This window comes from Kitasatospora paranensis, from assembly GCF_039544005.1.
Classification (GTDB): Bacteria; Actinomycetota; Actinomycetes; order Streptomycetales; family Streptomycetaceae; genus Kitasatospora; species Kitasatospora paranensis.
This window is the reverse complement of record NZ_BAABKV010000001.1, coordinates 1,579,485-1,692,705: the sequence shown is the minus strand read 5'-3', so window position 1 is coordinate 1,692,705 and position 113,221 is coordinate 1,579,485. Positions and strand designations below refer to the sequence as shown.

Here is a 113,221-nt window from a genome sequence, read left to right as displayed (position 1 = left end):
CGTCGCGAACGACGTCGGCCTGCTGGCCGAGGAGATCGCACCGGACGGCGCGGGCCTGCTGGGCAACTTCCCGCAGGCCTTCAGCCACATCGGCCTCGTCAACGCGGCGTGGGCGATCTCCGAGGCGGAGGCGGCCCGGCGGGCCCACCGGACGAGCTGATCGGCCGGGGCGCCTACCGGTGGCGGGCCCCGGCCCGGGATCAGCGGGCGAGTGAGACGGCGAAGGGCCGGAAGCCCGTTCGGCGCAGGACGTGGGGGACCACGAGGATCATGGCCTCGGTGGCGCGGGCCGTGGTGATGTCGCCCAGGTCCTCGATCCAGGCGGGCTGCCAGCCCAGGTCGCCGAGCAGGCCGGTGACGGTCTTCTTGGCGTGTTCGTCGTTCCCCGAGAGATAGGCGGTCGGCGGGACGGCCAGGATGTCGGGGGCGGTCATGACCGTGAACAGCATGGTGTTGAGGGTCTTGACCACACGGGTGTCGGGGAGGGCAGCCTGGAGGTGCTCCGCGAGGCTGCTGCCTGGGTAGCACAGGTCGCCGGGCAGGCCGTCTGCGGCGTCGCGGGTGGCGTTGGAGACATCGACGAGGATCTTGCCGGCGAGCTCCGTCCGCAGGCCGGCAAGGCGGTCCAGGGCGCTGTCGCCGGGCGTCGCGTTGATCACGATGTCCGCGGTGCGGGCGGTGGTGCGCTGGTCGGCGAAGGCGATGCGCGGGCCGGTGGCTTCGACGGGCGCGGTGGTCTCCCGCATCGGGCTGCGGCGGCCGAGGGTGACGTGGTGTCCGGTGGCGGCGAGCTTGTCGGCGAGGCTCGTGCCGACGCGGCCTGCGCCCAGGATGCCGATACTGGTCATGAGGTGATGGTCCTTCGGTGTCGGTGGGACGAGCGGGGGTGCCAGGGCTTGTCGGACAAGCCCTCGGCTGCTTCGCGGTCAGGCGATCGGGGAGAGAACCTCGAGGGCGGCGGCGTGGAGGCCGGGTGCGGCGGCCAGGAAGTCGCGGCTGCCCGTGTGCCAGGGCTCGCCCGCCAGGTCGGTGACGGTGCCTCCGGCCTCGGAGACCAGCAGGGCACCGGCGACCAGGCCGGAGCGGACGTCGGAGAACTGCCAGAACGCGTCCATGCGTCCGGCCGCGACGTGGATGAGCTGCATCGTGGCGGGAACGGACACCCGTACGACGAGTCCGTTGATCAGCATGGCGGTGACCGAGTCCCCGATCCGTCGGAAGGTGCGCTCGTCCTCGCCGGGCCTGGCCTGACCGGTACCGGTGAGCGCGGCGCCGAGATCGGTCTTGGCGGACACCTTCAGGGGCCGGTCGTCGAGGCGGGCCCCACCACCGGCGACGGCGGTGTAGGTGTCGCCGGTCAGCGGCAGGTGGACGACGGTGAGCACCGGCCGGTTGTCGCGGACCAGGGTGGCGGTCACGGCCCAGTCCGACATGCCGTGGACGTGGTTGATGTTGCCCTCGGCCGGGTCGACGACCCACCACTCCCCGAGCGGGAGCGCGCCGCCGGCCAGCTCGTCCTCGGCCCACTGCGATCCGGGCCGGGCCCGCAGCAGCGGCTCCCGCAGCACGTCCAGCACCGCATCGTCGTTGGCGTGGATCTCCTCGACGATCTCGTCCAGGCTCACGCCCCGGGCGTGCGTGGTGTGGCGGTCGCGCAGCGTGAGGCCGGCGGTCCTCACCGCGGCCACCACGTCGGAGAGGAGCGTCGTGTCGGCGGCGAAAGGCATGGCGATGCTCATGGGGGCTCCTCGGGTCCGATGGGTGCGGGGCGGCTTGTCCGGCGCCCGCCCTCTGAAGGTAGGCTCCCCGGCACTTAACAACAAGTGCATGTCAGTCACTCGTAGAGTGACTCCCATGCAACTGGATCTGAACCTGCTCACGGCCCTGGACGCGCTGCTGGAAGAGGGCAGCGTCGCCGGCGCCGCGGCCCGCCTCCACGTCACCGCACCCGCGATGAGCCGCTCCCTGGGACGCATCCGCAAGGCCACCGGCGACCAGATCCTGGTCCGCACCGGCCGCAGCATGGTCCCCACCACCCGCGCACTCGCCATCCGCGCCCAGGTCCACGCCCTCGTGCAGCAGGCCCACCAACTCCTTTCCGCACAGCAGGAACTCGACCTGACGACGCTGGAACGGGTGTTCACCGTGCGCTGGCACGACGCCCTGGTCGAGGCCTGTGGCACCGCCCTGATCACCGCCGTCCACCGCCGGGCCCCCGGTGTCCAGCTGCGCCTGTCCGCCGAACCCGGCACGGACACACCCGAGTTGCGTCGGGGCGAGGTCGATCTCGAATCCAGCGCCGCCCCGCCGGCGCTCCCCGACATCCGCCACCGCCTCGTCGGCAGGGACCGGCTGGTCGTCGCCGTCCGCCCCGGCCACCCGCTCGCCGAAGGCCCTGAGCCTCGAACGCTACGCCGCCGCCGAACACCTCACCGTCTCGCGGCGCGGACGCCTGCGCGACCGGATCGACGACGCCCTGGCCACGCGCGGCCACGAACGGCGTGTTGTCGCTGCCGGGCCCACCGCCGCCTTCGCCCTGCAACTCGCCTGCGCCACCGACCTCGTGGTCACCCTTCCGGACGCCGTCACCCGCGCGGCCCGGCAGCGGCTCGGCCTGGTCGCGCTGACCCTGCCGCTCCAGATGCCCGACGTCCCCCTGTACCTGCTGTGGCACCAGCGCTACGACGACGACCGTGCCCACACCTGGCTGCGCGAGACGGCAGCCGAGACCGTCCGGACACTCTTCGCGCCGCCGGCCGCCGATCGGTAGGCCGCCGGGTCCCGCTCCCGCGGACCCGAATCCTCGCCCTCCGTCGAGTGCCTCAGCCATGCAGCTGGGGTAATTGCTGTCCCCTGGTAGCAGTGTGACGATCCATCAGGCTCTATGGCATCCCCTCTTGCATTGGTATGGACATGTCGCTTCCCCGCCTCCTACGATGTCCCGGACGTCACCTGAGAGCGCTCTCACCGCATGCCCGCCCCCCACCACAGAAGAGGCAACGACATGAGGCGCAGAACTGCCGCACTCGTCGGCATCACGGCACTGCTCGGAGTGGCCGTCGCGGGCGCGGGCCCGGCCACAGCGGTCGCGGCGAGCCCCCGCGCCGCGTCCGGCCCCGCGGCCCCGCAAGCCGTCGTCGCGGCCATGGCCCACGACCTGGGTCTGACGGAGTCCGCTGCAGCGCACCGGCTGCAACGGGAGGCGGACGCCTCCCGGATCGCGCCGAAGGCGGAACAGGCCGCCGGCACCGCGTTCGGCGGGGCATGGTTCGACGCGGCCGGCGAGAAGCTGGTCGTCGCCGTCACCGCCGCCGATGCTGCGCCGGCTGTCGAGCGCACCGGGGCGAGCACCGTCCTGGTGGCCCACACCAGCAGGGCACTCGACGCGGCCAAGGCCAGGATCGACGCGCTGGCCCGCAGGCAGAAGGCCCCCGCCGGGGTCAGCGGCTGGCGCGTCGACCCCCGCACGAACAGCGTCGTGATCGACGTACGGGCCGGCGCCGCCGAGGATCCCGCCGTCCGCGCCTTCGTCGCCGAGGCGGGAGGGGGCGACAGCGCGGACGTCGTCACGGTGCACCGGGCGGACACCCCGGCTCCGACCACGTTGTCGGCCGGCACCGTCGGAGGCGACCCGTACTACAGCCACGGCATCCGCTGCTCCATAGGCTTCTCGGTCTACGGAGGCTTCATCAGTGCCGGCCACTGCGCCCAGGCGGGGGCGGCCGTCTACGGCTGGGACAACTCCTACATCGGGAACTTCCAGGCCGGCACCTTCCCGGGGAACGACTACTCCTGGGTCAACGTCGGCAGCGGCTGGTGGACCGTCCCCGTCGTGCTGGGCTGGGGCAGCGTCTCCGACGTCCTGGTGCGCGGCTCGGCAGAGGCACCGGTCGGCTCCTCGGTGTGCCGCTCCGGATCGACGACGCACTGGCACTGCGGCACGATCCTCGGCAAGAACGAGACGGTCAACTACAGCCAGGGCAGCGTCTACAACCTGACCGAGACCAATGTGTGCGCGGAACCGGGCGACTCCGGGGTTCCTTCGTCACCGGCGACCAGGCCCAGGGCGTCACCTCCGGCGGCTGGGGCAACTGCAGCTCCGGCGGCGAGACCTGGTTCCAGCCGGTCAATCCCATCCTGGCGGCCTACCACCTCACCCTGCACACCGCCTGACGCCGATCCCTCACGGGGTCACGTACGAGGTGAGCCCCCGCCCCGGCCACTGCGCCGGGGCGGGAGCGGGCGGCCGGGCGAGGGCAGGCACCGGGGTGCGGGTCACCCCTCGCGAGGGCGGTACCGGGACGGCGGGACGCCGACCACCGAGGTGAAGTCGCGGGTGAGGTGGGCCTGGTCGGCGTAGCCGAGATCCGCAGCCAGTGCCGCCCAGTCCGTGGACCCGCTGTCGGCCAGCTGCGCCGCCTCCTGGAGGCGGGCACGGCGCAGCACCCACTTCGGGGAGACGCCGACGTACTCGGCGAACAGGCGTTGCAGGGTGCGCGGCGAGGTCTCGAAGCGGGCGGCGGCCTGTTCGACCCGGACCATGGTGCGATCGGCCGTCATCGCCTCGACCATCGCGGCGACCCGGGCCACGTGCGGGTCCGGCTCGGCCGGGACATGGGTCAGCAGGAAACTCTCGACGAGGGCCACCATCGCGTCCGTGTCCGTGCAGGCGAGGACGCGCGGGCAGAGCTCGTCGGCCCCGGGGCCGAAGACGCCGGCCGCGGGCAGGATGTGGTCGGTCAGCTTCCGGGCCGGGCCGGCGGTGAAGGCGCGGAAGCCGCCGGGGAGGAACCTGACCCCGTGCACCTGGCCCGCCCCGATCAGGCGGCGGGTGAAGATGCCGCGGATCACGCCGTAGACGAGGGGCCCCGACTTCTCCAGGACCAGGTGCACATTGGGGTGAGCGAGGACCTGCTGCTCGTACGGCGGCTGCCCGGTCACGTCCCAGCGGACGATCCAGTGGTACTCCACGTAGGCCGCGAGTCCGGGCCCGGGGGCACGGGCGTGACGGTGAACCGGCTTGCGCCCTCCGCAGGGTGCAGGACACCTCGTCCCACCGTCGGAGGTCTCTGTGCCATGCCCGCATTCTAGGCGTGTCGCGTTTCTTCAAGACCGCGCCGCGCAGCGCCCGTACCGTCGTCTCCATGAACGACAACCCCGAACTGCCGGTGCTCTACACCGGGCTGCGCAACGCCGCCACCGAGACCGTCCGTGTCGTACGCGGCATCCGTGACGAGCCGACCGGGCTGGACGCCGCGACGCCCTCGGCCGAGTGGGACCTGCGCGCGGTCGTGAACCACCTGATCCTGTGGACGGCGCACAACTTCGCGCTGCGCGCGGAGGGCGGTGCGGTCCCGGCCGAGTGGTACGAGCGCGACTTCACCGCCGAGCCCGGCTGGGCCGATGCCTACGCCGAGCAGGTCGACAAGGCGCTGGCCGCCTGGTCCGAGCCGGCGGTCTGGAAGCAGCAGATGCCGATGGGCGACTCCACCGTCCCGGCGGCGGCCATCGCCGGGATGATCCTGCTGGAGTTCACCCTGCACGGCTGGGAGGCCGCGCAGGCCTCCGGCCAGAGCTACCGGCTCGACGAGGCCACCTCCGCAGCGGTGCTCGGCCAGGTCGAGCAGTGGGCCGAGATGTTCCGCCAGTACGACGGCTTCGCGGCACCCGTCCCGATCGCCGACGACGCGCCGACGTTCTCCCGCGCCTTGGCCCTGTCCGGCCGGAAGCGCTGAACGTCCCCTGACCGGTCGGGGGCCGGTCGCCCTTCCGGCCCCCGACGTGCATCGCAGCCGAGATGGCACGTCACAAGCTGTTCACCACGACCACCGGGATGCCGGTCCGCTTCTGCGATCCCGCCGCGGCGTGACTACCCGTCGTCTCCCTTACTGGAGTACGACGGTGACACCGTTTTCGCGGAGGAGGTTCACGGTCTCCTCGAAGTAGGACAGGCCGCCACGGTGGTGCAGGATGTGTCCGGCGAGGGCGCGGCGGGCGATGTCGGCGTGGTGCCAAACGAGGGTGAACGGGGGGACGACGGAGGGGCCGCCGCACAGGCAGTCCGCCACCGAGTCGAGGCATGTCCCGTAGTTCGCGCCAGGGCCGAGCAGGGCTTCCCCGAGCGCCAGCAGCATGCTCGTCCTGCTGGTGACGTGCCGTCCGTCCAGGTCGTACGTCCCGCCGGAGAGGCCGTCCGGCCCGTATGAGCCGATGCGGGTGAGGTCCAGCCACTCGGACTGGCCCTCGGCGTCGAACGGCGCCCACTGGTTGCGCAGGGCGGGAACGCCGTCGGACCACATCTCCCAGACGGGGCGGGCGGCCAGGGTGGGGCGGTCGTCCCCGGGGTCGGAGAAGGTGACGTCGATCAGGATTCCCCGAGGACGGACGGCCGTGCCTCGACGTTGTGCGGGTTGAGGCGGTGCCTGGTCATCGTTCGGCCATGACGGTCGAGGCGCCGGAGCGCGATCGAATCACCCGTCTGCGGAAGGGGATGGCGCAGCAGGGCCAGCAGCGGTTCGGCGGGTTCGCAGCCGATCAGGCGCACGGGCTCGCTCGGCCGCGGGGGCGCGGGGTGAACAGGCCGGCAACGGAGCGGCAGCTGCCCGAAGGCCCGTTCTCCAACAGCGACGGGAGCCACAGGTCGAACCGAGGGCTCGCAGGCAGCTGCTTGCTGCCCCAGAAGTCGTCCTCCCTGACGCCGGTGCCTACGACGATGTCCACGCGCTCGGGATCGCCGGGCGTGGGCCACCGGCCAGGACGGCCGCGTCCTCCAGGTCCCAGATGCGGAACGGCCCGCCGTTCGAGGGGTCCGTGGGCTCGATCGAGAGCGTCCCGTTCCCCAGCAGCCGCACAGGCTGAGCGCTGTCCGTAACGGCCTGGGCCAGCAGGCTCTCACGCGGGCAGCCGCGAAGCGTCAGAATCTCTCGCGACAGCGGAGGCGGGTCCACGAACAGACCCTCGACTTCTGCGCACCGCCCCCACAACACGCCCTCCTCCTCATCGCCGATGTCTTCCCCCACCAGGAGATACCGGACCGGGAAGTCCTGCTTCCACCCCACGTGTTCCTCAGACCGCACGCTTCTCCCTTGTCACCCGGCTGTTGGCGCGCCAACCCTACGGCTCGCTGACACTGGTGCGAGTACTCGCGGGCGTGGACGGACATCGAGCACGCCTGCGGACTGTCCGTCACTGAACCGGAGAAGTCAGCACACGACGAGATGCTCGCGGGCCCGTGGTGGCGGACTGCTCTGACCGCGCGCACGACGACGGTCACCTGACGGCCCGTCATTCTGTCCGCCCGCCCGGCCGCGATTCGGGCCGCCCCGCGCCTCTCGGGAGAGACACGTGCCGTTCCCGCTTCTCGGCAGGCTGCCGATCCTGCCCGTCGCTGCCCCACCCGGCTGCGGGGCGTGCGCGCGGGTGCCACCGTCGCCCTCGGCGTCTCCCGGAGCGACCCGTGCGCCGACGAGGGCGCCGGCAGCCCGGCCTGCACCACCGACGCGGACGGCGAGGAGAAGATCAAGGACTGCCCCGCCCACGGTGAGTCTGTCCAGATGCCCGGCCGGGGTTCCCCGCCGGGCACCGGTGATGCCGCGGACGGATCACCACGCGACACGGATCTAATCGGCCAGTACGGGCTCCGGCGCCGTCTCCGCCGCCGGCCGGCCGAGGCGGGAGTGCTTGCGGCTGTAGCCGAAGTAGACGCCCAGTGCCAGCACCAGCCAGCCGGCGAAGAGGATGAACGTGTCCGCGGGCAGGTTCCAGATCAGGTAGCCGCAGAAGACCACCGACAGGGCCGGCACCACCGGGTAGCCCGGGACCTTGAAGGCGCGCTGCAGGTGCGGCTCGCGCACCCGCAGGACGATCACGCCCACCGAGACGACCGCGAAGGCGACCAGCGTGCCCATGGAGGTGAGGTTCGCCAGCCAGTCCAGCGGCACGAACGCGGCCAGCCCCGCGATGAACGCTCCGACGATCAGGGTGTTGCCGACGGGCGTTCCGCTGCGCGGGTTCACCGTGCGGAAGATCGGCGGCAGCATGCCGTCGCGGCCCATCGCGTAGAGGATGCGCGTCTGGCCGTAGATGACCACGAGCGTGACGCTGACGATGGAGACGACCGCGCCGGCCGACAGGACCGCGCCGGGCCAGGCCTGGCCGGTGACGTGCTGGAGGATCGCGGACAGGCCCGCGTCCTGGCCGTTGAACAGGGTCCAGTTCTGTGCGCCGACGCCGACGAGGGCGACGACGCAGTAGAACGCGGTCACGACCAGCAGTGCGCAGATGACGGCCCGCGGCAGTGTCTTCTGCGGGTTCTTGACCTCCTCGCCCGCGGTGGAGACCGCATCGAGCCCGATGAAGGAGAAGAAGACGGACGACGCCGCCGCGCTGATGCCGGCGAAGCCGAGCGGCGCGAACGGGTGCAGATTGCTGCGGTGGAAGCCGGTGGCGCCGATGACGACGAAGAGCACCAGCACGCCCAGCTTGATCAGCACCATGACCGTGTTGAGCAGCGCGGACTCCCTGCTGCCGCGCATCAGCACCAGACAGCACAGGACGACCAGGACCACGCCCGGCAGATTGACGTGGCCGCCGTCGCCCGGCGGGGCCGAGATCGCGGCGGGCATGGTGAAGCCGAACAGGCGCTGCGTCAGGTCGTTGAGGTACTGGCCCCAGCTCACCGCGATGGCCGCGCCCGAGACGGCGTACTCCAGCACCAGGCAGGAGCCGACGATCCAGGCCGCGAGTTCGCCCAGCGTCGCGTAGGCGTAGGAGTAGGAGGAACCGGAGACCGGGACGGCCGAGGTGAGTTCGGCGTAGCAGAGCGCGGTGAGGGCGGCGGTGATCGCGCCGATCACGAAGGAGAGGATCACCGCGGGACCGGCCTGGGGGACGGCCGTGCTCAGGGTGAAGAAGATTCCCGTACCGATGGTGGCCCCGACGCCGATCATCGTGAGCTGGAAGGTGCCCATGGTGCGGCGCAGCCCGCCGCTCCGGTGGCCGCCACCGTCTCCGTCGCCGAGGGCGTCCTGGGTCAGGAAGGCTGAGACCGGCTTGCGCCGCAGCAACTGCTGGCGGAGTCTCAGATCGTTCCGAGGGGGCATGCGGATGCCTTTCTCTGGGCAGGGCAGGATGGCCTCCCGACCCGGCGGTGAGGCCCGGGGCGGGGAGGAGGTGCCGTTGCGGCGGGTCTACGGCAGGTCGCGGCGCATCAGGTCGGCGTAGGTCTCGCGACGCACGACGGGGCGGTGCTCGCCGTCGCGGACGAAGACCACCGGGGTCGGCGCGCGCCGTTGTAGTTGTTGCTGAGCGCGTAGGTGTAGGCGCCGGTGACCGGGACGGCGATCAGGTCGCCGACGCGCGGGTCGTCGAGCGGGACGTCCGCGCTGAGGGTGTCGCCGGACTCGCAGTGGTGGCCGACCAGTCGGCACAGCTCGCCCTCGCCGGTCGGGCGGGTGGCGACCGCGGCCTCGAAGCGCTGCTGGTAGAGCGAGACCTCGAGGTTGTCGCCCATGCCCCCGTCGACGGCGACGAAGGTGTGGCCGCCGCCGCGCTTCACGGAGACGACCCGGTAGAGCGAGACGCCGGACTCGGCGACCATCGAGCGGCCGGGTTCGATCAGGATCCGGGCGTCGGCCGGGAGCAGGCGCTTCGCCACGTCGGTGATGGCGTCGAGGTACGCCTCCACCGTGGGCGGGTGGTCGGGGTAGGTGTACCGGGAGCCGAGGCCGCCGCCCAGATCGTAGACGGCGAACTCGCCGAGCTCGGCGACGGCCTCCACGGCCTGCGCGAACGGTTCGAGGTCCAGGATCTGCGAGCCGACGTGGACATGGACGCCGTCCAGCCGCAGCCGGTCGCTGGTGCGCAGCCGTGCGATCGCCTCGCGGGCCTGCGGCAGGAGCAGGCCGAACTTGGAGCCGTGCTGGCCGGTGGAGATCGCCTCGTGGGTGTCCGGGCGGATGTCGGGGGTGATCCGGACCAGCACGCCCTGCCCGCCGCCGCTCCCGGCGGTCGGGGTCGGGGCGAGGATCTTCTCCAGCTTGTCGATGTCGTCGAAGTTGTCGACGACGATCGTCCCGGCGCCGGCCTCGACGGCGAGGCGCAGTTCCTCCTCGGTCTTGGCGTTGCCGTGCACGACCAGCCCGGCCGGGTCGGCGCCCGCGGCGAGGGCGAGGGTCAGCTCGCCGCCGCCGGCGACGTCGACACCGAGGCCCTCCTCCACCAGCAGCCGGTAGACGGCCGTACAGGGGAAGGCCTTGGAGGCGAAGGTGGCCCGGGAGTTCGGCCAGCGTGCGGCCAGGCCGCGGGCGTACTGACGGGCACGGGCGCGGATCGAGGCCTCGTCGACGATCAGTGCGGGCGTGCCGTACGTCTCGGCGAGCTCGGCCACCGGGACTCCGCCGAGCACCAACGCGCCCGCCTCGTCCTGGACAGTCCCGGGCGGGAACAGCCCCACCAGCTCCCGGGCCGCCTGCGTCGTCGCCATTGCCTGATCCTTCCGTAGTGGTTTCGCCCCCTGGATGACGATCTCCGGCCCTCCCTCCGAAGTGCTCCTTATGTTCAGTCCTCGGCCACGGTGAGTCATTGGCGATTTCGCCTAAGATCGCACAATGAATACGGCGAATCTGCCGACCCCGGGCGGGCCGAGCGAGGAGTTGTACGCGCTGGCCGACGCCATCGCGGCGGTGACCGGCGGATCGGTCGCGATCGAGGACCTGGACCACCGGATCCTCGCCTACTCGACCCTGCCCGATCAGCGCATCGACGAGCTCCGCCGCCAGGGCATCCTGGGGCGCCGCGTCCCGCACCAGCCCGAGCAGCAGGCGCAGTACCGGGAGGTGCTCGCCGCGCCCGCCGTCGTGCGGCTGCCGGTGCTCGCCGAGGACGAACTGCCGCGTGCCGCCGTCGCCATCCGGGCGGGGCAGCGGCCGCTGGGCACGATCTGGGCCATCGAGGGCGAGCGGCCGATCGACGACGCGGGTGAACGCGCGATGCTGGACGGCGCTCGCCTGGCAGCCCTGCACCTGCTGCGCCGTCGCAGCGCCGCCGAGCTGGACCTCCAGGCCCGCGAGGACGCGCTGCGGGCGGCACTGCGCGGCGGCCGGACCGCACGCGAGGTCCGTTTCGAACTCGGCCTCGCGGCCCGGCGCCCGCTCGTCCTGCTCGGGTTCGCGCCGCTCGCCCCGACGGCGATGCCACCGCATGCGGAGACACCCGCCGGCGACCTGCTGGTCCACCTCGCCGCCGCCGCCACGCGACACTGGCCGGCCGTCCACGCCGAGGCGTCGGTGGCCGCCGTCGGCCGTACCGTCTACGTGCTCCTCCCACTGGACGACGACGGTGCGTCCGGCACCGCAGGCCGTCTCGGCGAACAGGCGGCGGCGGTGCTGGCCCGCAGTATCGGGACGCCGCTGCGCGCCGCCTGCTCCCGGATCGCCGCCGGCCCGGAGGAACTGCCCGATCTGCGGGCCGAGGTCGACGACATCCTCCGCGTCACCACCGCCGACCCGGACGCGTGCCCCTTCGCGACACTGCGGGAGACCCACGCCCGCGTCCTGCTCGCCCACGTCGGCGACGAACTGGCCCGCCGTCCGCGGCTGCGCCACCCCGGCATCGAGGCGATGATCGAGCACGACCGCGCCAGGGGCACGGCGTTCGCCGCCTCCGTCACGGCCTGGCTGGACGCGGTCGGCAACATCGGGGAGGCGGCGTCCAGGCTGACCATCCACCCCAACACCCTCAAGTACCGGCTGCGACGCGCGGGAGAGCTGTTCGCGATCGACCTGGACCACCCCGACGACCGGCTCTCCTGCTGGCTCCAGCTGCGGACGGCGCGCTGAGGGCTGGCCGACCGTGCCGTCCGGGCCATGCCCGCGCCAGGGCCGTTCGCCGTGCCGGGCGGCACGGATGGACAATGTGGACAAGCCGGTCCGGCAGCGTGGATGGTATGGCCAGTGCCGATCCGAGGATCCCCTCATACGCTTGCCCATAGGCCCCCAGGGGGACCGAACAGGCCGGGCAATCCCCAGCGCACCCCCATCGCCGCATCCGCCTCAAGGGCCCTGCTGCCGACGCCAACAGGCGCGCAGCCCTTCTCACCCCTGCACGGCCGTGCCGGCGCACGCCGTCGCAGGAACTCTCCGGCGCACTGAAACCCGCGGGGGACAGGCCGCGTCACCCATCACGCCTCGACGAGCCCCCATCACTGGGCCTGCTCCCCGCACAGGCAGGGCGAAGACCCTGGGCGCAATCCCCCCCACGACGCCGGCTGCCGGAGCCCCGCCCGCGCCGCACGACCCGCACGGATCCTCGGGAGCCGTGCCCGTCCGCGGCCCGGCGAACACCTACCAAGGAGTCGACAACGTGCTGATCGACGGGCAGGGACACGGCGCATCGCCATCGGGCAGGACGCCGGCACAGCGCCCCGGCGCGGCCGGGAACCCCACCCTCGCGCCGACATCGGCCGCCGGCCTCGACGCCACCGATCTCCTGCTGCTGCGCCACCTCGGAGAGGACGCCCGATCGTCGTTCGCGCAGATCGGGGCCGAGGTCAGCCTGTCGGCCAGTGCGGTCAAGCGTCGCATCGACCGGCTCCGGGCCCGAGGAGTCGTCCGCGGCTTCACCGTCGTGCTCGACCCCGCTCTGCTCGGCTGGGGCACCGAGGCCTTCGTGGAGGTCTACTGCCGGGAGCGCACGCCGCCGGAGGAGATCCTGTCCTCGCTGCGCCAGTTCCCCGAGGTGGTCGCGGCCTGGACGGTCACCGGCGACTCCGACGCCCTGGTCCACCTGCTCGTCACCGACATGCACCATCTGGAGAACGTCATCGAGCGGATCCGCAAGGAACCCGGCGTGCAACGCAGCCGCAGCCTCGTGGCCCTCTCCCGCCTCATCGGCTGAGGACCTGGGCGGAACCGGATATTCGGTGTCCTGCCCGCCCATGAGGACGCAGCATGGGGCGCATGACTCTGGCCACTCCCGTACTGCGGACCGCTCGCCTGCGGCTGCGCCCCTTCGCCGACGCCGATGCGGAGGCCCTCTTCGCGCTGCACGGCAGCCCCCGCGTGATGCGCTACTGGGACTCCCCGCCGTGGACCGAACGGGCCCGAGCATCCCGCTTCCTCGCGACCTGCCGGACGATGGCGGACGAGGGCACCGGGGTGCGGGTGGCCATCGAGCGTGCTTCTGACGGTGCCTTCGTCGGCTGGTGCTGTCTGACCGCTTGGAACCCGGAGTACCGCAGCGCGTCCTGGGCTACTGCCTCGACGAGGCGATGTGGGGCCGCGGCTTCGCGGCGGAGGCCGCGCACGCCCTGCTGCAGTGGGCGTTCGACACCCTGGATCTGAACCGGGTCCAGGCCGAGGCCGATACGCGCAATGCGGCATCCGCCCGGGTCCTGGAGAAGATCGGCTTCGTGCGGGAGGGGACGTTGCGGGAGGACTGCGTCGTGAACGGCGAGGTCTCCGACTCGTGGGTGTTCGGGTTGATCCGGCGGGAGTGGCACTCGGTGGCCGCGCCGATCCACCGACGCAACCCCGGGACGGCCGAGCAATGATCCCGCGAGAATGTCGGAACAGCGCAACGAATCGGGCTTGTCGCGCAACGGACGCACGTTCTGGGCGGAGTGCGACCCCCGTAGGCTCATCCCTGACAGCCGCAAGCGCACACCTTCAACGGCGCACTCGTCGACAGACGCGCCGCTCCGCCCGATCTTCCGGTTCCCCGCCGACGGCACTTCCGGCCGCCTGCTGGGCCACATCTCACGGCACAGAAGGTCTTCGGCGCGATGGCCAGCGATATCTGAGGAGCAGTCATGTCGCCGACAGGCCGCCAGGGAAACCAGTCCGTCGCAGTCCTCGGGAATGAGACAGGCGCCCGACTGAACGGACAGCCGGCAGTACCCGATCCGGGCCATGCCCCCGGGGACCACGATTCATGGCCCCTGACGCACTGCCCGAAGGCTCCCGGACGGGCGCGGCGGGCGTCGGCGAGCCTCCTGGAGCGTTGGGAGGTGGACCGGAAGGCCGCGGACGCAGTCCTGCTCGTGGTGTCCGAGCTCGTCACCAACGCCGTCGTCCACGCCACCCCGCCGATTTCCCTGCGCCTGTTCCACGACCGTCCGAGGCGTCGGATATGTGTGGAGGTCACCGACGGCGGACCTGCTGTGCGCAGCGACGACCGGGTGCGTCGGTGCAGCGCCGAGGAGCACGGACGCGGCCTCACCATCGTCCGGTCGGTCTCCTCGGCACACGGCACCCGGGTGCATCCGGACGGCATCGCCCGGTGGGCCCATCTCCCCAGTACCGCCTGACCCCCATCGTCCCGGGCCCTTCCGTACCGGCCGGTCACGAGCCGCGGCGGGTGGGCCCGTTTCCTCGACGTGACGGACCGCCGGCGATCGAACCCGTGAGAGGTGCTGTGGTGAATCCGCTTCCGGAGGCCTGCTGGGCCGAGGCCACCCCGGCCGGGCTGAGGACGAGAATGGAAGCCGAAGTCCGGGCAGGGCGGAGCGACGACCTCCTGACGGATGCCGGGTTCCTGGTGTGGGCGGACCCGGACCTGGTCGTCCCCCTGCTGTCGGCGGCCTCGGGCCGGGACGCCAGGTTGTGCGCCTGGGTGTACTGGAAGTCGTTGAGCGGGCACCGCGCTGCCGACGGCTGCCACCGACGGTGGTTACTGCGCCTGGAGGCGCTCAGGTGGGGGCATCGGGCCCTGGTGAGCCGACTGGACACGGCCGGCGCGGGCCGCGGCGCACGCCCGTCGGAGTGGGAGGTCCGATGGGCCGTGGGCGCCCGCCTCGACGGCCGGCGCCTGCGGTCGCTCACCGGCCACCCCGGTGGAGCGGTGGCGACGGCGGACGTGGACGGAGTCCCGGTCGCGGTCACCGGCGGCAGCGAAGGCCTGGTGCGCGTCTGGGACCTGACCACCGGCGGGCAGATCGGGCCGCACCTTCCCGGACGCGGCCCGGGAGTTCGCGCGGCCGCCACGGCGACGGCCGACGGGCGGGCGGTCGCCGTCTGCAGCGGCTGGGACGGGACCGTACGGGTGTGGGACCTCGCCACCGGCGACGCCCTCGGGGAGCCCCCGGGGGGCCGGTCCGGGCGATCGCCACGGCCGTGGTCGACGGCCGCACGGTCGCCGTGACCGCCGACGACGACGCCGGGATGCGGGCATGGGATCTGCTCACGGGCCGGCCTCTGGGGTACTCCTTCACCGGCCGCACCACAGCGGTGACCGCGCTGGCGACGGCGGAGGTGCGCGGCCGCACCGTCGTGGTCACCGGCACCTGCCGCGGGACGGTCAGACTCTGGGACCTCGCCACCGGGAAGAAGGTCGGGCAACCGCTGACCGGTCACCTCGGCGCCGTGATGACGGTCGCAACAACCATCGTGCACGGCAAGGTCGTTGCTGTCACCGGAGGCTGGGACGGAACGGTGCGGGTGTGGGACCTCGCCACCGGCCGACCCGTCGGCCTGCCCCTGGCCGCCCACACCGGTCCGGTCTGGGGGGTGGCGACGACGCGGCTGCACGACCGTACGGTCGCGGTGTCCGGCGGGGAGGAGGGAACGGTCCGACTGTGGGACCTGGCCACCGGCGGGGAACTCGGGCCGCCACTGACCGGCCACACCGAAGGGATCGTCGCGGTGGCCACGGCCACGGTGGACGGACTGCCGGTCGCGGTCACCAGCAGCTCCGACGACATGGTGTGGGTCTGGGACCTCGCTCGCGCACCCGGCACACCCCGCACCGGTCACACCGGGTCCGTACGGGCCGTGGCGGTCTCCCTGCTCCATGACCGCGCGGTGGCTGTCACCGGAGGCGACGACGGCGTCGTCCGACTGTGGGATCTCGGCACCGGCCAGCCGGCCGGACCGGAACTGACGGGCCACACCGGCCCGGTGGAGGCCATGGCGACGGCGACAGTCGAACGCCGCGAGGTCGCCGTCACCGTCGGCAGTGACGGCCTGCGTATCTGGGACCTGGCCACCGGCCGGGGCGAGCTCATCACCTCGTGGCCCGCCCGGGCCGTGGCCGTGGCGGAGGTCCAGGGCTGCGCCGTCGCCGTCACCGGCGGCGACGACGGCAGAGTACGGACATGGAACCTGGCGACCCGTCGGCAGATCACGGGTCCGCTCGCGCATCACCGCGGCTGGGTGATGGCCCTGGCCACCGCGAAGGCGGGCGGTCGCGCCGTTGTGGTCACCGCGGGCGACGACGGGATGATCTGGGACCTGAGGACCGGCGAGCAGGTCGGGGAGCCGTTCACCAACCGGAACGGCTGGGTCATGGCCCTGGCCGTGGCCGAGGTCCAGGGCCGCCCGGTCGCCGTCACCAGCGGCGACGACGGCACCGTGCGGGTGTGGGACCTGACCACCCATGAGCAGATCGGGACAGCACTCGGCAACCGGTGCCGAGGGGCGCGGATGGCGGCCGCGGGAACGGTGAACGGTCGACCGGTCCTGGCCACCAGCGGCCGGGACGACAGGACGGTGTGCCTCCACGACCTCGCCACCGGCCGGAGGATGCGACCCGACCTGGTCTTTCCCGAGCAGATCCGAGCCGTTGCCTTCGCGCCCGGCGGGGAGCTGGTCGTCGGCTTCGGCACCGAAGTCGCGGTACTCGCCCCGCCCCAGGACGGAACGACGTCCGCCGCCGACCGAACTCGGACGTGACCTCGACCTCCATCTGCTGATGATTCGTCAGTCGTGTCCATGGGGTGATGATTTCCGGCTCGTTCGAAGGCGCCTGTGCCCCGGCTTGCCAAGAATTGGCAAAAGGTATTCCGCGGAATCCCCTGAAAACTGTTCAACAGGGAAGTTGATGTCCATACAGTTTATGGCTACGCGCGTGGAGTGAAGGCCGCTGGACCGGCCATGAGCTGGGGAAATGTCGGTCCTGAGAGTTTCCTTAACGTTCCCTATTGACCCCCTGTCAGTGCCTCTGCTTTGCTTCAGCCGCCGACGGAAGGACCGCCTCCCCACAGGTGACGCGTCATCAACTCCGCGGTCGGTGCGGTATTCGGCCGGAGAATTCGTGCGCCCCTGATCGTGCGGAAACTCCTGTCCCGGGCCCGCGCTCCGTCGGTTCCCATCCACGCATCGACCGCCCCCGCCCACAGGCCCCGGCGGCGGTCGGCATGAGAGAGGCTCCCCCAACCCATGGGTAGTTCCCCCACCACCCGGAGCGCGAGATCGACCGCGTTCGCCGGCATCGCCTCGCTGGCACTCGCCGTCGCAGGCCTCGCCTCCGCAGCCCCGGCGCAGGCCTCCCCGGCCCAGGCGTCCCCGGCCGTCTCGGGTCAGGCTCACCACAACGCCGCCCTGGCCGGATCCGGGATCAGCAACGAGTTCAACCCGTACAGCTCCGCCCTCACGCAGAGCGCCGTCCCCGGCATGAAGCAGTACGCGGCCAAGAAGCGCGACCTCATCGCGCACCAGCTGCAGGCGGCGGCCACCGGCCAGCAGACGCTCTCCTACGGCGGCGGCGTCGACGGCATCGGCGTCCAGAGCGGCCACTCCAAGGTCTACCTGGTCTTCTACGGCACCCAGTGGGGCACCAGGAGCACCGACGCCAACGGCAACGCGGCGTTCACGGGCGACTCCGCCGGCGCCGCACAGGCCGCCCAGAACATGTTCAAGGGCATCGGCACCAACGGCGAGACCTGGTCGGCCGACCTCACCCAGTGGTGCGACGGCGCGGGCGTCGCCACCGGCGCGACCAGCTGCCCCGCCAACGCCAACTTCGTCCCCTACCAGAGCGGCGGCGTGCTCTCCGGCGTCTGGTACGACAACGCAGCCGCCTCGCCCTCCGGCGCGACCGGCCACCAGCTGGGCGTCGAGGCCGTCAACGCGGCCGCCCACTTCGGCAACACCACCGCCGCGTCCAACCGCGACGCCTACTACGTCATCCTCTCGCCGCACGGCACCAACCCGGACAACTACCAGAGCCCCACCCAGGGCTACTGCGCCTGGCACGACTGGAACGGCGACACCACCCTGACCGGCGGCGCAGCCAGTTCGCCGTACGGCGACATCGCGTTCTCCAACCAGCCGTACAACGTCGACATGGGTTCCTCCTGCGGCGTCGGCTTCGTCAACTCGCCCGGCACGCTGGACGGCTGGACGATGACCCTCGGCCACGAGTGGCACGAGATGATGTCCGACCAGAACCCGGCCGGCGGCTGGACCAACCACGTCACCGGCAGCTCCTACAACGGCCAGGAGAACTCCGACGAGTGCGCCTGGCTCAAGCCCGGTACCACCGGCGGCGCCGCCAACGTGTCCTTCGGCCCCTTCGGCACCTTCGCGGAGCAGGCCAGCTGGTCCAACGACACCAACTCCTGCGCCATCACGCACGCCATCCTCACCCACGGCAGCACCAACACCGTGACGGTGACCAACCCGGGCAGCCAGAGCGGTACCGTCGGCACCCCGGGCAGCCTGCAGATCAGCGCCTCCGACTCCGCCGGCGGGCAGAGCCTGACCTACACCGCCACCGGACTTCCCGCCGGCCTGTCGATCAACTCCTCGACCGGCCTCATCACCGGCACCCCGACCACCGCGGGCACCTACAACGCGACGGTCACCGCCACGGACAGCACCAGCGCCTCCGGCAGCACCTCGTTCACCTGGACCGAGGCCACCTCCGGCGGCGGCACCTGCACCGCGGCCCAGCTGCTCGGCAACGCCGGCTTCGAGACCGGCACCGCCGCTCCCTGGACCACCACCAGCGGCATCGTCGACAACAGCACCTCCGAGCCGGCGCACTCCGGCTCCTGGAAGGCCTGGCTGGACGGCTACGGCTCCGCCCACACCGACAGCGCCTCGCAGACCGTCACCATCCCGGCCGGCTGCAAGGCCACCCTCTCCTTCTGGCTGCACGTCGACACCGCCGAGACCGGCTCGACCGCGTACGACAAGCTCACCGTGACCGCCAACAGCACCACGGTCGCCACGTACTCCAACGTCAACGCCGCCACCGGCTACGCGCAGAAGACCATCGACCTCTCCGCCTACGCGGGCCAGTCGGTCACCCTGAAGTTCAACGGTGTCGAGGACTCCTCGCTCCAGACCAGCTTCGTCCTCGACGACACCGCACTCAACGTCTCCTGACCGAGCACTGAGCACTGAGCGCTGAGTACTGAGTACTGAGCACCGCGCACCGAGCCGGCGCCGGGGCAGGCCGCTGTACGGCCTGCCCCGGCGCCCACGCATTCCCGGACGACAGCAGCCTCCGTTCGCGAGACCCCCGCTGCAGGGATCCGACCCGGCCGGCTGTGCGTCCCATCACCACCACCGGCCGACACAGCGGCAGCCCGAAGAACAGAGAGCCCCACGATGAAGAGAACCTCCGCGAGCAGGGTCGCCACGCTGCTCTGCTGCACCACACTCGGACTGGCCGCCCTCACCGGCTGCGGTCCGAAGGACGCGACCGCCCACGTGGCACCGGCCGGCAGCTCTCCGGCAGCCGGCAGCGCCGGGCCCGCCACCAGCCCGCCCACCACGACCCTGGACGAGCAGGCCAACCACTCCACGGTCACCGTCAAGGTCGGCTCGACCATCCGCATCGTCCTCCACAGCACCTACTGGTCGGCCGTCACCAGCTCGGCGCCGCACCTCCTCGCCCCCACCGCGGCCCCCTCCGTCTCCGCCGCATCACCCTGCCCCCGGGCGGCGGCTGCGGCACGCTCACCCAGACCTTCCTCGCCCGGGCAGCCGGCCCGGTCGAGCTCACCGCGCAACGCACCAGCTGCGGCGAGGCCAAACCCTGCCTCCCCGACCAGCGCACCCTGGCCATCACCGTGGACATCACGCCCTGACGCTCCAGCGGCACGCCGACGCCCTGCTTGCTCATCGGCCGAGGGGTGCGTGCGGCGAGCCGGAGCCGCGAGCCCCAGCCGCCGGGCCGACGCCTCGCACCTCACGTGGGCGCGAGGCGCCCCACCTTGACCGCCTCGCCCTCGAACCCGCTGCTCCCAGCGCTCGGCACGGTGCTCGGCTCAGCGGTGACCGAGGCCTTGGCTGTCGAGGAGCGACGCAAGGGCATCGATCAGTTGTGACGCCTCTCGTGCTCGTCGGCAACGGCCTCGCCGAACGGGGTGAAGGCCATGCTCGTTCCGAAGAGGTCGTCACCGCTCCGGAACGCGAGCAGGCGTGCCGATAGGGCGCCTCCCGCTTCGTCGAAGTGGAAAACCGCGAGCGGATCGGTCCGGTCGTCGGAGGCGTAGCCGAGGGTCTTGGCCGAGCGCGGATCCTGGTCGCCAAAGATCACGGAAGGCCGACCGTACGCCTGCAGGACATCGTCGAAGGTGCGGTCGGTCTCCGCCCAGCCTTCGGCCGTTTCGGCGAGGCATGTGTACTCGTGAGTCCGCATGGCTCGATCGAGGCGGAGCCAGCCACGCTTGTGAGCTGCCGCGCCGTACTCCGCGGCCGCGACATGAATGTCCGGCCGGGGGAAGCAGTGGCGCAGCAATGCCGCCATGTCCAACCGCGCGTTCTCGTCCACGATCCACCGCGTCCCGTCGGGCCGGCCCTCGTCCTCGGCGAGGGCGTCGAGGACGAGCGGCAGGCACGCGAGCCCGCCGTGCGCGTCGGGGCGCCGTACGGAGGTGTTGAACTCGTCGAGCACGCGGACGCGTTCCGCCGTGGACGGCGAAGTCCGGCGGCGGACGGGAGTGGGGATGCTCCGAAGCGACAGCATGCCGACCACCTTGCGTCGTTGCCGTCCGGCTGTCCACTCCGTTCTTCACTTCGCTCGGACCGCTGCGGTCGGGGTCGGTTCGGCAGGGGTGTGGGTCGCGGATCGATGTGCCCTGAGCCTGACAATTCGTCGTCCAACAAAGTGAGTTGATATGACAAATACCCGATTGGCGGTGCTACGGGACACTTTGGTCGGGAATCCTCATGGCACGGGCCGACAGAGAAGCTGTGGCCCGCCGTGTCCGAGGAGGACCGATGGCGAGTGTGATCAGGATGAGTGCGGGCCGGGCGGTGGCGGCGGGCGGAGCGCTGGTGGCCGTCGCGGTGTTCGCCGTTCCCGCGTATGCGGGTGGATCATCGTCGGGAGCCGCGACACCCATCAAGGGCCGTACCGAAGGCGGAAGTCTGGAGCTGGTGAACGGCGACGTCGTCGCCTGTGCCGGGGTCGGTGACCTGCGCGTGGTCGGAGCCGACGGGGAGCACCGGACGGACGGCCCGGGTACGACCTTCACCACGGCCGCCGGCACCGCGGTCGCGACCGTGAAGACCGGCACCGTCAAGGTGACCGTCCGGGGGCCGACGCCGTCATCACCTGCGGCAGTGAACTGTTTCCGACCACCACCGCCACGGTGCCCACGGGTCCCTCGCTCGCGGGCGGGGGCGGCGGGGTGTCCGGAGCGGACACCGCCGTCACCCTCGCGGGCGGCGCGATCGCCATGGCCGGTCTCGTCGGGGGTACCGCCGTCGTACTCCGCCGCCGGCCCGGCCGCGCGGAGGCCTGATCAGGTCCTGGGCCGTCCTGCGGCCACGGGTTCGGAGCGACCGGAGAGGTGCCGACGGTGCGACGACCACTGACGCCCGCCGCCCGTGCGGCCCTCGTTGCGGCAGGCGCCGCCGTCTGCCTCGGCTCCTGGCTGGTGCATGAGGGCACCCGGACGCAGGCCCCGCCCGGTCCGTCCGCGGCCGACTCCTGGCAGGGTGCACCCGACCCGTCCTCCGCGCCGTCGACGGCCGCGGCACCGGCCGCACCGCCGGACCCGGCGCCGCTGGGATGGTCCAGGCCCACGCGGATCCGGATCCCGGTGATCGGTGTCGACGCGCCGGTCGCCGAGGTGGGCCTGGGCGCGAGCGGAGGCCCGGAGCCGCCGTCGGCCACCGACCGAAATCTGGCAGGCTGGTACGGGGGAGCGTCACCCCCGGGAGTACCGGAACATCGGTCGTCGTCGGCCATGTCGACACGACGGCGGGGCGCGCCGTCTTCTACGACCTCGGTGCACTCCACCGAGGCAACCTCATCGACCTCGCACGCGCGGACGGGAGCACCGCCGTGTTCGCCATCGACGCCATCGAGGTCTACGGGAAGGCCGACTTCCCCAGTGGCCGCGTCTACGGCGCCGCCGGCCGTCCTGAGTTGCGTGTGATCACGTGCGGCGGCGGCTACACCAAGGCCACCGGCTACCAGGGGAACGTCGTGGTCTACGCCCACCTGGTGCGGTCGGCCGGCGGGCCCGCCGGGTAGCCGCCGGACGGACCCGCCCGCCCGGCCGGGCAGCGACCGGGGGCGGGACCGCCAGGCGTGCGGACGGCCTCCCACGGCTCGTCCCGGACGGGACAGCCGGCGTCAGCGCCGGAACCTCCCGGTCAAGGTGCGCCACCAGCCGCGCAGTTGCCGGGGCACGGTGACGCCCTGGGCTCCGGCTTCTGGCGCCGCCGGCGGCTGGGCGGGCGGCTGGGACGCCGGTTGCGCGGTGGGTGTCGCGGACGGTGTGACCGGTGCCGCTGCTGCCGGTCGGGTCGTGGGGACAGTGGGTTCGGCGGCGGCCGGCGCCTTGGCGGTCGGCGGGGTGAAATGCACCGGCAGCTCGACCAGGTGTCGGGCCAGCCAGGACGACGTCCAGGTCAATTCGGGTTCGGCCACGGTGAGCTGGAGGTCCGGCAGGCGTGTCAGCAGGATGTCGATGCCGGTCTCCGCGATGGCCCGGCCGATGTCCTGGCCGGGGCACTCGTGCGGGCCACTGCCGAACGACAGGTGGGCGCGGTTGCCGGAGAGCAGTTTCGACAGGTCGGGGCGGACGGCCGGATCGACGTTTCCGGCGGCCAGGCCGAGCAGGAGCATGTCGCCGGCCTTGATCTGCCGGCCGCCGAGTTCGGTGTCGCCGGTGGCCCAGCGGCCCGCCATCAGCAGGAACGGCGGGGAGTCCCAGAGGACCTGGTCCAGAGCGTCCGGCAGGGTCATCTGGCCGCCGGCCAGGTGGGCGCGGAAACGCTGGTCGGTGAGGACCATCATCAGGGTGTCCGAGATCAGATTGACGGTCGTCTCGTTCGCGGCGAGCAGGACTGTCCGCAGATGCTCCATCACCTCGTCGTCGGTGAGTCCGGCCTCGTGCTGCATCAGCCAGGTCACCAGGTCGGCGCCGGGTGTCACCCGCTTGCGCTCCATCGTCCGGCGCAGTACGTCCACGATGTAGTCGTTGCTCGCGACGGCCGTCTCGGTGCCCTTGATCATGTCGCGGGCGGCGTCGACCAGCCGGGGCCCGTACTCCTCGGGCATACCGAGCAGCTCCGTCATCACCAGCATCGGCAGCCGCTCGGCGAACCGGGTCACCAGATCGGTCCGGCCGGAGGGGCCGAACTCCTCGACCAGCTGGTCGGCGTAGCGGGTGACGTGGCGCCGGATCCCGCGCCGGTCGAGGCGGTTCAGGCCGTCGGTGACCGCCGCGCGCAGACGCCGGTGTTCCTCGCCGTCCGCGAACACGCACAGCGGCTGCCAGGCGATGACCGGCATGAGCGGCGAGTCCGCTGCGACCAGTCCCTCCTGGAATGCCGTCCAGCGGCGGGAGTCCCGGGAGAAGCGGGACGGCGTACGCATGGCGGTGAGGTTCGCGGAGTGCCCGAGGATCAGCCACGCCGGGAGGTCGCCGTGCACCAGTACGGGCGCCACCTCGCCGTACTCGGCGCGGAGTTTCTCGTAGAGGCCCGCCGGATCGGCCTCGGCCTCCGGTCCGTGGAGGCGTCGAAGGCCGCCGGCCGCGAGCCCTTCGGCGGGAAGTCCGTGGGCGGGGCACCCGGGGGCGGGGTGGGGGCGGTGTCGTCGGGGAACGGGCTGGTCACGGTGGCTCCGGGGTCGGCACGAGGCGGTCGTCGAGAGGGAGGAAAGCGGGGGAGGGGCAGGACTGCAGTGGGAGGAAGGAAGAGGAGGGCAGTGCGGCTGTGGAGGTCACCCCGCGGACCGGGCCGAGCTGTCGCACCGGCCGGGCATCCGGGCCGTCAGGGCATCGGCTGCGCTCGCGCGACCTGCTCGCCGTTGCGCGGAGGTGTGTCGAGGTGTTCGCCGATCCGTGCGACCAGCTCCCGCATCCGCTGGCCCACCAGCCCGGCGTCCACACCTTCGTCGGCCAGTACCGCGAGGTAGGCGCGGGAGCCGGCCGCCATCAGGTAGAAGAATCCGCCGCCGACCTCGATCACGACGAGCCGCATCCGGCCGTCGCCGTGCGGGAACTCGTGTCCCACCGCGGTGGCCAGACTCTGCAGCCCGGCGCAGGCGGCGGCGAGGCGGTCGGCGGTGTCGGGCTCGGTGCCGTACTGGGCCATCCGCAGACCGTCGGCGGAGAGCACGATGACGTGGCGGGCGTGCGGCACGCCCTCTGCCAGCTCCTTGAGCATCCAGTCCATGTTGGTCCGCTGCCGAATCATTGCTCGCCTTCCCTGCCGACTCTGCCCTGGTGCGGCCGATCGTTCTGTCGGCCCACGTCTGGTCGTTCACCCCTTCGTGGAAGGCCGCCGGCCACATCCCTGTGCTCGGCCTCCCGCCGCACGGACCGCCGGGGTGGCGATGTCAGCGGCTGCCACGGTCACGATCGGAGGCAGGAGCCGGACGGGTGCGGTGGGGCGAGGTGCGCCTTGCGAGTGACGATCCGGCACGAAGCATCAGCGTCCTCAAGCAGTGGGAGGAGTACGGGGACCGGTGCGACGACGGCGCGGCGGGCCGGGCTGGGGGCAGCAGCATAGTCCGCAGGGACGATTCCGACTGAACGTCAAAAGCGATGCGATGTCGGTCATTTCACGCCTTGGGCCGGATGGCCGGCGCCCCGTTCGCACTCGAAAGATTGGCCCTCCGAGGGGCCGCCCCGCGGGCATCCGGCAGCGGATTCACTCAAGAGGGCTTTCTTTGAAGGAAGTTGTCGAGATCACGGGTGGATCCGTGCTACGGCCCGGGTGATGGCCCGGGCGCGGATCAGATCCGCCGCATCCGGTAGACGCAAGTCCGGTAGGGCATCTCGACGTTGTCGCGGCCGGCCAGGGCCGGCTCGGTGGCGGCCAACTCGCCGATCTCCCGGTCCAGGCGGGCCCGTTCGGCGGCGTCGGCGGTCAGATAGGAGGAGCGGGACCGCACCAGGTCGATCAGCCGATCCGTCGGGACGGTCACCGAGTGCTCGACCAGACCACGTTCGGGTTCGGTGAACCACGGCGTCACCGGACCGTACTGCCAGGCACTTTCCAGGCCGTACCCCTCGGTGCCGACGATGCCGGACAGCGCCGCCACCCACGGGGTCCGATCGTCACGGATGTTCCACAGCGCAGCGAAGGCGCCCCCTTGCGCAGCACCCGGTGGATCTGCGGCAGTGCGTCCTGCGGGGTGAACCAGTGGTAGGCCTGTCCGACGACGACGGCGTCGACGGACTCGTCCGGCAACGGGATGTCCTCGGCGCTGCCGGCGAGCACCTGCGTGCCCGGGTGACGTTCGGCGGCCACGGCGCGCATCTGCCGGTCGGGCTCGACCGCGATCACCTCGTGGCCGACGGCGCGCAGGGCACCGGCCAGCAGCCCGGTGCCCGCCCCCAGATCGAGTACCCGCACCGGCTCGGCGCCGACGGCCCAAGTGACCGCCCGCACCGGGTAGGTGGGCCGGATCGAGTCGTACAGGCGGGCGGCGGAACCAAAGGACAGCGCAGAGCCGGACATGCCGGTGAGCGTACCCGGATCCGTTCGACGGTACCGGCGTTGCCGCAGCCCGTGGACCCGTGGGACGGCCCGGGCGGCATGATGGGTCGTCGATCCACGGGCAGTCGATCCACAGGCAAGGGAGAACCGGTGACCCTCGACATCCAGCCGCTCGATCCGCACCACGCCACCGAGGAGACCCTGGACGGCTACCACCTGATGCGGGCCGCAGCCTGGGCCGTCGACTTCCCCGAGGACCCGCCGCTGACGAGGGAGGGCGCGATCGGCCGGCTGCGCACCCCGCCGGTGCACGAGGGGCCGGGCCGGGTCTGGGCCGGCCACCTGGACGGGCGGCCGGCCGGCACGGTCCGGCTGTCGCTGCCCGAGGCGCCGAACGACGGCATCGCCAACGTCGAGGTGTGCGTCCACCCCGAGCTGCGGCGGCGCGGGATCGGCACCGCGCTGCTGCGGTCGGTACTGCCCGAGGTGTTGGAGTCCGGTCGCGAGGCGAAGGTCAGGGCGCGATGTCGAATGCGGGCGGCCGGAGGCCGGAGAGGCAGGCCGTGTCGGGTGCGGTCGGGGTGTCGAAGAAGGAGGTGGTGATCGACTGGGCGCAGGGGGAGTCGGCGAAGACCACGTGGGCGACCCAGGGGATGGTGACCTCGGTGGACCGGCGCAGTGTGCGGGCGGCGTACGGGCCGCTGCTCGGCGCGGTCTGGGAGTCGAAGCCGCCCGACAGGACGAGGGTCGGGATGTCGCTGTGCGTCACGTCCCGGACCGAGCGCGGGGCTGCGGGGACGTCCCAGGCCCGGCAGTCCGCGTGGAGCCACGCGAGCCCCGGTGCGTTGGCCAGCACCGACTCTGGGAACGACGGGAACGCGCGCCGCCCGGCGCGGAGCACGTCGGCCTCGGTCTCGTACGGGGTCCACTCGCTGCAGAAGACGCCGTAGGCGAGTCCGTGCGAGAGCCTGCCGATGGCCTGGGGGCTGAGCTTGCCGCCCGCCAGCTGCTCGGCGATCCGCTGCGGGTTGCCATGGGCCAGCTCGTCGATGGAGCGGGGTACTCCGGCGGCCAGGTGGCTGGCGAAGGTCAGCCAGTTCACCAGGGTGCCGCCGTCCAGCACGACCTTCACCGGCTCCGGTCGGTCCGGCACGGTGACGGTGGTGGTGACCGGTCGGGCCTCGAGTTCACGGACGAGGCGTTCGAAGGTGGTCTTCAGGTGCGGGTAGCGGTCGTTGCAGGCGGGCTGCTGCGCGCAGGCGTCGAAGATGCCGTCGAAGCCCTCCTGGGCGGCCTTCCAGGTGACGGCTCCGCCGGCGAGGGAGGGCGGCAGTACGCCGTCGATGCCCACCGACCGGATGCCGTCCGGGTGCTCGCGCATGTAGAGGAGGGCCAGGTCGGTGCCGTAGGAGATGCCGAACACGTTCCACTGCTTGATGCCCAGCGCGACGCGCAGGTCCGCGTAGTCGGCGGCGCTCTCGGTGCTGTTGTACGCGCTCAGGTCGGCCCCGAGCCCCACCAGCCGGTCGTGGCAGGTGCGCGTCGCTTCGACGTGCAGGCGCCCGGTGGACGGCGCACCGTAGACGAGGCCGAGGGCGTCGGCGTTGAACTGGTCGATGTTCGGGCAGGTGAGGGCCGGGTCGGCCGAGTACGTCCCGCGCTGGGACATGAAGATGACGTCGCGATCGCGGTTCAGACCGCCGTTGAGCGCCAGCGGAATCTCGGAGACCGCGTCGTCGCCGGGCCCGCCGGCGAACCACACGATCGGGTCGCGCGTCGGCCGGCTCGCGGCCGCCGGCACGATCGCGACCCCGAGGGTGATCATCCGTCCCCCGCGCTGCGAACGGTTCTCCGGCACCGTCAGCGTCCCGCAGCGGGCCTGCCCGAGGGCGGGGATCGGATCCGCCGTCCTCGGACACGGGCCGGGTTCGAAGCGGGCGTGGCCGGCCGTTCGGGCGGTCGTACCGAGCTGCGCCTCGGTGCCGTCCCCGGCGTGGGCGGGCGGCGTGGCGAGGCCGAGGAGGAGGACACCGGTCGCGGCCCCGGCGATCGCGGTCCGGAGCCGTCGCACGGAGCGTCGGTGGTGGGGTGGGCGGACGGACATCATGCGGTCTCCGGCTCGGGGGTGATGGTGAACGGTTGCGGGGTGAGTCCTGCCGCACAGGTGGTGTCGGGCGCGGTCGGACGGGCCAGGAAGGAGGCCAGGACGCTCTGCGCGCAGGGTGACTGGGGCACCACCCAGTGGCCGATCCCGGGAATCAGCACGGCGGTCGACCGGGGCAGCGTCCGGGCCGTGTACCGGCCCCAGCTCGCCCCGGTCTTCGCATCGAAGCTCCCGGAGACGATGAGCGCCGGTACCGTGCTGCGGGTGGTCACGCGCTGGACGGCGGTGCGGTCCGGGACGTTCCAGACCCGGCAGACGTCGTGCTCGAAGGGAAGCTGCGGTGCCTGGGCCAGGACGGAGTCCGGCCACCCGGGAAGGCCCGGCGCCCCGCCGCCAGCAGGTCGGACTCGGAGAAGCCCGGCACCCACTCGCTGCAGGCCACCGACTGCGTCAGGCCATGGGCGAACTCGCCGACGACGGGCGTCGCGCCGGCGGCCTGGGCCCGGGCGAAGCGCTCCGGGTTTCCGTGGGCGAGTTCGTCGAGTGCCGCCGGGACGTCGACGGCCTTGACGGCATTGGCGACCAGGAGATTCACCAGCGCGCCCCCGTCGAGGACGACCTCCACCGGTGTCCCGCCCGCCGGCGGTTGCGCCGTCAGCCTCAGCGGGTGCGCCTCCAGCCGCCGGACCTGCTCCGTCAGCACGTCCGGGAGGTTCGGATAGCGGCTCTGGCAGGCGGGCTGGGCCGCGCACGCCGCGAGGATCGCGCCGATCCCCTCCCGGGCGCTGTCCCACGTCCACGGCAGGCTCACGACCTGCGGAGGTGCGACCGAGTCGATCGCCACCGAGCGGATCCCCTCGGGGTGCAGCCGCAGGTAGGTGAGAGCCAGGTCGGTGCCGTACGAGTACCCGTAGACGTTCCACCGCTCGACGCCCAGCGCCTTGCGCAGGTCGGCGAAGTCCGCGGCGTTCTCCGTGGTGTTGTAGGCACTCAGTTCGACTCCGCCGGCCGCCAGACGGTCCCGGCACTCCTTCGCCGCGCGCACCAGCCGCCGCCCGGTCGACGGCGCGTCGTAGACCAGCCCCACGGCCTTCGCGCCGAAGCGGTCGATCTCGGGGCAGGCGAGGTTCGGTTGCGCGTGGAGCGTGCCCCGCTGGGCCATGACGATCAGATCGTGGTCCCGGTTCACCCCGGAACCGATCAGGAACGGGATGCTCCCGAACGCGTCGCCGCCGGGACCCCCTCCATGAACACCACGGGCTCGGCGGCCGGCCTCGCCGATGCGGCCGGGATGATCGCGACGGCCAGCCGAATGGTCCGCCCGCCGTGCCGCTCCCGGTTCTCGGGCACCTCCAGGAACCCGCACCGCCCGGGGACCGGATCCGCCGTCTGCGGGCAGGCGCCGGGCACGAACCGCGCCGGACCGGCTGACACGCCCTCACGGACGGTCGGTGACGCGGCACCGGCCGGTACCGGGGCCGCCGCGCCCACGAGCGCCAGCACACCTGCGGCGACAGCTGCCCCGGCCGGCCCGCCCCGGGAGCGCGCCCGCGTGAACCGGTGCTGCGCCCATCTCCGTACCGACCGGCCGATCCCGTGAAAGGGTGGCGGGCAGCCCGGGGCCATTCCCTGTTCCACCATGTGAGTCCGTATCTCTGACTGCCCGTCGGCCCGACCGGCAGAAACACCTGGCAACGCCCCCCCGGGAGTCCGGGCGGGTACTGACCAGCCTGCGTCGGTGGGAAGCCGATCACCACTCACGTCCTCCACCTGGAGCAGGAGCGGCACGGTGGCAGTCCCCGTTCGACGCCGTCGAAAGGGAACGCGGCGACACCAGGACGATCCCGGGGATCGACCGGTCAGGAATGGAGAAGCGTGGGCGGCCGGGTGCCTCGTAGCGTGGTGGTCATGGCAAACACCACTCCCACCGCAGTCGCCCTGTCCCTCGGTTCCGTCACCGTCGAGGTGGCCGATGTCGAGGCCGCCGGCCGTTTCTACCGCGCTTTCGGCGTGGACACCCGGATCCGTCTGCGGGCGGCCGAGGCGCCCTCGGCCGGATTCCGCGGGTTCACCCTGGCGCTCACGGTGTCTGGTCCGGCCACCGTCGACGGCTTCGTCGGCGCGGCCGTGGCGGCCGGCGCCACGGTGCTCAAGCCCGCCGCGAAGTCGCTGTGGGGCTACGGCGGCGTCGTCCAGGCCCCGGACGGCACGATCTGGAAGATCGCGACCTCGGCCAAGAAGGACACCGGCCCCGCCACCCGCGAGATCGACGACGTCGTCCTGCTGCTCGGCGTCGAGGACATGAAGGCCACCAAGCAGTTCTACGTCGGCCGGGGCCTGGCCGTGGCCAAGAGCTTCGGCAGCAAGTACACCGAGTTCGCCCCCGGGCGGGCCGGCTCCGTCAAGCTGGCGCTCTACAAGCGCCGGGCCCTGGCCAAGGACCTCGGCGTGCCCGCCGACGGCACCGGCGCGCACCGCATCGTCCTCGGCGGCACCGCCGACACCTTCACCGACCCGGACGGCTTCGCCTGGGAGCCCGCCCCGGCACAGCCCTGACGACCTGCCGTGCCGTTGCACGCCGTTCGGTTCGGCGGGCCGCCATCCGTTCGGCGCTCGGCACCCGGACCACCTGGCGTCCCGCGGGCGGTCATGACATGGTGCTGCGCACGTGGGCCGGCACCGCCCACCACTGGTCCGGGCGGTCCACGACGGCAGCGTCCGGGCCGGTCTTGATGCAGCGGGCGAGTCGCAGCAGGTAGGCCGCGATGCCCGCTGCGCCCTGCATCCAGGCCGTGCCGGGGGCAGCAGCGGCGGGTCGTTGCGGTGTTCCAGGAAGCGCCATCGGGCGCCCGCCCCGTCCCGCACGGCCCGGTCCACCAGGGCGTCGCCCATGCGGTGCGCCGCGGTGAGCAGCGTGTTCCTCCGCTCCGGCACCTGGCAGTCCTGCGCCGCGTCCAGCAGCACGTCCCCGACGCCCGCCGTTCCGCAGCACCGGCCGTCGTTGTCCCAGAAGCCGGGGCGGAGGCGTGCCGGGAGCCCCGAGGTGAGGAGGAGGTCAGGCAGCGCTGCCGCAGGTCGTCGACGTCGTGGCCGGCCACCCGGGCGATCCCGGCGTGCGCCAGCGCCGCGAACAGGTACGAGGTGCCCGCCGGGCCGTGGCACCACGTGTACGTCACCGGCTCCACCTCCCGGCTGGACGGCGGGATGGTGTGCGGGACGACGAAGCCCCCGCCCTCCAGCGAGCCCACCGCGAGCACGTGGCGGGCTCCCTCGGCAGCGGCGTCGAGGAAGTCGCTCCGATCCAGCGCAGCGCCCGCCACGGCCAGTGCGGCCGCGATCCCGGCGGTCCCGTGCGAGTAGTTCGGCATCCTCGACTGCGCACCCGGCGTCATGCCCCAGTCCAGGCCGGTCTCGCGCCGGTCCGCCGCTCGCAGCAGGGCCTCACCGCCGGTCGCCGCGATCGCCTCCGTCTCCTCGCTCCGCGCCCAGACCGCCGTCATCACCACGCCCGCCGTCCCCACGACGACGTCGAGAGGCTTGTCGCAGTCCGGCCCGAGGTCGAGAGTGGTCTGCCACCCGTCGGGGGTCGCCAGGCCTGCCAGCCGCCGCAGCGCCGTCACCTCCTCGCCCGGCGCGAGGAGTCTCAGCGCGGTGGCGTCCCCGGCGAGGCCGTCGTACAAGGACGCCTCCGTTCGGGTGCCGGCCTGCGCGGACAGCCTGGCCACGATGCCGGCGGCCAGATCCCGCTCCCGTGGGGTCAGCGGGCGGTGCTGGGCGATCTCGGCCAGGACCGGTGCCAGGCCGGCGATCCCGGCGTAGAGGGAGTCGCGGTCCCCGGCCGGTGCCGCCCCGTCCGTGCCGCCCTCCGGCACCGTCTCGGGCAGCCACGGCCCGTCGTCCTCGCGCACCTGGTCCAGTACCCACGACCAGGCGGCCTCGCCCACGTCCCGAAACGCCTCGCTCCTCGACACGCCGCCACGCTATCGAACCGTCGGAGCGCGTCCGCCACCGCTCTGTCGGCCTCCGGCCCGGTGACGGCAACCGGACGGGGTGCCGACGGGCCCGAGTGCCGGGGACGCGGTCAGCTGCCGCCCATCCCGCCCTGGCCGGCGACCATGGTCAGATTGAGCCCGCTCACCGCCCTGGCCAGGTGCGGGGCCTTGTCGGCGAGCCGGTGGGTCAGCGCGGTGATCCGCCCGGCGTGGGCCCTGCGGTCGTGTCGCGAGAGCACCAGCCTCAGATGCCCGTGGGCGGCCAGGGCTGCGAGTACCGCGTCGGCGAACGGCACCTCGGCGACCGGGGCGCTGCCGCGGACCAGTTCGGCCACCCGCACCTGCAGGTCCAGGGCTTCGCGTGGATCGTCCATCGCCACGGCCCGATGCGGCTTGACCGGGCCGTGCGGGTCGCGGTCGGCCATGACGGTGACGCCGAGCACGGTGAGCTGCTCCTCGACGGCTTCGAGGGTGTCGTCACGGCTGCGCCTGATCCACGACTTCCAGGTGCGGCGGCGGTCGCCCAGCTCGGCGAGCAGTGCGTCCAGCACGCGGTCCCCGGTGGGGTCGGCCGAGACGACCTCCACCCGGCCCGCTCCGTCCTCGGCGGCGGCGCCGCGGTGGGCGAGCTCGGCCAGGGCACCGGCTCGGACCAGGTACCCGGCCCGGGTGCGGTCCTGCAGCGACTGGTCCCGGGTGTCGAAGGCCAGCAGGTACGTGGCCAGATGCAGTCCTCGGCTCATGACACCGACGGTACGGCGCAGCGTCCCGCCCGCCATCGACCCACAGGACCAATCGGCCCTCCACCGGCAGGAGTACCCCGTCCGGCCGCTGTCGTCCCCCGGTCGCACAGCGGCCGGACGAGGTAGTGCGGCGCGGCCCGACACGCCGGTCACCCCGCGGGCAGGAGCCCGATCGTGTCGGCGGGTGGACAAGGGGGACGGCCCGGGCCCCCTGCGCGGGGCCCGGGCCTTGAGCTGCCCTGCTGCTGCTGTCAGGTCAGCTGTAGGGCAGGTGCAGGACGGTGAGGTTGCCGGTGCCCAGCGCGCTGGGGCTGGTGCCGAGGGCGTTCCAGATCTCGGCCCTGACGGTGCCGCCGGCGAGGTTGCAGGGGGTGCCGGTGGCGGATTCGAGGCCGGTGGTCTGCGTGTAGTGCTCCCAGCCGGCGACGGGGTCGGTGGCGTAGTAGTGGTAGGTCTCGACGCGGTCCCAGGAGCCGTCGCCGGTGCAGTCGTAGGAGAGGCGGAGCTGGGTGGCGTTGCCGACCGAGGTGTTGGCGTCGACGGCGAGGTCGAAGTCGGTGGTGCCGCCGTTGTAGGTGAGGTCGAGCCCGGTCGCGGTCAGCGTGAGCGGGCCGGACGGGGTGCCGTCGTGGTTCGCGCCGCCCGCCGAGGTGATCACCGCGCTGCCGGACACCCGCACGGCCGCTGTCAGGCTGCCGTCGCCCTGCGCGTACAGGGTCGGCGAGGAGGAACCCCCGGTGCCTCCCGAGGCGGACGGCGAGGAGGTCGAGCCCGTGGTCGCGGTGTAGGGCAGGTTCAGCACGGAGGCGTTGCCGGTGCCCAGGGCGCTGGGGCTGGTGCCGAGGGCGTTCCAGATCTCGGCCTTGACGGTGCCGTTGACCAGGTCGCAGGGGGTGCCGGTGGCGGACTCCGGGCCGCCGGTCTGCGTGTAGTGCTCGACGCCCGGAACAGGGTCGGTGGCGTAGTAGTGGTAGGTCTCGACGCGGTTCCAGTTCCCGTTGCCCGCGCAGTCGTAGGAGAGCCGGATCTGGGTGGCGTTGCCGACGGCGGTGCCCGCGTCGACGGCCAGGTCGAAGGCGGTGGTGCCGCCGTTGTAGGTGAGGTTGAGCCCGGTCGCGGTCAGCGTGAGCGGGCCGGACGGGGTGCCGTCGTGGTTCGCGCCGCCCGCCGAGGCCACGGTGGCCGTGCCGGCGGCCCGCGTGCTGCCGGTCAGGCTGCCGTCGCTCTGCAGGTACAGCGTCGGCGAGGAGGTGGCTCCGCCGGTGGGGGAGGGCGAGGCGGAGGCGCTGCCGGTGGGGCCGGCGGACGCGCTGGGGCTCGGGTCGGCGGTCGGGGTGGGCGAGGCGGTGGGAGATGCGGTGGAGGTCGGGCCGCCGCTGGGGCTCGTGCCGCCGGTGGCGGTGCCGCCGCTCCAGGTGTTGGCGCCCGAGGCGACGGTCTTCCCGGCCGGGACGTCGACGGTGGTGCCGTCGGAGAAGTGGACGGTGCGGGCGGTGGCGGTGATGTTGGCGGCGACGTAGGTGCGGGCGCCGTTCTTGGCGAAGACCGAGGCCAGCGGGGAGTCCGCGGTGACGGTGGTGTCGACGTTGCCGAGGGCGGCGAGGTTGCGGATCCAGTGGAAGGTGTGGGCCTTGCTCTCGCCCTCCTCCGAGGTGAACGAGTTGTTCGCGCGGAAGGCCGACAGCGCCTTGTCACCGTCGCCCAGGGCCAGGAATTCGTACCAGATGTCCGTCCAGATCGTCGGCTGGGTGTGGCCGCTGTTGGTCAGCATGTCCTGGTAGTCGGCCTTGACGTAGGCGGGGTCGTAGCCGAGGTAGAGGTGACCGCCCGTCACCGGGAGGAGGTTGATGCCCTGGATCTGCTCCGGGGCGCTGGAGAACCAGGTGGAGTACGCGCCGCCGTCGCCCCACACCATGCCGACCTCGTGGTGCGGGAACGCGGCCGGGTAGTTCTGGTGGTTGCTGTCGAACCAGTAGTCCTGGATGGCCGCGGCCTGCGTGGTGTACATGTAGATGCCCGCGTCGCGGACAGCCTTGTTGCCGGTGGCCTCGCCCCACTGGATGAGGCCGTTGTCGAAGTTCATGCCCTCGGACGAGGACTCCTGGTTGTTGCCCGCGGCGAACGAGCCGTGGCCGGACGCCCAGTCGTGGCCGTCGTAGATGTCGAAGTCCCGCAGGTACGGGAAGCGGGTGTCGCTGCGGTCGTAGTTGTCGGCATCGCGGATCAGCAGGTCGACCATGCCGCCGTACTGCCCGGTCGACGCCCAGGCCGGGTCGAACTTGGCGAGGGTGGCGGCCGCCGCGACGTAGTAGCCGTAGTGGAAGTGATGGTCGTTCAGTTCCTGGTCGGAGCCGTAGGAGGCGGGGTAGCCGATCAGCGTGCCCCAGTTCTTGTCGTAGTAGAACAGGTGTGCCGTTTTGCCCGCCGACGCGGTGAACCAGTCGGTGAGCTTCGACTTGATCGCCGCCAGCGCCGAGTCGCGGACGGCGGTGTTGCCCGTCTGGTCGGCGATCTCCGCGATGCGGGCGGCCCGGCCGAGGCCCTTGCCCGTCCAGTAGGTGTCGTCGCTGACCTGCTTCGTGGGGTCGGCCTGCTCGGCGTTCAGGTAATTCTGCAGGGTGGCCGCGTCCGTGCCACTGCTGTCACCCACCGCGGGCACCTCGGGCAGCACGCCGTGGTACACCATCGACGTGGTGAACGAGGAGACGCCGGTGAGGACCTTCAGCGCACCGCGTCCCGACACGTAGGTCTGCGGCAGCGGGCTGCCGCCGGCGAGGTACTGCCACTGGTGGGGCAGCAGCGCGGCGACCGTGCCGGTCTCGGTGCCCTCACGGGCGACCGTGGTGAACCGGTAGTCGGTGATGACGGTGCTGTTCGCCTCGTCGTAGCGGTACGCGACCGTGCTGCCGGTGACGTGGCTCTGTGCGTACTGCCCGTACGTCGCGGCCAGGCCCGCGCGGTCGATTGCCGTCGTGGCCGGGGTGGTCGGCAGGACGGCGATCGAGAAGAAGCCCTTGCCGGCGAGCGAGGAGGTGATCGCGGAGCCGTTCACCGACCAGGTCGCACCGGAGGGCGTAGGCGACGTAGTCGTGGCCGTTGACGGTGTAGCCGATCGACGAGCCCGTGTCGGCCCAGACCGTCGCCGTGGCCCCGGAGGCGACGGAGATCTGCGCGTTGCCGCCGGTGACCTGGAAGTAGGCGAACGGAAGGCCCTCACCGATCGTCGCCCGCAGCGTGTGGGCACCGTCGGAGAAGTACGGGCTGACCGTCCAGTCGCTCCACCCGTCGACCTTCACCTCGGGGGCGCCGAGGCCGGTCACGCCCGCGACGAAGTCCTCGCTGTAGGGGAAGTGGTACTCGCCCACGCCGGTGCCGCTGCCGGAGATCGCCGGAGTCGTCGTGTACGAGAAGCCCAGGCCCCCGGACTGCGCACGGAAGCCCAGCGGGTGCGCGAACAGTGGCTCGCCGTAAGCGCAGTTGGTCTTCTTCCACAGGATCGAGGACCACCAGTCGTTGGTGGGCACGGCGCCCGCGGGGGCGTTGGCGGTGACCCACTGACGTGGGTCGGTCGACAGGTTGCCGCAGCCCGAGGGCAGCGGACCCGCGGCCTGCGTCGTGTAACTGCCGGCACCGACCGTGTCGGCGGACGCCGCCTGCGGGCTGAGCGCGGCCAGCGCCGCACCGAGGAGCGCCGCCACCAAGCCGACGGCGCCGGGGCGAAGGAACCGGCGGCGGCCGGACGGGCCCCCGTCCGGCGAGCGGCGCCGCCGGGTGAGCCGTGGACGGGCACGGCCCGTCGGAACGGATCGACAGGTCTGAACACCATGAGATCTCCCAGGGTGGGGGCCGCGCACCGGAACGACATGCGCGACGGGAGGACGGAACGGACTGCACAAGAGCCTTCGTGAGGGAAGGCCATGACCCTTCGGACGAGGCTCGGCAGCTTGAGGAAGTGAGCTTGATGAAGAGAGCTTGTGGAACGAGAAACTGAGAGCGCTCTCAAGTCGAGGAGGTTAAGGGCGCTCTCACGGACCGTCAATACTTCGGACGCCCCCGGCCGAGCGACGGCCGCTGGGGCCGGAGCTGCCGGGTGCCGGTGAGGCGACCGGAGCAGTCGTGCCGCGCCGCCGTCGGCGCCTGCCGGCGACCCGATGGCGCCGGGGTGGACGCCTCCTGCCGGTAACTCCTGCTGCTCACCTGCCATTCGGAGGGAAGGCACCATGTCGACGGGGCGCCGCCCATCGTCGCGTGCGAGGATTCCGGAGGGTGCGCACGGACTCCGAACTCCACCGGGCCGCGAGGTCGCATGGAGGCCTTGCCCCCTTGATGCCACCCCGGTGGGGGTGTCATGCTCCTCTCTGTCCTGAGAGCGCTCTCAGCATTGCCCTGCCCGCCGGGCTCGGCTCCGTCCTCGTCAGAGGATCGCGGGCAGTCCGAAGTCCGCGACGTGCTCGGCACCCAGGAAGGAGACGATTCCTGCCACCCGGTCCCGGCGCAGCGTCAGGACGGTGATCGACCAGGCTCCGTGCACCGCGTCCGGCGCCGCCCCCACATAGAACGCCACCGCCGGCTGCCCGTTGGCGGTGGTGAGCAGGTAGCGCCAGCTGGGGCAGCGGGTCAGGGGAACGGCCACCGCGAAGTCCATCACCGCGTGCACGCCGGAGTACCACTGCGCCAGCGGCGGCATCGACCACGTGACGTCCTCGGTGAGCAGTGCGACCAGGGCGTCGGCGTCCCCGCGCTGCAGGGCGGTGGCGAAGCAGGTCGCGATCTGCCGTACCCGTGTGTCGCCGACCATCCGCAGGGTCTGCTGCTGGGAGATGTCCGGCACCTTCGCCGCGAGCTGTCGCCGGGCCCGGGCCAGGGCGGAGTTCACCGAGGTGGTGGAGGTGTCCATCATCGTGGCGATCTCGGCGACGGAGAAGCCCAGGACGTCGAACAGGAGCAGTGCGGCCCGCTGGTTGCCGGGCAGGTGCTGCACGGCCGCGACGAAGGCGAGCTCCACGGCCTCGCGCTGCTCGTACCGGGCGGCGGGGCCGGCCGGCAGGCCCGCGTCGGCGTACGGGCTCAGCCACGCGACCTCCGTCAGCGGCGCGGCGTCGAGCACCGCGTGGTCGGCTGCCGGACCGAGGTCCACCGGCAGCGCGCGCCTGCCGCGGTGGCCGACGGAGTCCAGGCAGGTGCGGGTGGCCACCGTGTAGAGCCAGGCGCGCAGCGAGCTGCGGCCCTCGAAGCGGTCCAGGCCGCGCCAGGCGCGCAGCAGCGCCTCCTGCAGGGCATCGTCGGCGTCGTGGGCGGAGCCGAGCATCCGGTAGCAGTGGGCGTGCAGCTCCCGGTGCAGCGGTGCCACCAGGCGGGTGAACGCGGCGTCGTCGCCGTCGCGGGCCGAGTCCAGGTCGGCGGCTGCGGAAGGGCCGGAAATTTCCTCGCTCACGAGCGACGATTCTGCCCCACCGCGGGAGTCACCTCTTCGACCGCGTATCCCGACACCCCGAGGAGGACCCCGTGACGAGCCCCGCAACGAGCCACGAAGCAAACCCCGCAGAAGGCCCCGAAGCAGGTCCCGGGGCAACCCCCGAAGGAGGCCCCGAAGGACGCCCCGGCCAGCCGCACACGGCGGCCTGGTTCGACATCTCCACCCCCGACGCGGCCCGCGCCCGCCGCTTCTACCAGGGGCTCTTCGGTTGGCCGGTCGAGGTGCTGGACGGCACCTACGCGCTGGTGGGTGCGGACGAGGGCCGGCCGACGGGTGGGATCGGCCAGGCCGGTCCGGGAAGTCCGTACACCGGGATCGTCGTCTACTTCCGGGTCGCGGACGTGGACGTGGCGCTCACCAGGGCCGAGGAACTCGGCGGCAGCCGCCTGCTGGAACCGCGGAACCTGCCAGGGACGGACCGGATGGCCGTGTTCGCCGACCCCGACGGCAACCCCGTCGGCCTGCTCGGCGCCTGAGATCGGAGACCGCCATGACGACCGCCGATCCCAGGACCGATCTGTGCCGCGCCCTGCAGGACGCCCGCGAGAGCGTGCTGTGGAAGCTGGACGGCCTGACGGAGCGTGACGTTCGCCGCCCGCTGACCCCGACCGGGACCAATCTGCTCGGCCTGGTGAAGCACCTGGCCGGCGTCGAACTGCTCTACCTGGGCTGGGTGTTCGACCGCCACTGCGCCGAGCCGGTCCCCTGGTTCCGCCCGGACCTCGGTCCGGCAGGGCTCGAGCCCAACAGCGACCTGTGGGCCACCGCGGAGGAGTCCCGCGCGTACATCGTGGACACCTACCGCATGGCCTGGCGGCACGCCGATGCCACTGTCGCGGCGCTGCCGCTGGACGCCGTCGGCCGCGTCCCGTGGTGGCCGGGGCAGGCCGGTGCCGCCGGCCTGCACCGGGTGCTGGTGCACATGATCGCCGAGACCGAGCGGCATGCCGATCACGCCGACATCGTCCGTGAGCTGCTCGACGGCTCGGTGGGCCACCGCCCGGGTGCCGAGCGGCTGCCCGCCGGGGACGAGCAGTGGTGGGCGCAGTGCCGCGACCGTGTGGCGGCGGCGGCCGAGCAGTGCTGAGCCGAGGCCGCCGATGGTGGTGGCGCCGAACCACGCCGGGGGTTGCGGTACTTGGGGCCGGAACGCCCGGGCAGCCGGAGCGGGCCCGGGTGCGGACGCCCTCCGCCTCGGTGCGCCTCGCCGCCCATTGCTCTTCGACCGGAAGGGGATCAGTCGATGCACCGATTTCAACGGGGCCCGTGGTGGATGTACGCCGTCACCGTCGGGGGCCTCAACATCGTTCGCCAGATCGTCCTCCCGCCCTCGCGGGTGGGCACGCCGGCCACCGTCGGCCTGTTCTTCGCGGTGCTGGTGATCGGCTTCACCGTGGTCACGGTCCTGTGGGCGCTCCTCGCGGATCGCGACCGTGAATGAGGGCCGCGCGGCCTCCACCCGGGCGAGCGGGCGCGATCCTTGCCCGATGAGCGGGTGCCCCTAGGGAGCGGGCACCCGAGGGGCCCGAAGGCCGTAACTTGCTGCGACGGTTGATGGGTTGGCAGGGGCCGGACGTGGGCGGCCGGACGCAAGCCGGTGATCGGTCTATCGTGTCGGTCCGGGTGGCTGTCGCCTTGCGAGGTGCCGGGGGCGGCCGTCGGCGAGGGGTTGTGCATGTCGAAGGGGCAGACCCAGTTGGGCTACGAGCTCCACCTGGCGAGGGCCTGGGACCAGCGCCTCGGCCCGGCCCCGCCGGGCAGCAGCGGCAGGGACCTGCTGCGCGGCGGCCACGGGGCCTGCCTGCTGACGGTCCTGCGGTTGGCGGCGCACCGGGGCCCGGAGATGGGAACCGGCACGGGCCTGGCGGCGGCTCTCGTCCGTGCCGGTCATCTCGCCCGGGCGGTCGAGCTGGTGCGGTCGAGCGCGGGCCGGTCCGGTCCGGGCGACGACCTCGTCCGTCTGGTGCGGACAGCGGGTGGGGCCGGAGATGTGGACGGTGCGCGGGCGCTCGCAGAGTCGCTGCCCGACCGGTCGCTCCGGGACCGCGCCCTGGTCGCCCACATCCCGGCGGTGGCACGTGCCGGCGGACACGAGCGCGCCGCCGACCTGGCGGAAGGGATCCGCTACCCCCACAACCGGCCCATGGCCTGGGCGGTGTTGGCGGAGACGGTGGCGGAGAGCGGCGACTTCCCGGCCGCGCTCGGCTACGCCGCCAGAGCGGCCGAGCACGCCGGTCACCACCCCGACGCGGGGCACGTGCTCGTCCGGCTCATGAAGATCACGCACGCCGCCGGCGACCACGTCCTGGCCGGCACGTACGCCGACCGCGTGGAGGGCTTCGTCCGGTCCGAGGGTCGAGCCGGCACCGGCCGGGGCGGGGCGCTCGTCGCGGTGCTGGCCTTCGAGGCCGGCAACGGCGATCTGGATCGCCTCGACGCCCTGCTGCGCGGCCTGGCCCGTGCCGACCGGGCCGTGGCGGACGGGCCGCAGGCGAACACCGGCGACCCCCATGTCCTGTGCCTCACGATCCTCGCCCGGCCTCGCCCGCCCCTCGACGCCAAAGCCGTGACCGAGCTGCTGGAGGCGGTCACCGGGACCGTCGACCAGGAGGTGGCCCTCGCCCTCGCCGACCGGGCCGAGCAGCTGCTCCGCCGCGACGGCGGCTTCGACAGCCTCGCCCTGCGGGCGGCCGTGACCTTGCTGCTGGCCCGGCACGGGCAGGTCGAGCGGGCGATGGCCCTCGCCGACCGGATCGTCGAGCCCGACCTGCGCGCGGCGCGGCAGGCCGAGATCGTCGAGGCGCTCGCGCGATCCGGGGACACCGCGCGGGCCGAGGCCCTCGCGGGAGCCTTCACCGACCGCTGGGCGCGGAGCAGGGCATTGATCGGCGTGGTCGGCGAGTTGGCCCGGTGCGGTCGGACGGCCCGGGCCGAAGCCCTCGCCCGTACGATCCCCGACCGGTGGGGACAGGGCGAGGCGCTGATCGGCGTCGTCCGTGAGCTGGCCCGGCAGGGTGAGTCGGAGCGGGCCGAGGACCTCGCCGATACGATCCTCCACCGCGCGACGCGGGCCCGCGCGCTGGCCGCACTGCTGGAGGTGTCGGAGCCCGCCCGCGCCCGCCGACTGGCCGCCCGGGCCGTGTTCCTCGGCGGCTGGCCGATCGTCCTCGAACACCTGGAGAAGATCGCCCCCGGTGGGGCACGCGTCATCGCCGACGAGGTGATGACATGGCAGGAGGCCTGCCTTGGCACCGCAGAGGGGCGGGACAGTGACGGCGAGTCCCCGGGCCGGCCCGTCGGCCGTGATGCCGAGGTGGGGTCGTGTAGGAGAGGGGCCGTCAGCCGCGGACCTGGTGCTCCACCCGGTGCCGCAGGTACTCGTCCGGATGGGACCGGGCGATCGCCACCGCCTCCTCCACCAGGGGGTGCAGCTCCGCCGGGAAGGCGGACGGACGCAGGGGCAGGCCGGGCAGGATGCAGCGCCGGACGTCCGGGTCCTCGTTGGCCACGAACTCCCGCAACGCCGCCTCGTGCCACTCGCGCACGCCGACCGCGTCGTCGTCGGGTTCCTGCCGGTCCCCGGCCGGGCTCACCGCCCGGAGCCGGGGGTGGTCGAGCGACAGGGCCGTCCAGTACCAGGCCCGCGCGGCACCTGCCCGCTCCGCGCCCGTCCCCGCCTGCAGGTAGCCGATCAGCCGGGACCTGACCCGCCCGCGCCCGAACGCGTTCAGGGCAGCCTCGACGAACCACCGGTTGAAGCTCGGGTTCGCGTCGTACACGGCCGCGCGGAGCAGTACCTCGAACGACTCCTCGGGGAAGGCCGTGTCCCGCTCGCAGGCCTCGCGCAGTGCCTGCCGGACGCGGTGGCCCCACAGGCCGTCGTCGGTGCCCGGCTGGCGCACCGCGTCGAGGCCGAGCACCTGGACCACATCCGCCAGACACCGGTCGAAGGGGGCGCCGTCGGCAGCCTCCGGCGCCGGCAACGCCATGAAGGTCGTCACGTCGTCCTGCTCGTCCATGTCCCGCGTCCCGTCCCCGCCCACAACCAACAGCCCCTTACCCTGAACTTCCCGGCCTGCCAGCGTAGTCGGCGTCAGCGCGGGCAACCGCGGCGCCTCCACGGTCGGCGGACCGTCGGGGCCGCGCGCCGCGCCTGCCACAGGCCGATCGTGACGCACGCGCCCCGCGGTGGCACTCCGCCGACGCCGGGCGGTCGGCGGCTTCTACTGAGGCCGGTCGGCCCCGGTGCGGCGGCCGGCCCATGCGGTGAGGCCGATGCCCACGAGCACCAGGCCGGGGCCGATCACCCAGTGCACCGCCCCCGGGGTGCCGGTGGTGGCGATGCCCCAGGTGACTCCGACGGCGATGACCAGCTGTCCCGTCCCCAGAAGCCGGGCATCACCCTTGCCGCCCCATTGGCGCGGCAGCCGGCCGCGGACCAGGGCAGGCAGCGCGGTGGTGAGCGTAAGGGCCCATACCGCCGTCAGGCAGATCCAGGCGAAAGCATGCACGGTGATGTCCTCTCCCGGGAGGTCCTCCGACGGACCCGCCAGGATGTGGATCTTGCCACCGGGCCGGGGACGGCTGTGCGGCGGGGCCCGGTTGTCCGTTAACGGCTGCGACCCGCCGGGCAGGGGCTGAGCCGGCGCGGTCCTCACCGTGCTGTGCCCGCGACCACCGCGGTGTACTCGGCGGCCAGGGCCTCAGCCATCGCCGCCGCCGAGAAGCGGGCCGCGACCGTGCCGCGGCCGCGCGCGGCGACTTCCGCCAGCCGGTCCGCAGGCAGCCCGCACACCTCGCGCAGCCGCTCGGCGAGTTCGCCGGCGCCACCGGTCGGCAGGAGGAATCCGTTCACTCCGTCCCGGATGTAGTGCGGCACGCCTCCGCGGACGGGCCCCGCTGCCGGCATTCCGGCATCCATCGCCTCCAGCACGGCCAGCCCGAACTCCTCCTTGGCGCTGGGGCACACGTAGATCGCCGGGCCGCACCAGCGGCCCGAGGCGAGCGCCCGCTCCAGCACCCGCACCTGCCGGTTGGGCAGCGCCGGCCACTGCGCGATCCGCCGTCGGGCCGTCGGCTCCGCGGACAGCAGTTTGGCGATCCGGCCGCGCATCCCGGTCTCGACGGGTGTCGCGTCGGAGCCGGACCCACCGATCAGAAGCAGTGCCGTCGATCGGTGCAGGCCGGCGTCGAGCCAGGCCTCCACCAGCCGGTCCTGCTGCTTGACCGGATGCAGCCGTCCCACGCTCAGCAGGACCCGCACCCCGGACCCGTCCGCGTCGAGCCCGTCCGGCCGATCCCCGCCGGCGAACAGCCGGCCCATCAGCGTCGCCGCGAGCGCTTCGTCGTGCTGGCCGGGTTCGAACGGTGGAATGCCCTCCGGCGGGGCCGCGATCCGCCGGGGACGGCGCTGCGACGCGAGCTGCGGAAAGTGCTCGGGCAGTTCGGCGGAGCCCGTCCGGCCGGGAATCGTCACCAGCAGATCGGCTCGGGCGACCAGCCGGTCCGCGACGAAGATCCGGTGCAGGTCCATGCGGAGGGCCGCGGCCGGTTCGCTGTTCGCGTGGACCGGCAGGTCGCGGTGGCGTTCGGCGGTCGTGCGATGGGGGTCCGGTGTGACCGTGAAGGCGAACCGGGCGCCGTGGCGCCGTGCCGTCTCGGCCATGGCCAGTGAGCCGTCATCGGCGAAGCGGGCGTGGACCACGTCGACGGCCGCGCCGGGCAGTGCCAGCAGCCGGGTGGCCCACCAGGCCAGTGCCGCGCGGTGCACGGCCGCGGTCCGGGGTCCAACGGCTCGGGGGCATCGACCGGGATCCGCATCACCCAGTGCTCGGGTCCCCGCCGGACCACCAGCGGCTGCCTCCGGCCGAGATCGGTGGGCCCGGCGGTGGCCAGGGTCATGACCCGGCCCACGCGACCCGTGCCGGTCAGCGCATCACCCAGGCCGCCCAGCAGGACGCTCATGCCCCCGCTCAGCCCCGCTCCCGGCTCGTCGAGCCTGCCCAGCAGCATCGACTGGGCGACGGTGAGGCCGCTCCCCGCCTCGGCAGGCAGAGGCCGTACGGCCTGACGGAAGGCCTGGCCGGCCGCCGCCCCCGGCACCGCCCGCTGCCAGACCGCGGCGAGCAGGAGCGCCTCGTAGCGATCCGCGGTCCGTGGCGCGACCCTCGGCAGCACCTCCGCACCGTGCGCAATCCCGGCCAGGTAACGCCAGGCGGCGTGCCGCTCGGCCCGGTCCGCCGACCGGGCCATGGCCGCGCACTCGGCCGCCGTCAACGGCTGAAGCCCGCCGCTCTCGGCCAGGTCGAGCAGGAAGGCCGCTTCGCCGGCGGGCGGCCGTGCCAGCAGCCGGCGGCGCAGTACGGCGGCTGCGTTCCGTCCGTGCCCGGCCGCCAGGGTCACCGCCCAGGCCTCGGCGAGCGCGGTCCGCACCGTGGGCGACGCGTGCGCAGAGGTCACGAGCTGCGCCGGGTCCGTCGCCAGGCCGTCGCGGGCCGCCCGGCGCAGGGCCGCGGCGGCGAGATCCTCGGTGGACAAGTCTGCCGTCCATGGGCCCGCCTCGACCCGGCCGTACTCGGCCCGGGCGAGCAGTCCGAGGAGGTCCCGGCCGCAGTCAGCGGGGGAGCTCTGGCCCCAGAAGTGCCTCCGCCACCCGGCCAGCTCGTCGGTCACCGGCCCGTTCGGGCCGCTGCCGGAGCCGGAATGCGTTCGCGCGGTTGTGCCGGGACTGTCCTGCTCCACGGGGTCGGCCTCTCGTCGGTGGCGTGCAGCCGTCACCCCCGGTCTTCGGAGACCGGCCCCGGACGGATTGGGCGCACGGTGGGCCGCACCCGACGGTCCGATCCGACCGGCGGGACCGCTCCGCTCTGGCATCATCGGGAGGGCTGGACGCTGTCCGGCGCCGCCCGGGATTCCAGGGAGGACACGATGGCCCGTGTCGTGGTGATCAGCCCGCCGTTCCGCTCGCACGCCGCACCGCTGAGCGTGCTCGGATCGGCCCTGCGCCGGGCCGGCGCAGACGTTTCCCTGGCCTGCACACCCCCTTCGCCGACCTCGCGGAGTCGGCCGGGCTTGGATTCCTGGAGCTCACCGTCACCCGCAACGCCAACCACGGCATCGCCGAGCGGACTGCGCAGGAGGAAGGCGAAGCTGCCCGGTTGCGCGAGTTCCTCGCTGCGACCGCCGACGGCGCGGTGGCCGCCCTGCTCATGCAGGCCCGCCACCGCCGCGCCGACATGCTGGCCGAGCCCGACCGGGTGCTGCGGGACGTGCGCGACCTCGACCGCCGAGTGCGGCCCGACTGGTACGTCGTCGACCAGCTCAGCTATCCGGTGACGCTGGCCCTGCACAGCCTGGCCCTGCCGTACGCCACGTTCTGCCCCGGCCACCCCAGCTACATCCCGGTGGGCCCGGACGCCTTCTTCGGGCTCCCGTACGCGTGGCCGGACACCCTGCGTCCCGACCCGGCAGCCCTCGCCCCGCTCCGTGCTGCGGTCGAGGAGAACGACACCGCCTTCACTTCGGCCTTCCGCACGGCCCTCCGCTACGAAGCACCGCAACGCTCCGTCCCGGAGAGGGCGTTCACGCTCTGCTCGTCGCACGCGGTCGTCTTCAACTACCCGGAGTTCCCCTGGCTTCCTCCCGCGCCGACCGGGCCGAGCGCGCTCTACACCGGGCATTGCCGAACGGAGCCGGACGCCGCGGACCTCGATCCGGCCTGGCGGGCCGTCGTCGACCGACTGACCACCGGCGGCCGACCGCTCGTCCTGGTCGCGCTCGGCACCTTCCTGTCGGCCCGGCACGATGTGCTGCGGGTCGCCGTCGAGGGGATCCTCCAGCACACGGACGCGTCCGTGATCGTGGCGGCCGGCGACCGGGCCGTCGACCTCGCTCACGACCCGGTGCTCGGCAGCGCCCCGACCGACCGGCTCCACATTGCGGAGACCGTCCCGCAGCAGGCTCTGCTGCCCGTCACTGCTGCGATGGTGCACCACGGTGGCAACAACTCGTTCACCGAATGCGTGTCCGCCGGGGTACCCGCGCTCTTCCTGCCCTTCTCCAGCGACCAGTTCGCCATCGCCCACGATGCCGAGCGTGCCGGTGTCGGCCGCAGCCTGGATCCCAACACTCTCGACGCGCCGTCCGCCGGTGCCGCCGTCCGGGCGCTGCTGGCCGGGAGCCGCACGCGAAGCGATGCCCTGCGGGACGACGTCCGGGCCCGCGGCCCGCACTGGGCTGCCGCGGAACTTCTGCAGCTCATGCCCGATCGCCCGGGAGCCGGGCGCTGAGACCGGACTCCGGCCACTGCGGACCCGGATCCCCGCGGGGTCGAGCACGGACTCCAACCGGCAGCCGCCCGCCCGCCACCGAGCATCCGGACGCCCGTCTCCGCCATGAGCGCCGCCGTGGGCGCCGGCCTTCCTGGGCAGGAGCGGGGCCGGCGCTCAGGCCGCGCGGGTGCGCCGGAACAGGAACCATGACGGTCGATGCCGGCGCGGCCGCCATCGGGGACGGGCCGGGCGGGTACCGGTCTGGCCCTGTGCACTTCGCGGCACCTGCATCGTGTGCGCACGACCGGGCGGCTGGGCGCGGCCTACGACGCAGGGGTTGCGAGTATGGCCTTGCGCGCACCACCTGCGGCGCCCTGCGGACGTACCGACCTCGGTCCGAACGCCGAACGGCCTGTGCACTCCCGGAACGGAATGAAGCCGGGGTGTGTCCTTTCGTCGGGGGCGCGCTCCCGGCATCCTGGTGTGAGCCGGGGTAGCTTCATCGGCATGGACCTTCGTACCACCGTCGAGCGTGCTCAACGCCTCACGCAGCTCCACGCCGACCGGAAGCCGCTCGTTCTGCCGACCGTCTGGGACGTCTGGTCCGCGCGGACGGCAGCAGACGCCGGGTTCCTTGCGCTGACGGTCGGCAGTCATCCGCTCGCTGTCTCTCGGGGGCCGCCGACCACGAGGGGCAGACCTTCCAGGAGGTACTCGCCGCCGTCAGGCCGATCATCTCGGCGGTCGACGTCCCCGTGTCCGTGGACCTGGAGGCCGGGTACGGGCAGGAGCCCGCGGATCTCATCGCCGGACTCGTCGAGGTCGGCGGCGTCGGTCTCAACATCGAGGACACCGTTCACTCGGACGGCGGACGTGTGCGCAGCACGCAGGAACATGCGAGCTACATCGCCGGTCTGCGCGCGGCGGCTGACGACGCGGGGATCCCGGTGTGGATCAACGGGCGGACCGACCTGTTCCTGCATGCGGACGAAACCGCAGGCGTCCTCGACGAGGCGATCGAGCGGCTGCGGGCCTTGGAGCAGGCCGGTGCCGACAGTGTCTACCCGGTGGGCATTCAGGACGACGACGACCTGCTCGCGGCGGTGATCGAGGCCGTCGCCGTTCCCGTGAACTCCACGGCCCATCCCGTCAGGCACGATCTCGGCCGGTTCCGCCGTCTCGGCGTCGGCCGGATCACCTTCGGCCCGCTGCTGCAGTTCGCGATGACGGACGCGATGAAGGACACGCTCCGGCCTTGGGCGCCGTAGCGTCGACGGTCCCGCCCCGGCAGAGTTGTGGGGCAGGACCGTTCGCGTCGGTGTTGGCCTCTCACCACCGGGGCTGCGGCTCCGGCCATCGATCGGAGCCACTGTCATCGGGCGGCCGAGTGCGCCGGCACGGTCCGGCCTCGTGGTGTCAGGCGTGTGAAGGGAAGCGGGCGAGGGCGTGCAGTTCGGCTTCCACGGCGTCGATGCCGTCGAGTCGCTTGCGGTCCCAGTGGGGGAGGGCGTCGGGTTCCAACTGCCGTGCGAGGAGGCCTGCGGTGTCGGCGGGCAGGGTACGGCGGAAGGCGTTGGCGAGCGCCTCGGGGATGCGGGCGCGGTAGCTCACGCGGTGGGCGACTTCCAGGGCGGTCGCGGCGGTCGCGGCGTCCAGCTCGCCGCGTTCGCCCAGCTCCCGCAGCAGCCACCGCACGTTGATGAGCGGCACGGTGAGTGCTTCGCTGGTGATCGGGTCCATCAGCAGGGCGACCTCGGCGTCGGCCTCGACGCGTCCGGTGCGGTACTGCTCGCAGACCCAGCCGTGCTGGACCATGCCGAGGGTGCGGCACTCCACGGCGCGCAACGCGCCCATGGACGAGGCGCCGGCGAGGTAGAGACCGCGTCCGAGGTATTCGCGGATCTCGGTGACGGAGACCGAGAGGTTCTGGCCGAACTGCCCGTCCAGGATGAGGGTGCGGTTGTTCCACCTCCCTTCGGTCGGGGTCCGCAGCAGGTCGCCGCGGATGATCGGTGGCTGCATGACCAGGTCGACCCCGAGGGTGTCGGCGCTCTCGCGCAGCTTTTCCGCATCCCCGGGCAGGAGCGAACTGCCCGCGTACACCGTGAGTTTCACTGCCATGCCGCCGTCCAGTCCGGTCGTTGCGCCGTGCGGGCGTTCAGGAGGCGCACCCCTGCCCGCAAGTGGTCGACGTGGGTGAACTCGCTGCCCGGCACCACGATCTTGACGATGGAGAAGGGAAGGCCCTCCGGGGCCAGGCTGGTGCGCAGGACGAGGTGCAGGCCGTGCTCCCCGAGCATGTCGAGCAGGAACGCCAGGTCGACCTCGTTGTCGCCGGAGCTGCGGTCGGGGATCGCGTGGAACGGCAGCCATGGTCGGCCCTCGCTCCAGGTGTGGAGGTAGTCGCGCAGTTCGTCGTACGAGGCGTGGCGCCGGTAGGCCTGGCCCTCCAGGTCCTCGCGCGCCCCTGCGATCACGACGAGGCGTGATTGCGCGGCCTCGGTGAGCGCCCGCATCAGGGCGATCTCCGGGTTGAGGTGGCAGCCCGCTCCTCCGTTGAAGAGCATCCCGTCGCGGGAGTGGGTGTCGTCGGTGGTGACGAAGAAGGTGGGAACGGGCAGCCCGCCGGTGTAGGCGTGGACGGTGACGCTGATCGAGGCCCGTTCGAACCGCTCGACGACCTCCCGGTGCGCGTCGGGGAGGGTGTCCAGCGGCACGCGGTGGCCGAGCCCGAGCTTCTCACCGAAGGCCGTGCTGTCGTGCTCGATGACCTCGTACAGTGCCTGCACGGTGGCGTCGACGGGATCGTTGCCCGCGGCCAGGCCGATGGTGTTGGACGACATCAGTCCGCCCTCGTGGGGGAAGGGCGTGAAGACGGCGACCGCGGGCACCGCGATGTCGACGTCGTTGCGCAGGCAGTGCATCGGCCACCAGGTGGTGGGCGTCTGCGGCGTCCAACTGTGGCCGCGGCGGGGGACGAGCCGCCGGGGGTCGAGCGTCGGCATCCGCTCGTTCATGACCTCGTACGTCACCGGTGGCTCGGGCCGGCCCTCGGGTTCGCAGTAGCGACGTTCGATGGCCTCCATCATCGCGGAGACCCGGGCGCCCTGACGGGTCCGGCCCTTCCCGCTGGTGACGGTGTTGAGTCCGCGGGCGGCCAGCGGGCGCACGGATTGGTAGACCGGAATGCCGAGGACGTCCAGGTCGGTCACGTCACTGACGCGGGTGACGCCGATGCGTTCCAACAGTGACTGCGCCAGCCATTCGACCTCGTCGAGCGATCGGCTGCGCAGGGCAAGGCTCTGGTCCACGGCGGAATCCTCCCGATGGTCCCGGTGGTCGGGGCTCCCGGCGTCCGGCGGCCGACACGGGGCTTTCGTCGCGGCCGGGGACCCCGGACCGCCGGTGGTCGGCTCCGTCAAGGGCGGGCGGTGACGAGGCGCAGCAGGTCGGCCGGGTCCATCGCGGCGAAGTATCCGGCGAGTTCGCCGAGAACCCAGTCCGCCTTCCGGTCGACGGGTATCAAGTGGTGGCGCCGGGCGGTGTCCTGCTGCTCCAGGTGGGCGGAGCCGGCCTGTCGCAGGGCCCGGACGATCTCGGCCGTGGCCGGCGACCGTTCGGCGAGGACGAGCAGCAGGCAGTCACCGTCCTTGCCGGCGAGCGCGCCGCGGGTGGTGCCCGCAGGAACGTACACGGCCGTTCGGGCCGGAGCCTCCAGCGGCGCGGAATCCGCCTCGCCGCCGTACCAGGCGACGCTGCCGGAGCACACGAGCACGACGGCGTCCACGTCCGCCTCGGCGAATGCCACCGGGGATCCGGCCGCCGCGAGGTAGGCGGTCGCCTCGACGTGCCGGCCGAACGTCCCGCGGACGATCTCGACGGCGGGCCGTGCGGCGGCCAGCCAGTCCGCGACGGACGGCAGACGGACGGTGGCGCCCGCGCGGTACTGCCCGGTGACGTTGCGGTGGTGGACGAAGCCGGTCACCTTGTGGTTCTGGACCCTGCGGGCGGTGAAGACCTCGGCGGCAGGCAACTTGGCGCCGTCCCGGTAGACCTCCACGTAGGGGTGCGCGAGCAGGCCGCAGTCGATCGTGCCGAGCACGTCGGCGGCGGTCGGCAGCGCCATGCCGCCGGACAGGGCCGTGTGGGCGGTGGGGCCGTTCCGGCGCCCGGCGAGCCAGCCCGCGAGGTCGGTGTCCACATCGGCGTGGGGGTCTGTGTGCGTCATCGTGATCCGTCTCGCAGACGTGCGGTGGCGAGGGCCCGGTCGACGAGCGCGGCGCTGTCGACCCGGGAGCCGAAGTCGTTGAGGTCGGCCAGCAGTGCGGCGGCTCGCGCGAGCGGGAGCCGGCGTCACGGCCCGCCCTGGCCGGGCGGCCGGAGGCGATCCACTCGTCGATGTACGCCTGCACGAGCGCCGACGGGAAGGGCTCGGTGAGCGTGAAGGTCACGTGCAGGGAGGTGCTGTCGATCGCGGTGGCGGCGTGCCCGGTGCCGTGCGGCAGGTAGAGGAGGTCGCCGGGTTCCATGACGACGACCTGCTCCTTGGAGGTGTCGACGTCCAGGCCGGCCGCCGGCTCGGGGGGCGTGTCGTACAGGTGCCACTCCTTGGCGCCCTCGAGCTGGATGGCGATGACGCGGGAGCCGTCGCGGTGCGGGAGCATGCCGCGTTTGCCCGCGGGCGTGTAGAACAGGAACGCCTTCGACTCGGCCGGGAAGACCGCGTTGAGCGCGTCGTTGACGTCCCGGAGGAAGGGGTGCCAGTCCTCGACCTGGTTGAGCTTGAGGGTCGCGCCGTTCGCGAGCTGTCCGCCCACGGCGACGGAATCGATGAACCCGTCGACGCGACTGCCGGCGACCGTCCGGGCAGCGAGGAGTTCGCTGTCGGAGGGTGCCAGGCCGTCCTGGAGGACGGAGAAGTAGGGGCGGCGCAGAAGGCTGCCGTCGATCAGCGCGAGGATGTCGCTGATGCGCGGCAGTCCGTCGAGAGCGACTGCGTTGCGCAGCACCAGGGGTTCACTCCCGTGGTACGCCGCGCGCAGATCGCTGCCGTCCTTCAGCAGATCGGTCAGCGTGCTCACCGGCACCGGCGGCTCTCCTCTCACGAGTGGGCGGCCGTGCCGGCGGCCGGGCGGAACCTGCCGCCTGACCGCCCGCACGGCGCGGGTGTGCGCGGCTTCGTCAGGCGAAGTCGATGTTCTCGATGAGCATCGGGGCGTCGCCGTCGAACTCGTCGAGCTCGTCGATCGCCGCAGCGCGCAGCTCGTCCTCGGTGGGCCGGATCAGGGTCTCAATGGGCACAATGATCTCCTTGCTCGTCGACGGTGACTGCGTCCCGCCACCCCTGCGGATCAACGGGCAGTCAGCGAGAACGTAAGCCCGCCGTCCGTATGCGGTCAACCTTCCTCGCTGCCGTCAAAAGTCCACTTTCACTGGGAATATGACACTAAGTTCGGGCACGATCACAACACCCTCACACAAGCGGCTCAGCGAACTCCGGTGACCCGTGGGAGCCCGAGGCGCATGCTCTACGCTCGTGCTGCGAAAGGGCCCGCACCCCCTGCCGGAGGCTCTTCTCGCCCCGAACAGCCCGCATGACGGCTCGATCCGTGGGGAGACCCGCCTGCCATGACCACGTCCTCCAGCATCCCCGCAACAGCCCCCGCACCGACCCGATCGCTGCTGCGCACCCACCGGGGCTTCCAACTGCTGCTCACCGGCGACACCGTCAGCCAGTTCGGCAGCCAGGTCACCACACTGGCGCTACCGCTCGTTGCTCTGAGCACCTTCCATGCCTCCGCGTTCCAGATGGGCCTGCTCACGGCGGCCTCCACGGTGCCGGTCGCGATCGCCGGCCTGCCGGCCGGGGCGTGGGTGGACCGCATGCGGCGCCGCCCGGTGCTCGTCGCGACCGACCTGCTGCGATTCGCCCTGCTCGCCTCGATACCGCTGGCCTACGCCTTCGGTGAACTGACGCTGGCCCAGCTGTACGCGGTGGCGGTGCTGGCCGGCACCGCCACCGTCTTCTTCGACGTCGCCCACCTCTCGTACCTGCCGTTCCTCGTCGGACGCGACCGGCTGACGGAGGGCAACGCGGTGCTGCAGAGCGCCAACAGGTGCGCCTACTTCAGCAGCCCCGCCATCTGCGGCTGGCTGGTGCAGGCCGTCGGGCCGGTCGGCGCCCTCCTGGTGGACGCGGTCAGCTTCCTCGCCTCCGCCGGCTCCATCGGCGCGATCCGGCGCTCCGAGCCGCAACCGGAGCACGAACCGCGCGGCACGCTGCGGCAGCAGATCGCCGTCGGACTGCGCTACGTCTTCCACGACGCGGTGCTGCGCATGCTCGTCTCCAGCGGCGTGCTGCTGTGCCTGGCGACCACCGCCCTGCTGGCCGTCCAACCGATCCTGCTCGTCAGGGACCTGAAGCTCAGTCCCGGGCTCTACGGCCTGCTGCTGGCCGGACAGAGCCTCGGTGGCTTCCTCGGCAGTCTGACCGCGCGGTCGGTGATCCGCAGGCTCGGGACCGCCCGCACGATCTGGGTGCCGAGCGTGGCCGTCGTGCCCTTCGTCCTGCTGATGCCTTTCACCGGCCACGGCTGGCTCGTTCTGCTCTACCCGGTCGGTGCCTTCGCCTTCGCCGTCGGCATCTCCATCCGCAACGTCGCCCAGCTGACCTACCGCCAGAACTCCTGCCCGCCCGAGCTCCTCGGCCGTATGAACGCCTCGATGCGGGTGCTGACCTGGGGCGCCATGCCGCTGGGCGGCCTGCTCGGCGGTGCGCTCGCCCAGTGGGGCGGCACCCGCGCCGCCATGTGGGCCGTCTTCGCCCTGATCGTCCTGTCGCTGCTCCCGGTGCTCACACCCGCGCTGCGCGCGGCCCGGGACTGACCCGGGCCGCGCCAGGCGCTACTTCTGGCCGAGGAACCCGACGACGGCGCGGCGCAGTCCCGCGCTGTCCAGGCCGTGGGCGATGGCGTGCTGGCGGGGCGAGCCGTAGTTGCGCAACTCGTCACGGCCGACGCCGAGTCCGAGCACCCGGTGCGACAGGTCACCCAGCGCGTCCGCGACCTCCGGGACCGAGGTTCCGGCGAGGTACGGCTCGACGAGGACGACGGCCGGCTCACGCTGGTCGGCGACGGCCGCCCGCAGCGCAACGGCGTCGAAGGGCCGGACGGTGGCCGCGTACAGCACGGTGACGTCCAGCCCCTCGGTCGCGGCCAGGACCGCGTCGGCCAGCGGGCCGACCGCGATGACGACAGCCGCGGTGCCCTGACGCAACGTGCGGAAGCCACGGTGCAGACGACCGTCGGCGATGCCATGGGCGTGTGCATTGGACTGGTTCGACAGGCGCAGGTACACCAGCCCGTCGCCGTCGGCCGCCTCCCGCAGCTGCGCCTCGGCCTCGTCGGCGTGGCCGGGGACGTCGATCGTCCAGTCGGGCAGCGTCGACAGCAGCGCCACATCACCGGGCGACTGGTGGGTGCGCCCGCTGCTCGAGATGTCGTACGAGGCCCCGGCGCTGACCAGCACCGCCCCGACCGCCTGGTGGTTGAGGTCCAGCTTGATCTGTTCGAACGGCCGCTCGATGAGGAACGGCGCGAAGCTGTGCGCGATCGGCCGCATCCCGGCGAGCGCGAGGCCGCCGGCGGCGCTGATCAGGAGTTGTTCACGGATGCCGAAGTTCAGTACCCGGTCCGGGTGGCGCTCGCGGGCGCCGTCGAACAGGGCCGATGTGAGGTCGGCGGTCAGTACCGCCAACCGGTCGTGGGTGTCGAGCAGCTGCGTCGAAACGTCGACGAAGCGCTCACGCATGATTCCGGCCATGGGGTCCTCCTGGGGTTCACGACGGGGTGGACGGATGCGGGCCGGCCGGCTGCGGCGACGGTCGCGGCCCGGTGCGAACGGGGGTCACCGCACCCCGGTGTCGGCCACCACGAGCCGTGGCGCGCCAGGGTGCGGGGCGCGGAAGGCGGCCTCCAGCTCATCGTGGTCCCGGCCGTTCGCCCGTACCGCCGACCAGCCCTCCACCTCGAAGCGCTTCTCCATGCCGCCCGGCCAGCCGTGGCTCGCCGAGTGGTTGTCGACCACGATCACGTGCAGCCGCTCCAGGCCCACGCGGCCGGCGTAGGCGATCGCCTCGTGGTTGGACCCCTCGTCCAACTCGCCGTCGCCGATGAGGACCCACACGTCGGAGGGGATGCCGCGGGCGCGCAGCCCCAGCGCCGTGCCCACCGCCAGCGGCAGCCCGTGGCCGAGCGAACCGCTGGATATCTCGACGCCGGGCACCAGGGCCCGGTCCGGGTGCATGCCGAGCGGGGAGCGGAAGGCACCGAACCGCCGCAGCTCGGCGGGGTCGATGAAGCCCCTCGCGGCCAGCACCGCGTAGTAGGCCATGGGCCCGTGGCCCTTGGACAGGAAGAACCGGTCGCGGTCCTCGGCCATCTCGGGGGTGACACGCAGCACGCGGTCGTACAGGACCCACAGGGCGTCGAGCGTGGAGGTCGCCGCTTCCCGGTGTTTCTCGTCGCCCGCCATCGTCGACATCAGATCGTGCAGGTCCTCGAAGGTTGCCGTGGTCATCGCTGCGGGGTCTCCAGACGTGTGTGGGTCGGGCGGGAGGTGGCACCGGTGACACGGTGGTGTCCCGGGCTGGGCGGGCTGGGCTGGGCTGGGCGGCTGGGCGGGCGGGCGGGCGTGGGAGGGTGCGGTGCCCGGCTACCAGATGCGCACCCGGTCGGCCGGGGCCCACCACATCCCGTCGCCCTCGCGCACCTCGAAGGCTTCGTGGAACTCGTCGAGGTTCCGCACGACCGCGTTGCAGCGGAACTCGGCCGGGGAGTGCGGGTCGACCACCAGCCGGCGCCCGACCTCGGCGTCGCGTGCCTTGAACCGCCAGACGCGGGCCCAGCTGAGGAAGAACCGCTGTGCGCCGGACAGGCCGTCGATGACCGGCGGCCGTGCGCCGTCGAGCGACCGGACATAGGCGCGGTAGGCCATGGTCAACCCTCCGACGTCGCCGATGTTCTCGCCGACCGTCAGGGCCCCGTTGACGTGCTGCCCGGGGGCCTGCGGCGACTTCAGCGCGTCGAACTGGGCGATCAGCGCGCCGGCCCGCTCCTCGAAGGCGGCGCGGTCGTCCGCGGTCCACCACTCCCGGAGTGCACCGGTGCCGTCGTACTTCGAGCCCTGGTCGTCGAAGCCGTGGCCTATCTCGTGGCCTATGACCGCTCCGATGGCCCCGTAGTTCACGGCCGCGTCGGCTTCGGGGTCGAAGAACGGCGGCTGGAGGATCGCGGCCGGGAACACGATCTGGTTCATCCGGGCGTTGTAGTACGCGTTGACCGTCTGCGGGGTCCTGAACCACTCGCCGCGGTCCACCGGGCCGCCGAGCCTCGCCAGTTCACGGTCGAGCTCGACGGCCGCAGCGCGCTGCACGTTGCCGACCAGGTCGTCGCGGTCCACCGTCAAGGCGCTGTAGTCACGCCATCGGTCGGGGTATCCGATCATCGACGTGAAGGCGTCCAGCTTTTCCAGCGCGCGGTCCTTGGTCGCCGCCCGCATCCAGGGCAGGGCGCCGATGTTGCGCCGGTGCGCGTCGACGAGGTTGCCGACGAGTTCGAGCATCAGCTCCTTGGAGCGCGGCGGGAAGTGCTCGGCGACGTACAGGCGGCCCAGCGCGTACCCGAGTCCGGACTCCACCAGGTCCAACCCGCGCTTCCACCGCTCGCGTTGGCCGGGAACGCCGGTCAGTACCGTCCCGTGGAAGGCGAAGTGCTCCTCGGCGAAGGGGCTGCTCAACAGTGGCGCGGTCGTACGGACCAGCTGCCACGACAGCCATGCCTGCCAGCAGTCCACCGGAGTCCTTGCCCACAGCCGGGCGAGCTCTTCGAGGAAGTCCGGCTGCCGCACCACGACTTCGGCGAGTGCCGACGCGGGAGCCCCGAGCCCTGCCCGCCAGGTGTCCCAGTCGAAGGCGGGGGCGAGGGCGTCCAGGCCCGAGCGGTCGAGGAGGGTGTAGGCGCGCACCACGTCGCGGGTGCTCACCCGGTCCCAATGGGCCGCGGCGATCCGGGTCTCCAGCTCGACGACCCGGTCGGCGGTGCCGGCCGGGTCGGCCGCACCGGTGAGCTTCAGCATCGTCTCGATGTGGGCGCGGTAGGCGGCGCGGACCTCGGCGAAGGACTCCTCCCGGTAGTACGACTCGTCCGGCAGACCGAGCCCGGCCTGGTGGAGATGGACGAGGTAGCGATCGGGCCGGCGCGCGTCGATGTCCACGTACGCGGTGAAGAGGCCCATGACCCCCCGACGCTGCAAGTGCCCCAGGACACGGGCAAGAGCCGGGTGGGAGTCGGCCGCGGCGATCAGGTCGAGGCCCGGACGCAGGGGTGCCGCACCGAGCTCCTCGATGCGCTGCTCGTCGAGGAAGCCGGCGTACAGGTCGCCGATGCGCCGCTCGTCACTGCCGTCCGGCGCGTCCCCGGCGGCGGCCCGTTCCGCGATCTCCCGCAGGTGCAACTCGGCCGCGTCGCGCAGGTCGACGAAGGATCCGGCGACGGCGCGGTCCTCGGGAATGACGGACTCCTCGAGCCAGCGGCCGTTGACGTGGCGGAAGAGATCGTCCTGCGGGCGCATCTCCGGCGACCTTCCGGAGACGTCGACGCCCGTCGAGACCGCTTCGCCCATGGCAGATCCTCCTGTGTCGTTGCCGTCCGCCAGACCGTATCCAAACTATGAGGTGCCGTAACAGGGTCGGCGGTACTTGCGGCACGCCCCCGCGTGTGTACGCGAATCGATCCGGGACAGGTGTGTCCCGGCGCCGCGCGGTCGCCTACGATGCCTGACGAATCGCACGTCGTGTGGTGACGAACGGGTGGGAGACGGTATGAGTCTGCGTGACCTGGGGTTCTCTGTCGACGAATTCTCCGGCGGCTGGCCGGACCGCGCCGTGACGACGACGGCGCACGAGGCGGTGCGCGCGGTGCTGTCCCCGGACGACGTGGACGAGCTCGTCACCCATCGCGGGCTGCGAATGCCGGCGTTCCGGATGGCGCGGGACGGAAAACTGGTCAACCCCCGCCACTACACGCTGGCGTCCGGCTCCGACACCGCCTCGACCGTCGGGCAACTCGCCGACGCGGAAGGGATCGCACGGCAGGTGGGCCGCGGATCGACCCTGGTCCTCCAGGGCCTCCAGCGGTTCCACCCCCGGCAGGCCGCCTCGCCCGGGCGCTCGCCGGCGATCTGGGCGCCCGGGTCTTCGCCAACGCCTATCTCACGCCGGACTCGGCCCAGGGTTTCGCCGAACACACCGATCCCTACAGCGCGTTCCTCGTCCAGCTCGCGGGCGCCAAGCGATGGCTGGTGCGGCCCTCGGCGGACGCCCCCGCGCAGGAGGTGGTCCTGCGGCCCCTGGATGTGCTGTGGCTGCCGGCGGGCTGGCTGCACGCCGGTGTCGCGCTGCCCGGCAGTCCCAGTGTCCATCTGACGCTGGCCGTCAACCCGTTGCCGCTCACCGACGTCGTCACCGCGATCACCGAGAGCCTGATGCGACAGGTCGACGGCGAGACGCTGCCCCCGCTGCCGGCGGACAACGCACAGCACGTGCTGGAGCGTGAAGTCGATCAGCTGGCCGCACGCCTGCGCGCCGCCCTGGAAGGCGTCGACACCAAGGAACTGGCCCGCACCCTGCTGGCCCGCAGCGTCGAGGGCACCGCGGCTCCGTCCGACCGGGTCAGCACGGTGCTCGGCTTCGCACCGCCCGACGCGCCGACGGGCACCGGGACACCCGGCGACGGCGGGTCCCGGCCCGGTGAACCAGGCCCCGCAGCGCGCTGACCAACGGCCTCCGGCCCGTCCCCCGCGCCCGGGTCAGTCGAACAGCGCCATCACCTTGCCGAAGTCGTCGAGCGCCGCCTCCTGCACGATGACGTAGTCGATGCCGAACCGCTCCCGGCGGGCGCTCAGTTGCTCGGCGATCTGCTCCGGGCTCCCGATCAGCACGGCGGGCAGTGCGGCGACCTGCTCCGGACTCACGCGCAGGAACCGGGAGTAGTCCTCCAGCGCCGTCCGACGATCATCCGTCACCTGAGTGCGCAGGACGATGATGTTCCGGCGCACCGCCTCCCGGCCCGCCGCGCGCAGCTCCGCATCGACCAGAGCCACCCGCTCGTCCAGCTGGCGCTCGGTCAGGTACTGCATGCCCCGGCCCTGCGGGTCGAACCTGGTACCGGCGAAGGACACGATGTCGGCGCGCCGGGCGGCCAGCCGCAGCACCCGGTCGCCGTTTCCGCCGATCATCACGGGCGGCCGGTCGGACCCGGCAACGCGAGTCACCTCGTCCAGGGTCTCGACGAGTCGGTCGACGCGCTTGCCCGGCGCCTCGAACGGTATGCCGGCCCGGTCGAACTCGGGCTTCTTCCAGCCCGCGCCCAGCCCGACCTCCAGCCGCCCTCCCGTGAGTTGGGCAGCAGTGACGACATCCCGGGCGAACAGTGCCGGGCTGTAGAACGACGTGTTGCTCACGAACGTGCCGACCTGGACGCTGCCGGTCGCCTCGGCGGCCAGGGCACACGCCAGGAAGGGCGACGGCATGCCGATGTGGTCGGGCACGGTGATCACGTCGTACCCGAGGGCCTCGGCACGTCGGGCTTTGTCCATCCAGGAGGCCCGGTCCTCGAGCTTCGTCAGATTCACGCCGAACCGTACATTCATCGCACAGATCCCGTCCTTGAGCATCCGCGTGGCCACCGTGGACGAACTGGAGAGCACGCCGACGGCCCCGAGCATCGTCCCTGCCGAATCACGGCCGCCCAGCCTAGACCACTGCTGATCGTGTATGTTCGCGTCCTAACCGGAGTTGGGGGTGCAATGGCCGAGCCGGGCTACGAGGTCAACGAACTGGCCGAGACCGCCGAGCGTCTCGTCGTCGCGAAAGTCGCTCGGCAGGGCGGTATCGCCACCTATCACGACCACCACATCCGGCGCGCGGTGACCAAGGCCCGACGCACCGGCCAGGCCGATGAACTGACCTCATACGTCGGACTGCTGACGGCGGAGCGCTTCCAGGATCCGCTGCCGCGCCTCGACCGGACCGACCGGGACGTGCTCGCGGCCCTGGCGTTCCCCGCCCGGAACTTCGTCGCCACCCAGGGCGTGACCGAGCACCTGACCTGGGCCGGTCAGCCGCTGTACAAGACGGTGTTCGACCTGGCCTGCTATCCGATGCTGCTCGCCGAACTGGGCCCCGGCACGATCATCGAACTCGGCTCCGGCAGCGGCGGGAGCGCACTGTGGCTGGCCGACGTCGCCGAAGCGCACGGCCTGCAGCCGGTGATCATCTCCATCGACCGCACCGCGGTCGACCTCAAGGACGACCGAGTGAGCTTTCGGACCGGCGACGTCCGCCACCTCGACGAGGTGCTCACCGACTGCGACGACCTGCCCAGGCCCTGGCTGGTGATCGAGGATGCGCACGCGCACGTGCGAACCGTGCTCGACTTCTTCGACACCCGACTGACAGCCGGCGACTACCTGCTGATCGAGGACAGCCTCGCGAAGCGGGCCACCCTTCGGGACTTCCTCCGCGACAGCCCGCATCACTACCGACTCGACACCAGGTTTCTGGACCTGTTCGGCGAGAACAGCACCTCCGCGATCGACTCGATCCTCCGGCGGGTGTAGGGCGCGGGCGCGAGAGCCGTTGCCGAGGTCTGGCCCTTTCACACGACGCACCGCAACGAGGTCACGCCATGCAGAGCAGTACCAGGATCCGTCTGATCGAGCCCGGCGACGCCGCCCCGATCGCCGCGCACCGGGCGCGGGACGCGGAGGCCTTCCGGCGGTGGGAACCGGCCGGGCCGGCCGAGTTCCTCACCCCCAGGGCCAGGCGGAGCGGATCGACAGGCTGCTGGCCGGGCATCGGGCCGGCACGGTCTGGCCGGGCGTGGTGCTCGCCGACGATCAGGTGATCGGGCAGGTCACCATCAGCGGAATCCTCCCGCAGGCACACCTGCGCCGCGGCTCCCTCGGCTACTGGATCGGCAGCGTCGCCCAGAACCAAGGGCACGCCCGGCGCGCCGTCGAGCTCGCACTGCGGGTCATGACGGACGAACTCGGGCTGCACCGTGCGGAGGCGTCCACCAACCTGGAGAACCTGCCGTCGCAGCGGGTGCTGCGCCGCAACGGGTTCAGCCCGTACGGCGTCGCGCACTCCACGATCCTCCTCGACGGGCACTGGTGCGACTCGCTGTTGTGGGAACGGATCCTCGCCGACTGAGCCCCGTCCGCATCCGCACACCCCGCCGGGATCCCTCGACGACCGAACGAAACCTGCGACGCCCGCACCGCGGCATCGAAGGAGTCCTGCGGTGACACCGGGTGCGGCGGTCGTCGGCCCGCCGCCCACGGCACCTCCCGGTGACGGGCACCCGGCGCGCATCCTCGGCACAGGCATGCGGTGCGCGGTGCCCTCGTGGTCAAGCCGCCCGGTGGGCGGGTCACCGCCCTCGTGGAGGCCGGTGAAGGCGTACGGTTCGACGCGAGTACCTGGGACGGGACGGGCTGCACAAGGTGATCGATGACCGTCGGGATGACCGTCGGGCCGAGGAGCAGCACCGTCGGGACCGAGCCTTCACCGGACACTGGCGCCGCGGGCAGGGCGCCCGGTCATCGTGCGGCCCCGCCCCTGGGTGTCAGCGATACGGCACCACCGCCACGGGGCAGGCCACGTGGTGCACGGCTGCGTGGGTCACCGGTCCGACGTGGGCCCCGAGGCTCGACCGCCGGATGTGCCGGCCGAGGACGAGAAGGTCCGCTCCGGCGGCGGCTGTGACGAGGGCACGGGCGGCCGAACCGCGTACCGTGCCGACAACTGTGTCGACCTCGGGGTAGAGACCACGCCAGCGTCGGAGTGTGGCGTCGAGGTTGCGCCGTGCTTCTGCGGCCGCCGCATCCTCCAGGGGGCCGGCCGACACGAAGCCCAGGTATTCGCGTCCTCCGGGGACGTCCCAGGCATGGCGCACGGACAGTGGGGCGCTCCGGGAGGCGGCCGCCTCGAACGCGAACTCGACGACTGCGTCGCACGGGCGACGCAGGTCCAGCCAGAGCATGACACCCGTGCCCCCGCCGCCTTCCGCGTCCCGGCCCGTGCCTGCGGATGCGTCGGACGGGGGCGGACGAGTACGACCGGGCAGGCAGCCCGGGCCAGCACTTCGTGGCTCACCGAGCCGATCAGGAAACCCTGGAGGGTGCTGAGCCCCCGGGAGCCCAGGACGAGCATCGCGGCTCCCTGGCCGGCTGCCGCGAGGACTGTCGCGGGGTGGTCCGTGACCTGGCGGGAGGTGGTGGCCAGACCCTCGTGCCGGGCCCGTACGGCAGCCTCCTGCTGCGCCAGTTCGGCGCGGCTCCAACGCAGTGCGTCCTCCCGGCCGAGCACGTGCGACTCCGGCCAGGGCCATGCCCGTACCAGCTCCAGTCGGCGGCCGGTGCGCAACGCTTCACGGGCGGCCCAGCCCATGGCGGCGTGGCTCTCGGGTGACCCGTCGAAACCCACGACGATCGGCTCGTTCACAGTCTGCTCCTGCCCTTCACGACCACCTGGACCGATGCGCGGACATGCCCGGAACGGTCAGCCGTGCTCCCGTCCCGCCGGGCCCACCCGGCGTCCCGTCACCTGCTGCGGGCTGATCCGGACCCAGGTCTCGCGCGGGCCGCCGGCCATGGGCCGTGGGTCGGCATGCTCGGCGAGCCAGGTGAGTGCCTCGGGATCGGTCACCGCCCTGGCCCCGCCCGCGATGACGACGCTCCACCCCGTGGCCGACGCCTTGTCCGCCCAGTCCGCCTCGAAGACGACGTTCCGGCCCACAGCGTCCGCAAGCGGGCTGCCCTGCGCCGTCCGGTAGAGAATGGAGCCGTCCAGCACGCGGTAGTTGACGGGAAGAACGCGGAGCCCGTCCGGACGGGCGACGGCCACCCGGCCGAGACCGCGGGGCGCGATCTTTGCCCAGCACTCCCACGGCTCAAGCACCACCGGCTCGCCGGCATCGGGAGGCCGGGTGGGTCTGAGAAGGTCGCTGACCCGCATACCGAGCGCTGCGGCCAGCGGCGCCAGCAGCAACGGGTCGAGGATGTCGCGGCCGGCCTCCAGATGTTCGACCAGGTCACGCGGCAGGCCGCTGCGGGACGCAACCTGGTCGGTGGACAGGCCGGCCTCGGTGCGGCGGATGGCCAACCGACGGCCGACCTCGTCGGCACCGGCATGCGACGGACTGTCGCCGCCATGGGCGGCATGCGCAGGCATGGCGCCTCCGTTCCTGCTGGTGTGCCGCCGCCGTGCGCGTGCCGGCGGCCGTGTCCCATGCTTTCGCTTGTCGCCCGGCCCCACCAGGGCCGGTCGGGCCGGATGCTCCGTCCGGACGAGGACCGGCCGGCCCACGCCGAGCCGGTCCGCGGGCTGCTGACCGCGGTGGAGCAGCCGCGCCCGCAGCCGCCCGTCAGGTGCGCGTGGCGGCCCTGCGCAGGGCGTAGGCGACGGCGCCGGCCACCATCACGCCGGCTCCCCACACCACCGACGCCAAGGGCAGGGCGAAGGCCAGGACCAGGCAGCCGGTGGCGCCCACGATGGGCACGATCCGCGCGGGGCGGCCCTCGACGGGCGTGAGCGTCCAGGCGGAGGCGTTGGCAACGGCGTAGTAGGCCAGCACACCGAAGGAGGAGAACCCGATCGCGCCGCGCACGTCGGTGGTGGCGGCCAGCACGGCGACGACCGTGCCGACCGCGAGTTCGGCGCGGTGCGGCACCCGAAACCTCGGGTGGACGGCGGCGAGCGCGTGCGGCAGGTGCCGGTCGCGGGCCATGGCCAGGGTGGTGCGTGAGACCCCCAGGATCAGCGCCAGCAGCGACCCGGTTGCGGCCACGGCTGCCCCGACGCGTACCACCGGTGCCAGTCCGGGGACACCGGCGGCCCGTACGGCCTCGGCGAGCGGGGCCGCCGTGCGGGCGAGGCGGTCCGGCCCGAGCACCGCGAGCACGGCGAAGGCCACGGCTGCGTAGACGACCAGCGTGATGCCGAGCGCGAGGGGGATCGCGCGGGGGATGGTCCGCTTCGGGTCGCGGACCTCCTCGCCGAGGGTGGCGATGCGGGCGTAGCCGGCGAACGCGAAGAACAGCAGCCCGGCCGCCTGGAGCACACCACCGAAGGTGGCGGTCCCCCCGACATCCGGTCGCGCCGCCTGCGCCGTGCCGCCGGTCAGACAGGCAGCGACCACTGCCGCGAGCAGCGCCAGGACGACCGCGACGATCCCGCGGGTCAGCCACGCGGATTTCTGCACGCCGACGTAGTCGACCGCGGTCAGCGCGACCACGGCGGCGACCGCGACGGCGTGGGCATGGCCCGGCCACACGTACGTGCCCACGGTCAGGGCCATCGCCGCACAGGAGGCGGTCTTGCCGACGACGAAGCCCCACCCCGCCAGGTAGCCCCAGAAGTCGCCCAGGCGCTCGCGGCCGTAGACGTAGGTGCCGCCGGACTGCGGGTAGCGCGCGGCCAGGCGTGCGGAGGAGGTGGCGTTGCAGTAGGCCACGACGGCGGCCAGTGCCAGGCCCAGCAGCAGTCCGGAGCCGGCCGCGCGGGCGGCCGGGGCGAGCGCGGCGAAGATCCCCGCACCGATCATCGAACCGAGCCCGATCACCACGGCGTCCAACACGCCCAGATGCCGTTCCAGTTCTCCCGCTTCGGCAGACGCCGTCGTACGCACAGCTCGCTCCTCGACCTCGTGGCCCCGGACGTAGGCCGGATCCCGGTTCCGGCGGGAGGATAGCGGGACAAGGTGTCGAGCAGCTGTCGACCCCGTCGGGGTCCCAGCCGGCGAGACGTTTTCCCGCCGGCCTTCCGGATCGTGATCGGGGAGGCGACGATGGGCAGAACTTTTCCGTCCACGAAGCAAAGTCGGTCCGCCATGAGTCTCCACGTCCACGTCCGAGTCCGTCGCGAGGTCACCGTGACCGCGGAGGGCGAGATCCGGGAACGCCTCGGCTGCTCCTGCGGAGAGGAGTGGACCCGAACCCACCGGCTGGAGGGCGACCTCCCTTCCGGCTGACCGGCTCGGCCGGCATGTCCAGCCGCCGCCGACGGCGTCGACGGCCGCGGGGAGCGCTCCGCCGATGTCGGCGTTTCCATGGAAGGGAGCCGGTCGTCGAAACGGGAGCGGGCCATGTCGCAGAGGACTTTGCAGCGCAACGGCCGCCTGGTGCGGCTGGTCAGGCTGTCCGGTGAGGCCTTGGACAGGGCGGCAAGGGCCGCGCTGACCCCTCCGGGACCTCCGGCGAGCAGGAGCTGGACGCCGCGGGCCGGACCTTGGGCCGGCTCTACGAGGAGATCGAGGCCGAGGCGGCCGACCTGCTCGACACCACGGGCCCGCCCGTCGAACCCCGCGTGCTGGTGGTCGAGGTGCACGTCGCGTCCCACGTGCAGCGGCTGGCCGAGACGGCACGGGGCGTGGGCGACATCGCCTGGGTACGGCGTGAGCGCGGTCCCTTGCCCGAACGGTTGAGAACGCCGTTGTCGGGCATGGCCGGACTGGCGGTGTCGATGCTCGGTGCAGCCGCCGACCTCCTGGCGACTCCGAGAGCGGCTGGGACAGCGGACCTCCACGACGGCCTGAACGAGATGGCCCAGCGTCAGCGGCTGCTGTACGAGCGACTGCTGTCGAGCACGCCTGCGCCGACCCGGCTGGACGTGGTGGACACGGTTCTGCTCGGTGGTGCCTTCGACCGCTGCGCGACCCACTCGGTGTCGGCCGTCCGGCACGTGCTGCTCCCGGTCGGTGCTCCATGAGCCGTACCGTGCGCCGGGTCAGGGCATTCCGGCCGGGGTGAGCCCGCGCTGCAGCGCGTGCAGCACGCCCGGGTCGCGGATGGCGCCGCCCTGGCAGACGAGCAGCCCGCCGAGCACCCGGTCCTCCGGGTCCACGACCAGCAGCCCCTCCGGAGTGAGGTGCTCCAGCAGCATCAGGACAGTGCGGCTGTATGCCGCCGATGCGGTGGCGGGCATGGCGGCGGCGAGACGTCCGGCCCCGATCACCAGGACGCCGGGGTCGACCGTCCTCTCACGCCCCGGCCGAGCGGATCGCACGTTCCCGCCCTCCGGCCCGCAGGCGAGATCCACCACGACGCCGCGGCGCGCCATCCCGTGGAGGGCGGCCTCGTCGACCAGGGCCGGCGGCGGCCGGTCCGGTGGCGTCACCGCGGTCACCAGCACGTCGACGCCGATCAGGGCCGCGGCGATCCGCCGACGGTTCCACGGGCCGGTGTCCGCAGCCCGTACGCCGTGGTCGGCGAGCAGGGCCCGGCCGGCGGCGGTCGGGTCCTGACCGGTGACGATCGCGCCGAGCGCCCGCGCGGTGTCGGCGGCGCGCAGGGTCGCCGGGCCGCACCCCAGCAGGTGGACCCGGGCGGGAGACTGCTCCCGGCCGGCGAGTTCCCGGTCGAGGCGGTCCGCCGCGAGCAGGATCGCCTTGTGGCCGCCGATCGCCTCCTGCCCGGCCGCCGCGTCCAGCGGGTGCACGGCGGAGCCGGGCCGCCGGGCGGGTGTCGGGCTCACGAGTGTCACGCCGCGCTCGGCCCAGCGGCGTACCAGGAGCGGGATCCGGGCCGGCGCGAGCATGCCGATCAGCAGCTGTCCCCAGTGCATCCGCTCGATGAGGCGGGTCGCCGGCCGCTCGACGGCGACCAGGACACCCGCCACGACTGCCGCCTCACCCGGTCGTACCAGCCCGGCCCCGGCGGCCTCGTACGACCGGTCGGGAAACCTGCCGACACCCCTGCGCCGCTCTCCACCACCACGGGGAGACCGAGGCCGCAGAGGGAGCCCACCGCCTGCGGAGTCAGCGCCACCCGCCGTTCCGTGGGGTCGCTCTCGCGCAGCACGCCCACGACGGTCGCCGCCACCGGGCCTCACCACCTTGCGTTGCCCACTTCCTCCAGTATGGGTGTGTTTGCGAGCGGCAGGCGCGGGCCGGACACTCGTGGGGACGGTGCGGCGGCGGAGACCCGTGCCGACCAGGAGGTGACGGGTGGCAGGCGGTGGATGGCAGTTCTGGGTGGACCGGGGCGGAACGTTCACCGATGTCGTCGCGCGCCGACCGGACGGCCGCATTGTCGTCCACAAACTCCTGTCCCAGGACCCGCACCGCCGCGGAGACCCGGCGCTCGCCGGAATCCGGCACCTCCTCGGGCTTCCGCCGGGCGCCCCGCTCGTCGACGCCGGCATCGACTCCGTGCGGATGGGCACCACGGTGGCCACCAATGCCCTCCTCGAGCGCACCGGCGAGCCGACCGCCCTGGTGATCACCCGTGGCTTCGGCGACGCCCTGCGGATCGGCTACCAGAACCGCCCCGACATCTTCGCCCGGGAGATCCGGCTGCCGATCCCGCTCTACCGGCGTGTGATCGAAGCCGACGAGCGGATCACCGCGGACGGTACGGTCCTGCGACCGCCCGACCTGGCAGGCCTTGCCGGAGCGTTCGAGGAGGCCCGCCGCGACGGGCTGGCGGCGCTCGCCGTGGTCTGCCTCCACAGCCATCTCCACCCGGAGCACGAGCAGGCGATCGGCGAGGCCGCGCTGGCCGCCGGTTTCACCCAGGTCTCACTGTCGAGCGAGGTCAGCCCACTGATGAAGGTCGTCCCCCGGGGCGACACCACCGTGGTGGACGCCTACCTCTCCCCGGTACTCCGTCGCTACGTCGACGGTGTCGCGGCCGACCTGAGCGGTGCGCGGCTGCTGTTCATGCAGTCGAACGGCGGTCTCACCGAGGCGGACCGGTTCCGGGGCAAGGACGCGGTGCTCTCCGGGCCGGCCGGGGGCATCGTCGGTATGGCCCGGCTCTCCGAACTCGCAGGCCACCGCAGGGTCATCGGGTTCGACATGGGCGGCACGTCGACCGACGTCTCGCACTACGCGGGCGCCTACGAGCGGGTGTTCTCGGCGCAGGTCGCCGGGGTGCGGCTGCGCGCGCCGATGCTGGCGATCCACACCGTCGCGGCCGGCGGAGGCTCGGTGCTCCACTTCGACGGCAGCCGCTACCGGGTCGGCCCGGACTCGGCCGGGGCCGACCCGGGGCCCGCGTGCTACCGCAACGGCGGCCCGCTGACCGTGACCGACGCCAACCTGATGCTGGGCCGGATCCAGGCGGCGCACTTCCCCCGGGTGTTCGGCCCGGACGGCGACGCCCCGCTCGACGCCGACGCGGTACGCGCCGCCTTTGCCGAGCTGGCCGCGGAGATCAGGGCCCGGACGGGGGACGACCGGTCCCCGGAGGACGTCGCCGAGGGCTACCTGCGCATCGCCGTCGACAACATCGCCCACGCGGTGAAACGCGTGTCGGTGCAGCAGGGCCACGATGTCACGCGTTACGCGCTGACCACGTTCGGCGGGGCCGGCGGCCAGCACGCCTGTGCCGTCGCGGACGCCCTCGGCATCGGCACCGTCCTCGTACCGCCCATGGCCGGGCTGCTGTCCGCGCTGGGCATCGGGCTGGCCGACGTGACCGCCATGCGCGAACAGGCCGTCGAACTGCCCCTGCGCGAGGCCGAGATGGACCGGGTCCGATCGGTGGCCGAGGCACTCGGCGAGGCGGCGCGGGGGAACTCGCGACCGAGGACGTGCCGCCCGAGCGGATCCGCACGGTGCTCCGGGCCCACCTGCGATACGACGGCACCGACACCGTGCTGCCCGTCGGGCTCGGTGAAGCAGCCGTGATGGCAACGGAGTTCGAGACTGCCCATCGAGCGCTCTACTCGTTCCTGATGGACCGTCCGATCGTCGTGGAGGCGGTCGCGGCCGAGGCGGTGGGCGTGGGCGAACAGCCGGACCTGTCCTCGCTGGGTGCGGCCGCGACGGAGAATCCGCAGGAGCCCGAAGGGATCCGACTGTACGCCCGTGGCGCCTGGCGCCGCGCGAGGCTGTTGCGGCGCGAAGCCCTGCGTGCCGACGACACGGTGCGCGGCCCGGCGGTCCTGACCGAGGACGGCGCCACCACCGTGGTGGACGAGGGCTGGAGGGCCACCGTCGGTCCGGTCGGCCACCTGGTCCTCGAACGCGAGGCCGCCCGTGCTCTGCCCGCCGTCGGCACCCGCGCGGACCCGGTGCTGCTGGAGGTCTTCAACAACCTCTTCATGTCGGTCGCCCGGCAGATGGGGGCACGCCTGGAGGCCACGGCGCAGTCGGTCAACATCAAGGAGCGGCTCGACTTCTCGTGCGCCGTCTTCGACCCGGACGGCAACCTGGTGGCCAACGCGCCGCACATCCCGGTGCACCTCGGGTCGATGGGAACGACCGTCAAGGAGGTGGTCGCACGCCGCCGCGGCGCCATGCGGCCCGGCGACGCGTATGCCGTCAACGATCCCTACCACGGGGGACCCACCTGCCGGACGTCACCGTCGTGAGTCCCGTGTTCGACGCCGACGGGGACACCGTGCTCTTCTTCGTCGCCTCCCGCGGCCACCACGCGGAGATCGGCGGCATCACGCCCGGTTCGATGCCGGCGGGCAGCCGCCGGATCGAGGAGGAGGGCGTGCTGTTCGACAACTGGCTCCTGGTCGAGGACGGCCGCCTGCGCGAGGCCGAGACACTCGCGCTGCTCGGGGGCGCTCCGTACCCCTCGCGCAGCCCGGAGGTGAACCTGGCCGACCTGCGGGCCCAGATCGCCGCCAACCGCAAGGGGGCCGAGGAGATCGGGGCGATGGTCGACACCTACGGGGTGGAGGTGGTGCAGGCCTACATGCGACACGTCCAGGACAACGCGGAGGAGGCCGTCCGGCAGGTCGTCGACCGGCTGCAGGGCGGGGAGTGCCGTTACGAGACCGACTCGGGTGCGGTGATCGCGGTCCGGGTGGACATCGACCGGAGGCGCCGCTGCGCCACCGTCGACTTCAGCGGAACCTCGCCGCAGCTGGAGGGGAATTTCAACGCCCCGTCCGCGGTCGTCATCGCGGCCGTGCTGTACGTCTTCCGGACCCTGGTCGCCGAGGACATCCCGCTCAACGACGGCTGCCTGCGGCCGCTCCGGATCGTCGTGCCGCCCGGTTCCATGCTGTCACCCGCCCCACCCGCGGCCGTGGTGGCGGGGAACGTCGAGACCTCGCAGGCGATCGTCGGCGCGCTGTACCGGGCGCTCGGCGTCCAGGCGGAGGGCTCCGGCACGATGAACAACGTCAGCTTCGGCAACGACCACCATCAGTACTACGAGACACTCGGTTCGGGCTCGGGGGCGGGCCCCGGCTTCGCCGGGGCGTCCGTGGTGCAGACGCACATGACCAACTCGCGTCTCACCGATCCGGAAGTCCTGGAGACGCGTCTCCCCGTGGTCGTCGAGTCGTTCGCCGTCAGGACCGGCAGCGGGGGCGCGGGCAGCCACCGCGGAGGGGACGGGGCCGTCCGCCGCCTCCGCTTCCTGGAACCGATGACGGTCAGCGTCCTCACCGGGCACCGCCGGGTCAGGCCGTACGGCCTGGCGGGCGGCCTGCCGGGGGCTCTCGGCGCCAACCTGATCGAGAGCCGGGGCGGTGGTGACCGTGCCCTCGCCGGGTGTGCCTCCGTCGACGTGGAGCCCGGGGACGTGCTGGTCGTGAAGACGCCGGGGGGCGGCGGATTCGGGCCGCCCGCGGACGGCGGCCACGGGACGCCGGACGGGGGCGGGCGGTGACGGAGGACCCGGCTCCGAGGTCCCGAACGGCCCCACGGCGTGGCACGGCCGGCCCTGGCACCGGCAGCGGGAATCGTGTCCGCTGGTGAGCGTGGTCGGGAAGCCGCCGGCCGGACCGGCACTGGACTCCGCCGCGTCCGCTGGGGACGGGCGGCCAGAGAGGAGCATCGGATGGCACAGGACACAGCCGCTCGGCGGATCGTCGTCGGGGTCGACGGATCGCCGTCGTCCAACGCGGCGCTGCGGTGGGCCGCGCGGCAGGCCGGACTCAGCGGAGCCTCCCTGGACGCGGTGATCGCGTGGGAGTACCCGGTGACCTACGGCTGGAGCGGCACGGCACTCGACGGCGACTTCGCCGGATTGGCCGGCAAGGTCCTTGCGGCTGCCGTGATCACCGAACTCGGCCGGCAGCCGGAGGTCGGGGTGCGCGAACGCGTGCTGGGCGGCAATGCGGCCGAGGTCCTTCTGGAGGCCGCCCACGGTGCCGAGCTGCTCGTCCTGGGCAACCGGGGTCACGGCGGATTCGCCGAGGCGCTGCTCGGTTCGGTCGGCCAGCACTGCGTGCAGCACGCGGACTGCCCCGTGGTGATCGTCCGCGGCGAGCATCCGGACGCGTGACAGGCCGCGGCAGGACCGGCCCGCGAGCCCGGTCTGCCGACGGGATCGGCCCCGCCCTCAGGAGCCGACCGGATCCGGCCGGCGGATCCGGTCGGTGACCGAGACCACCCCGTCCACCGAGGCGCACAGCCGCACCAGGATCGGAGCCAGCTCGGCGCGCTCGACATCGCCGCTCAGGACGACCCTGCCCTGTTCCACCTCCACGCCGAGGAGGCCGGGCTGACCCCGGCGACCTGTCCCAGCACCTCTTCCAGGATCTCCGCCCGGATCGCGCGGTCGTCGCGGAGGAAGACCCGGAGCAGGTCGGCGCGGGCGACCACGCCCACCAGCCGTCCGTCCGTGTCGACCACCGGCAGCCGCTTGACGTTGCGGGCGTGCATCGTCCGTGCCGCCGCGACCACACTGGCCTCGCCCGTGATGCACACGGCGGGAGCGGACATGAGCCCCGACGCCGTCACCGGCGCGCCGTGTCGCGGTGGCGGGCCGGGCAGCAGGCCGGAGTGGTCCTCCTGGGCTTCCTGGGTGCGCAGCAGGTCGGCCTCCGACACCACGCCGATCGGGTGACCGGCGCCGTCCACGACGGGGACTGCGGTGATGCCGTACTCGTCGAGCAGAGCCACGATCTCGCGGAAGCCGGTGTCCGGCGCGACACTGATCGCCGGGCTGGTCATGACGTCCCGTACCGTGCGATGGCGCATGGTCCTCTCCTCCTCCCGGAGTGGGCGGGCGCGGCCGGCCCGAGGGGCCGATTCCACTGTGCCGACGGCCGTCGTCGGGGACGAGGGCCGCGGGGGTCGGCGGAGGGGGCCGGACGGCGCCTTCGTCGGGGCAGTCCGGCCCAGGCGGCCGCCGGCGCGGCTCGCTACCGTCGGTCGGGGGAGACGGCGCGGCCGCACCGGGCCGCGTGACGCGGGCGAGAGGGTCGCCCGCGTGCCCGGGCGCCCCGGGTCGGCCCGCCCAACCGAGCACTGCGGAGGCCCGCCATGTCATCCCCTCGGTCGATCCAGGCACCGGAGTTGCAGGTCAGCGCCGGTCGGGACGTGGCCCCGGCGACCGTCGAACACGCCCGCGCCAGGATCCTTGACCTGCTCGCCACGGTGCGGGAACCCGTGCTGTCCGCACGTGTGCGGCTGACCCGGATGCACAACCCCTCGGTCGAGCGGCCCGCCCTGGCACAGGCGACCGTCGATGTCGACGGCAGACTCGCACGTGCCCACGTGGCCGCCCCGACGATGGGCGAGGCGATCGGCCTGCTGCGCGACCGGCTGGCCGTCCAGCTCTCACGCCTGCACCGTGACCGGGAGGCACGGCGGGGCCGCGGCGGCGCGGCCCGCCCCCACGAGTGGCGGCGCGGTGACGAAGGATTGCACCGGCCCCACTACGTGCCGCTGCCGCGGGAGGACCGCCGCATCGTCCGGCGGAAGTCGTACCCGCTGGCGCTGGAGAGCGCGGGCGAGGCCGCACTCGAACTGGAGACGATGGACTTCGACTTCCATCTCTTCACGGAGATCGGTACGAGGGAGGACAGCGTCATCCACCGGTTCGGCGCCGGTCCCTACCGGCTCGCGCAGGTCCATCCGCGACCGGAGGCGCTCGCGCCGTCGGACCTGCCGATGACGGTACTGACGGCGCCCGCCACGCGCATGACGGAGGAGCAGGCGGTGGACCGGCTGGAGGCGACCGGCGGTCCGTTCGTCGTCTACGCCGACGCGTCGACCGGCCGCGGGAACCTGCTCTACTACCGCTACGACGGGCACTACGGCCTGATCAGCCCGGCGTCGGACCGACCCTCGGCGCACCGCGAACCGCAGCAATGATCCCGGGCCCGGCGGTGCCGCCCGACCGCCGGGGTCGGGCGGCAGCCGGCCGAGGGGTCAGTCGGTGGCGCCGTGTCCGATCCGGATCCGGCGGGCCGGCGCCTCGACCTGCCCGACCGGGCACGTCACCGTCAGCACGCCCTTGTCGAACGTGGCCGTGATGTCCGCCTCGCTCACCCCTTCGGGCAGCCGCAGACTGCGGGTGAAGAAGCCGTAACGGAACTCCGACCGCTGCTTCTCCCTCTTCTCCTCCGCCCGTTCGGCCCTGATGGTCAGCACACCGCCTTCGACGGTGATCTCGACATCCTTCTCGGGGTCCATCCCGGGGAGTTCGGCCTTTACCGTGTACATCCCCTCGTGCTCGGACTCCTCGACGCGGATCACGTGCTCGCCCATCCGCAGGTCGACGGGGAGATCCTCGAACCAGTCCGAGAACGTCGGCCACCAGTGCGGTGCCCGTCGGTGCATCATCTCGCCGGCCATGGCGATCCTCCTTGCCTGTTCGGGCCTTCCGCCGGTTCATGGTGCGGAAGGCCGGGTGAATTCGGTGAGGTCCTCGCGGGGCGCGGACGCTCCCCGCGGGAACCGGCTCAGTGCGGCACCGCGTCCGCGGTCTGTCGGCCCAGGGAGTCGCGGCCCCGCACGATCACCACGGGGCACGGCGCGTGCTGCGCGCAGTGCTGGCCCACGGAGCCGAGGAGCGCGCCCGCGAATCCGCCGATGCCCCGACTGCCGACCACGAGCAGGGCCACGTCGTCGTCCGCCGCCGCAGCGAGCAGGACCTGGGCCGGTGTGCCCTCGGCGGCCCGCGCGTGCACCTCCACGCGCGGTCCGGACTCCTGGACCTTCGCGATGGTCCCGGCCAGGACCTTGTCCGCGAGGATGCCGAGCTCCTTCTTCTCGCCGGCCGTCATGTCACCGCCCCATCCGGTGTACGGCGGCTCCCACGCGATCACGGCCTCCACGGCGGCGCCGGTGAGCTCCGCCTGCCGAAGGGCCCAGCGCAGGGCCTGGCCGGCCTGTTCGGAGCCGTCCACACCGACGACGATCCGGTCGGGGTTCCGCTCGTGGGTCATGGTGTGTCCTCGTGGTTCGGCCGGGTGCCGCCGTGCCGTGCCCCCGGCTCCGCGATCGGGCCGGCGCCCACCCGGGTGCACGCACGGTGTCCGTCGCCCGGATCCGTGCCGGTGCTCTCAGGTGTGCAGCGCCGGATCGTCGGCCGCTGCATCGGTCCGGCCCGCCCGGAGCAGCTGCTGCCCGAGGTCGACCAGGGCCCGGCCGGCCGCGTACTCGTCACCGACCTCCGGCACGGGCGGGTCGTGCGGGTTGCGGCGGGAACTCGTACGGCTCTCCAGGGTGTTGTCGCCGGTGTCGAGCACTGCGTGCACCTTGGTGGTGTCGCCCTCCTCGAACAGGTCGAGTCGCAGGGCCCACGACTTCGTGCGCAGCCGACCGTCGGTCGTGTCGTCACTCATTTCGGGATGCCTCCTGTCACGGCCGGATGTCCCGCCTCCAGCCTGAACCGCGAACCGTGTCCGCCGCTGGGGCCGATCGGCCCCAGCGGCGGCGTCGCACGGGCCGATGGCCGGGCCCCTTCCGCTCCTCCCGGGCGGCCCGGCCACCTTGCAGGATGGAGGAAGGGCCGGCCCGCCACTCCGGCGGTCCGCGACCCCCGTGGGGACGGTGACCTCCATGCACGGCCGCGCGACGACGGCGTTCCCGGAATCCGGCCGCACCGGGCCGGGGGCCGGGCCGCCGCCTGGCAGGACGCCCGGGGACTGCTGGACGGCCTTCCGGGAGAACGGGGGCTGAACATCGCGCACGAGGCCGTCGACCGCCACGTCGCCGCGGGCCGTGGCGACCACGTCGCGCTCCGCTGCGTTGCGGGCGACGGCACGGTGAAACCGGTGACCTATGCGCAGCTGGCCGCGAGCAGCAACCGGTTCGCCAACGTGTTGCGGGCCCTCGGGGTGGGACGGGGGAGCGGGTCGCCTCCTTGCTCGGACGCTGCCCGGAGATCTTCGTCGTGGCGTTCGGCAGCCTGAAGAACCTCTCGGTGTTCTGCCCGATGTTCTCCGCGTTCGGCCCCGCGCCGGTGGAGGAGCGGCTGCGGCTCGGCGACGTCCGCGTGCTGGTCACCACGGAAGAGCTGTACCGCCGCAAGGTGGCGGGCCACCGTGAGCGCCTGCCGGGGCTGCGGCACGTCCTGGTCACGGGCCCGTTCACCGGGACTCTTCCCGGCACGGAGTCGCTCAGTGCCCTGCTGGCCGATGCGTCCGACGCCTTCACGATCCCCGACACCGACCCCGAGGACATGGCGCTGCTGCACTTCACCAGCGGCACGACCGGTACGCCGAAGGGGCGGTCCACGTTCACGAGGCCGTCGTCGCCCACCATGCGACGGCCTCCCAGGCCCTCGACCTCCACCCCGACGACATCTTCTGGTGCACCGCCGACCCCGGCTGGGTGACGGGCACGTCCTACGGCGTCATCGCCCCGCTCACGCACGGCGCGACCGTGGTGGTGGACGCCGGGGAGTACGACGCCAGACGCTGGTACGGCATCCTGGCCGGGGAGCGGGTCAGCGTCTGGTACACCGCGCCGACCGCGATCCGGATGCTGATGCGGGTGAGCCCGCGCGGCCGTCCCCCGACCTGCCGCGCGCCTTCGATCTCTCGGCCCTGCGCTTCATCGCGAGCGTCGGCGAGCCGCTCAACCCGGAGGCCGTCCGCTGGGGCGAGGAGATCCTGGGCCTGCCGATCCACGACAACTGGTGGCAGACCGAGACGGGCTCCATCATGATCGCGAACCGGGCCGGTGGCGAGGTCAGGCCCGGGTCGATGGGCCGGCCGCTGCCAGGCGTGGCGGCAGGCATCCTGGAACGGGGACCGAACGGCCGTGCCGCGGTCCGCGACGGCCGTGTGCACGTCCTGACCGAACCCGGCGCCGTGGGGGAACTGGCGCTGCGCCCGGGGTGGCCCTCCATGTTCCGCGGGTACCTCGGCGCGGACGACCGCTACCGCTCGTGCTTCGCCGACGGCTGGTACCTCACCGGTGACCTCGCCCGGTGCGACACCGACGGCTTCTACTGGTTCGTCGGCCGAGCCGACGACGTGATCAAGTGCGCGGGACATCTCATCGGTCCGTTCGAGGTGGAGAGCACGCTGATGGAGCACCCGGCGGTGGCCGAGGCCGGAGTGATCGGCCGGCCCGACCCCGTCGCCGGGGAGGTGGTCAAGGCGTTCGTCTCGCTGAAGCCCGGCTTCGACGCCGACACCTCCCTGGCGAGGGACATCACCGCGTTCGCCCGGCGCCGGCTCGGCCCGGCCATCGCACCCCGCGAGATCGCCTTCGACCAGCACCTTCCGAAGACCCGGAGCGGCAAGGTCATGCGCCGCCTGCTCCGCGCGCGGGAGCTCGGCATCCCCGAGGGCGACGTGTCGACCCTGGAGGAGGCGGAATGACCCGCCGCACCGTGGCGGACTCCGGTCGCACCGACGCACGGGCGCCCGCCGACGTCGCACACCGGCTCCTGCTGCTGCGGGAGATGCTGAGAATCCGCCGGTTCGAGGAGCGCTGCGTCGAGTTGTACAGTGCCGGCGAGATCCGCGGCTTCGTCCACCTCTGCATCGGCGAGGAGGCCGTCTCCGTCGGTGTCCACCAGGCGCTGACACCGGAGGACGCCGTGGTCAGCACCTACCGGGAGCACGGTCACGCACTGGCCCGGGGCATCCCTGCCGAGGCGGTCCTCGCCGAGATGCTCGGGCGCACCAGCGGCTGCAGCGGGGGACGTGGCGGGTCCATGCACCTCTTCGACGCCGCACGCCGCTTCTACGGCGGCCAGGGCATCGTTGCCGGCGGCCTCCCCGTCGCGGCCGGTCTGGCGCTGGCCGACCGGATGCGCGGTCAGCAGCGGCTGGCCTGCTGCTTCTTCGGTGACGGCGCTTTCGCCGAGGGCGAGTTCCACGAGACGGCGAACCTCGCCGCCCTGTGGGGCCTGCCGCTGCTGCTGGTCTGCGAGAACAACCTCTACGCCATGGGTACTCCGCTGGCCCGTGAGCACGCCCAGATCGACCTCGCCGCGCGGGCGGCCTCGTACGGGATGGCGGCCTGGGCGGTGGACGGCATGGACGTGTCCGCCGTCGAGCAGACCACCCGGCGGGCCGCACAGGCGGTACGCGAGGGCGGTGGCCCGTACTTCCTGGAGGTGCGGACCTTCCGATTCCGCGCCCACTCCATGTACGACCCGGACCTCTACCGGGACAGGGCGGAGGTCGAGCAGTGGAAGAAGCGCGACCCGATCACCCTGCTCGTCGAGCGGATGCGCGCCGACGGCGCCTTCGACGAAGCCGGCCTGGAATCCCTGGAGAAGGAGATCGCGGAGGAGCTCGACGGGGCCGTCGGCCGGGCCCGGCAGGGCGGTGTCGAGCCCGCATCGCAGCTGCTCCGCTTCGTCCGCACCCCGACGGGGGAGCCGTCATGAGCAGGGCGAAGGGCGCCGACGAGCCGATCACCTACCGGGAGGCGCTGCGCGCCGCCCTCCGGGAGGCCCTCGCCGCCGACGACCGGGTCTTCCTGATGGGTGAGGACGTCGGCCGCTACGGCGGGGCCTTCGGTGTCAGCCTCGGCCTGCTCGACGAGTTCGGCCCCGAGCGGGTCCGTGACACCCCCTGTCGGAGTCGGGTTTCGTCGGGGCCGGCATCGGCGCCGCCATCGCGGGCATGCGCCCGATCGTCGAGATCATGACCGTCAACTTCAGTCTGCTGGCGCTGGACCAGATCCTCAACAACGCCGCGACCCTGCTCCACATGTCGGGCGGACAGGTCGCCGTGCCGCTGGTGATCCGGATGACGACGGGAGCCGGCCGCCAGCTCGCCGCACAGCACTCGCACAGCCTCGAAGGCTGGTACGCCCACATACCGGGCATCCGGGTGCTGTCGCCCGCGACCCTGGAGGACGCCCGGTACATGCTGGCACCCGCGCTCGCCGACCCGGACCCGGTGGTCGTGTTCGAGCACGGCTCGCTCTACAACACCTCCGGTGTCCTCGACACCGGTGCCGGCCCCGCCGACCTCGACCGGGCAGCGGTCCGGCGGCCCGGGACGGACGTCACCCTCATCACCTACGGCGGCTCGCTCGGCAAGGTGCTGGCCGCGGCGGACCGGCTCGCCGACGACCGGATCGACGCCGAGGTGATCGACCTCCGCACCCTCCGCCCGCTCGACGACGCCACCTTCGTCGGCTCCGTGCGCCGCACCCACCGTGCTGTGGTGGTCGACGAGGGTTGGCGGACGGTCGGCCTGTCGGCGGAGGTGGCGGCGCGCGTCACCGAGCAGGCCTTCTTCGACCTGGACGCGCCGGTGGAGCGGGTGTGCGGGGCCGAGGTCCCCGTCCCGTACGCCCGCCAGTTGGAGGAGGCCGCACTGCCCGGCGTGGCCGACGTGGTGGCGGCGGCCCGACGGGCGGTGGGCTGAGATGGCCGAGTTCACGATGCCCGCGCTCGGTGCCGACATGACCGAGGGGACGCTCACGGAGTGGCTCGTCCAACCAGGGGACCACGTCGTCCGGGGCGACATCGTGGCGGTGGTCGACACCGCCAAGGCAGCCATCGAGGTCGAGTGTTTCGAGTCCGGCACGGTCGAGGCGCTTCTCGTGGAGCCGGGAACGACCGTACCGGTGGGCCGCCCGCTTGCCGTGATCGCACCGGCTCCGCACACCCGGACGGCGGAGCTCGGGGCGGATCACCCACGGGCGTCGGGGGCCGGCGTACCGGCGGCCACCGAACGGTCCACCGCCACCCCGCTCGTCCGGAAGCTGGCCGAAGAGAGCGGTGTGGAACTCGCCGCACTCGAAGGGACGGGCCACGGGGGCGGGTCACCCGCTCCGATGTGGCCGCTGCCGCCTCCGCAGCGAGGCCACGACCGCCGACGGCCAACCCGGCACCCGAGGCCGCAGACGCGTCGGCACGGCCTCGGACGCCGCCGCAGGCCGCCACGGGAGCCACCGTCGCGAGGCCACCGGCCGGTCACCGTGTGAAGGCGACCCCGCTGGCCAGACGCGCCGCGGCCGAGGCGGGCCTCGACCTCGCCGGTGTCCGGGGTACGGGTCAGGACGGCGCTGTCCGGATCGCCGATGTCCGGGCCGCCATCGCCATCGCCACCGCCATCGCCACCGAACCGCCGGACCGGTCCGGACCTCCGGACGCCCCGAGGACGCCCACGCCCGACCGGTCGGCGGCGATGCGCCGTGCCGTCGGCGATCTAATGGCCCGTGCCAAGCGGGAGATCCCCCACTACTACCTCGCCACGACCGTCGACCTGTCCACCGCGATGGCCTGGCTCCGCGAACGGAACCGCCGACTGCCGGTCACCGAGCGGCTCGTGCCCGCCGCCCTCCTGCTCAAAGCCGCTGCCGTCGCCGCCCGGGAAGTGCCGCAGCTCAACGGCCACTGGATCAATGGCGGATTCGTCCCCGCGCCGGCCGTCCACCTCGGGGTGGCGGTCGCGCTGCGCGGCGGCGGCCTCGTCGCTCCCGCCATCCACGACGCCGCCGACCTGCCGGTGACCGACCTGATGGCGGAGCTGCGCGATCTCGTTGCCAGAGCACGTGGTGGGCGGCTGCGCGGCTCGGAGACCACCGACCCGACGATCACCGTGACCAACCTCGGGGACCAGGGCGTGGAAACCGTGTTCGGCGTCATTTACCCGCCCCAGGTCGCCCTGGTGGGTGTCGGCAAGGTGGTCGAGCGGCCGTGGGCCGCGGCCGGGATGCTCGGTGTACGGCCCGTGGTGACCGCCACCCTGTCGGCCGACCATCGGGTCACCGACGGAGCGACGGGCGCCCGCTACCTGTCCGCACTCGACCGGCTGCTGCAGACACCGGAGGCGTTGTGAACCACGACCAGGCACTTGCCCTCGTCCGCGAGGTACTGACCGAGATCGTCCCGGACGCGGACTTCGCCGTCCTCGCCCCCGACGAGAACTACCGGCAGGCCCTCGAACTCGACTCGCTCGACTTTCTCGGCCTCGTCGAGCAGCTGTCCGTCCGGGCCGGCTGCCGGATCGACGAGGACGACTACCCGCGCCTGGCCACCCTCGCCGCGAGCGCGGACCTCCTGGCGGAGCGCACCTGACGGCACGTGCTCCGGCACGACGGCTCGCCGCGCCGAGCCCCGCGCCTGTGCAGCGGTGCCGGACCTCGTGGCCCGGCGGGGCCATTGGCCGCGCCCGAGGAGGCGCAGCGCCCTGGACTTCGTCCGGGCCCGCACCCTTGAGGGGTCTGCGAGAATCGGTCCCGCGCCCGGCACAGCCGCGGGTACCGGAGACCAGAGGAGGCCTGGGTGGGCGGGGACGATGTGGCGCGGTCGCGGATTCCGCAGCTCAGGCTCGACGAGCTGCTGGAGGAGCTGCAGGCGCGGATCGACGCGGCCCGGGGGACCAGGGACCGGGTGCACAGCCTGCTGGAGGCGGTGCTGTCGGTCGGGCGTGAACTCGACCTGACCCAGGCGTTGCGACGGATCGTGGAGTCCGCCGCCGTCCTCGTCGATGCCCGCTACGCAGCGCTGGGAGTGATCGGTCCGGACGGTGAGTCGCTGTCGCAGTTCCTGACGGTCGGGTTGTCCGAGGAGGAGATTGCCGGAATCGGGCCCTACCCGACCGGCAAGGGGCTGCTGGGCGAGCTGATCACCCACCCGGAGCCCCTGCGGCTGGAGGATCTGTCACAGCATCGGGCCTCCTTCGGCTTCCCGGCCAACCATCCGCCGATGCGGACCTTCCTCGGGGTGCCCGTCCGGGTGCGGGAGGAGGTGTTCGGCAACCTGTACCTGACCGACAAGCGCGGCGGTGAGGAGTTCGACGCCGACGACGAGTCGGTGATCGCGACGCTGGCGGTGGCGGCCGGGGTGGCGATCGACAACGCGCGGTTGTACGAGGAGGCGCAGCGCCGGCAGCGCTGGCTGAGCGCGAGCGCGGAGATCACTCGCAGTCTGCTCTCGGGCAGTTCGCGCGCCCAGGTGGTGGAGTTGATCGCGCAACGGGCGCGCGAGATCACCGGCGCGGAGCTGGCGGACGTGGTGGTGCCCGAAGCCGGCGGGACACTGCGTCTCGAGCTCGCGCTGGGCGGGGACGCGGCCGGAAGGACAGGCCTCGTGGTGCCGCAGGAGGGCACGCTCTCGGGGGCGGCCACTACGCAGGGCACCCCGGTCACCACCGTGGACCTGGCCACCGATCCGCGCCTCGTGGGCGATCCGCGACGCCGGGAGCAGCTGGGCCCGGCGGTGGCGGTGCCGCTGGGGCGCGCCGGAGGGCACATCGACGCCGTCCTGCTGCTGGCCCGCCGGGCGGGGAGACGCTGTTCACCGAGCGGGAGATCGGACCACTGCTCGGATTCGCGGACCAGGCTGCGCTCGGGCTGGAACTGGCGTCCAGGCGCCGGGACGCCGAGCAGCTGGCGATGCTGGAGGATCGCGACCGGATCGCCCGTGACCTGCACGACCTGGCGATCCAGCGCCTGTTCGCCACCGGGATGACGCTGCAGAGCGCCGCCCGCTTCATCGAGCACCCCGGCGCGTCCGACCGGGTGCTCCGAGCGGTGGGCGACCTGGACGAGACCATCAAGATCATCCGATCGACGATCTTCGGACTCCGCGCGCGGGACGAGGCGGCGGGCTCCGGCCTGCGGGCCAGGGCGGTCAGGGCGGTCGAGACGGCACAGGCGGCACTGGGCTTCGCGCCGAGGCTGAGCATGGAGGGCCTGCTGGACACCGACGTCCCCTCGGGGGTGGCCGACCACGTGGTGGCGGTCCTGGGTGAGGCATTGAGCAACGCTGCCCGGCACGCCAACGCCGGGCGGGTCGAGGTGGTGCTGCAGGCGACGGGGACGCAGGTGGTGCTGACCGTTCAGGACGACGGTGTCGGCATCCCCGCGCAGGGACGGCGCAGCGGCCTGCGCAACCTCGCCGAGCGGGCCGAGGGCCTGGGCGGAGCGCTGGAGCTGACGAGCCCGCCGGGCGGTGGAGCACGGCTGGTCTGGTCGGCGCCGCTGGGAGGCTGAGCGTCATCTCCCCCGTTGTTGCGGGAGATGACGTTGTGTTCACAGGTCGCTGAGGCCTCCAGGAGGCGTCCGGTCACCAGCTCCGCGAGGATCCGGATGCCCACCTGGCCCAGGTGTCGACACGGGTCGGGATCGTGCGGCGCCGGGCCTTCGTCGATGGCGGCCCGGCCGAGCACGGTGACGCTCCAGCCGGTGCCGTCCGACGGGCTGACCTCGCCCGCCTCGAAGGCCACGAGCGCCCCGGACACGGCCCGGACCAGCTCGGATCCTGCGGCTGCGCACAGCAGCACGCTGCCGTCGCCGCCGAGGCGGAAGCGGGTCGGCAGGACGGCCGGCAGGGCACCGACCGTGTAGACGACCCGGCCGACGCTGGTCGTGCCCAGGAGCCGCCGGCAGTGCCGTTCGTCCAGCGGCTGGTGCTCGGTGGATGGGTTCTGGTCTGGCTTCATGGCATCAAGGGTCGCCTCGAACCGGTGCGGGTGTGAGGGGCCGATGGTCCCCCGAGGGCCGTCGGGAGGCCCCGGACAGGAACGGCGGTCCGCGTCGGCCGGTGCCGACCGCTCCGCTCAGCGCGTCGGGCGAACGACCGGGTGGTCGTGGGCGGCGGTGGCCTGGGTGGCGATGACGGCAGCCTGGACACGGCGCTCGACCCCGAGCTTGGCCAGCAGCCGGGAGATGTGGTTCTTCACGGTCTTCTCGGCGAGGTAGAGCCGCAGGCCGATCTCACGATTGGTCAGGCCCTCGCCGATCAGGGCGAGGATCTCCTTTCCCGGTCGGTGAGTTCCGGGAATGCCGGGGCCTGCGGTCCGGAGTCGCCGCGCAGGCGGGCCATCAGCCGGGTGGTGGCGCCCGGGTCCAGCATGGACTGCCCGGACGCCACGGTGCGGACGGCGGAGACCAGGTCGGTGCCGCTGATCTGCTTGAGCACGTACCCGGCTGCGCCGGCCATGATGGAGTCCAGCAGGGCCTCCTCGTCGTCGAAGGAGGTGAGCATCAGACAGGCGAGGTCGGGCATCCGCGAGCGCAGCTCCCGACAGACCGTCACACCGTCGCCGTCCGGCAGCCGCATGTCCAGCACGGCGACGTCGGGGCGCAGCGCGGGGACGCGGGCGATCGCCTGCTCGACGGTGGCTGCCTCGCCGACCACGATGAGGTCGGGCTCGGCGTCCAGGAGGTCGTGCACGCCACGGCGGACGACCTCGTGGTCGTCGAGGAGGAACACCCGCACCGGGACGGTCGCCTTGTCTGCCGCACTCTGCGCCATCAACTTCTCCGCGCTCGTGGCCCCGTCGGTACGGCGGGGCGGAGGAATCCTGTGGAGAGTCTGGCGGAGCGTCGGGGGCAGGGGTAGGGCCGGACGGCCCTATCGACCGGTGGGAAGAAGGGGTGGGCCCGTGCCGCGGTCGGCTCAGCCGGCCCGGTGGTCGCCCGGCCCGGGGCCGCGCATGGTGCGGCCGGTCCATACGGGCTCGATCCGGGCCCAGGACTTCTGCCAGTCCTCCGTCGCCGTGCGGTTCAGGTGCCGCAGCCGGAGACCGAGACCGCAGCCGATGAGGAGGGAGAGGCCACCGAAGGTCAACAGGCCGGCCCCGGCGGCGTGGGCGTCGATGTCGGCGGTGGTCGTGGGGGCTGCGGAGAGCAGGCCGGTGTCGGTGACCCAGATGTCCGCGCTGCCGCCCGGTGCGGTGTACCGGGTGACGCCGACCGTGGCGGTGTGGAACCGGCCGACGGGGTAGGTCCAGTCCACCTCCACCTGGTAGGCGACCGTGCCCAGGGTGGTGGCGGGAGAGGTCCGCCGGGCCCCGGAGAGCGCGACCGCCTGCAGATGGTGCAGGTGAGGGGCTGCCGCCGCAGCCCTCCGTTGCTCCGAGGCCAGCGCGGCCGAACCGGCGGCGGCGCCCATCGAGGCGGCCAGGGCGAGACCGAGCGATGCGAGCAGCAGGGCCCGGCTGCGGGCCCGGTCGACAGGCCGACTCAGCATGCTGCTTTCGGCGCCGAGGGCCCGCCGCAGATGCCGGCGCCACGCTCGGGCCGCGCGGTGGGGTGTGTGGGGCATGGGTCGCTCCTTCGGGGACGGCGCTGCGTCGGCGGGTGCGGAATCTCCGGGCCGGTCCCACCCGGTGGGGGACGCCACGAACGGGTGGCCGGGTCGTGGGCCACCGCCGGGGTCGCAGGGAAGGCCGGTGGTCCCTGACGGTTCCATGGTCCGGTCGCGGCGGCGCCTGGGGCGGGCCCGACCGTGAGGGGCACGCCGGCCCCCGTGCCCCGCCCTTGGGCTGCGAGGGCACGGCGTGGAGCGTGCGGCGAGGGCGGCGTCCGCGTCCGTCAGTCGTGCGGGACGACGGCGACCGGCGCCTCGGCGTGGTGGAGGACGGCGTGGGCGACCGGCCCGATCCGCATCCCCGCGCCGTGCGGGCGGCGCCGTCGCCCGACCACCACCAGGGCGGCGTCGGCGGACGACTCCACCAGGGCCGACGCACCGGTGCCCGGGCGGCAGTCCTCGATCAGGACGACGTCCGGGTACTTCTCGCGCCGGGCCGCCAGCGCCTCCCTGAGGAGCTCGGCCTCGATCGTGCGGAACTGGTCGGCCTCGACCTGCGAGGGCACCCAGCCTGCGTACCCGTAGACCGGCGGCGGCGTCCAGCCGTGGACGGCACGCAGCACCGCTCCCTGCCGGGCGGCCTGGCGGAACGCGAAGTCGATGACGTCGTCGGAAGGGGCCCGGGTGTCGACGCCGAGGACGACCTCCCGTCCGCCGTGGTCGCCCGGGTGTCCGCCTCCGATGGCAGGGACGAGCACGGTCGGCACCCCGCAACGGGCGACGACGGCCAGGCCGACCGAGCCGACCAGCAGGCCTGCGAACCCCCGACACCCCGCGAGCCGAGGACCAGCAGATCGGCGTCGGCGGCGGCCTCCACCAGCCTGTCCACCGGCTCGGCGCCACCGATCAGGTCGGTGTCCACCTCAAGCCCGGGGTGGGTGCGCCGGACGTCCTGCTGCGCGTCCGCGAGCATGCGCAAGGTGAGGTCGCGCACGTCCGACGGCCGGCCCGGGTCCGCGTGGACGTCGTCGAGCCAGGTCTGCGCATGGACCAGCCGCAGGCCGCGCCCCCGGCGGACGGCCTCGCCGGCCGCCCAGCGGGCGGCCGCAGTGCTCTGCGGGGAACCGTCGATGCCGGCAAGCAGATACGGCGTCATGGGAATCGTCCTCCTGGACTGTGAGGGGCGGCCGGTCCTGCCCGGCGCGCGGCGACAGGGTCGGTGCCCCCGGCCCGGCGCACCCGCACGGATCGGCGGGTAGGGCCAGCCTTCGCCCGTCGGGGTGCGGCGGACAGGGGCCGGGCAGCCTCCGGAGCAGGGCCGCAGGTCCCGAGGGCGTGCCGCCGCAACCTGGCCCGGTCGGCCCTGTGCGCGGCCGCATCCGGAGCGTGACGATAAGTCAGACCTCAGTGGTGTTCCGCCCGACGAGTCCGAGGAGACCATCGCGATGCCCACCGACCCCCAGCCGGCGTCCGCACCGGCGTCCGCACCGCCGTCCGATCAGGAGCTCCGCACCCTCGACGCGCACTGGAGGGCCGCCAACTACCTGGCGGTCGGCCAGATCTACCTGCTGACGAACCCGCTGCTCGGGGAGCCGCTGACCCCCGAGCAGATCAAGCCCCGGCTGCTCGGCCACTGGGGCACCTCACCGGGCCTCAACCTGGTGCACACACACCTCAACCGTGCGGTGAAGCAGCGCGACCTGGACGCGATCTGCATCTGGGGCCCCGGCCACGGCGGCCCCGCCGTCCTCGCCAACTCCTGGCTGGACGGCAGTTACACCGACACCTATCCGGAGATCACCCGCGACGCCGCCGGCATGGCCGCGCTCTTCCGGCAGTTCTCCTTCCCCGGCGGTGTACCCAGCCACGTCGCCCCCGAGACACCCGGATCGATCCACGAGGGCGGGGAGCTCGGCTACGCGCTCTCGCACGCGTACGGCGCGGCGTTGGACAACCCCGGTCTGCTGGTCGCCTGTGTGATCGGCGACGGCGAGGCGGAGACCGGTCCGCTGGCGGCCTCCTGGCACGGGAACAAGTTCCTCGACCCGGTGCACGACGGGGCCGTGCTGCCGGTCCTGCATCTCAACGGATACAAGATCGCCAATCCTGCGCTGCTCGCCCGGCTGCCCGAGGCCGAGCTCGACGCCCTGTTGCGCGGCTACGGCCACGAACCGCTGTACGTCACCGGCACGGACCCGATGGCCGTCCACCGGGCGATGGCCGCAGCCGTGGACACCGCACTCGACCGGATCACCGCCGTCCAGCGGGCCGCCCGCCAGGACGGCTGCACGGACCGCCCGACCTGGCCACTGATCGTGCTCCGCACCCCCAAGGGCTGGACGGGCCCCGCCCAGGTGGACGGCGTCCCCGTCGAAGGCACCTGGCGCGCCCACCAGGTGCCCCTGGACCAGGTCCGGGACAACCCCGCCCACCTCGCCCAGCTGGAGGCGTGGATGCGCTCGTACCGGCCCGAGGAACTCTTCGACGCCCACGGCCGGCCCACCGAGCAGGTCCTGGCCTGCGTCCCCGAAGGGACCCGCCGCCTGGGCGCCAATCCGCGCGCCAACGGAGGCCTGCTGCTGCGCGACCTGCCGCTGCCGCGGCTGGAGCAGTACGCCGTACCGGTCGACAAGCCCGGGGTGACCCTGCACGAACCGACCCGCGTGCTCGGCGGCCTGCTCGAGCAGGTGATGGCGGACACCGCGCAGCGCCGGGACTTCCGGCTGGTCGGTCCGGACGAGACCGCCTCCAACCGCCTGCAGGCGGTGTACGGCGCCACCGGCAAGGCGTGGCAGGCGGACACCCTGCCCACCGACGAGCACCTCGCCCACGACGGACGGGTGATGGAGATCCTCTCCGAACACACCTGCCAGGGCTGGCTGGAGGGCTACCTGCTGACCGGCCGGCACGGCCTGTTCTCCTGCTACGAGGCTTTCGTGCACATCGTCGACTCGATGGTGAACCAGCACGTCAAGTGGCTGCGCACCACCCGGCGGATCCCCTGGCGGGCCCCGATCGCCTCGCTCAACTACCTGCTCACCTCCCACGTCTGGCGCCAGGACCACAACGGCTTCTCGCACCAGGATCCGGGCTTCGTCGACCACGTCCTCAACAAGAGCCCCGAGGTCGTACGGGTCTGGCTCCCGCCGGACGCCAACACCCTGCTCGCCGTCGCGGACGGCGTGCTGCGCAGCCGCGACCACGTCAACGTGGTGGTCGCCGGCAAGCAGCCCTGCTTCGACTGGCTCCCGCTCGACGACGCCCGTGCCCACTGCGCGCGCGGAGCGGGCAGGTGGGAGTGGGCCGGCACGGACGACGGCGGACTCGACCCGGACGTGGTGCTCGCCTGCGCCGGCGACGTCCCCACCCAGGAGGTGATCGGCGCCGCCGGCCTGCTGCGCCGTCATCTGCCGGACCTGGCCGTCCGGGTGGTCAACGTGGTGGACCTGACGCGGCTGATGCCGAGCGAGGAACATCCGCACGGGATGCCGGACGACGAGTTCGACGCCCTGTTCACCCGGGACAGGCCGGTGGTCTTCGCCTACCACGGCTACCCCTGGCTGATCCACCGCCTTGCGTACCGCCGCACGGTCCATCCGCACCTGCACGTGCGCGGCTACAAGGAGTCCGGCACCACAACGACCCCGTTCGACATGGTGGTCCGCAACGACCTCGACCGCTACCGCCTGGTGATGGACGTCATCGACCGCACCCCCGGCCTCGCCGTCCGCGCCGCCGACCTCCGCCGGCAGATGGCCGACACCCGGTCCCGGCACCACGCCTGGATCCGTGAGCACGGCACCGACCTGCCCGAGGTCGCCGACTGGACCTGGGGATCCTGACCCGCCGGGACACCGCCGAAGGAGCTGAGCACCATGGACCTGCCCGTCGCCGTCGGAGTGGACACCTCCACGGCAAGCCTGGCGGCCGCCGACTGGGCCGCGACCGAGGCGGCCCTCCGCGACCGCCCCCTGCGCGTCCTGCACGCGCTGCCCCTGATGCCGCACCTGCTGCCCGTCGGGGCCACCACGCTGCCGCTCGACGGGAGCGCCCTGCTCCACCACGTCCGGCACGTGCTCGCGGTGCGCCACCCGCAGGTGCGCGCGCACACCGAGGAGGTCCACGACATCGCCACGGCCGCGCTGGTGGCCGCCGCCGAGGACGCCGAACTCCTGGTCCTGGCGGCCCGCGGCGACGGCGGCTTCGCCGGGCTGCGGGTCGGATCCACCGCCCTGCACGTCGCCGCGAGGGCGGGTTGTCCGACCGTGCTCCTCCCGGTGGAGGCGGCGGACGAGGGGCTCCGGGATCACCTCGCCGTCGCGGTCGATGCCCGCCGTCCCGGCGCTGCGGTGCTCGACTTCGCCTTCGACGCCGCCCGTCGGCGGCGCCTGCCGCTGCGGGTGCTGCACGCCTTCCCGGCGGCGGGGCCGACCGGCCGGGGTGGCGGGCGGGAGGCGGAGGCCGCTCTGCTCGGTGCCGTCCTCGCCCCGTGGAAGGCCGCGCACCCGGAGGTCGAGGTCGTCGAGGAGTCCGAACCCGCGGGCGCGGGGCTGTTGCTGGTCGAGGCATCCGCCAAGGCCCGGCTGCTCGTCCTCGGACGGGGGCCCGTCGCCACGACCGGGCGCCTGGGCCCCGTGGCCCATGCCGTCCTGCACCACGCCACCTGCCCGGTCGCCCTCGTCCCGGGCCTCTGAACCCCGGCGCCGGGACCTTCGGGCCGCGGCGGGGCTGAACGGCCCCTGGGCCGGGACGCGGGCAGAGACGGAGAGTTCCGAAGGACAGCGGTCGCGCGCGGTGGGCCCGCGGCCGATCGACACGAAGGAGCGTACGACCATGCGTCACGCGGTAGTGGTGGGGATCGACGGATCGGCGCAGAGCGCGGCCGCCGCGCGCTGGGCCGCGGAAGAGGCCGGCCGGACGGGACGGGGCCTGCGGATGGTCCACGTCGCGGACGCGGACGGCGGTGCGCCCGCGCGGACCGGGCGTCAGGCGGCCCGACTGCCGGAGTCCGTGGCCGCGATCCGCGACCGGATCGCGGCGGCGCGGCCGGAACTCGAGATTGCCTGCGAGCGCATGGCCGGAAGCCCCGCGTACGTGCTGGCCGCCGCGGGGGAGCGGGACGGCCTGCTCGTCCTCGGCTCCCGCGGCCGCGGCGGGGTCGCAGGCCTGCTCGCCGGCTCCGTCGGGCTCCGTACGGCGGCCCACGCCCGGTGTCCCGTCGTCCTGGTCCGTGCGGGGTACGACGGTGCGGCCGGAGCCGGGGGCGAGATCGTGGTGGGCGTGCAGGGAGACCGGCCCTGCGACGCGGTGCTCGGCTTCGCCTTCGACCAGGCGGCGCGGGTCGGCGCCGTCCTGCGGGCGGTGGAGGCCCGCACCCTTTCCGCCGGCCCGTACGTGACGCAGGCTCCGCTGGATCAGCAGGCGATCAGGGAGTCGTTGGTGGCCGACCGGCTGGTGCACCTCCAGGATGCCCTGAGCCGCTGGCGGGAGAAGTTCCCCGATGTCCCGGCCCGCGCGGAGGTGGCGAGCGGTGGTGCGACCGAGGCCCTGCTGGAGGCCTCGCGCGGAGCGTCCCTGGTCGTCCTGGGACGGCGCGCACCCGGGCACCCCATGGCCGCGCCCCGCCTCGGGGCGGTGGCCCGCGACGTCCTCCACCACTCGCGCTGCCCGGTCGCCGTCGTCCCGCACGAGTGAACGGCGGCGATCCGGCGGCGACCCGGGTCGGACCGTGACGGCCGACCCGGACGGTCGGCCGCCGCGGTGGACCGCAGGACCGGCCGACGGTGAACAAGGGACCTTCGGCCCGAAGCCCGGTCCCGACCGGCGGACCCCTCAACGCCACGACAGCGCAAGGCTGTGTGACGGGCGCCGACGACCAGGCGCCCCATCCCGGACAACGACCCGAAAGGTGGTCCACCATGCCCCGCCGCCCGCAGACCGCGAAGAGCGCCGAACCCGCATCCGGTGCCGTTGCCGAGCCGCGCATCGGGACCCCTGCCGACCCGGCCGTCCCTGCCGTGTCCGACGCGGTGGACCGGCTCGTCTCCGGCGCGACCGCCGCGCTGGCCGAGTACGCCTCCTTCACCCAGGAGCAGGTCGACCACATCGTCCGGAAGGCGTCCCTGGCCGCGCTGGCCCGGCACACCGGACTCGCCGTCATGGCGGTCGAGGAGACCGGGCGCGGAGTGTTCGAGGACAAGGCCGTCAAGAACGTCTTCGCCTGCGAGAACGTCACGCACGTGATGGCCCGGACGAAGACGGTCGGCGTGGTGCGACGGGACGACATCGACGGCATCGTGGAGATCGCCGAACCGGTCGGTGTGGTCGCCGGTATCACCCCGGTGACCAATCCGACCTCCACCACGATCTTCAAGTGCCTGCTCGCGCTCAAGACCCGCAATCCGATCGTCTTCGCCTTCCACCCCTCGGCCCAGCGCTGCTCCGCCGAGGCGGCCCGGACGGTGCGGGACGCCGCCGTCGCGGCAGGCGCCCCGGCGTCCTGCATCCAGTGGATCGACCAGCCGTCGATGGCGGCCACCGAGGCCCTGATGGACCATCCGGACGTGGCCACCATCCTTGCCACCGGCGGCAACGCGATGGTGCGGGCCGCGTACTCCTGCGGCAAGCCCGCGCTCGGCGTCGGCGCGGGGAACGTGCCCGCGTACATCGAGCGGAGTGCCGACCTCCGGCAGGCGGTCAACGACATCGTGCTGTCCAAGTCCTTCGACAACGGCATGATCTGTGCCTCCGAGCAGGCCGTCATCCTGGACGCCGAGATCCGGGACGCCGCGCTCGGGGAGTTCCGGAGGCTGAAGGCCCACCTCGCCACCGGTGAGGAGAAGGCCCTGCTGGAGCGTCACCTGTTCGGTGCCGGTGAGGGGACCGCGTGCGCCGGGGACCGCCTCAACGCTGCCGTGGTGGGCCGTTCCGCGCCGCAGATCGCCGAGGCCGCCGGCTTCACCGTCCCCGCCGACACTTCGGTGATCCTGGTGGAAGCGGCCGGAGTCGGGCCGTCCGAGCCGCTGACCCGGGAGAAGCTCTGCCCGGTGCTGGCCGTGCTCACCGCGGACTCGCGCCGGGCCGGAATCGAACTGGCCGCTGCCATGGTCGAGTTCAACGGGCTCGGCCACTCGGCGGCCGTGCACACCGCGGACGCCGCCTTCGTCGAGGAGTTCGGCCACGCGGTGAAGGCGTGCCGGATCATCTGGAACGCCCCGTCCTCCCAGGGCGGCATCGGGGACGTCTACAACGCGTTCATGCCCTCGCTCACCCTCGGCTGCGGGTCCTACGGCCACAACTCGGTGGCCGGCAACGTCTCCGCGCTCAACCTCGTCAACATCAAACGGATCGGGCGGCGCAACACCAACATGCAGTGGTTCAAGGTACCGCCGAAGATCTACTTCGAGCGCAACTCCGTCACGTACCTGGCCGACATGCCGAATGCCCACCGGATCGTCGTCGTCACCGACCGGACGATGGTGGAGGTCGGCCACCTGGAGCGGATCCGCGGCATCCTCGACCGCCGCCGCGAGCCGGTCGAGGTGCGGGTGGTCGACTTCGTCGAGCCCAATCCGAGCATCGACACGGTGCGCCGGGGCGCCGAACTGATGCGCGCCTTCCGGCCCGACACCATCGTCGCGCTCGGCGGCGGCTCGCCGATGGACGCGGCCAAGGTGATGTGGCTGATGTACGAGCACCCGGAGGTGGACTTCGCCGACCTGAAGGAGAAGTTCTTCGACATCCGCAAGCGCGCCTTCACCTTCCCCGACCTCGGCGAGAAGGCCAGGCTGGTCTGCATCCCGACCACCTCGGGCACCGGCAGCGAGGTCACGCCGTTCGCCGTCATCACCGACACCGCCACCGGCCAGAAGTTCCCGCTCGCCGACTACGCGCTCACCCCGAGCGTGGCCATCTGCGACCCGGCGCTGACCACCCACCTGCCGCCCGACGTCACGGCCGACACCGGCTTCGACGCGCTCACCCACTGCATCGAGACCTACGTCTCGGTCTACGCCAACGACTTCACCGACGGCCTGGCGCTCCAGGGCATCCGGTTGATCTTCGAGAACCTCGAACGGGCCGTGTCCGACGGCCCGAACGACCCGGTCGCCCGCGAAAAGATGCACAACGCCGGCACCATCGCCGGAATGGCCTTCGGTTCCGCCTTCCTCGGGGTCGTCCACGCCATGGCGCACACCCTGGGGGCGACCTTCCACATCGCCCACGGCCGCACCAACGCACTGCTCCTGCCGCACGTGATCCGCTACAACGGCACGGAGCCGGCCAAGGTCACGGGCTGGCCCAAGTACCGGAGCTACGTCGCCCCCGAGCGCTATCAGGCGATCGCCAGGATGCTGGGTCTGCCCGCCGACACCCCGGAGCAGGGCGTTGCGGCGCTGGCGACCGCCGTCGAGGAACTGCGCGACCGGGTCGGCATCCCCCGCTCGTTCAAGGAGGCCGGGGTCGACGAGGCGGCCTTCCTGGCAGCCCTGCCGCAGCAGGCGATGAACGCCTACGAGGACCAGTGCGCCCCCGCCAACCCGCGCATGCCGATGCTCGACGACATGCAGCAGATCATGCGCCGCGCCTTCCGCGGCAACCCGGCCTGACCACCCCCGCACGTGAGGAGCAGGGACATGACCGCACCGTACACGGAGCGCCTCGACGAGGCCGACGACACCGTCCACAGCAGTGCCTGGCGCGGCTTCGAGCGCGGACGGTGGTGCGAGAGCGTCGACGTCCGGGACTTCGTCCAGCGCAACTACACCCCGTACGAAGGCGACGCCGCCTTCCTGGCCGGCCCGACCGAGCGCACCACGGCGCTCTGGCAGCAGGTGAGCGCGCTGTTCCCCGAGGAGCGCGCCAAGGGTGTCCTCGACGTGTCCCACGACATTCCCTCCGGCATCACGGCGCATGCGCCGGGCTGGATCGACCGGCACCGGGAGCTGATCGTCGGCCTGCAGACCGACGCGCCGCTCAAGCGCGCGATCATGCCCAACGGCGGGTGGCGGATGGTGGCCGGCGCCCTGGAGACCTACGGCTACCCCGTCTCCGCCGAGCTCGAGAAGATCTTCACCCAGTACCGCAAGACCCACAACGCCGGGGTCTTCGACGCCTACACCCCCGAGATCCGCGCGGCCCGCAGGGCGGGGATCATCACCGGCCTCCCGGACTCCTACGGGCGCGGCCGGATCATCGGTGACTATCGGCGCGTCGCCCTGTACGGCGTGGACCGGCTGATCGCCGTCAAACGCCGGGAGAAGGACACGCTGAACGCCCTGCCGGACGACCCGGCCCGGATCGAGGAGGTGATCCGCTCCAGGGAGGAACTCGCCGAGCAGATCAGGGCACTGCACGAGCTGAAGGAGATGGCCTCCGCCTACGGCTACGACGTCTCCGGGCCCGCGCGCAGCGCCCGCGAGGCCGTGCAGTGGCTGTACTTCGCCTACCTCGCGGCGGTCAAGGAGCAGAACGGCGCCGCGATGTCGCTGGGCCGCACCTCGACCTTCCTCGACGTCTACTTCCAGCGGGACATCTGCGCGGGGAGGCTGACCGAGAGCGAGGCCCAGGAGCTGGTCGACGACTTCGTGATCAAGCTGCGGATCGTCCGCTTCCTGCGGACCCCCGAGTACGACCAGCTCTTCTCCGGCGACCCGACCTGGGTCACCGAGTCCATCGGCGGCATGGGGGAGGACGGCCGCCCACTGGTCACCCGGACCTCGTTCCGCTACCTGCAGACCCTCCACAACCTGGGTCCGGCGCCGGAGCCGAACATGACGGTCTTCTGGTCCCCGGAACTCCCGCGAGGATTCAAGGAGTTCTGCGCCGCGACATCGATCGCGACGTCCAGCATCCAGTACGAGTCGGACGAGCTGATGCGCCCGCGCTTCGGCGACGACACCGCCATCGCCTGCTGCGTGTCCGCCATGGCGGTCGGCCGGCAGATGCAGTTCTTCGGTGCCCGGGTCAACCTCGCGAAGACGCTGCTCTACGCGATCAACGGAGGCCGGGACGAGATGTCCGGCACGCAGGTCGGCCCGGAGACCGGCGCGATCACCTCGGAGGTCCTCGACTACGAGGAGGTGCTCGACCGGTTCGACCGGCAGATGGAATGGCTGGCCGAGACCTATGTCCACGCACTGAACGTCATCCACTACATGCACGACAAGTACGCCTACGAGCGCCTTGAGATGGCGCTGCACGACCGGGACGTCCGGCGCACCATGGCCTGCGGGATCGCCGGGCTCGCGGTGGCGGCGGACTCGCTCTCGGCGATCCGGTACGCGACGGTGCGGCCCGTCCGGGACGCCACCGGGCTCGTCACCGACTACGCCGTCGAGGGCGACTACCCGGCCTACGGGAACAACGACGACCGGGCGGACGCGATCGCGGTCGGGCTGGTCGAGCGGTTCATGGCGAAGGTGCGCAAGCACCCCACCTACCGCAACGCGGAGCACACCCAGTCCGTCCTGACCATCACCTCGAACGTCGTCTACGGCAAGAAGACCGGGAACACCCCGGACGGCCGCCGCTCCGGTGATCCGTTCTCCCCGGGCGCCAACCCCATGAACGGGCGCGACCGGCACGGCTACGTCGCCAGCGCCCTGTCCGTCGCCAAGCTGCCCTACGAGCACGCCGAGGACGGCATCTCGCTGACCAACACCGTCACCCCCGACGCCCTGGGACGCACCCCCGAGGAGCGGATCGCCAACCTCGCCGGAGTGCTCGACGGCTTCACGGCGGTCGGCGGCTTCCACATGAACGTCAATGTCCTCGACCGCTCCACTCTGCTCGACGCCATGGAACACCCGGAGAAGTACCCGCAGCTGACCATCCGGGTCAGCGGCTACGCCGTCAACTTCGTCCGGCTGACCCGCGAGCAGCAGCTCGACGTGGTCAACCGGACCTTCCACGGCTCGCTCTAGCCGGCTCAGGAGGACCACCCATGGCCGTCATGCTCGGCACCACCATCCCGCTCGGGCCACCCGGCGTCACCGGTTCGGTGCACTCCTGGGACGTGTCCACCGGCGTCGACGGCCCCGGGACCCGGTTCGTCGTCTTCCTGGCGGGCTGCCCGCTGGACTGCCTCTACTGCCACAACCCGGACACCCGGCGGATGTCCAACGGCACCCGCACGAGCGCGGATGCCGTGATCGCCGAAGCCGCGAAACTCACCCCCTTCATCCGGGCCGCCGGTGGCGGAGCCACCGTCACCGGCGGCGAGCCGCTGCTCCAACCGGCCTTCGCGGGAGAGCTGTTCCACCGCTTCAAGCACGAACTCGGACTGCACACGGCGCTGGACACCTCCGGGTTCCTCGGCCGGCGGGTCGACGACGGCCTGCTCGCCGACGTCGACCTCGTCCTTCTGGACATCAAATCCTGGGACCGCGACCTCTACCTGCGGCTCACGGGACAACAGCTGGAACCCACCCTGGACTTCGCCCGGCGGCTGGCCGACCTCGGCAAGGAGGTGTGGGTCCGGTTCGTGCTCGTTCCCGGGCTCACCGACGACCCCGCGAACATCGAGGGCGTCGCGGCGTTCGCAGCCTCCCTCGGCAACGTCTCGCGGGTGGACGTCCTGCCCTTCCACACCCTGGGGTCCGCCAAGTACTCGGCGCAGGGGAGGCGCTTCCCCCTGGAGGGAACGCCGGCGCCCACCCCCGAGCAGCTGGACGCCGCCCGCGCGATCTTCGTGGCCCACGGCCTCCGCACGGTGTGAGGCCGACCCGGCCGGCCACGCTGCAGGCGGGCAACGCCTGCAGCGTGGCCGGACGGTTTCGCCGTCCGCATCCCCGGGATGCGGACGGCGCACTGCTGACGCGCGGCGTCACCGACGTACCGTCAGCCGACCGGCACCACGAGCACCGGACAACGGGCCCGCTGCAGCACCGCACGGCAGATCCGGCCGGGCTGCAGCCTGCCGGGGGAGTGCCGCCGCGCCGCGAGCACGACGAGGCCGGCACCGGCGGCCGCGTCCTGCAGGACCTCGACCGCCCGCCCCCGCCGCGAGTGCCGGTGAACGGTCAGCCCGTCGGCGCCCGGCAGGGCGAGGTCGGCCATGAGCCGCCGGGCCCGTTCCTCCGGCGTGGCGCCGGCGATCGGGACCTTGGTGCCGGACCGCAGGGTGCCGCGCCGCCAGGCGTGCACCAGCTCCAGCTCCGCGCTCCGAAGCCGCGCCTCGGCGACCGCGAATCCGGCAGCGGCGGCGGTGGCCTCTCCGTCCTCGTCCACCGCGAGGACCACCCGGCCCGCCGGCGCGGACGGCTCATCGGGGACCAGCGCCACGGGGTGCCCGGCCGCTGCGACCACCCGTCGTCCGACCGGGCCGAGCAGCGGCCCGGCGAGTCCCCGGCGGCCACGGTGACCCAGCACCAGGAGCGGGGCCGGGCCGCCCAGCCCCAGGAGTGCGGACACGGCGTCCCCCGGGACGACCTCCGGCACGGTCTCCACCGAGGGCCGGCGCTCGGCAGCCCTCGTCATGGCCGCGGAGATCAGCTGCCGGACCTCCGCACGGACGGACAGCGGCTCGTCCTCGTCCTCGGTCCCCCGCTCGTACCGCTCCCACAGGCAGGCGTGCACCAGCCTGAGCGGCACCTGTCGACGCCACGCCTCGTCGGCGGCCCAGTCGACCGCCCCGAGACTCTGCGGCGATCCGTCCACCGCCGCCACCACGCACCGGACCGTCATGTCCGTCGTCCTCTCCGTCAAGGTCTTCCGGGGTTGTTGTCGTGCGGTCGGGCCGCTGTCCTCGGGCGGCCGGTCCTCGTGGACCCGCCGGTTCCGGCCCGTCGGCCCGGGAGCACCACGTGGCCGACGGCGACCAGGACGGTCGCCGTCGGCCACGAAGGTGCCGGGCCGGTCAGCGGAGCCAGGCGTGGTCCCGGACGATCGGCAGTTCGGCCCAGCGGCGGCCGGCGCCCCAGGTGCTGCCCGCGCCCGTCGCGGCGACGGCGATCAGCAGCAGGGCGTAGACGAGGTGGTAGTCGGCGACGGGGTTGCTGGAGCCGCTCGCCGTGCCGTCGGCCAGGTGGCGGGCGGGCGGCCATTCGGCGGCCCACATGAGGGCCATCAGCAGCGACCCGCCCAGCGCGGCGATCCGCAGGGCGACACCGCCGACGAGGGCCAGGCCGATGCCCAGCAGGCCGAGCATGAACGACCAGTCGGCCCAGGTCTGGCCGGCCATGTGGTGGAAGACGGACTGCAGGGGGCCGGCGGAGACGTGGCTCAGGAAACCCTTGGTGGGGGAGCCGCCGTCGACCCATGACCGGGCGCTGGGGGTGGCGTAGCCCCAGCCGAGGGCCTTGTCGAGAAAGGCCCAGAGGAAGACGAATCCGAGGCCGACCCGCGCGGTGGCCAGCGCCCGTGCCGCGGCGGCGGGCAGCGCGGGGTCGGCGGCAGCGACCGGGGCGGGCCGTACGGCGGCGTGCCGGAGTGCGGCGCCGAGTCGGTGCGCGAGGCGGGGAGCGTGTGTGTGGTGGACGGCCATGATGCGGTCTCCTCTGTCAATTCGCCTTTGGGGAAGCGTTCTTGTCGTGGTCGAGTCTGCTCCGGTGCGGCTCGGCCGGTCTGGTGCCGAAGGTCCCGATCGTCGGGCCGGTGGGCGTCTGTTCCGCGCCGGAGGGGACGAGCGGCGAGTCCCCTGGCCTGAAGGTCCCGGGACTGTGGCCCCCTCGGCCCTTCGTCACCACGCCCAGGACGCCGAGGGTTGGGACACCGACACGACGAGGGAGACCGACGATGGATGACCGGACCAGGACGATGCCGCGGATCGTCGTGGGCGTGGACGGCTCGCCGTCCTCGCTCGACGCACTGCGATGGGCCGTCGAGCAGGCCCGTGTGCGAGGCGCGGCGGTCGAGGTCGTGGCCTGCTGGCAGTACCCCGTCGCCACGGGCTGGACGGTGCCGATCGCGGCGGACGAGGACCTGGCCGGGCTCGCTCGCAAGGTGCTCGACGACAGCATCGCGGCGGCGACGGAGGCCCACCACCCGGTCGAGATCCGTCCGCGGGTCGTCGAGGCCGGTGCCGCCCCGGGCCTGCTCGACGCCGCCCGGGGCGCCGAACTGCTCGTCGTCGGCAGCCGTGGGCACGGCGGATTCACCGGTGCGCTCCTTGGGTCGGTCGGGCAGCACTGCGTGCAGCACGCGCCGTGCCCGGTGGTCGTCGTCCGTCACCCCCGGGACAGGGCAGCCGCGGTGCCGGCCGCACCGGTCCGGGCCCCGCAAGCTGCCTGACGAACCGTCATCCATGGGGCGCCCACCCCCGACCGAGTCCGTCGGGAACCGGACGACGGCATGTCGTGCAGGTCCGTCCCGTCGGTGCCCTGAGCGGCGCGGGTGGCCTCGACGCTGGGAAGTCCGCGCAGCACCCATGCCGGCGGCACCGCGAGCACCGCGCCGACCGGGAGGCCGAGCAGGTGGATCCACACGGGCCCACCGCTTCCGCCGAGCAGCGCCGGGGCGAGGCTCCTGGCCGGGTTCATGGACGCCCCGCTCGCGGGGCCCGCCCACCGTCCGGCCGGCGCCCACGTGCCCCGCTGCCCCGAGGAGCGCGCGCAGCGCGCCGGCTGCCGCCCTGCCTGACGATGTCCGGACTGCTGGACGACATCGGCACAGACCGCCCGCGCTCGTCCTCCTGGCCCGGCCCCGGGCGCGGACCACCGCGGCCACCACCGCCGGCGGCCCGCACCCGGGCGGGCGGGCGGTGCCGGTGCCCGCGACCGCCGTCCCCGGGGCGGCCGCTGACGACGCCGGCCTGCGCGGAGTCCCGGACCCCGCGTCGATCCCCGTCGTCGAGGGCTGCATCGGCCCCGGCGGCAGGACCGAAAGGCCCTGTTCGGGCCTTTCCGGTCGGGCGGACAGTGGGAGGACGGACCCCTCCGCGGCCCGGCCCGCGTCGGAAGTCTTGGAGCACACCATGACCAGTCAGTGGAACACCGTCGGTGACGTGATGACCCACGCGGTGGTCGCGGTCGGCCGCGGCGCGACCTTCCGGGAGATCCTGGAGACCCTGCAGCAGTGGAAGGTCAGCGCTGTCCCGGTCCTCGCGGGCGACGGCCGGGTGGTGGGCGTGGTGTCCGAGGCAGACCTGCTGGCGGCGGAGGACCGCGAGAAGGGCGATACCGACGGGCTGACCGCCGCCGACCTGATGTCGGCGCCCGCCGTCTCCGTCCATGTCACCAGCCCGACCGCCGAGGCCGCCCGGGCCATGGCCCGCGACCGCTTCAAGCGGCTCCCGGTGGTCGACGCCGAGGACTGCCTGGTGGGCATCGTCAGCCGCAGCGACCTCCTGAAGATCCATCTCCGCACCGACGAGGACCTCGCCCGACAGGTGAGGTTCGAACTCCTCGCCGTGCTCGGACCGGACGATGCGTCGGCCGTCGATGTCCGTGCGGAGGAGGGCCGGATCACGCTGAGCGGGACGCTGCCCGACGCCTCGGCACTCCCGGTCATGGAACGACTGGTGCGTGCCGTCCCGGGGGTGGTGGACGCCGAGGTCGGGCTCGTGGCGCCGGACTGACACGCGTCTCCGGCGCCGCCCGCCGCGGATGGGGCCGGCGCGCTCAGCGGTCCGGCTCGCGATCCGTGCGTTGTCGCGCCTCGATCGATCGGCGGACCTCGTCGGTGAGCGATCGCAGTCCTGCGGAGACGGCGGGCACCGGGGCACGCGGGTCGTCGATGCGGCGGGCGGCGTCCGGGAGTTCGGCGAGATCGGCCTCGAACGTGGCCCGGGCCGCGGCGATCGACCGGGCGGGGCGGGTGCGGTGTCCGTGCGCCATCACGGTCGCCAGCAGTGGCCGGGTGCCCGCCGGTGCGGGCTCGGCGGCCAGCGCGACGGTGTCGGCGAAGCCGGGCGCGCGGTGGACCTGTTTGGCCCCCGGGGCGGTGACCTTGCCGGTGGACAGTTTCATCATCGGCCGGCCGTCGTAGGCGACGAGCTTGTAGGCCGCGTCCAAGTACGGCGCGTCGGCTGCGACCCCGACCAGCGTTCCGACGGCGAACAGGTCTATCGGAGCTCCGCTGCGCACCAGCTCGTCCACGGCGTACTCGTCCAGGCCGCCGCTGGCGGTGATCCGCACCTCTGGCAGCCCGGCCTCGTCCAGGATCCGGCGGGCGGAGACGGCGAGTGCGCCGAGGTCGCCGCTGTCGAGTCGCACCGCGCAGCCTTCGTGCAGCCCGAGCTCGCGCAACACCCGGGCGGCGACCGCGACGCCGGCCTCGGTGTCGTAGGTGTCCACCAGGAAGGTCACCGGGCCGGGATGGGCCCGGGCGAAGGCCCTGAACGCCTCGGCCTCGTCACCGTACGCCTCGATGTACGAGTGGGCCATCGTGCCGACGGCCCGCAGGCCGTAGCGGCGGGCGGCCGCCACGTTGCTCGTGCCGGCGAAGCCGACCAGCGCGCCCAGCCGCGCCGCCTGGTCGGCCGCCGACACGCCGTGGGTGCGGCGCAGCGAGAAGTCCACCGTCGGCCGCCCGGCCGCCGCGATCACGCACCGCGCGGCCTTGGACGCCACGGCCGTCTGGTGGCACACCTGGTTGAGCAGGAACGACTCCACCAGCTGCGCTTCGGGCAGCGGTGCCGTCACCTCAAGAAGGGGCTCGCCGGGGAGGACGATGCGACCCTCGGGCACGGCCCGGACCCGGCCGGTGAACCGCAGTCCGAGCAGCGGCTCCAAGTCCCGGTACGGCCGGCCGAGGGCGGCGGCGAAGGCCGCGACGTCCTCCTCGTCCACACGCATCCCGGCGAGGAAGTCCAGCACCGGCTCCAGGCCCGCGGCGACCAGGAAGCCGCGGCCGGGCGGGAGCGTGCGGACGACCAGGTCGAACGTCGCCGGAGCGGTCATCCGCTCCCGCAGGTACGAGTGCGCCATCGCCACCTCGTACAGATCGGTGACCTGGGCAGTCGACATCGGCTCGACCTCCTGATGGCAGGACCGTGGACTGCGGTGTGCGTGCCCGTGATCCGTGACGCGGCCGGGCCCACGGGAGGACCGCGACGGCGGTCAGTCTCCGGCGCTGCGGACGACGACGACCGGGCAGGGCGAGTGCTGGACGCAGTACTGCCCGACGGAGCCCAGCAGGGCGCCTTCGAAGCCGCCGAGGCCGCGATGTCCGACGACCAGCAGGGACGCCTGCTCGTGGGCGGCCCCGAGCAGGACCCAGGCCGGAGTTCCCTCCCCGACCCTGAGCCGGATGTCCACCGGCGGCTGCGGGCCCGCCACCTTCTCGACGTTCTCGGCCAGGACCTTCCGCGCCGCCTCCCCCAGATGCGCCTCCTCGCCGACCGGGACAGCGCTGCCCCACCCGGAGAACGGCGGCTCCCAGGCCATCACCGCCTCCACCACACGGTGGGTGAGCTCAGCCTGCTGAACAGCCCAACGCAGAGCCCTTCTCGAATGCTCCGAACCGTCCACCCCGACGACGATCTTTCCCTCAAGAGCCGGTTCCTCGGCCATGGCCTCGTCCTTCCGATCAGGCCGACGACGAACTCCGAAGGCCGTCGCTCGACAGGGGCGCTCGGTGGCGGGTGCTCCGGGCGGTACGGCCGGAGCTGTGTCGGCATCGCCGGGCGACGCCCGCCCTCCTGCAGGATCGTTCTCCTGCGGCGGATTCGCACGCGGACCGGGCGGAAGCCCGAGTCCGGCGGACCGATCGGCTCCGTCCTCAGCGGTGCCAGCGTCGTTGCTCTGCCATCCGGCGCCGGATGACGATCAGGTCGATCACCGCGACGACGGTGCACACGGCGCACAGCACGGCGAGGCCCGTGTAGAACGCACGGTCGGCGCTCGGTGCGGGGAGCGCGTTCGCTGCCAGCAGGGTGAGGACGACGGTGGCGAGCAGGAAGAACGGCGCGAAGATCCTTCCGAGCAGTCGTCGGGCCGGCAGATCGCTGCGCGCCCAGCGCGGTTCGGCGCCGGAGTGCTGCCACCGGCGGGCGGCGGCCCTGGCGCGGCGGTCGGCCGCTGCGGCTCTCCAGTGCTCGACGAGGCGGTGCGGCCCGTGGCGCGGTGGGTGGAACGGCTGCGTCATCTTCTCGTGAGCCTTCCGTGCGATGCGCTCCCCCGTCGCCGACGAACGCCCTCGTGCCCTCGGCGGCAGGGGACGGCGACGCCTAGGGAGTCCCGGCCACCCCGCTGGGCGCCGGTACGGGAACGGGGTCGGCCGCAGGGCGGTGAACGGGCCTGGTCGGGACCGGGGTGTCCGGTGCGTCCGGCGGGAGCTGTGGTGCGGAAGCGGCGGCGGCCGCCTCGCGGGCGAGGAAGGAGCCGAGTTCGCCGATGGTGCTCATCAGCGGTGCGGGGAACACCACGGTGCTGTTCCTGTCGACGGCGATCTCGACGAGGCTCTGCAGGTTGCGCAGCTGGAGGGCGAGCGGGTGGGCCATCATCGTGTCCGAGGCCTCGCCGAGTGCGGCGGCGGCCAGGGTCTCTCCCTGGGCGCTGATGATCTTTGCTCGCTTCTCCCGCTCGGCTTCGGCCTGCTTGGCCATCGCACGCTTCATGGTGTCGGGCAGTTGGATGTCCTTGAGTTCGACCAGGGTGACCTCCACGCCCCATTCGGTCGTGGTGACGTCCAGGATCCGGCGGATGTCCAGGTTGATGCGGTCGGTCTCGGAGAGCGTCTCGTCCAGGGTGTGCCGGCCGACCACCTTGCGCAGGGTCGTCTGGGCGATCTGGTTGATCGCGGAGTTCACGTTCTCGATGGCGATGACCGACTTGACCGCGTCCACGACGCGGAAGTACGCGACTGCGGAGACGCCCACGCTGACGTTGTCGCGGGTGATGATGCCCTGGGACTGGATGGGCATGGTGACGATCCGCAGCGAGATGTGGTGCATGACGTCGGCGAACGGGATGATCAGGCGCAGCCCCGGTTCACGTGCTCCGATGATCCGGCCGAACCGGAAGACGACCCCCTTCTCGTACTGGCGGACGATGCGGATCGACATCGCGAGCCCGATCAGGACAAGGACGACGAGCGCCACCAGGACGGCGATCACAGCGGTCATGTCAGCTCCCTCCGACGGCCGACCCGCGACAGCGGGCAGGTCCGGGACGTCGTCGCCGCGCAAGCGACGGGAGGCACGGGACCGGTCTGCGGCCCTACCGCGAGCCTGCCCCCGCGGCCCGTGCCGGCGACAGGGCCCAACGGGCCTGCTCCCGTCGCGACCGGCCCACCCCGGTGCAGGATCTCCGGCGCCGACGGGTCGGCGGCGGGCGGGGCCACGTGGCCGGGCGGCGTCACCGCGTCGGGTCGTCGGCGGTACGGATCACGCGGCCGCTGAGTTCGGTCGGTGTGATCCTGATCCACAGGTCGCGCTCGCCGCCTGCCCAGGGTGACGGCCTGTCCCGTTGTTCCGGGTGGGCCGGCGCCGGCCGGTCGTCGATCCGGTGGGCGCCACCGGTGGCCAGCACGCTCCAGCCGGTGCGCAGCACCTCGTCTATCCGGTCGACCTCGAAGGCGACCCGCCGGCCGACGGCGGCGGCAAGCGGACCCTCGGGAGCCGTGCGGAAGATCAGTGTGCCGTCCTGCACCCAGTAGTTGACCGGGAGGACGAGGGGACCCGTCGCGGTGCTCAGGGCCACCCGGCCGACCCCGTCGGTGGACAGGCGCTCCCAGCATTCGGAGTGGGCCAGCTCTTCCAGCACCGGGTGCGCGGCGGCGCTCGCTCGGCCCGGCGGCAGGTCGAGTCCGCCGCCGAGCAACTGGGTGACCGTCGTCTTCAGTACGGCGGCCAGCCTGGCCAGCGCTCCCGCCTCGACGTCGGCGGGCGAGGTTTCCAGGTACTCCAGGTACGGCACCGCCATGCCGGCCCGCACCGCGGTCTCCTCCCGGCCGAGTCCCAGCTGCTCGCGGCGCAGCGCGACGCGTCTGCCGAGGTCGCCTGCGTCGCTCGGCCCGGCCCGTTCCGGACCGGCGGCGGGCTTGCCGGGCCCGGCCGGCCCGCTCCGCCCGGCCTTCGCGGAGGTGCGTGGCCGGTCGGACGGCCGCGGCGCCTCGCTCTTCGGGCCGTGGCGGGTGACGTGGCGCAGTCGACTGTCCGGACCGGGGAAGAACAGGGTGGAGTGCCCGGTGTCCGACCACAGGACCTCCCAGGGCGGTTCGCCGTCCGGTCGGTGCAGCGCGGTCACCTCTCCGTCCCGCCGCGGCACGCCGGGGCGGCTGCCTTCGACGATGACGTGGTCTCCGATGACGGCTCTCATGGCGGTCTCCCAGATGATCTTCGGGCTGGAGTGTGGTGCCGGTCGACGAGCGGATCAGGTGGCATCCGGTCGAGCAGGCGGGGTCGCCGGCCGGGGGAGAGCCGGCGCGGCGGCCTCGGTGAGGCCGGGCGGCCCTCGCCCGGTCGGGCAGGCGCCGAGCCCGGCGTGTCCCACCAGGCCGGTGGTGGAGGACGCGGTGAACCCCCGCCGTCCGGGCGGCCCGTGCCGGCCGCCCACGCTCCGGTGGCGGTACCACTTCCAGCCTGGCACCGGCGGCACCGGCCGCACCTCGGACGGTCGAGGCAGCTGCCTGCGGGGCGGTGGGACCGGGAAGTGACGGTTGGTGACAACGGCGGTGGTGAAGGAGGCGGAGCCGGCCGGTCTGCCGGGACCGGACGCCACGGACCGGCCGGCGCGCGCGTCGCAGCAGGGGCCCCGCGGTGGGCGACGACAACCTCACGGGTCCGGAACCTGCCCGGCCCGGCCGCGGCGCGGACGGTGCCGGCACCAGGACGCGCCCCGAGCGGTCGGGGCACGGGGTGCGGGGGCGGTCCGCAGCAGCGGTTCCTCCTCCAGCGGGGCCACCTGGCCGCGCATACCGGCCCGCCTGGCCAGTGCCGCACGGGCCAGGTCCTCCCGGCCGTCGGCCAACGCCCGCTGCGCCTGCTCCTCCGGCCTTCCGGCCGCCCCGCCGCAGGGCACCGGCCGCTGAGTGCGGGCGAAGTCCAGTAGCTTCCTCGGATCCTCAGCCCGGTCCAGCAGCCTGTTGGCCTTGATCCGGACAGCTCCGCGATGCGGTCTGCGACACCGGTCACGGACTCCCACTCCTTTGGCTCCGCGGTCAGGAGGGGCCGGGGCGGGTGGGCTGCCCCCGGGCAGGGGCTCCACCGGTGGAGGGCGATCGGCGGCGGGCAACTCAGCTCGCGCTCGCCCCGCCGGGACTGCCCGGACCCCGGCGGCGTGCGGTGAGCGTCAGGCCGACCCAACTCGCCCAGCCGATCGGCTGCAGGGCCCAGTAGCTCGCGGCGCGGTACAGCAGGGTGAGTGCGATGGCCTGGTCGGCCCTCAGCCCGTAGAGGACCAGGAGCCCGGCAAGACTCGTCTCGACGATGCCCAGCCCACCGGGTGTCAGTCGCAGGGCACCTGTCATCTGGGTCAGCGTGTAGGCGACCAAGGTGCCCCGCCACGGCAGCGTGATGCCCAGCCCCCACGCGCAGGCGGCGAGGCAGGCCAGGTCGAGGAGCCAGTTGCCCAGCGCCAGGGCCAGTGGCGTCAGCCAGGGTCGGACGCCGGGCCGGCGCTCCCGCACGTGGCGGACGAGGTGGGACAGCTCGTCCTCGATGGTCCACATCCGCCGGGAGCGCAGCCCGAGGCGCCGCCAGAGCCGCCATGCCCATCGCCGCGCGGGGGCGAACCGGGAGGCGGCGGCCCCGGTGGCCGTCAGGACGGCGAGGACGGCGGCGAGCCACAGGACGGCGGCGCGCAGGCCGCCCGGCCCTGCCGTACCGCTGACCAGGACGCCTGCGACGAGCAGGAGGAAGAGCGTGAGAGCGGACATCAGGCCGGCGACCGCGAGGGCAGACCCGGCGAGCACGGGGGACACGCGGCGGCGGCGCAGCTGCTCGAACAGCCAGGCCGCCGCGAAGGCAGCGCCGCCGGGCAGCGCTCCGGCCACGGCGTTGGCCGCCACGACCAGGGCCATCATCGGGCCGAATCCGAGCCGGGCCCCGCCCATCCTCAGCAACCGCTGCTGCAGTCCCGCCAGGCAGGCCAGGGACAGCACCTCGAACAGGGCGGCCGGCAGCAACCGCGTCGGCCGGACCATCGAGATCAGGTGGACGGCTGACGCGAGGTCGTGCCGCCGGTCCAGGGCGAAGACCACCGCGGCCGCGACCAGTACGGCGGACACCAGCCACCACGCCGGGTGCCGGGCCCGGACGGGCGGCGGTCCGGGCGGGCGAGCCTCCGCGCCGTCCGTTCCGTTCGTGTCATCCACCACGTGAGCCACGGTACGGTGCGGCGGCTGCCCGTTCCCGGTGGGCCACGGTGGCCCGTGCCCGGCCCGCACCGCCGCACCGGCGCGGTGCTGCGGCCACGGGCGGCGCAGCGGTGACGCGCGCACCGTGCCGAGGGCCGGTCTAGCCGGTCCCTCGGCACGGTGCGTCGCCGCTACGGGAGGTTCGGGGCGGCGGGGCTCCGGCGGCGGGTCAGCACTGGCCGTCGGCGACGACGTAGGTGTTGGTGCCGGTCTGCTTCAGCGTGTGGACGGTGTAGACGTTCCACAGGCCCATGGCCTGGTTCGAGCCGTTGGCGTAGACGTACCCGCCGCTCTGGTGGGCACGACCGGCGACGGTCTGGTTGTAGTTGTTGTCGGTGAAGCAGGCGGCTGCGGCCGCGGTGGTGGCGTTGACGGGGGCGGACTGGGTGCCGACCGTGCCGGCGGAGTCGAGGGCGGCGACGGTGTAGCTGTAGGTGGTGCCTGCGGTGAGGCCGCTGTCGGTGTAGGTGGTGCCGGTGACGGCGGAGGTGTTCGCCTGGGTGCCGTTGCGGTACACGGCGTAGCCGGTCGCGCCGGGCACGGCGTTCCAGCTCAGCGAGGCGCCGGTGTCCGTGGTGCCGGTCACCGTGAGGGCGGTCGGGGCGGGCAGGCGGGGGAGGTGCCGGTGGTGGTGGCGTTGACGGGGGCGGACCGGGTGCCGACCGTGCCGGCGGAGTCGAGGGCGGCGACGGTGTAGCTGTAGGTGGTGCCTGCGGTGAGGCCGCTGTCGGTGTAGGTGGTGCCGGTGACGGCGGAGGTGTTCGCCTGGGTGCCGTTGCGGTACACGGCGTAGCCGGTCGCGCCGGCCACGGCGTTCCAGCTCAGCGAGGCGCCGGTGTCCGTGGTGCCGGTGACGGCCAGGCCGGTCGGCGCGGCGGGGCCGCTCTGGTCCAGGCCGAAGAACTTGGCGGTGTAGTAGCTGGAGCAGATGGAGTTGATGTAGTACGTGCCGGTTGTCCCGCACTGATCGGTGCCCGAGCCGGGATTGACGGCCAGGCCGTGTGCCATGCCCGAGACCGCGTAGGTCACCACCGCGGGCTTGCCGGTGGCGTCGTTGTAGGTGCTCTGGGTGGTGCCGCCGGTGAGGGTCTGGGTGCTGGACGGGGTCTGGCCGATGCCCCAGACGTTGGTCCAGCCGTCCCTGCTGTAGGTCAGCTCCGCCGGATTGACGGTGGTGTCGGAGCTGCCCTGCCAGATCGCCACCCGCGGGTACGGCCCGGTGTAGCCGGAGTGGGCATTGCGGATGAGGTCGCCCCACTGCTGCGGGGTGTGGCTGGTGGTGCCCGACGTGCAGTTGGTGTTGGTGATGCCACTGGTGGAGCACTGTGCGGCCGGGCCGGAGTCGATGGATCCGGCCGCGAACACGTCCGGGTAGGCGGCGAGCATGTCGGAGGTCATGCCGCCGCCCGCGGACAGGCCGGTGATGAAGATCCGGCTCGGGTCGACGTGGTACGTGGTCTCGGCGTACTGCACCATGGTGTAGATCGACAGGGCCTCACCCTGGCCGCGGCTGTCGTTCGACGGCGTGCCCCAGTCGAAGCACTTGCTGATCGGGTTGGTCAGCGAGGGCTGCTCCGGGAAGACCAGCGCGAACTTGTACATGTCCGCGTACTTGGCCCAGCCGGAGTTGGTGTAGTAGTCGGTGGCGCTCTGCGTGCAGCCGTGCATGGCGACCACGAGCGGCGCGTTGGACGGCAGACCGGCGGGCACGTAGCTGTACATGTTCAGACTGCCCGGGTTCGACCCGAAGCTGCTGACCTGGGTGAGGCCGGCGGCACTGGCGGGGGTGGCCGTGGCCACCCCTCCGACCAGCAGCAGGGCGCCGGCGGCGAGGGCGGTCCAGCGCCGCGCGATGCGGGCCCTGACGTCGTGTCTTCTCGGTGAACGCACCATCATGTACTCCTGGGTGGGGGAGTGAGCACGGGTCGGTGAACCGCCCGCGCCCCCAGGGGCACATCTGGCGCCCGGCACGGTGTCGGCGGTCACGACCTCTGGGCGTAGCCTGCGGCCGACTGTCGGGTGGGCGACATGTGTGCGCTGTCCACTCTTGGCGGAGTCGTCATGGAGCGGGCTGCCATGGCACTGCCTCCGGTTCCCGGCCTCCTGCCCGGATCACGGCCGGTGGACCTGAAGCTGCCACCCGGCTCAGGCCTCCGCACCCACGGGCAGGAGCAGCGGGGCCCCGGTGGCCGCGACCACCTCCGGAACGCTCACGCCCTCGGCGAGTTCGACCAGGCGCAGGCCGTCGGCGGTCACGTCGATGACGGCGAGGTCGGTGATGATCCGGTCGACGACACCGCGCCCCGTGGCGGGCAGGCTGCATTCGCGGACGATCTTCGGCGAACCGTCGCGCGCTGTATGCTCCATCACCACGACCACCCTGCGGGCGCCGTGAACGAGATCCATCGCGCCACCCATGCCCTTGACCATCTTGCCGGGGATGGTCCAGTTGGCCAGGTCCCCGGAGGCGGAGACCTGCATGGCGCCGAGGATGGACACGTCGATGCGCCCGGCCCGGATCATCCCGAAGGATGCGGCGGAGTCGAAGTAGCAGGCTCCCGCCTGGACGGTGACGGTCTCCTTGCCGGCGTTGATCAGGTCCGGGTGCTCGTCGCCCGCGAACGGGTAGGGACCCACACCGAGGATGCCGTTCTCCGAGTGCAGGACGACGTGGATGCCCTCCGGCAGGTGGTTGGGGACGAGGGTCGGCAGGCCGATGCCCAGATTGACGTACTGTCCGTCGCGCAGTTCGCGGGCGGCCCGGGCAGCGAGGCGGTCACGGGTCAGAGCCATGGTCAGTTCTCCTGCGGGACGGCGGGGCGGACGGTGCGGCGTTCGATGCGCTTGTCGTCGGCGTCGGCGGCGATGATCCGGTCGACGTAGACGCCGGGCAGGTGGACGGCGTCGGGCGCGATCTCGCCGGGTTCCACGATCCGCTCGGCCTCGACCAGGGTGACCCGGCCTGCCATCGCGCAGAGCGGATTGAAGTTGCGTGCCGCGGAGTGGAACACCAGGTTGCCGTGGCGGTCCGCGACCGCGGCCCGGATCAGAGCGAAGTCGGTGGTGATCGACTCCTCCATCAGGTAGCGGCGGCCGCCGAACTCCCGGACCTCCTTGCGGGGTGAACCCACCGCCACCGACCCGTCGGTGGCGTACCGCCAGGGCAGGCCCCCTCCTCGACCAGGGTGCCGACCCCGGCGGGTGTGAAGAACGCCGGGATCCCGGCTCCGCCGGCGCGCAGCCGTTCGGCCAGCGTGCCCTGCGGGGTCAGCTCGACCTCCAGCTCGCCGGTGAGGTACTGCCGCGCGAATTCCTTGTTCTCGCCGACGTACGACGACGTCATCCGGCTGATCCGGCCGGCCCGCAGCAGCAGGCCCAGGCCCCAGTCGTCCACGCCGCAGTTGTTGGAGACCACCGCCAGGTCCGAGGTGCCTGCCTCGGCCAGTGCCGCGATCAGCGTCGAGGGGATGCCGCAGAGGCCGAAGCCGCCGACCGCGAGCGTCGCCCCGTGGGGAACGTCCGCGACCGCCCGCGCCGCCGAATCCACCACCTTGTCCATACCGTTGCCTCTCGTGTGGGATCGATCGGTGCCCCGCCCCGGTAGCCGGGAGCTGGGCGTTCTCACCCTCCCGACCGTCCGCGGGGCTGTCCATGTCGGTCGGTCACACCCGCCGGTGCAGGGATAGGGATGGCACCCACATACCGGCGCCGCCGCCCTGCTCCTAGGTTCTGGCAATCACCACCCCACCCTCACTGACTCACGACACCTGGAGCCGGCCATCATGAGTTCTGCCAGCAGAGGCACCATCGGACACCGCCACCTGACCGCTCTCTCGGTCCTCGCGGCCACCGCCCTGCTGGGCGGATGCGCCGCGGCGGGCACCGCCGGCTCGGCTCCGTCGGCGGCCGCGACGTCGGGCGCCCCGGTCAAGGTGGGCCTGGTCTACTCCCGCACCGGGCTGCTGGCCCCCTACGGCGCGCAGTTCGAGCAGGGCTTCAAGGCCGGTCTCGACTACGCGACTCACGGCACCGGCAAGGCGGCGGGCCACCCCATCGAGGTCACCGAGCAGGACGACGCCGGCGAACCCGCCAGGGCGGTCGCCGCGGCCAAGGACCTGATCGGCAAGGGGACCACGATCCTGGCCGGGACCACGGACTCCGGCGTTGCCCTGCAGATGGCGCCGTTGGCAGCACAGAACAAGACCCTGTACATCAGCGGTGCGGCTGCGACCGACGCCATCACCGGCATCAACCGGTACACCTTCCGCTCCGGCCGGCAGTCCTACCAGGACATCCTCACCGCGGGCACCATGCTGGGCGACGTCAAGGGCAAGAAGGTCACCGTGCTCGCCCAGGACACGGCGTTCGGCCAGGCCAACGTCGCCGCGGTGAAGGCCGTGCTGGGCGGCGGCGGCGCCACCGTCGGTTCGGTCCTGGCGCCGCCGAGCGCCGCCGACCTGACGCCGTTCGCGCAGCAGGTGAAGTCCGCCGGACCCGACCTGGTGTTCGTCGCCTGGGCCGGTGCGACGGCGCCCGCACTGTGGACGGCCCTCGACCAGCAGGGCGTGCTGGACTCCAGCAAGGTCGTCACCGGCATGGGCGGGACCGCCGCGAACAAGGTCTTCGGCGCGGCCGGTGGCAAGATCTCCTTCCTCGCCCACTACTTCCCGGGCGCCGGCGGCAACAACCCGGTGGAAACCGCGATGACCAGCGGCGTCACCAAGGCCGGAGGCACCCCGGACCTGTTCACCCCGGACGGCTTCACGGCGGCCCAGATGGTCGTGCACGCCATTGAGTCCGGCAACGGCACCGACACCGACGCCATGATCAAGGCCCTGGAGGGCTGGAGCTTCGACGGCGTCAAGGGCCAGGAGCAGATCCGGGCCGCCGACCACGCCCTGCTCCAGCCGATGTTCCAGGCCAAGCTCACCGGCACCACTGCCTCGCTGGTCGCCACCGAGCCCCTGGCGACGGTCGCTCCGCCCGTGAAGACCATGAAGGGCTGACCGCGATGACCCCCACCACAGCACCCGAGGGTGCCGGGGGCGCCGGGACCGGGGCGGCAGCCGCCGCCCCGGTCCTGCGGCTGACCGGGCTCGCCTGGACGGTCGGCGGCGCCACCATCCTCGACGATGTCACCCTGGACGTCCGAGAAGGCGAGTTCCTCGCGTTCATCGGCCCCAACGGCGCCGGCAAGACCTCCCTGTTCAACCAGATCAGCGGGCTGAACCCGGCCACCGCCGGCCGGATCGAACTGGACGGCACGGACATCACCGACCGGGCGCCGCACGCCCGTGCCCGGCTCGGGCTCGGCCGCACGTTCCAGACGTCCAGCCTGTGGCCGGCACTCACCGTCGCCGACCACCTCCGGCTCGCCGCGCAGGCCGCGACCGGCGGCTCGTACCGGATATGGCGGCGAGCGGGGCGCCACACGGAGCAGGTGGCGGAGGCGCTGGAGCGCACCGGGCTGGCCCACCGGGCCGCGACCCCGGCCGCCTCGCTCTCGCACGGCGAGAAGCGCAAGCTCGAACTCGCCGTGCTGCTGGTCGGCGAGCCCCGGGTGATGCTGCTGGACGAGCCCATGGCGGGCGTGAGCGCCGAGGAGGTCCCCGCACTCACCGACCTCATCCGCTCGCTGCACCGCGACGAGGGGCGCACCGTCCTCATGGTGGAGCACCACATGGACGTCCTGCTGGGCCTGGCCGACCGGGTGGCGGTCATGCACCACGGCACCCTGCTCGCACTGGACACCCCGGAGGCGGTCATGGCCGACCCGATCGTGCAACAGGCCTACCTGGGGGAGGCGCTGTGAGCCTGCTCGACGTCCACGACCTGCGGGTGGTGATCGGCGGACGCCACATCCTGCACGGCGTGGACCTCACCGTCGCCGCGAGCGGCGTCACCGCGCTCCTCGGTCGCAACGGCGCGGGCAAGACCACCACCGTGCGCGGCATCCTCGGTCTCCTGCCCCGGACGGGCAGCGTGCTCCTCGACGGCGAGCAGACCGTGCAGCTGGCCACCCACGAGCTGGTCCGCCGCGGCATCGGCTACGCGCCGGAGGACCGCGGCGTGTTCGCCGCACTCACCGTCGCCGAGAACCTCCGACTCGCCGAACGCGTCCCCGAGCCGGCCTACGGCCTGGTGCACGATCTCTTCCCCGAGCTCAAGCAGCGCGCCCAGCAGGCGGCCGGGACACTCTCCGGCGGCCAGCAGCAGATGGTCGCCATCGCCCGGACCCTGCTCAACGGCAACCGGCTGATCATCGCGGACGAACCCACCAAGGGCCTCGCGCCCAGAGTGGTCACCGAGGTCGCCCACGCGCTGGAGCGCGCCGCCGAGGCCGTCCCGGTGCTGCTCGTCGAGCAGAACCTCGCCCTCGTCCGCCGCCTCGCCGAGCACTGTGCGGTGATCGCCGACGGGCGGACCGCCCACCAGGGCCCGGCGCGGGACCTGCTCGCGGACGCCGAGGCGGCCCGCCGACTGCTCGGCGTCGGACGACACGAGCCCGCACCCATCCCGGAGGGGCCCTGATGGCCACGATCGTGCTGCTCACCGCCACCGGCCTCGGCCTGGGCGCGCTCTACTTCCTGGTCGCCGCAGGCCTCTCACTGATCTTCGGCCTGATGGACGTCCTCAACTTCGCCCACGGCGCCCTCCTCTCCATCGGCGCCTACGCCACCTGGTGGGCGGCCTCCGGCAACCTCCCCGGCGCCGGACCGGGCGGGGCCGGGTTCGCCCTGGCGGTCGTGTTCGGCACCGCCGTCGGCACCGCCGCCGCCGTGCTGCTGGAACTGGCCGTCATCAGGCCGCTGTACAGCCGCCCGCGCGAGCAGATCCTCGCCACCGTCGGCGTGAGCCTGGCCGTCCCGGCGCTGCTCTCCGCCATCTGGGGGCGGATGCCCGGCCCTTCCCCGGCCCCAAGGCCCTCGCCGGCACCTTCGGCCTGCTCGGAGCCCGCATCCCGGTCAACCGGCTGGTGCTGATCGCCGCCGCACTGGTGGTGCTCGGTGCACTCAAGCTGTTCTTCGGACGCACCCGGCACGGCCTGGTCGTCCGGGCCGGCGTCGAGGACCGCGCCATGGTGACCGCACTGGGGATCGACGTGCGCAAGGCCTTCACCCTGGTCTTCGCCATCGGCGGCGCCGCCGCCGCGCTGGCCGGAGCCGTCGGCGGCCTCTACTTCGGCTCCGTCGACCCGACGCAGGGCACATCGCTTCTCATCTTCGCCTTCGTCGTGGTGGTCACCGGCGGCATGGGCTCCGTCAGCGGAGCCGCCGTGGCCGCCGTGGCCGTCGGCCTCGTCCAGCAGTTCGCCAACTACTACACCGCCGCCGGACTCGGCGACCTCTCCGTCGTCGTCCTGCTCGCCGCCCTGCTGCTCGTGCGGCCGCGCGGACTCACCGGGAGGCTCGCGTGACCACCACCGCCCCGACCGTCGACCGGGCAGCCGGCCCGCGCTCCGTGCCGCTGCGCCGGGCCGCCCGCTGGTGGCCCGCCGTCCTGCTGCTTGTCCTCTTCGTCGTGCCCTACAGCGCCCTT

Annotated in this window: 95 protein-coding genes and 20 pseudogenes (2 of these 115 only partly in view); 51 read left to right on the top strand and 64 right to left on the bottom strand. The window is 72.9% G+C overall.

Features of this window, described 5'->3' with window-relative positions; translation table 11 throughout:
* Positions 1-160, top strand: partial view of a glycoside hydrolase family 15 protein gene (locus ABEB13_RS08505; protein WP_345704976.1) — the final stretch only. Its footprint begins 1,460 nt before the window's first position; only the last 160 of its 1,620 coding nucleotides appear in the window; the start codon falls outside the window, past its left edge; the stop codon is at positions 158-160.
* 40 nt (positions 161-200) lie between these two features.
* On the opposite strand, the gene ABEB13_RS08500 is transcribed toward ABEB13_RS08505, so the two are convergent.
* Both ABEB13_RS08500 and ABEB13_RS08495 read right to left on the bottom strand, forming a co-directional pair.
* Positions 201-848, bottom strand: coding sequence for an NADPH-dependent F420 reductase (locus ABEB13_RS08500; protein WP_380231045.1), 648 nt, complete (start codon positions 846-848; stop codon positions 201-203).
* A 78-nt stretch (positions 849-926) separates the two neighbouring features.
* Positions 927-1,739, bottom strand: coding sequence for an inositol monophosphatase family protein (locus ABEB13_RS08495; protein ID WP_345704975.1), 813 nt, complete (start codon positions 1,737-1,739; stop codon positions 927-929).
* On the opposite strand from ABEB13_RS08495, the pseudogene ABEB13_RS08490 reads away from it, so the two are divergent.
* Both ABEB13_RS08490 and ABEB13_RS08485 read left to right on the top strand, forming a co-directional pair.
* Positions 1,726-2,770 (top strand): annotated as a pseudogene (locus tag ABEB13_RS08490) (LysR family transcriptional regulator). The gene ABEB13_RS08495 and the pseudogene ABEB13_RS08490 overlap by 14 nt on opposite strands.
* A 234-nt stretch (positions 2,771-3,004) precedes the next feature.
* Positions 3,005-4,173, top strand: a pseudogene (locus tag ABEB13_RS08485) (S1 family peptidase).
* A 102-nt stretch (positions 4,174-4,275) separates the two neighbouring features.
* On the opposite strand, the gene ABEB13_RS08480 reads toward ABEB13_RS08485, so the two are convergent.
* Positions 4,276-4,971: a helix-turn-helix domain-containing protein gene (locus ABEB13_RS08480; RefSeq protein ID WP_345704974.1), complete on the bottom strand. Its 696-nt coding sequence runs from the start codon at positions 4,969-4,971 to the stop codon at positions 4,276-4,278.
* A 122-nt stretch (positions 4,972-5,093) separates the two neighbouring features.
* Here ABEB13_RS08480 and ABEB13_RS08475 point away from each other — a divergent pair, with 122 nt between their 5' ends.
* Positions 5,094-5,735 (top strand): TIGR03086 family metal-binding protein, encoded by a 642-nt coding sequence (locus ABEB13_RS08475; RefSeq protein WP_345704973.1) that lies wholly within the window; start codon positions 5,094-5,096, stop codon positions 5,733-5,735.
* A gap of 150 nt (positions 5,736-5,885) precedes the next feature.
* Here ABEB13_RS08475 and ABEB13_RS08470 read toward each other — a convergent pair whose 3' ends face one another.
* The 5 genes from ABEB13_RS08470 to lysA form a co-directional block, all read right to left on the bottom strand.
* The gene (locus tag ABEB13_RS08470; protein WP_345704972.1) at positions 5,886-6,299 is read right to left on the bottom strand and encodes a barstar family protein; all 414 of its coding nucleotides are present in this window, start codon (positions 6,297-6,299) and stop codon (positions 5,886-5,888) included.
* A gap of 65 nt (positions 6,300-6,364) precedes the next feature.
* The gene (locus ABEB13_RS08465) at positions 6,365-6,544 is read right to left on the bottom strand and encodes a hypothetical protein (RefSeq protein ID WP_345704971.1); all 180 of its coding nucleotides are present in this window, start codon (positions 6,542-6,544) and stop codon (positions 6,365-6,367) included.
* A 160-nt stretch (positions 6,545-6,704) separates the two neighbouring features.
* Entirely contained in the window at positions 6,705-7,058 is a 354-nt protein-coding gene (locus ABEB13_RS08460; protein WP_345704970.1) for a hypothetical protein, read from the bottom strand.
* Positions 7,059-7,619: 561 nt separating this feature from the next.
* Positions 7,620-9,101 carry an APC family permease gene (locus ABEB13_RS08455; RefSeq protein WP_345704969.1) on the bottom strand — a complete coding sequence of 494 codons (1,482 nt, stop codon included), beginning with the start codon at positions 9,099-9,101 and terminating at the stop codon, positions 7,620-7,622.
* A 107-nt stretch (positions 9,102-9,208) separates the two neighbouring features.
* A complete protein-coding gene (lysA, locus tag ABEB13_RS08450) occupies positions 9,209-10,483 on the bottom strand; it encodes a diaminopimelate decarboxylase (RefSeq protein ID WP_345704968.1) in 1,275 nt (424 codons plus the stop codon).
* A gap of 124 nt (positions 10,484-10,607) precedes the next feature.
* On the opposite strand from lysA, the gene ABEB13_RS08445 reads away from it, so the two are divergent.
* The 7 genes and pseudogenes from ABEB13_RS08445 to ABEB13_RS08415 all read left to right on the top strand — a co-directional run bounded on the left by ABEB13_RS08445 (position 10,608) and on the right by ABEB13_RS08415 (position 19,106).
* Positions 10,608-11,837, top strand: coding sequence for a PucR family transcriptional regulator (locus ABEB13_RS08445; protein ID WP_345704967.1), 1,230 nt, complete (start codon positions 10,608-10,610; stop codon positions 11,835-11,837).
* Between the two features lie 631 nt (positions 11,838-12,468).
* A pseudogene (locus ABEB13_RS08440) lies at positions 12,469-12,894 on the top strand (Lrp/AsnC family transcriptional regulator); the annotation flags it as partial.
* Positions 12,895-12,956: 62 nt separating this feature from the next.
* A pseudogene (locus tag ABEB13_RS08435) lies at positions 12,957-13,549 on the top strand (GNAT family N-acetyltransferase).
* Between the two features lie 258 nt (positions 13,550-13,807).
* Complete coding sequence (locus tag ABEB13_RS08430; protein WP_345704966.1) at positions 13,808-14,305, top strand: ATP-binding protein; 498 nt, start codon at positions 13,808-13,810, stop codon at positions 14,303-14,305.
* 404 nt (positions 14,306-14,709) lie between these two features.
* Positions 14,710-15,138: a WD40 repeat domain-containing protein gene (locus tag ABEB13_RS08425; RefSeq protein WP_345704965.1), complete on the top strand. Its 429-nt coding sequence runs from the start codon at positions 14,710-14,712 to the stop codon at positions 15,136-15,138.
* Positions 15,111-16,667: a WD40 repeat domain-containing protein gene (locus ABEB13_RS08420; protein WP_345704964.1), complete on the top strand. Its 1,557-nt coding sequence runs from the start codon at positions 15,111-15,113 to the stop codon at positions 16,665-16,667. Before ABEB13_RS08425 ends, ABEB13_RS08420 begins: the two co-directional genes overlap by 28 nt.
* Before the next feature lie 486 nt (positions 16,668-17,153).
* The gene (locus ABEB13_RS08415; protein ID WP_345704963.1) at positions 17,154-19,106 is read left to right on the top strand and encodes a putative Ig domain-containing protein; all 1,953 of its coding nucleotides are present in this window, start codon (positions 17,154-17,156) and stop codon (positions 19,104-19,106) included.
* Positions 19,107-19,914: 808 nt separating this feature from the next.
* Here the strand turns inward: ABEB13_RS08415 and ABEB13_RS08410 are convergent.
* Positions 19,915-20,040: a hypothetical protein gene (locus tag ABEB13_RS08410; RefSeq protein ID WP_345704962.1), complete on the bottom strand. Its 126-nt coding sequence runs from the start codon at positions 20,038-20,040 to the stop codon at positions 19,915-19,917.
* A gap of 3 nt (positions 20,041-20,043) precedes the next feature.
* On the bottom strand, positions 20,044-20,622 hold the full coding sequence (locus ABEB13_RS08405) for a hypothetical protein (RefSeq protein ID WP_345704961.1): 579 nt from the start codon (positions 20,620-20,622) through the stop codon (positions 20,044-20,046).
* Positions 20,623-21,322: 700 nt separating this feature from the next.
* Between ABEB13_RS08405 and ABEB13_RS08400 the strand changes: the two genes are divergently transcribed.
* Positions 21,323-21,475 carry a hypothetical protein gene (locus tag ABEB13_RS08400; RefSeq protein WP_345704960.1) on the top strand — a complete coding sequence of 51 codons (153 nt, stop codon included), beginning with the start codon at positions 21,323-21,325 and terminating at the stop codon, positions 21,473-21,475.
* Between the two features lie 69 nt (positions 21,476-21,544).
* Positions 21,545-22,212 (top strand): annotated as a pseudogene (locus ABEB13_RS08395) (class F sortase).
* A gap of 102 nt (positions 22,213-22,314) precedes the next feature.
* On the opposite strand, the gene ABEB13_RS08390 reads toward ABEB13_RS08395, so the two are convergent.
* From ABEB13_RS08390 to ABEB13_RS08375, 4 genes are all read right to left on the bottom strand, one after another.
* On the bottom strand, positions 22,315-23,634 hold the full coding sequence (locus ABEB13_RS08390; RefSeq protein ID WP_345704959.1) for a cytochrome P450: 1,320 nt from the start codon (positions 23,632-23,634) through the stop codon (positions 22,315-22,317).
* A gap of 326 nt (positions 23,635-23,960) precedes the next feature.
* Entirely contained in the window at positions 23,961-24,386 is a 426-nt protein-coding gene (locus tag ABEB13_RS08385) for a roadblock/LC7 domain-containing protein (RefSeq protein WP_345704958.1), read from the bottom strand.
* Between the two features lie 541 nt (positions 24,387-24,927).
* Positions 24,928-25,167, bottom strand: a complete 240-nt coding sequence (locus tag ABEB13_RS08380) for a hypothetical protein (protein ID WP_345704957.1) — start codon at positions 25,165-25,167, stop codon at positions 24,928-24,930.
* Positions 25,164-25,655, bottom strand: a complete 492-nt coding sequence (locus ABEB13_RS08375) for a class I SAM-dependent methyltransferase (protein ID WP_345704956.1) — start codon at positions 25,653-25,655, stop codon at positions 25,164-25,166. The genes ABEB13_RS08380 and ABEB13_RS08375 overlap by 4 nt, the downstream gene beginning before the upstream one ends.
* Before the next feature lie 129 nt (positions 25,656-25,784).
* On the opposite strand from ABEB13_RS08375, the gene ABEB13_RS08370 reads away from it, so the two are divergent.
* Positions 25,785-26,237 carry a GNAT family N-acetyltransferase gene (locus ABEB13_RS08370; protein ID WP_345704955.1) on the top strand — a complete coding sequence of 151 codons (453 nt, stop codon included), beginning with the start codon at positions 25,785-25,787 and terminating at the stop codon, positions 26,235-26,237.
* Here the strand turns inward: ABEB13_RS08370 and ABEB13_RS08365 are convergent.
* From ABEB13_RS08365 to ABEB13_RS08355, 3 genes are read right to left on the bottom strand one after another with little or no spacing between them, the layout of a single operon-like run.
* The gene (locus ABEB13_RS08365) at positions 26,149-27,738 is read right to left on the bottom strand and encodes an alpha/beta fold hydrolase (protein ID WP_345709595.1); all 1,590 of its coding nucleotides are present in this window, start codon (positions 27,736-27,738) and stop codon (positions 26,149-26,151) included. The genes ABEB13_RS08370 and ABEB13_RS08365 overlap by 89 nt on opposite strands.
* Positions 27,738-28,010 carry an alpha/beta hydrolase gene (locus ABEB13_RS08360; RefSeq protein WP_345704954.1) on the bottom strand — a complete coding sequence of 91 codons (273 nt, stop codon included), beginning with the start codon at positions 28,008-28,010 and terminating at the stop codon, positions 27,738-27,740. Before ABEB13_RS08360 ends, ABEB13_RS08365 begins: the two co-directional genes overlap by 1 nt.
* Entirely contained in the window at positions 28,007-28,927 is a 921-nt protein-coding gene (locus ABEB13_RS08355; protein WP_345704953.1) for an alpha/beta fold hydrolase, read from the bottom strand. Before ABEB13_RS08355 ends, ABEB13_RS08360 begins: the two co-directional genes overlap by 4 nt.
* A gap of 719 nt (positions 28,928-29,646) precedes the next feature.
* On the opposite strand from ABEB13_RS08355, the gene ABEB13_RS08350 reads away from it, so the two are divergent.
* Entirely contained in the window at positions 29,647-30,294 is a 648-nt protein-coding gene (locus ABEB13_RS08350; protein WP_345704952.1) for a glyoxalase, read from the top strand.
* A gap of 623 nt (positions 30,295-30,917) precedes the next feature.
* Here ABEB13_RS08350 and ABEB13_RS08345 read toward each other — a convergent pair.
* The 5 genes and pseudogenes from ABEB13_RS08345 to ABEB13_RS08325 form a co-directional block, all read right to left on the bottom strand.
* Positions 30,918-31,610: pseudogene (locus ABEB13_RS08345) on the bottom strand (lanthionine synthetase LanC family protein); the annotation flags it as partial.
* A 209-nt stretch (positions 31,611-31,819) separates the two neighbouring features.
* Positions 31,820-32,473 (bottom strand): GOLPH3/VPS74 family protein, encoded by a 654-nt coding sequence (locus ABEB13_RS08340; protein WP_345704951.1) that lies wholly within the window; start codon positions 32,471-32,473, stop codon positions 31,820-31,822.
* A gap of 256 nt (positions 32,474-32,729) precedes the next feature.
* The gene (locus tag ABEB13_RS08335; RefSeq protein ID WP_345709594.1) at positions 32,730-35,159 is read right to left on the bottom strand and encodes a glycosyl hydrolase; all 2,430 of its coding nucleotides are present in this window, start codon (positions 35,157-35,159) and stop codon (positions 32,730-32,732) included.
* Between the two features lie 142 nt (positions 35,160-35,301).
* Complete coding sequence (locus ABEB13_RS08330; protein WP_345704950.1) at positions 35,302-36,171, bottom strand: hypothetical protein; 870 nt, start codon at positions 36,169-36,171, stop codon at positions 35,302-35,304.
* A 716-nt stretch (positions 36,172-36,887) separates the two neighbouring features.
* Positions 36,888-37,907, bottom strand: coding sequence for a sigma-70 family RNA polymerase sigma factor (locus ABEB13_RS08325; protein ID WP_345704949.1), 1,020 nt, complete (start codon positions 37,905-37,907; stop codon positions 36,888-36,890).
* Between the two features lie 71 nt (positions 37,908-37,978).
* On the opposite strand from ABEB13_RS08325, the gene ABEB13_RS08320 reads away from it, so the two are divergent.
* The 3 genes from ABEB13_RS08320 to ABEB13_RS08310 all read left to right on the top strand — a co-directional run bounded on the left by ABEB13_RS08320 (position 37,979) and on the right by ABEB13_RS08310 (position 39,390).
* Entirely contained in the window at positions 37,979-38,425 is a 447-nt protein-coding gene (locus ABEB13_RS08320) for a VOC family protein (RefSeq protein ID WP_345704948.1), read from the top strand.
* A 14-nt stretch (positions 38,426-38,439) separates the two neighbouring features.
* Positions 38,440-39,036, top strand: coding sequence for a DinB family protein (locus tag ABEB13_RS08315; RefSeq protein ID WP_345704947.1), 597 nt, complete (start codon positions 38,440-38,442; stop codon positions 39,034-39,036).
* Positions 39,037-39,192: 156 nt separating this feature from the next.
* Complete coding sequence (locus tag ABEB13_RS08310; protein WP_345704946.1) at positions 39,193-39,390, top strand: hypothetical protein; 198 nt, start codon at positions 39,193-39,195, stop codon at positions 39,388-39,390.
* 165 nt (positions 39,391-39,555) lie between these two features.
* Here ABEB13_RS08310 and ABEB13_RS08305 read toward each other — a convergent pair whose 3' ends face one another.
* From ABEB13_RS08305 to ABEB13_RS08285, 5 genes are all read right to left on the bottom strand, one after another.
* Complete coding sequence (locus ABEB13_RS08305) at positions 39,556-41,124, bottom strand: hypothetical protein (RefSeq protein WP_345704945.1); 1,569 nt, start codon at positions 41,122-41,124, stop codon at positions 39,556-39,558.
* Between the two features lie 163 nt (positions 41,125-41,287).
* Positions 41,288-41,968, bottom strand: coding sequence for a hypothetical protein (locus tag ABEB13_RS08300; protein WP_345704944.1), 681 nt, complete (start codon positions 41,966-41,968; stop codon positions 41,288-41,290).
* Positions 41,969-42,172: 204 nt separating this feature from the next.
* Complete coding sequence (locus tag ABEB13_RS08295) at positions 42,173-42,460, bottom strand: hypothetical protein (RefSeq protein WP_345704943.1); 288 nt, start codon at positions 42,458-42,460, stop codon at positions 42,173-42,175.
* A gap of 143 nt (positions 42,461-42,603) precedes the next feature.
* Positions 42,604-43,482: a glycosyltransferase gene (locus ABEB13_RS08290; protein ID WP_345704942.1), complete on the bottom strand. Its 879-nt coding sequence runs from the start codon at positions 43,480-43,482 to the stop codon at positions 42,604-42,606.
* The gene (locus ABEB13_RS08285; RefSeq protein WP_345704941.1) at positions 43,422-44,621 is read right to left on the bottom strand and encodes a hypothetical protein; all 1,200 of its coding nucleotides are present in this window, start codon (positions 44,619-44,621) and stop codon (positions 43,422-43,424) included. The genes ABEB13_RS08290 and ABEB13_RS08285 overlap by 61 nt, the downstream gene beginning before the upstream one ends.
* A gap of 485 nt (positions 44,622-45,106) precedes the next feature.
* Between ABEB13_RS08285 and ABEB13_RS08280 the strand changes: the two genes are divergently transcribed.
* Positions 45,107-46,237 (top strand): glycosyltransferase, encoded by a 1,131-nt coding sequence (locus ABEB13_RS08280; protein ID WP_345704940.1) that lies wholly within the window; start codon positions 45,107-45,109, stop codon positions 46,235-46,237.
* Between the two features lie 489 nt (positions 46,238-46,726).
* Positions 46,727-47,487: pseudogene (locus ABEB13_RS08275) on the top strand (isocitrate lyase/PEP mutase family protein).
* Between the two features lie 148 nt (positions 47,488-47,635).
* Here the strand turns inward: ABEB13_RS08275 and ABEB13_RS08270 are convergent.
* The 4 genes and pseudogenes from ABEB13_RS08270 to ABEB13_RS40410 all read right to left on the bottom strand — a co-directional run.
* On the bottom strand, positions 47,636-48,340 hold the full coding sequence (locus tag ABEB13_RS08270; RefSeq protein ID WP_345704939.1) for a TfuA-like protein: 705 nt from the start codon (positions 48,338-48,340) through the stop codon (positions 47,636-47,638).
* Complete coding sequence (locus tag ABEB13_RS08265; RefSeq protein WP_345704938.1) at positions 48,331-49,530, bottom strand: YcaO-like family protein; 1,200 nt, start codon at positions 49,528-49,530, stop codon at positions 48,331-48,333. Before ABEB13_RS08265 ends, ABEB13_RS08270 begins: the two co-directional genes overlap by 10 nt.
* 107 nt (positions 49,531-49,637) lie before the next feature.
* The gene (locus tag ABEB13_RS08260; RefSeq protein ID WP_345704937.1) at positions 49,638-50,447 is read right to left on the bottom strand and encodes a hypothetical protein; all 810 of its coding nucleotides are present in this window, start codon (positions 50,445-50,447) and stop codon (positions 49,638-49,640) included.
* Positions 50,448-50,706: 259 nt separating this feature from the next.
* A pseudogene (locus tag ABEB13_RS40410) lies at positions 50,707-51,036 on the bottom strand (JmjC domain-containing protein); the annotation flags it as partial.
* An 811-nt stretch (positions 51,037-51,847) separates the two neighbouring features.
* On the opposite strand from ABEB13_RS40410, the gene ABEB13_RS08250 reads away from it, so the two are divergent.
* Positions 51,848-53,104 carry an MFS transporter gene (locus ABEB13_RS08250; RefSeq protein ID WP_345704935.1) on the top strand — a complete coding sequence of 419 codons (1,257 nt, stop codon included), beginning with the start codon at positions 51,848-51,850 and terminating at the stop codon, positions 53,102-53,104.
* 18 nt (positions 53,105-53,122) lie between these two features.
* Here the strand turns inward: ABEB13_RS08250 and ABEB13_RS08245 are convergent, their stop codons facing one another.
* The 3 genes from ABEB13_RS08245 to ABEB13_RS08235 form a co-directional block, all read right to left on the bottom strand.
* Complete coding sequence (locus ABEB13_RS08245; protein ID WP_345704934.1) at positions 53,123-54,040, bottom strand: transketolase family protein; 918 nt, start codon at positions 54,038-54,040, stop codon at positions 53,123-53,125.
* Positions 54,041-54,124: 84 nt separating this feature from the next.
* Positions 54,125-54,796 (bottom strand): thiamine pyrophosphate-dependent enzyme, encoded by a 672-nt coding sequence (locus ABEB13_RS08240; protein ID WP_345704933.1) that lies wholly within the window; start codon positions 54,794-54,796, stop codon positions 54,125-54,127.
* A 135-nt stretch (positions 54,797-54,931) separates the two neighbouring features.
* Positions 54,932-56,899: a M13 family metallopeptidase gene (locus ABEB13_RS08235; protein WP_345704932.1), complete on the bottom strand. Its 1,968-nt coding sequence runs from the start codon at positions 56,897-56,899 to the stop codon at positions 54,932-54,934.
* A gap of 234 nt (positions 56,900-57,133) precedes the next feature.
* On the opposite strand from ABEB13_RS08235, the gene ABEB13_RS08230 reads away from it, so the two are divergent.
* Positions 57,134-58,051 (top strand): JmjC domain-containing protein, encoded by a 918-nt coding sequence (locus ABEB13_RS08230; RefSeq protein WP_345709593.1) that lies wholly within the window; start codon positions 57,134-57,136, stop codon positions 58,049-58,051.
* Between the two features lie 33 nt (positions 58,052-58,084).
* Here the strand turns inward: ABEB13_RS08230 and ABEB13_RS08225 are convergent, their stop codons facing one another.
* Entirely contained in the window at positions 58,085-59,002 is a 918-nt protein-coding gene (locus ABEB13_RS08225) for a TIGR03621 family F420-dependent LLM class oxidoreductase (RefSeq protein ID WP_345704931.1), read from the bottom strand.
* 81 nt (positions 59,003-59,083) lie between these two features.
* Between ABEB13_RS08225 and ABEB13_RS08220 the strand changes: the two genes are divergently transcribed.
* Positions 59,084-59,896, top strand: a complete 813-nt coding sequence (locus ABEB13_RS08220; protein ID WP_345704930.1) for a CmcI family methyltransferase — start codon at positions 59,084-59,086, stop codon at positions 59,894-59,896.
* 160 nt (positions 59,897-60,056) lie between these two features.
* A complete protein-coding gene (locus ABEB13_RS08215) occupies positions 60,057-60,491 on the top strand; it encodes a GNAT family N-acetyltransferase (RefSeq protein ID WP_345704929.1) in 435 nt (144 codons plus the stop codon).
* A gap of 415 nt (positions 60,492-60,906) precedes the next feature.
* Here the strand turns inward: ABEB13_RS08215 and ABEB13_RS08210 are convergent, their stop codons facing one another.
* The 4 genes and pseudogenes from ABEB13_RS08210 to ABEB13_RS08200 all read right to left on the bottom strand — a co-directional run bounded on the left by ABEB13_RS08210 (position 60,907) and on the right by ABEB13_RS08200 (position 63,969).
* Positions 60,907-61,323 (bottom strand): universal stress protein, encoded by a 417-nt coding sequence (locus ABEB13_RS08210; RefSeq protein ID WP_345704928.1) that lies wholly within the window; start codon positions 61,321-61,323, stop codon positions 60,907-60,909.
* A 122-nt stretch (positions 61,324-61,445) separates the two neighbouring features.
* A pseudogene (locus tag ABEB13_RS40405) lies at positions 61,446-61,730 on the bottom strand (universal stress protein); the annotation flags it as partial.
* Positions 61,731-61,841: 111 nt separating this feature from the next.
* A complete protein-coding gene (locus ABEB13_RS08205) occupies positions 61,842-62,513 on the bottom strand; it encodes a pyridoxamine 5'-phosphate oxidase family protein (protein WP_345704927.1) in 672 nt (223 codons plus the stop codon).
* A 193-nt stretch (positions 62,514-62,706) separates the two neighbouring features.
* Positions 62,707-63,969, bottom strand: a complete 1,263-nt coding sequence (locus ABEB13_RS08200; RefSeq protein ID WP_345704926.1) for an APC family permease — start codon at positions 63,967-63,969, stop codon at positions 62,707-62,709.
* Between the two features lie 201 nt (positions 63,970-64,170).
* On the opposite strand from ABEB13_RS08200, the gene ABEB13_RS08195 reads away from it, so the two are divergent.
* Positions 64,171-64,311, top strand: a complete 141-nt coding sequence (locus ABEB13_RS08195; RefSeq protein WP_345704925.1) for a hypothetical protein — start codon at positions 64,171-64,173, stop codon at positions 64,309-64,311.
* Between the two features lie 257 nt (positions 64,312-64,568).
* Positions 64,569-65,048, top strand: coding sequence for a hypothetical protein (locus ABEB13_RS08190; protein ID WP_345704924.1), 480 nt, complete (start codon positions 64,569-64,571; stop codon positions 65,046-65,048).
* Between the two features lie 18 nt (positions 65,049-65,066).
* Here the strand turns inward: ABEB13_RS08190 and ABEB13_RS08185 are convergent, their stop codons facing one another.
* Positions 65,067-65,876, bottom strand: coding sequence for a hypothetical protein (locus tag ABEB13_RS08185; protein WP_345709592.1), 810 nt, complete (start codon positions 65,874-65,876; stop codon positions 65,067-65,069).
* Positions 65,871-66,085: pseudogene (locus ABEB13_RS08180) on the bottom strand (NAD(P) transhydrogenase subunit alpha); the annotation flags it as partial. The gene ABEB13_RS08185 and the pseudogene ABEB13_RS08180, both read right to left, overlap by 6 nt.
* Before the next feature lie 200 nt (positions 66,086-66,285).
* On the opposite strand from ABEB13_RS08180, the pseudogene ABEB13_RS08175 reads away from it, so the two are divergent.
* Both ABEB13_RS08175 and ABEB13_RS08170 read left to right on the top strand, forming a co-directional pair.
* Positions 66,286-69,916 (top strand): annotated as a pseudogene (locus ABEB13_RS08175) (hydantoinase B/oxoprolinase family protein).
* A 171-nt stretch (positions 69,917-70,087) separates the two neighbouring features.
* Complete coding sequence (locus ABEB13_RS08170; protein WP_345704922.1) at positions 70,088-70,534, top strand: universal stress protein; 447 nt, start codon at positions 70,088-70,090, stop codon at positions 70,532-70,534.
* A gap of 57 nt (positions 70,535-70,591) precedes the next feature.
* Here ABEB13_RS08170 and ABEB13_RS08165 read toward each other — a convergent pair whose 3' ends face one another.
* Positions 70,592-70,732 (bottom strand): BON domain-containing protein, encoded by a 141-nt coding sequence (locus ABEB13_RS08165; protein WP_345704921.1) that lies wholly within the window; start codon positions 70,730-70,732, stop codon positions 70,592-70,594.
* Complete coding sequence (locus ABEB13_RS08160; RefSeq protein WP_345704920.1) at positions 70,708-71,232, bottom strand: CBS domain-containing protein; 525 nt, start codon at positions 71,230-71,232, stop codon at positions 70,708-70,710. Before ABEB13_RS08160 ends, ABEB13_RS08165 begins: the two co-directional genes overlap by 25 nt.
* Positions 71,233-71,517: 285 nt before the next feature.
* Between ABEB13_RS08160 and ABEB13_RS08155 the strand changes: the two genes are divergently transcribed.
* Complete coding sequence (locus ABEB13_RS08155) at positions 71,518-72,351, top strand: ribosome hibernation promotion factor (protein WP_345704919.1); 834 nt, start codon at positions 71,518-71,520, stop codon at positions 72,349-72,351.
* 57 nt (positions 72,352-72,408) lie between these two features.
* Here ABEB13_RS08155 and ABEB13_RS08150 read toward each other — a convergent pair whose 3' ends face one another.
* From ABEB13_RS08150 to ABEB13_RS08140, 3 genes are all read right to left on the bottom strand, one after another.
* Complete coding sequence (locus ABEB13_RS08150; RefSeq protein ID WP_345704918.1) at positions 72,409-72,834, bottom strand: Hsp20/alpha crystallin family protein; 426 nt, start codon at positions 72,832-72,834, stop codon at positions 72,409-72,411.
* Positions 72,835-72,941: 107 nt separating this feature from the next.
* On the bottom strand, positions 72,942-73,427 hold the full coding sequence (locus tag ABEB13_RS08145) for a universal stress protein (RefSeq protein ID WP_345704917.1): 486 nt from the start codon (positions 73,425-73,427) through the stop codon (positions 72,942-72,944).
* Positions 73,428-73,544: 117 nt separating this feature from the next.
* A complete protein-coding gene (locus ABEB13_RS08140; RefSeq protein WP_345704916.1) occupies positions 73,545-73,826 on the bottom strand; it encodes a dsRBD fold-containing protein in 282 nt (93 codons plus the stop codon).
* Positions 73,827-74,377: 551 nt separating this feature from the next.
* Here ABEB13_RS08140 and ABEB13_RS08135 point away from each other — a divergent pair.
* The 9 genes and pseudogenes from ABEB13_RS08135 to ABEB13_RS08095 all read left to right on the top strand — a co-directional run bounded on the left by ABEB13_RS08135 (position 74,378) and on the right by ABEB13_RS08095 (position 81,402).
* Complete coding sequence (locus ABEB13_RS08135) at positions 74,378-74,821, top strand: AMP-binding protein (protein ID WP_345709591.1); 444 nt, start codon at positions 74,378-74,380, stop codon at positions 74,819-74,821.
* Positions 74,774-75,153, top strand: a pseudogene (locus tag ABEB13_RS08130) (AMP-binding protein); the annotation flags it as partial. The gene ABEB13_RS08135 and the pseudogene ABEB13_RS08130, both read left to right, overlap by 48 nt.
* Positions 75,042-75,815, top strand: a complete 774-nt coding sequence (locus ABEB13_RS08125) for an AMP-binding enzyme (protein WP_345709590.1) — start codon at positions 75,042-75,044, stop codon at positions 75,813-75,815. The pseudogene ABEB13_RS08130 and the gene ABEB13_RS08125, both read left to right, overlap by 112 nt.
* Positions 75,812-76,834 (top strand): pyruvate dehydrogenase (acetyl-transferring) E1 component subunit alpha, encoded by a 1,023-nt coding sequence (gene pdhA, locus ABEB13_RS08120; protein WP_345704915.1) that lies wholly within the window; start codon positions 75,812-75,814, stop codon positions 76,832-76,834. Before ABEB13_RS08125 ends, pdhA begins: the two co-directional genes overlap by 4 nt.
* Positions 76,831-77,825, top strand: a pseudogene (locus ABEB13_RS08115) (alpha-ketoacid dehydrogenase subunit beta). Before pdhA ends, ABEB13_RS08115 begins: the two are co-directional and overlap by 4 nt.
* Position 77,826: 1 nt before the next feature.
* Complete coding sequence (locus ABEB13_RS08110) at positions 77,827-78,387, top strand: biotin/lipoyl-containing protein (RefSeq protein ID WP_345704914.1); 561 nt, start codon at positions 77,827-77,829, stop codon at positions 78,385-78,387.
* Positions 78,384-79,244, top strand: coding sequence for a 2-oxo acid dehydrogenase subunit E2 (locus ABEB13_RS08105; protein WP_345704913.1), 861 nt, complete (start codon positions 78,384-78,386; stop codon positions 79,242-79,244). Before ABEB13_RS08110 ends, ABEB13_RS08105 begins: the two co-directional genes overlap by 4 nt.
* Positions 79,241-79,483, top strand: a complete 243-nt coding sequence (locus ABEB13_RS08100; protein WP_345704912.1) for an acyl carrier protein — start codon at positions 79,241-79,243, stop codon at positions 79,481-79,483. The genes ABEB13_RS08105 and ABEB13_RS08100 overlap by 4 nt, the downstream gene beginning before the upstream one ends.
* Positions 79,484-79,690: 207 nt before the next feature.
* Positions 79,691-81,402: pseudogene (locus ABEB13_RS08095) on the top strand (sensor histidine kinase).
* A gap of 218 nt (positions 81,403-81,620) precedes the next feature.
* Here ABEB13_RS08095 and ABEB13_RS08090 read toward each other — a convergent pair.
* The 5 genes and pseudogenes from ABEB13_RS08090 to ABEB13_RS40400 form a co-directional block, all read right to left on the bottom strand.
* Positions 81,621-81,851: pseudogene (locus ABEB13_RS08090) on the bottom strand (pyridoxamine 5'-phosphate oxidase family protein); the annotation flags it as partial.
* 117 nt (positions 81,852-81,968) lie between these two features.
* Positions 81,969-82,666 (bottom strand): annotated as a pseudogene (locus tag ABEB13_RS08085) (response regulator).
* A gap of 144 nt (positions 82,667-82,810) precedes the next feature.
* Positions 82,811-83,458: an Rv1733c family protein gene (locus ABEB13_RS08080; RefSeq protein WP_345704911.1), complete on the bottom strand. Its 648-nt coding sequence runs from the start codon at positions 83,456-83,458 to the stop codon at positions 82,811-82,813.
* A 269-nt stretch (positions 83,459-83,727) separates the two neighbouring features.
* Positions 83,728-84,201: a universal stress protein gene (locus ABEB13_RS08075; RefSeq protein ID WP_345704910.1), complete on the bottom strand. Its 474-nt coding sequence runs from the start codon at positions 84,199-84,201 to the stop codon at positions 83,728-83,730.
* A gap of 74 nt (positions 84,202-84,275) precedes the next feature.
* Positions 84,276-84,599 (bottom strand): annotated as a pseudogene (locus tag ABEB13_RS40400) (universal stress protein); the annotation flags it as partial.
* A gap of 289 nt (positions 84,600-84,888) precedes the next feature.
* Between ABEB13_RS40400 and ABEB13_RS08070 the strand changes: the two are divergent.
* The 6 genes from ABEB13_RS08070 to pflA all read left to right on the top strand — a co-directional run bounded on the left by ABEB13_RS08070 (position 84,889) and on the right by pflA (position 95,162).
* Positions 84,889-87,285: a phosphoketolase family protein gene (locus ABEB13_RS08070; RefSeq protein ID WP_345704909.1), complete on the top strand. Its 2,397-nt coding sequence runs from the start codon at positions 84,889-84,891 to the stop codon at positions 87,283-87,285.
* Positions 87,286-87,318: 33 nt separating this feature from the next.
* Positions 87,319-88,137: a universal stress protein gene (locus ABEB13_RS08065; RefSeq protein WP_345704908.1), complete on the top strand. Its 819-nt coding sequence runs from the start codon at positions 87,319-87,321 to the stop codon at positions 88,135-88,137.
* A gap of 139 nt (positions 88,138-88,276) precedes the next feature.
* The gene (locus ABEB13_RS08060) at positions 88,277-89,137 is read left to right on the top strand and encodes a universal stress protein (RefSeq protein WP_345704907.1); all 861 of its coding nucleotides are present in this window, start codon (positions 88,277-88,279) and stop codon (positions 89,135-89,137) included.
* A gap of 224 nt (positions 89,138-89,361) precedes the next feature.
* Positions 89,362-92,052 (top strand): bifunctional acetaldehyde-CoA/alcohol dehydrogenase, encoded by a 2,691-nt coding sequence (adhE, locus tag ABEB13_RS08055; RefSeq protein ID WP_345704906.1) that lies wholly within the window; start codon positions 89,362-89,364, stop codon positions 92,050-92,052.
* Between the two features lie 27 nt (positions 92,053-92,079).
* Positions 92,080-94,368 carry a formate C-acetyltransferase gene (gene pflB / locus ABEB13_RS08050; protein ID WP_345704905.1) on the top strand — a complete coding sequence of 763 codons (2,289 nt, stop codon included), beginning with the start codon at positions 92,080-92,082 and terminating at the stop codon, positions 94,366-94,368.
* A 20-nt stretch (positions 94,369-94,388) separates the two neighbouring features.
* Positions 94,389-95,162, top strand: coding sequence for a pyruvate formate-lyase-activating protein (pflA, locus tag ABEB13_RS08045; protein WP_345704904.1), 774 nt, complete (start codon positions 94,389-94,391; stop codon positions 95,160-95,162).
* A 122-nt stretch (positions 95,163-95,284) separates the two neighbouring features.
* Here the strand turns inward: pflA and ABEB13_RS08040 are convergent, their stop codons facing one another.
* Positions 95,285-96,130: a universal stress protein gene (locus ABEB13_RS08040; protein ID WP_345704903.1), complete on the bottom strand. Its 846-nt coding sequence runs from the start codon at positions 96,128-96,130 to the stop codon at positions 95,285-95,287.
* A gap of 172 nt (positions 96,131-96,302) precedes the next feature.
* On the bottom strand, positions 96,303-96,929 hold the full coding sequence (locus tag ABEB13_RS08035) for a hypothetical protein (protein ID WP_345704902.1): 627 nt from the start codon (positions 96,927-96,929) through the stop codon (positions 96,303-96,305).
* Between the two features lie 251 nt (positions 96,930-97,180).
* Here ABEB13_RS08035 and ABEB13_RS08030 point away from each other — a divergent pair, with 251 nt between their 5' ends.
* Positions 97,181-97,675, top strand: coding sequence for a universal stress protein (locus ABEB13_RS08030; protein ID WP_345704901.1), 495 nt, complete (start codon positions 97,181-97,183; stop codon positions 97,673-97,675).
* Here the strand turns inward: ABEB13_RS08030 and ABEB13_RS40395 are convergent.
* A pseudogene (locus tag ABEB13_RS40395) lies at positions 97,612-97,935 on the bottom strand (aquaporin); the annotation flags it as partial. The gene ABEB13_RS08030 and the pseudogene ABEB13_RS40395 sit on opposite strands and share 64 nt — an antisense overlap.
* 422 nt (positions 97,936-98,357) lie before the next feature.
* Here ABEB13_RS40395 and ABEB13_RS08025 point away from each other — a divergent pair.
* Positions 98,358-98,960 (top strand): CBS domain-containing protein, encoded by a 603-nt coding sequence (locus ABEB13_RS08025; RefSeq protein WP_345704900.1) that lies wholly within the window; start codon positions 98,358-98,360, stop codon positions 98,958-98,960.
* A gap of 43 nt (positions 98,961-99,003) precedes the next feature.
* Here ABEB13_RS08025 and ABEB13_RS08020 read toward each other — a convergent pair whose 3' ends face one another.
* The 10 genes and pseudogenes from ABEB13_RS08020 to ABEB13_RS07975 form a co-directional block, all read right to left on the bottom strand.
* Complete coding sequence (locus ABEB13_RS08020) at positions 99,004-100,350, bottom strand: nicotinate phosphoribosyltransferase (RefSeq protein WP_345704899.1); 1,347 nt, start codon at positions 100,348-100,350, stop codon at positions 99,004-99,006.
* Positions 100,351-100,443: 93 nt separating this feature from the next.
* Positions 100,444-100,896 (bottom strand): universal stress protein, encoded by a 453-nt coding sequence (locus ABEB13_RS08015; RefSeq protein ID WP_345704898.1) that lies wholly within the window; start codon positions 100,894-100,896, stop codon positions 100,444-100,446.
* Between the two features lie 208 nt (positions 100,897-101,104).
* Positions 101,105-101,470, bottom strand: a complete 366-nt coding sequence (locus ABEB13_RS08010) for a hypothetical protein (RefSeq protein ID WP_345704897.1) — start codon at positions 101,468-101,470, stop codon at positions 101,105-101,107.
* 82 nt (positions 101,471-101,552) lie between these two features.
* The gene (locus ABEB13_RS08005) at positions 101,553-102,449 is read right to left on the bottom strand and encodes a slipin family protein (protein WP_345704896.1); all 897 of its coding nucleotides are present in this window, start codon (positions 102,447-102,449) and stop codon (positions 101,553-101,555) included.
* Positions 102,450-102,681: 232 nt separating this feature from the next.
* Positions 102,682-103,644, bottom strand: a complete 963-nt coding sequence (locus ABEB13_RS08000) for a pyridoxamine 5'-phosphate oxidase family protein (RefSeq protein WP_345704895.1) — start codon at positions 103,642-103,644, stop codon at positions 102,682-102,684.
* Positions 103,645-104,560: 916 nt separating this feature from the next.
* Entirely contained in the window at positions 104,561-105,643 is a 1,083-nt protein-coding gene (locus ABEB13_RS07995; protein WP_345704894.1) for a lysylphosphatidylglycerol synthase transmembrane domain-containing protein, read from the bottom strand.
* A 208-nt stretch (positions 105,644-105,851) separates the two neighbouring features.
* On the bottom strand, positions 105,852-106,268 hold the full coding sequence (locus ABEB13_RS07990) for a fibronectin type III domain-containing protein (RefSeq protein WP_345704893.1): 417 nt from the start codon (positions 106,266-106,268) through the stop codon (positions 105,852-105,854).
* On the bottom strand, positions 106,265-107,578 hold the full coding sequence (locus ABEB13_RS07985) for an extracellular catalytic domain type 1 short-chain-length polyhydroxyalkanoate depolymerase (RefSeq protein WP_345704892.1): 1,314 nt from the start codon (positions 107,576-107,578) through the stop codon (positions 106,265-106,267). The genes ABEB13_RS07990 and ABEB13_RS07985 overlap by 4 nt, the downstream gene beginning before the upstream one ends.
* A gap of 249 nt (positions 107,579-107,827) precedes the next feature.
* Positions 107,828-108,475 carry a 3-oxoacid CoA-transferase subunit B gene (locus ABEB13_RS07980; protein ID WP_345704891.1) on the bottom strand — a complete coding sequence of 216 codons (648 nt, stop codon included), beginning with the start codon at positions 108,473-108,475 and terminating at the stop codon, positions 107,828-107,830.
* A 2-nt stretch (positions 108,476-108,477) separates the two neighbouring features.
* Positions 108,478-109,241: pseudogene (locus tag ABEB13_RS07975) on the bottom strand (CoA transferase subunit A).
* Between the two features lie 223 nt (positions 109,242-109,464).
* Here ABEB13_RS07975 and ABEB13_RS07970 point away from each other — a divergent pair.
* From ABEB13_RS07970 to ABEB13_RS07950, 5 genes and pseudogenes are all read left to right on the top strand, one after another.
* Positions 109,465-110,688, top strand: coding sequence for a substrate-binding domain-containing protein (locus ABEB13_RS07970; protein WP_345704890.1), 1,224 nt, complete (start codon positions 109,465-109,467; stop codon positions 110,686-110,688).
* A gap of 5 nt (positions 110,689-110,693) precedes the next feature.
* Positions 110,694-111,494 (top strand): ABC transporter ATP-binding protein, encoded by an 801-nt coding sequence (locus ABEB13_RS07965; protein WP_345704889.1) that lies wholly within the window; start codon positions 110,694-110,696, stop codon positions 111,492-111,494.
* Entirely contained in the window at positions 111,491-112,213 is a 723-nt protein-coding gene (locus tag ABEB13_RS07960; RefSeq protein ID WP_345704888.1) for an ABC transporter ATP-binding protein, read from the top strand. Before ABEB13_RS07965 ends, ABEB13_RS07960 begins: the two co-directional genes overlap by 4 nt.
* Positions 112,213-113,099: pseudogene (locus ABEB13_RS07955) on the top strand (branched-chain amino acid ABC transporter permease). Before ABEB13_RS07960 ends, ABEB13_RS07955 begins: the two are co-directional and overlap by 1 nt.
* Positions 113,096-113,221: the beginning of a branched-chain amino acid ABC transporter permease gene (locus ABEB13_RS07950; protein WP_345704887.1), read on the top strand. It continues 1,011 nt past the right edge of the window; 126 of the gene's 1,137 nt are visible here — the first part of the coding sequence; the start codon lies at positions 113,096-113,098; its stop codon lies off the right edge, out of view. Before ABEB13_RS07955 ends, ABEB13_RS07950 begins: the two are co-directional and overlap by 4 nt.

What these genes read in the sequence shown, in the direction of transcription:
- pflB (WP_345704905.1), top strand. Translation starts at nt 92,080, where the DNA reads ATGACCGCACCGTACACGGAGCGCCTCGACGAGGCCGACGACACCGTC.
- ABEB13_RS08260 (WP_345704937.1), bottom strand. Translation starts at nt 50,447, where the DNA reads ATGACGCACACAGACCCCCACGCCGATGTGGACACCGACCTCGCGGGC.
- ABEB13_RS08245 (WP_345704934.1), bottom strand. Translation starts at nt 54,040, where the DNA reads ATGGCCGGAATCATGCGTGAGCGCTTCGTCGACGTTTCGACGCAGCTG.
- ABEB13_RS07965 (WP_345704889.1), top strand. Translation starts at nt 110,694, where the DNA reads ATGACCCCCACCACAGCACCCGAGGGTGCCGGGGGCGCCGGGACCGGG.
- ABEB13_RS08205 (WP_345704927.1), bottom strand. Translation starts at nt 62,513, where the DNA reads ATGCCTGCGCATGCCGCCCATGGCGGCGACAGTCCGTCGCATGCCGGT.
- ABEB13_RS08455 (WP_345704969.1), bottom strand. Translation starts at nt 9,101, where the DNA reads ATGCCCCCTCGGAACGATCTGAGACTCCGCCAGCAGTTGCTGCGGCGC.
- ABEB13_RS08155 (WP_345704919.1), top strand. Translation starts at nt 71,518, where the DNA reads ATGTCATCCCCTCGGTCGATCCAGGCACCGGAGTTGCAGGTCAGCGCC.
- ABEB13_RS08140 (WP_345704916.1), bottom strand. Translation starts at nt 73,826, where the DNA reads ATGAGTGACGACACGACCGACGGTCGGCTGCGCACGAAGTCGTGGGCC.
- ABEB13_RS08500 (WP_380231045.1), bottom strand. Translation starts at nt 848, where the DNA reads ATGACCAGTATCGGCATCCTGGGCGCAGGCCGCGTCGGCACGAGCCTC.
- ABEB13_RS08225 (WP_345704931.1), bottom strand. Translation starts at nt 59,002, where the DNA reads ATGCTCGGGGCCGTCGGCGTGCTCTCCAGTTCGTCCACGGTGGCCACG.
- ABEB13_RS08335 (WP_345709594.1), bottom strand. Translation starts at nt 35,159, where the DNA reads ATGGTGTACCACGGCGTGCTGCCCGAGGTGCCCGCGGTGGGTGACAGC.
- ABEB13_RS08160 (WP_345704920.1), bottom strand. Translation starts at nt 71,232, where the DNA reads ATGCGCCATCGCACGGTACGGGACGTCATGACCAGCCCGGCGATCAGT.
- ABEB13_RS08010 (WP_345704897.1), bottom strand. Translation starts at nt 101,470, where the DNA reads ATGACGCAGCCGTTCCACCCACCGCGCCACGGGCCGCACCGCCTCGTC.
- ABEB13_RS08060 (WP_345704907.1), top strand. Translation starts at nt 88,277, where the DNA reads ATGCGTCACGCGGTAGTGGTGGGGATCGACGGATCGGCGCAGAGCGCG.
- ABEB13_RS08290 (WP_345704942.1), bottom strand. Translation starts at nt 43,482, where the DNA reads ATGGACCTGCACCGGATCTTCGTCGCGGACCGGCTGGTCGCCCGAGCC.
- ABEB13_RS08350 (WP_345704952.1), top strand. Translation starts at nt 29,647, where the DNA reads ATGGCAAACACCACTCCCACCGCAGTCGCCCTGTCCCTCGGTTCCGTC.
- ABEB13_RS08310 (WP_345704946.1), top strand. Translation starts at nt 39,193, where the DNA reads ATGCACCGATTTCAACGGGGCCCGTGGTGGATGTACGCCGTCACCGTC.
- ABEB13_RS08170 (WP_345704922.1), top strand. Translation starts at nt 70,088, where the DNA reads ATGGCACAGGACACAGCCGCTCGGCGGATCGTCGTCGGGGTCGACGGA.
- ABEB13_RS08150 (WP_345704918.1), bottom strand. Translation starts at nt 72,834, where the DNA reads ATGGCCGGCGAGATGATGCACCGACGGGCACCGCACTGGTGGCCGACG.
- ABEB13_RS08070 (WP_345704909.1), top strand. Translation starts at nt 84,889, where the DNA reads ATGCCCACCGACCCCCAGCCGGCGTCCGCACCGGCGTCCGCACCGCCG.
- ABEB13_RS08065 (WP_345704908.1), top strand. Translation starts at nt 87,319, where the DNA reads ATGGACCTGCCCGTCGCCGTCGGAGTGGACACCTCCACGGCAAGCCTG.
- ABEB13_RS08015 (WP_345704898.1), bottom strand. Translation starts at nt 100,896, where the DNA reads ATGGCCGAGGAACCGGCTCTTGAGGGAAAGATCGTCGTCGGGGTGGAC.
- ABEB13_RS08430 (WP_345704966.1), top strand. Translation starts at nt 13,808, where the DNA reads ATGTCGCCGACAGGCCGCCAGGGAAACCAGTCCGTCGCAGTCCTCGGG.
- ABEB13_RS08110 (WP_345704914.1), top strand. Translation starts at nt 77,827, where the DNA reads ATGGCCGAGTTCACGATGCCCGCGCTCGGTGCCGACATGACCGAGGGG.
- ABEB13_RS08315 (WP_345704947.1), top strand. Translation starts at nt 38,440, where the DNA reads ATGACGACCGCCGATCCCAGGACCGATCTGTGCCGCGCCCTGCAGGAC.
- ABEB13_RS08375 (WP_345704956.1), bottom strand. Translation starts at nt 25,655, where the DNA reads ATGTCCGGCTCTGCGCTGTCCTTTGGTTCCGCCGCCCGCCTGTACGAC.
- ABEB13_RS08270 (WP_345704939.1), bottom strand. Translation starts at nt 48,340, where the DNA reads ATGGCAGTGAAACTCACGGTGTACGCGGGCAGTTCGCTCCTGCCCGGG.
- ABEB13_RS08035 (WP_345704902.1), bottom strand. Translation starts at nt 96,929, where the DNA reads ATGGCCGTCCACCACACACACGCTCCCCGCCTCGCGCACCGACTCGGC.
- ABEB13_RS07970 (WP_345704890.1), top strand. Translation starts at nt 109,465, where the DNA reads ATGAGTTCTGCCAGCAGAGGCACCATCGGACACCGCCACCTGACCGCT.
- ABEB13_RS07985 (WP_345704892.1), bottom strand. Translation starts at nt 107,578, where the DNA reads ATGATGGTGCGTTCACCGAGAAGACACGACGTCAGGGCCCGCATCGCG.
- ABEB13_RS08300 (WP_345704944.1), bottom strand. Translation starts at nt 41,968, where the DNA reads ATGGACGAGCAGGACGACGTGACGACCTTCATGGCGTTGCCGGCGCCG.
- ABEB13_RS08195 (WP_345704925.1), top strand. Translation starts at nt 64,171, where the DNA reads ATGAGTCTCCACGTCCACGTCCGAGTCCGTCGCGAGGTCACCGTGACC.
- ABEB13_RS08005 (WP_345704896.1), bottom strand. Translation starts at nt 102,449, where the DNA reads ATGACCGCTGTGATCGCCGTCCTGGTGGCGCTCGTCGTCCTTGTCCTG.
- pflA (WP_345704904.1), top strand. Translation starts at nt 94,389, where the DNA reads ATGGCCGTCATGCTCGGCACCACCATCCCGCTCGGGCCACCCGGCGTC.
- ABEB13_RS08000 (WP_345704895.1), bottom strand. Translation starts at nt 103,644, where the DNA reads ATGAGAGCCGTCATCGGAGACCACGTCATCGTCGAAGGCAGCCGCCCC.
- ABEB13_RS08210 (WP_345704928.1), bottom strand. Translation starts at nt 61,323, where the DNA reads ATGCTCTGGCTGGACCTGCGTCGCCCGTGCGACGCAGTCGTCGAGTTC.
- ABEB13_RS08240 (WP_345704933.1), bottom strand. Translation starts at nt 54,796, where the DNA reads ATGACCACGGCAACCTTCGAGGACCTGCACGATCTGATGTCGACGATG.
- lysA (WP_345704968.1), bottom strand. Translation starts at nt 10,483, where the DNA reads ATGGCGACGACGCAGGCGGCCCGGGAGCTGGTGGGGCTGTTCCCGCCC.
- ABEB13_RS08040 (WP_345704903.1), bottom strand. Translation starts at nt 96,130, where the DNA reads ATGACGGTCCGGTGCGTGGTGGCGGCGGTGGACGGATCGCCGCAGAGT.
- adhE (WP_345704906.1), top strand. Translation starts at nt 89,362, where the DNA reads ATGCCCCGCCGCCCGCAGACCGCGAAGAGCGCCGAACCCGCATCCGGT.
- pdhA (WP_345704915.1), top strand. Translation starts at nt 75,812, where the DNA reads ATGACCCGCCGCACCGTGGCGGACTCCGGTCGCACCGACGCACGGGCG.
- ABEB13_RS07980 (WP_345704891.1), bottom strand. Translation starts at nt 108,475, where the DNA reads ATGGCTCTGACCCGTGACCGCCTCGCTGCCCGGGCCGCCCGCGAACTG.
- ABEB13_RS08340 (WP_345704951.1), bottom strand. Translation starts at nt 32,473, where the DNA reads ATGAGCCGAGGACTGCATCTGGCCACGTACCTGCTGGCCTTCGACACC.
- ABEB13_RS08080 (WP_345704911.1), bottom strand. Translation starts at nt 83,458, where the DNA reads ATGCCCCACACACCCCACCGCGCGGCCCGAGCGTGGCGCCGGCATCTG.
- ABEB13_RS08495 (WP_345704975.1), bottom strand. Translation starts at nt 1,739, where the DNA reads ATGAGCATCGCCATGCCTTTCGCCGCCGACACGACGCTCCTCTCCGAC.
- ABEB13_RS08235 (WP_345704932.1), bottom strand. Translation starts at nt 56,899, where the DNA reads ATGGGCGAAGCGGTCTCGACGGGCGTCGACGTCTCCGGAAGGTCGCCG.
- ABEB13_RS08220 (WP_345704930.1), top strand. Translation starts at nt 59,084, where the DNA reads ATGGCCGAGCCGGGCTACGAGGTCAACGAACTGGCCGAGACCGCCGAG.
- ABEB13_RS08415 (WP_345704963.1), top strand. Translation starts at nt 17,154, where the DNA reads ATGGGTAGTTCCCCCACCACCCGGAGCGCGAGATCGACCGCGTTCGCC.
- ABEB13_RS08145 (WP_345704917.1), bottom strand. Translation starts at nt 73,427, where the DNA reads ATGACCCACGAGCGGAACCCCGACCGGATCGTCGTCGGTGTGGACGGC.
- ABEB13_RS08365 (WP_345709595.1), bottom strand. Translation starts at nt 27,738, where the DNA reads ATGTCCGTCCGCCCACCCCACCACCGACGCTCCGTGCGACGGCTCCGG.
- ABEB13_RS08445 (WP_345704967.1), top strand. Translation starts at nt 10,608, where the DNA reads ATGAATACGGCGAATCTGCCGACCCCGGGCGGGCCGAGCGAGGAGTTG.
- ABEB13_RS08410 (WP_345704962.1), bottom strand. Translation starts at nt 20,040, where the DNA reads ATGCCCTTGCGTCGCTCCTCGACAGCCAAGGCCTCGGTCACCGCTGAG.
- ABEB13_RS08250 (WP_345704935.1), top strand. Translation starts at nt 51,848, where the DNA reads ATGACCACGTCCTCCAGCATCCCCGCAACAGCCCCCGCACCGACCCGA.
- ABEB13_RS08385 (WP_345704958.1), bottom strand. Translation starts at nt 24,386, where the DNA reads ATGATTCGGCAGCGGACCAACATGGACTGGATGCTCAAGGAGCTGGCA.
- ABEB13_RS08030 (WP_345704901.1), top strand. Translation starts at nt 97,181, where the DNA reads ATGGATGACCGGACCAGGACGATGCCGCGGATCGTCGTGGGCGTGGAC.
- ABEB13_RS08185 (WP_345709592.1), bottom strand. Translation starts at nt 65,876, where the DNA reads ATGCTCGCGCCGGCCCGGATCCCGCTCCTGGTACGCCGCTGGGCCGAG.
- ABEB13_RS08020 (WP_345704899.1), bottom strand. Translation starts at nt 100,350, where the DNA reads ATGTCGACTGCCCAGGTCACCGATCTGTACGAGGTGGCGATGGCGCAC.
- ABEB13_RS08470 (WP_345704972.1), bottom strand. Translation starts at nt 6,299, where the DNA reads ATGTGGTCCGACGGCGTTCCCGCCCTGCGCAACCAGTGGGCGCCGTTC.
- ABEB13_RS08025 (WP_345704900.1), top strand. Translation starts at nt 98,358, where the DNA reads ATGACCAGTCAGTGGAACACCGTCGGTGACGTGATGACCCACGCGGTG.